The organism is Micromonospora zingiberis, from assembly GCF_004331455.1.
Classification (GTDB): domain Bacteria; phylum Actinomycetota; class Actinomycetes; order Mycobacteriales; family Micromonosporaceae; genus Micromonospora; species Micromonospora zingiberis.
In genome coordinates, this window is record NZ_SJJR01000023.1 from 1 (window position 1) to 101,911 (window position 101,911).

Annotated in this window: 87 protein-coding genes, 2 tRNA genes and 1 pseudogene; 43 read left to right on the plus strand and 47 right to left on the minus strand. The window is 69.8% G+C overall.

Features of this window, described 5'->3' with window-relative positions:
* Positions 1-413 precede the first annotated feature (413 nt).
* The 5 genes and pseudogenes from E0H26_RS24730 to E0H26_RS24750 all read right to left on the minus strand — a co-directional run bounded on the left by E0H26_RS24730 (position 414) and on the right by E0H26_RS24750 (position 2,384).
* On the minus strand, positions 414-614 hold the full coding sequence (locus E0H26_RS24730) for a DUF397 domain-containing protein (protein ID WP_131307770.1): 201 nt from the start codon (positions 612-614) through the stop codon (positions 414-416).
* Positions 605-706 (minus strand): annotated as a pseudogene (locus E0H26_RS24735) (XRE family transcriptional regulator); the annotation flags it as partial. The gene E0H26_RS24730 and the pseudogene E0H26_RS24735, both read right to left, overlap by 10 nt.
* A gap of 245 nt (positions 707-951) precedes the next feature.
* The gene (locus E0H26_RS24740) at positions 952-1,362 is read right to left on the minus strand and encodes an XRE family transcriptional regulator (protein WP_240742350.1); all 411 of its coding nucleotides are present in this window, start codon (positions 1,360-1,362) and stop codon (positions 952-954) included.
* Positions 1,363-1,425: 63 nt separating this feature from the next.
* Positions 1,426-1,626 (minus strand): DUF397 domain-containing protein, encoded by a 201-nt coding sequence (locus E0H26_RS24745; protein ID WP_131307772.1) that lies wholly within the window; start codon positions 1,624-1,626, stop codon positions 1,426-1,428.
* Entirely contained in the window at positions 1,617-2,384 is a 768-nt protein-coding gene (locus tag E0H26_RS24750) for a DUF5753 domain-containing protein (protein ID WP_131307774.1), read from the minus strand. Before E0H26_RS24750 ends, E0H26_RS24745 begins: the two co-directional genes overlap by 10 nt.
* Positions 2,385-2,660: 276 nt before the next feature.
* Here E0H26_RS24750 and E0H26_RS24755 point away from each other — a divergent pair, with 276 nt between their 5' ends.
* Positions 2,661-2,918, plus strand: a complete 258-nt coding sequence (locus E0H26_RS24755; protein WP_131307776.1) for a flavin reductase — start codon at positions 2,661-2,663, stop codon at positions 2,916-2,918.
* Between the two features lie 93 nt (positions 2,919-3,011).
* Here E0H26_RS24755 and E0H26_RS24760 read toward each other — a convergent pair whose 3' ends face one another.
* Complete coding sequence (locus tag E0H26_RS24760; RefSeq protein ID WP_131307778.1) at positions 3,012-3,557, minus strand: GNAT family N-acetyltransferase; 546 nt, start codon at positions 3,555-3,557, stop codon at positions 3,012-3,014.
* 133 nt (positions 3,558-3,690) lie between these two features.
* On the opposite strand from E0H26_RS24760, the gene E0H26_RS24765 reads away from it, so the two are divergent.
* Positions 3,691-4,236, plus strand: a complete 546-nt coding sequence (locus tag E0H26_RS24765; RefSeq protein WP_131307780.1) for a DoxX family protein — start codon at positions 3,691-3,693, stop codon at positions 4,234-4,236.
* Between the two features lie 205 nt (positions 4,237-4,441).
* A complete protein-coding gene (locus E0H26_RS24770; protein WP_131307782.1) occupies positions 4,442-5,884 on the plus strand; it encodes a glycosyltransferase 87 family protein in 1,443 nt (480 codons plus the stop codon).
* A 4-nt stretch (positions 5,885-5,888) separates the two neighbouring features.
* Here E0H26_RS24770 and E0H26_RS24775 read toward each other — a convergent pair whose 3' ends face one another.
* The 5 genes from E0H26_RS24775 to E0H26_RS24795 all read right to left on the minus strand — a co-directional run bounded on the left by E0H26_RS24775 (position 5,889) and on the right by E0H26_RS24795 (position 11,924).
* Positions 5,889-6,308, minus strand: coding sequence for a molybdenum cofactor biosynthesis protein MoaE (locus E0H26_RS24775; protein WP_131307784.1), 420 nt, complete (start codon positions 6,306-6,308; stop codon positions 5,889-5,891).
* Positions 6,302-7,510, minus strand: a complete 1,209-nt coding sequence (locus E0H26_RS24780) for a molybdopterin molybdotransferase MoeA (protein ID WP_131307910.1) — start codon at positions 7,508-7,510, stop codon at positions 6,302-6,304. The genes E0H26_RS24775 and E0H26_RS24780 overlap by 7 nt, the downstream gene beginning before the upstream one ends.
* 73 nt (positions 7,511-7,583) lie before the next feature.
* Positions 7,584-8,054: a MogA/MoaB family molybdenum cofactor biosynthesis protein gene (locus E0H26_RS24785; protein ID WP_131307786.1), complete on the minus strand. Its 471-nt coding sequence runs from the start codon at positions 8,052-8,054 to the stop codon at positions 7,584-7,586.
* Positions 8,051-8,542 (minus strand): cyclic pyranopterin monophosphate synthase MoaC, encoded by a 492-nt coding sequence (moaC, locus tag E0H26_RS24790; RefSeq protein ID WP_131307788.1) that lies wholly within the window; start codon positions 8,540-8,542, stop codon positions 8,051-8,053. Before moaC ends, E0H26_RS24785 begins: the two co-directional genes overlap by 4 nt.
* A 298-nt stretch (positions 8,543-8,840) precedes the next feature.
* Positions 8,841-11,924, minus strand: coding sequence for an AfsR/SARP family transcriptional regulator (locus E0H26_RS24795; protein WP_338106231.1), 3,084 nt, complete (start codon positions 11,922-11,924; stop codon positions 8,841-8,843).
* A gap of 427 nt (positions 11,925-12,351) precedes the next feature.
* On the opposite strand from E0H26_RS24795, the gene E0H26_RS24800 reads away from it, so the two are divergent.
* Genes E0H26_RS24800 through E0H26_RS24820 form a run of 5 tightly spaced genes read left to right on the plus strand, consistent with a single transcriptional unit; the run spans position 12,352 to position 17,952 of the window.
* Positions 12,352-14,865, plus strand: a complete 2,514-nt coding sequence (locus E0H26_RS24800; protein WP_131307792.1) for a putative bifunctional diguanylate cyclase/phosphodiesterase — start codon at positions 12,352-12,354, stop codon at positions 14,863-14,865.
* A gap of 13 nt (positions 14,866-14,878) precedes the next feature.
* Positions 14,879-16,192 carry a glycosyltransferase family 87 protein gene (locus E0H26_RS24805; protein ID WP_131307794.1) on the plus strand — a complete coding sequence of 438 codons (1,314 nt, stop codon included), beginning with the start codon at positions 14,879-14,881 and terminating at the stop codon, positions 16,190-16,192.
* A complete protein-coding gene (locus tag E0H26_RS24810) occupies positions 16,189-16,821 on the plus strand; it encodes a phosphoribosyltransferase (RefSeq protein WP_131307796.1) in 633 nt (210 codons plus the stop codon). The genes E0H26_RS24805 and E0H26_RS24810 overlap by 4 nt, the downstream gene beginning before the upstream one ends.
* 19 nt (positions 16,822-16,840) lie before the next feature.
* Positions 16,841-17,224 (plus strand): TFIIB-type zinc ribbon-containing protein, encoded by a 384-nt coding sequence (locus tag E0H26_RS24815; RefSeq protein ID WP_131307797.1) that lies wholly within the window; start codon positions 16,841-16,843, stop codon positions 17,222-17,224.
* 53 nt (positions 17,225-17,277) lie between these two features.
* Positions 17,278-17,952, plus strand: coding sequence for a maleylpyruvate isomerase N-terminal domain-containing protein (locus tag E0H26_RS24820; protein ID WP_131307799.1), 675 nt, complete (start codon positions 17,278-17,280; stop codon positions 17,950-17,952).
* Between the two features lie 10 nt (positions 17,953-17,962).
* Here E0H26_RS24820 and dnaB read toward each other — a convergent pair whose 3' ends face one another.
* Positions 17,963-20,911, minus strand: coding sequence for a replicative DNA helicase (gene dnaB / locus E0H26_RS24825; RefSeq protein ID WP_240742351.1), 2,949 nt, complete (start codon positions 20,909-20,911; stop codon positions 17,963-17,965).
* Between the two features lie 376 nt (positions 20,912-21,287).
* On the opposite strand from dnaB, the gene E0H26_RS30140 reads away from it, so the two are divergent.
* Positions 21,288-22,952, plus strand: coding sequence for a hypothetical protein (locus tag E0H26_RS30140; RefSeq protein ID WP_131307804.1), 1,665 nt, complete (start codon positions 21,288-21,290; stop codon positions 22,950-22,952).
* Between the two features lie 127 nt (positions 22,953-23,079).
* On the opposite strand, the gene rplI is transcribed toward E0H26_RS30140, so the two are convergent.
* From rplI to rpsF, 4 genes are all read right to left on the minus strand, one after another.
* Positions 23,080-23,526, minus strand: a complete 447-nt coding sequence (gene rplI / locus E0H26_RS24835; RefSeq protein ID WP_131307806.1) for a 50S ribosomal protein L9 — start codon at positions 23,524-23,526, stop codon at positions 23,080-23,082.
* A gap of 14 nt (positions 23,527-23,540) precedes the next feature.
* Complete coding sequence (gene rpsR, locus E0H26_RS24840) at positions 23,541-23,780, minus strand: 30S ribosomal protein S18 (RefSeq protein WP_007073789.1); 240 nt, start codon at positions 23,778-23,780, stop codon at positions 23,541-23,543.
* A gap of 41 nt (positions 23,781-23,821) precedes the next feature.
* The gene (locus E0H26_RS24845; protein ID WP_206025354.1) at positions 23,822-24,349 is read right to left on the minus strand and encodes a single-stranded DNA-binding protein; all 528 of its coding nucleotides are present in this window, start codon (positions 24,347-24,349) and stop codon (positions 23,822-23,824) included.
* Positions 24,350-24,428: 79 nt separating this feature from the next.
* On the minus strand, positions 24,429-24,719 hold the full coding sequence (gene rpsF, locus E0H26_RS24850) for a 30S ribosomal protein S6 (protein ID WP_092381323.1): 291 nt from the start codon (positions 24,717-24,719) through the stop codon (positions 24,429-24,431).
* A 599-nt stretch (positions 24,720-25,318) separates the two neighbouring features.
* Between rpsF and E0H26_RS24855 the strand changes: the two genes are divergently transcribed.
* Entirely contained in the window at positions 25,319-26,110 is a 792-nt protein-coding gene (locus tag E0H26_RS24855; RefSeq protein WP_131307808.1) for a deoxyribonuclease IV, read from the plus strand.
* Positions 26,107-28,581 carry a hypothetical protein gene (locus E0H26_RS24860; protein ID WP_240742352.1) on the plus strand — a complete coding sequence of 825 codons (2,475 nt, stop codon included), beginning with the start codon at positions 26,107-26,109 and terminating at the stop codon, positions 28,579-28,581. Before E0H26_RS24855 ends, E0H26_RS24860 begins: the two co-directional genes overlap by 4 nt.
* A 37-nt stretch (positions 28,582-28,618) precedes the next feature.
* Here E0H26_RS24860 and E0H26_RS24865 read toward each other — a convergent pair whose 3' ends face one another.
* The 3 genes from E0H26_RS24865 to E0H26_RS24875 form a co-directional block, all read right to left on the minus strand.
* The gene (locus tag E0H26_RS24865; protein WP_131307810.1) at positions 28,619-30,142 is read right to left on the minus strand and encodes a glycosyltransferase family 87 protein; all 1,524 of its coding nucleotides are present in this window, start codon (positions 30,140-30,142) and stop codon (positions 28,619-28,621) included.
* Between the two features lie 152 nt (positions 30,143-30,294).
* Positions 30,295-33,207 carry a transglycosylase domain-containing protein gene (locus E0H26_RS24870; protein WP_131307812.1) on the minus strand — a complete coding sequence of 971 codons (2,913 nt, stop codon included), beginning with the start codon at positions 33,205-33,207 and terminating at the stop codon, positions 30,295-30,297.
* Between the two features lie 194 nt (positions 33,208-33,401).
* A complete protein-coding gene (locus E0H26_RS24875) occupies positions 33,402-33,857 on the minus strand; it encodes a DUF5318 family protein (RefSeq protein WP_131307814.1) in 456 nt (151 codons plus the stop codon).
* A gap of 190 nt (positions 33,858-34,047) precedes the next feature.
* Between E0H26_RS24875 and E0H26_RS24880 the strand changes: the two genes are divergently transcribed.
* Positions 34,048-34,686, plus strand: coding sequence for a PadR family transcriptional regulator (locus tag E0H26_RS24880; protein WP_131307816.1), 639 nt, complete (start codon positions 34,048-34,050; stop codon positions 34,684-34,686).
* A gap of 23 nt (positions 34,687-34,709) precedes the next feature.
* Positions 34,710-35,789 (plus strand): inositol-3-phosphate synthase, encoded by a 1,080-nt coding sequence (locus E0H26_RS24885; protein ID WP_131307912.1) that lies wholly within the window; start codon positions 34,710-34,712, stop codon positions 35,787-35,789.
* A gap of 93 nt (positions 35,790-35,882) precedes the next feature.
* Here the strand turns inward: E0H26_RS24885 and E0H26_RS24890 are convergent, their stop codons facing one another.
* The 3 genes from E0H26_RS24890 to E0H26_RS24900 all read right to left on the minus strand — a co-directional run bounded on the left by E0H26_RS24890 (position 35,883) and on the right by E0H26_RS24900 (position 40,357).
* Positions 35,883-36,362, minus strand: coding sequence for a methylated-DNA--[protein]-cysteine S-methyltransferase (locus E0H26_RS24890; protein WP_131307818.1), 480 nt, complete (start codon positions 36,360-36,362; stop codon positions 35,883-35,885).
* Positions 36,363-36,530: 168 nt separating this feature from the next.
* On the minus strand, positions 36,531-38,654 hold the full coding sequence (locus tag E0H26_RS24895; protein WP_131307820.1) for a S8 family serine peptidase: 2,124 nt from the start codon (positions 38,652-38,654) through the stop codon (positions 36,531-36,533).
* A gap of 242 nt (positions 38,655-38,896) precedes the next feature.
* Complete coding sequence (locus E0H26_RS24900; RefSeq protein ID WP_131307821.1) at positions 38,897-40,357, minus strand: CCA tRNA nucleotidyltransferase; 1,461 nt, start codon at positions 40,355-40,357, stop codon at positions 38,897-38,899.
* Between the two features lie 126 nt (positions 40,358-40,483).
* Between E0H26_RS24900 and murJ the strand changes: the two genes are divergently transcribed.
* From murJ to E0H26_RS24935, 7 genes are all read left to right on the plus strand, one after another.
* Positions 40,484-42,229, plus strand: coding sequence for a murein biosynthesis integral membrane protein MurJ (gene murJ / locus E0H26_RS24905; RefSeq protein WP_131307823.1), 1,746 nt, complete (start codon positions 40,484-40,486; stop codon positions 42,227-42,229).
* A gap of 434 nt (positions 42,230-42,663) precedes the next feature.
* Positions 42,664-44,259 (plus strand): protein kinase family protein, encoded by a 1,596-nt coding sequence (locus tag E0H26_RS24910; RefSeq protein ID WP_131307825.1) that lies wholly within the window; start codon positions 42,664-42,666, stop codon positions 44,257-44,259.
* A gap of 40 nt (positions 44,260-44,299) precedes the next feature.
* Positions 44,300-45,037, plus strand: a complete 738-nt coding sequence (gene sigM / locus E0H26_RS24915) for an RNA polymerase sigma factor SigM (RefSeq protein WP_420812880.1) — start codon at positions 44,300-44,302, stop codon at positions 45,035-45,037.
* Positions 45,034-46,116, plus strand: a complete 1,083-nt coding sequence (locus E0H26_RS24920; RefSeq protein WP_131307829.1) for a hypothetical protein — start codon at positions 45,034-45,036, stop codon at positions 46,114-46,116. The genes sigM and E0H26_RS24920 overlap by 4 nt, the downstream gene beginning before the upstream one ends.
* A 174-nt stretch (positions 46,117-46,290) precedes the next feature.
* Positions 46,291-47,241: a thioredoxin-disulfide reductase gene (trxB, locus tag E0H26_RS24925; protein WP_131307831.1), complete on the plus strand. Its 951-nt coding sequence runs from the start codon at positions 46,291-46,293 to the stop codon at positions 47,239-47,241.
* A gap of 29 nt (positions 47,242-47,270) precedes the next feature.
* Positions 47,271-47,594, plus strand: coding sequence for a thioredoxin (gene trxA / locus E0H26_RS24930; RefSeq protein WP_131307833.1), 324 nt, complete (start codon positions 47,271-47,273; stop codon positions 47,592-47,594).
* Positions 47,595-47,733: 139 nt separating this feature from the next.
* On the plus strand, positions 47,734-48,900 hold the full coding sequence (locus tag E0H26_RS24935) for an N-acetylmuramoyl-L-alanine amidase (protein WP_131307835.1): 1,167 nt from the start codon (positions 47,734-47,736) through the stop codon (positions 48,898-48,900).
* Positions 48,901-48,992: 92 nt separating this feature from the next.
* On the opposite strand, the gene E0H26_RS24940 is transcribed toward E0H26_RS24935, so the two are convergent.
* Positions 48,993-49,658 (minus strand): hypothetical protein, encoded by a 666-nt coding sequence (locus tag E0H26_RS24940; RefSeq protein WP_013736595.1) that lies wholly within the window; start codon positions 49,656-49,658, stop codon positions 48,993-48,995.
* A 290-nt stretch (positions 49,659-49,948) separates the two neighbouring features.
* On the opposite strand from E0H26_RS24940, the gene E0H26_RS24945 reads away from it, so the two are divergent.
* Both E0H26_RS24945 and E0H26_RS24950 read left to right on the plus strand, forming a co-directional pair.
* A complete protein-coding gene (locus E0H26_RS24945; protein ID WP_131307837.1) occupies positions 49,949-51,262 on the plus strand; it encodes an aminotransferase-like domain-containing protein in 1,314 nt (437 codons plus the stop codon).
* An 8-nt stretch (positions 51,263-51,270) separates the two neighbouring features.
* On the plus strand, positions 51,271-52,263 hold the full coding sequence (locus E0H26_RS24950; protein ID WP_131307839.1) for a D-alanine--D-alanine ligase family protein: 993 nt from the start codon (positions 51,271-51,273) through the stop codon (positions 52,261-52,263).
* 38 nt (positions 52,264-52,301) lie between these two features.
* Here E0H26_RS24950 and E0H26_RS30145 read toward each other — a convergent pair whose 3' ends face one another.
* The 9 genes from E0H26_RS30145 to rpmH all read right to left on the minus strand — a co-directional run bounded on the left by E0H26_RS30145 (position 52,302) and on the right by rpmH (position 61,866).
* Positions 52,302-53,312, minus strand: a complete 1,011-nt coding sequence (locus E0H26_RS30145; protein WP_240742353.1) for a hypothetical protein — start codon at positions 53,310-53,312, stop codon at positions 52,302-52,304.
* A gap of 2,508 nt (positions 53,313-55,820) precedes the next feature.
* Positions 55,821-56,831 (minus strand): ParB/RepB/Spo0J family partition protein, encoded by a 1,011-nt coding sequence (locus tag E0H26_RS24965; RefSeq protein ID WP_131307841.1) that lies wholly within the window; start codon positions 56,829-56,831, stop codon positions 55,821-55,823.
* A gap of 27 nt (positions 56,832-56,858) precedes the next feature.
* The gene (locus E0H26_RS30350; RefSeq protein ID WP_131307843.1) at positions 56,859-58,139 is read right to left on the minus strand and encodes a ParA family protein; all 1,281 of its coding nucleotides are present in this window, start codon (positions 58,137-58,139) and stop codon (positions 56,859-56,861) included.
* A 239-nt stretch (positions 58,140-58,378) separates the two neighbouring features.
* Positions 58,379-59,092, minus strand: coding sequence for a 16S rRNA (guanine(527)-N(7))-methyltransferase RsmG (gene rsmG / locus E0H26_RS24975; RefSeq protein ID WP_240742354.1), 714 nt, complete (start codon positions 59,090-59,092; stop codon positions 58,379-58,381).
* A 112-nt stretch (positions 59,093-59,204) separates the two neighbouring features.
* Positions 59,205-59,792, minus strand: coding sequence for a Jag family protein (locus E0H26_RS24980; RefSeq protein WP_131307847.1), 588 nt, complete (start codon positions 59,790-59,792; stop codon positions 59,205-59,207).
* A 214-nt stretch (positions 59,793-60,006) separates the two neighbouring features.
* Positions 60,007-60,996, minus strand: coding sequence for a membrane protein insertase YidC (yidC, locus tag E0H26_RS24985; RefSeq protein ID WP_131307849.1), 990 nt, complete (start codon positions 60,994-60,996; stop codon positions 60,007-60,009).
* A complete protein-coding gene (gene yidD / locus E0H26_RS24990) occupies positions 60,997-61,236 on the minus strand; it encodes a membrane protein insertion efficiency factor YidD (RefSeq protein WP_206025356.1) in 240 nt (79 codons plus the stop codon). It abuts the gene before it with no gap.
* Between the two features lie 44 nt (positions 61,237-61,280).
* On the minus strand, positions 61,281-61,694 hold the full coding sequence (rnpA, locus tag E0H26_RS24995; RefSeq protein WP_131307853.1) for a ribonuclease P protein component: 414 nt from the start codon (positions 61,692-61,694) through the stop codon (positions 61,281-61,283).
* A 34-nt stretch (positions 61,695-61,728) separates the two neighbouring features.
* Positions 61,729-61,866, minus strand: a complete 138-nt coding sequence (gene rpmH, locus E0H26_RS25000) for a 50S ribosomal protein L34 (RefSeq protein WP_007073824.1) — start codon at positions 61,864-61,866, stop codon at positions 61,729-61,731.
* Between the two features lie 649 nt (positions 61,867-62,515).
* On the opposite strand from rpmH, the gene dnaA reads away from it, so the two are divergent.
* From dnaA to E0H26_RS25025, 5 genes are all read left to right on the plus strand, one after another.
* Positions 62,516-64,333 (plus strand): chromosomal replication initiator protein DnaA, encoded by a 1,818-nt coding sequence (dnaA, locus tag E0H26_RS25005; protein WP_131307855.1) that lies wholly within the window; start codon positions 62,516-62,518, stop codon positions 64,331-64,333.
* Between the two features lie 765 nt (positions 64,334-65,098).
* A complete protein-coding gene (gene dnaN, locus E0H26_RS25010; RefSeq protein WP_131307857.1) occupies positions 65,099-66,232 on the plus strand; it encodes a DNA polymerase III subunit beta in 1,134 nt (377 codons plus the stop codon).
* A 41-nt stretch (positions 66,233-66,273) separates the two neighbouring features.
* Entirely contained in the window at positions 66,274-67,146 is an 873-nt protein-coding gene (gnd, locus tag E0H26_RS25015) for a phosphogluconate dehydrogenase (NAD(+)-dependent, decarboxylating) (protein ID WP_131307859.1), read from the plus strand.
* Positions 67,147-67,162: 16 nt separating this feature from the next.
* Positions 67,163-68,296, plus strand: a complete 1,134-nt coding sequence (gene recF, locus E0H26_RS25020) for a DNA replication/repair protein RecF (RefSeq protein ID WP_131307861.1) — start codon at positions 67,163-67,165, stop codon at positions 68,294-68,296.
* Entirely contained in the window at positions 68,286-68,948 is a 663-nt protein-coding gene (locus E0H26_RS25025) for a DciA family protein (RefSeq protein ID WP_338106232.1), read from the plus strand. Before recF ends, E0H26_RS25025 begins: the two co-directional genes overlap by 11 nt.
* 68 nt (positions 68,949-69,016) lie before the next feature.
* Here the strand turns inward: E0H26_RS25025 and E0H26_RS25030 are convergent, their stop codons facing one another.
* The gene (locus E0H26_RS25030) at positions 69,017-69,598 is read right to left on the minus strand and encodes a hypothetical protein (protein ID WP_131307863.1); all 582 of its coding nucleotides are present in this window, start codon (positions 69,596-69,598) and stop codon (positions 69,017-69,019) included.
* Positions 69,599-70,138: 540 nt separating this feature from the next.
* On the opposite strand from E0H26_RS25030, the gene gyrB reads away from it, so the two are divergent.
* From gyrB to E0H26_RS25055, 6 genes are all read left to right on the plus strand, one after another.
* A complete protein-coding gene (gyrB, locus tag E0H26_RS25035; protein WP_131307865.1) occupies positions 70,139-72,085 on the plus strand; it encodes a DNA topoisomerase (ATP-hydrolyzing) subunit B in 1,947 nt (648 codons plus the stop codon).
* 129 nt (positions 72,086-72,214) lie between these two features.
* Positions 72,215-75,994: an intein-containing DNA gyrase subunit A gene (gene gyrA / locus E0H26_RS25040; protein WP_131307867.1), complete on the plus strand. Its 3,780-nt coding sequence runs from the start codon at positions 72,215-72,217 to the stop codon at positions 75,992-75,994.
* Between the two features lie 4 nt (positions 75,995-75,998).
* The gene (locus E0H26_RS25045) at positions 75,999-76,919 is read left to right on the plus strand and encodes a DUF3566 domain-containing protein (protein ID WP_131307869.1); all 921 of its coding nucleotides are present in this window, start codon (positions 75,999-76,001) and stop codon (positions 76,917-76,919) included.
* 207 nt (positions 76,920-77,126) lie between these two features.
* Positions 77,127-77,200, plus strand: a tRNA-Ile gene (locus tag E0H26_RS25050).
* 45 nt (positions 77,201-77,245) lie between these two features.
* Entirely contained in the window at positions 77,246-77,374 is a 129-nt protein-coding gene (locus E0H26_RS30150) for a DLW-39 family protein (protein ID WP_013730703.1), read from the plus strand.
* Positions 77,375-77,413: 39 nt separating this feature from the next.
* Positions 77,414-77,486: transfer RNA gene (locus E0H26_RS25055), tRNA-Ala, on the plus strand.
* A gap of 17 nt (positions 77,487-77,503) precedes the next feature.
* On the opposite strand, the gene E0H26_RS25060 is transcribed toward E0H26_RS25055, so the two are convergent.
* From E0H26_RS25060 to E0H26_RS25080, 5 genes are all read right to left on the minus strand, one after another.
* Complete coding sequence (locus tag E0H26_RS25060; RefSeq protein ID WP_240742355.1) at positions 77,504-78,451, minus strand: tyrosine-type recombinase/integrase; 948 nt, start codon at positions 78,449-78,451, stop codon at positions 77,504-77,506.
* A gap of 811 nt (positions 78,452-79,262) precedes the next feature.
* Entirely contained in the window at positions 79,263-79,598 is a 336-nt protein-coding gene (locus tag E0H26_RS25065; RefSeq protein ID WP_131307873.1) for a helix-turn-helix domain-containing protein, read from the minus strand.
* A 610-nt stretch (positions 79,599-80,208) separates the two neighbouring features.
* Positions 80,209-81,504 carry an AAA family ATPase gene (locus E0H26_RS25070; protein ID WP_131307875.1) on the minus strand — a complete coding sequence of 432 codons (1,296 nt, stop codon included), beginning with the start codon at positions 81,502-81,504 and terminating at the stop codon, positions 80,209-80,211.
* Positions 81,505-81,689: 185 nt separating this feature from the next.
* Positions 81,690-82,070: an HNH endonuclease gene (locus E0H26_RS25075; RefSeq protein WP_131307877.1), complete on the minus strand. Its 381-nt coding sequence runs from the start codon at positions 82,068-82,070 to the stop codon at positions 81,690-81,692.
* Complete coding sequence (locus tag E0H26_RS25080) at positions 82,070-82,402, minus strand: helix-turn-helix domain-containing protein (protein WP_131307879.1); 333 nt, start codon at positions 82,400-82,402, stop codon at positions 82,070-82,072. The genes E0H26_RS25075 and E0H26_RS25080 overlap by 1 nt, the downstream gene beginning before the upstream one ends.
* 471 nt (positions 82,403-82,873) lie before the next feature.
* On the opposite strand from E0H26_RS25080, the gene E0H26_RS25085 reads away from it, so the two are divergent.
* From E0H26_RS25085 to E0H26_RS25095, 3 genes are all read left to right on the plus strand, one after another.
* Positions 82,874-83,071, plus strand: a complete 198-nt coding sequence (locus E0H26_RS25085; protein ID WP_131307881.1) for a hypothetical protein — start codon at positions 82,874-82,876, stop codon at positions 83,069-83,071.
* Between the two features lie 150 nt (positions 83,072-83,221).
* Entirely contained in the window at positions 83,222-84,583 is a 1,362-nt protein-coding gene (locus E0H26_RS25090; RefSeq protein ID WP_240742356.1) for an NsdA family TPR-like regulatory protein, read from the plus strand.
* A 163-nt stretch (positions 84,584-84,746) separates the two neighbouring features.
* The gene (locus E0H26_RS25095; protein ID WP_165521975.1) at positions 84,747-85,613 is read left to right on the plus strand and encodes a pentapeptide repeat-containing protein; all 867 of its coding nucleotides are present in this window, start codon (positions 84,747-84,749) and stop codon (positions 85,611-85,613) included.
* A gap of 373 nt (positions 85,614-85,986) precedes the next feature.
* Here the strand turns inward: E0H26_RS25095 and E0H26_RS25100 are convergent, their stop codons facing one another.
* Both E0H26_RS25100 and E0H26_RS25105 read right to left on the minus strand, forming a co-directional pair.
* Positions 85,987-87,204 carry a low temperature requirement protein A gene (locus E0H26_RS25100; RefSeq protein ID WP_165521976.1) on the minus strand — a complete coding sequence of 406 codons (1,218 nt, stop codon included), beginning with the start codon at positions 87,202-87,204 and terminating at the stop codon, positions 85,987-85,989.
* A 154-nt stretch (positions 87,205-87,358) separates the two neighbouring features.
* Positions 87,359-88,279, minus strand: a complete 921-nt coding sequence (locus E0H26_RS25105) for a MerR family transcriptional regulator (protein WP_165521977.1) — start codon at positions 88,277-88,279, stop codon at positions 87,359-87,361.
* A 91-nt stretch (positions 88,280-88,370) separates the two neighbouring features.
* On the opposite strand from E0H26_RS25105, the gene E0H26_RS25110 reads away from it, so the two are divergent.
* On the plus strand, positions 88,371-89,135 hold the full coding sequence (locus E0H26_RS25110; protein WP_131307888.1) for a class I SAM-dependent methyltransferase: 765 nt from the start codon (positions 88,371-88,373) through the stop codon (positions 89,133-89,135).
* A gap of 91 nt (positions 89,136-89,226) precedes the next feature.
* Positions 89,227-90,183, plus strand: coding sequence for an L-threonylcarbamoyladenylate synthase (locus E0H26_RS25115; RefSeq protein ID WP_131307918.1), 957 nt, complete (start codon positions 89,227-89,229; stop codon positions 90,181-90,183).
* A gap of 53 nt (positions 90,184-90,236) precedes the next feature.
* Here the strand turns inward: E0H26_RS25115 and E0H26_RS25120 are convergent, their stop codons facing one another.
* The gene (locus E0H26_RS25120) at positions 90,237-94,778 is read right to left on the minus strand and encodes a cation-translocating P-type ATPase (protein ID WP_131307890.1); all 4,542 of its coding nucleotides are present in this window, start codon (positions 94,776-94,778) and stop codon (positions 90,237-90,239) included.
* Positions 94,779-94,984: 206 nt separating this feature from the next.
* On the opposite strand from E0H26_RS25120, the gene E0H26_RS25125 reads away from it, so the two are divergent.
* The 3 genes from E0H26_RS25125 to E0H26_RS25135 all read left to right on the plus strand — a co-directional run bounded on the left by E0H26_RS25125 (position 94,985) and on the right by E0H26_RS25135 (position 96,183).
* Positions 94,985-95,245 carry a hypothetical protein gene (locus E0H26_RS25125; protein ID WP_131307892.1) on the plus strand — a complete coding sequence of 87 codons (261 nt, stop codon included), beginning with the start codon at positions 94,985-94,987 and terminating at the stop codon, positions 95,243-95,245.
* A 126-nt stretch (positions 95,246-95,371) separates the two neighbouring features.
* Positions 95,372-95,569 (plus strand): hypothetical protein, encoded by a 198-nt coding sequence (locus E0H26_RS25130; protein WP_131307894.1) that lies wholly within the window; start codon positions 95,372-95,374, stop codon positions 95,567-95,569.
* 65 nt (positions 95,570-95,634) lie between these two features.
* Positions 95,635-96,183 carry a YbaK/EbsC family protein gene (locus tag E0H26_RS25135; RefSeq protein ID WP_131307920.1) on the plus strand — a complete coding sequence of 183 codons (549 nt, stop codon included), beginning with the start codon at positions 95,635-95,637 and terminating at the stop codon, positions 96,181-96,183.
* Positions 96,184-96,230: 47 nt separating this feature from the next.
* Here E0H26_RS25135 and E0H26_RS25140 read toward each other — a convergent pair whose 3' ends face one another.
* The 3 genes from E0H26_RS25140 to E0H26_RS25150 are packed head-to-tail and all read right to left on the minus strand — an operon-like array spanning position 96,231 to position 97,766.
* Positions 96,231-96,866, minus strand: coding sequence for a DsbA family oxidoreductase (locus E0H26_RS25140; protein WP_131307896.1), 636 nt, complete (start codon positions 96,864-96,866; stop codon positions 96,231-96,233).
* A gap of 8 nt (positions 96,867-96,874) precedes the next feature.
* Complete coding sequence (locus E0H26_RS25145; protein WP_131307898.1) at positions 96,875-97,315, minus strand: SufE family protein; 441 nt, start codon at positions 97,313-97,315, stop codon at positions 96,875-96,877.
* A 25-nt stretch (positions 97,316-97,340) separates the two neighbouring features.
* Complete coding sequence (locus tag E0H26_RS25150; protein WP_131307900.1) at positions 97,341-97,766, minus strand: CBS domain-containing protein; 426 nt, start codon at positions 97,764-97,766, stop codon at positions 97,341-97,343.
* Positions 97,767-97,893: 127 nt separating this feature from the next.
* On the opposite strand from E0H26_RS25150, the gene E0H26_RS25155 reads away from it, so the two are divergent.
* Positions 97,894-98,790 carry an alpha/beta fold hydrolase gene (locus E0H26_RS25155; protein WP_240742357.1) on the plus strand — a complete coding sequence of 299 codons (897 nt, stop codon included), beginning with the start codon at positions 97,894-97,896 and terminating at the stop codon, positions 98,788-98,790.
* 46 nt (positions 98,791-98,836) lie between these two features.
* On the opposite strand, the gene E0H26_RS25160 is transcribed toward E0H26_RS25155, so the two are convergent.
* The 3 genes from E0H26_RS25160 to E0H26_RS25170 form a co-directional block, all read right to left on the minus strand.
* A complete protein-coding gene (locus tag E0H26_RS25160) occupies positions 98,837-99,022 on the minus strand; it encodes a DUF397 domain-containing protein (RefSeq protein WP_131307904.1) in 186 nt (61 codons plus the stop codon).
* On the minus strand, positions 99,010-99,816 hold the full coding sequence (locus tag E0H26_RS25165) for a helix-turn-helix domain-containing protein (RefSeq protein ID WP_131307906.1): 807 nt from the start codon (positions 99,814-99,816) through the stop codon (positions 99,010-99,012). The genes E0H26_RS25160 and E0H26_RS25165 overlap by 13 nt, the downstream gene beginning before the upstream one ends.
* A gap of 259 nt (positions 99,817-100,075) precedes the next feature.
* The gene (locus E0H26_RS25170) at positions 100,076-100,714 is read right to left on the minus strand and encodes a formylglycine-generating enzyme family protein (RefSeq protein WP_131307922.1); all 639 of its coding nucleotides are present in this window, start codon (positions 100,712-100,714) and stop codon (positions 100,076-100,078) included.
* A gap of 184 nt (positions 100,715-100,898) precedes the next feature.
* Between E0H26_RS25170 and E0H26_RS25175 the strand changes: the two genes are divergently transcribed.
* On the plus strand, positions 100,899-101,666 hold the full coding sequence (locus E0H26_RS25175; RefSeq protein WP_131307908.1) for an SGNH/GDSL hydrolase family protein: 768 nt from the start codon (positions 100,899-100,901) through the stop codon (positions 101,664-101,666).
* Positions 101,667-101,911: the final 245 nt, after the last annotated feature.

Sequence of the window (101,911 nt, forward strand, 5' to 3'; positions counted from 1 at the left end):
CGGTGGCACGGCCCTGTCGAGCTGAACCGCACGTGCCATCACGCCGAGCCTCGCGGCGACCAAACTGACGGTGGCACGGCCCTGTCGAGCTGAACCGCACGTGCCATCACGCCGAGCCTCGCGGCGATCTCTCGCCGCGATCCATCTGTGCTGTCAGCTCGACAGGGCCGTACCCACAGCCTTCTGGTGCCTCGTCTTTGAGCGTTGATCGGGTGATCCGTGGGTTCTGACGTTGGTGGCAGGCGTGCCGGGGGCGGTCGTCTTCAGGACGCTGATTTCAGGGTGAAATCAAAATTTCAGGATGAAATCACGTCTACCCACGAATCTGCTTCCGGTCAGGCGATGCGCGGGCGGTCAATCGAACCAGACAGCAAAAAGCCCTCGGCGCGAGGACCGAGGGCTTTCCGAGGGCGTCAGGCGATCGGGGTGCTGGCCTTTGCCGACTCGATGAAGCCGCGCCACGCCGCCGGCTGGAAGGCGAGCGTCCCGCCGTCACGGTCCTTGGTGTCCCGAACCAGGACGACGCCGGAGAGGTTGTCGGCGACCTCGACACAGTCACCGCCGTTGTTGCCGCTCTTGCTGCTCTTACGCCACTGCGCGCCGGTCACGTCCATGATGCTGCCGCTTCCCTGATCAGATCGAGGGACTGCGTCCGTGACAGCGACTCGCCCCGGATGCGTTCCCACCTGCGGCCCAGGCTAGCAACTCCCGTAGGCAGATCGATGCTCTGTGATGCGGCTGGCAGAAACTCCGGACAACGAAAAGCCGCGCCACGCCGCCGGCTCGAACGTGACCGCCCGCCGTCAGGGTCCTTCGTGAGCGTCGGTCCACAGGGCTTCGAAGTGCTCGACGTACCGGTCGAAAGGGCCGCCGGCCTCGTGACGCCTCAGATGCAAGGTGACGGAGTCCTGGCCGAGCCCAGCTCCGATGTGCGTCGCCACGATCGCCTCGTCATCGAAGATCCAAACCGACATAGCGATGTGCCGGTCGGAGAGGCGAACATCGAGCGGCACTGGCGATTTTGGCGATCTCAGCCCGCGTCATGGCGATGCGCGTCGCCAAGGTCAATGGGGTGTCCTCGACCTGCTCGCGGCTCGTGGTCACCGGGCTTGCCGGGTCGCCCAGCAGGAAGCGGACGTCCGCCCCATGCTCGGCCTTCGCGCCCAGGACCCCGGCAGCATCAGGCACCTCCAGCCAGACGAAGTAGCTCGTGTATCCGCCGAACCACAATCGCGACCGTGATCGCTCGATCCGTTCGCGGAACACCGAACGCGGAAGATCGGAGCGTCGAGGATAGACACCGACCACTTCACGGTCGGCTCCCACCTTGACCGCCCGGCGCACAACATCAGGCCAAAGCACACCTACATCTTGACCAAGAACCGATGCGACGCCCACACGTGAACGAGGACTTCTTTGAACGCGTCAGGCGATCGGGGTGCTGGCCTTTGCCGACTCGATGAAGCCGCGCCACGCCGCCGGCTGGAAGACGAGCGTCCCGCCGTCACGGTCCTTGGTGTCCCGAACCAGGACGACGCCGGTGAGGTTGTCGGCGACCTCGACACACGCACCGCCGTTGTTGCCGCTCTTGCTGCTCTTACGCCACCGCGCGCCGGTCATGTCCATGATGCTGCCGCTTCCCTGATGAGTTCTAGGGACTGCGTCCGTGACAGCGACTCGCCCCGGATGCGTTCCCACCTGCGGCCCAGGGTAGCAACTTCCGTGGACTGATCGATGATCTTCGCCTCCGTCTGGCTGTCGGCGTGACCGAGCACGCTGCCGTCGTCCAGCTCGGCAAGGATGAAGGGGCCACCCAGCCCGGAATACATCCCGACCGACGCGGGCACGATGTGGATCGCCGTTGTGGGCTGGGCGGCGCACGCCACCAGATGCTCGCACTGTTCCCGCATCAGCGACCGGTTACCGTAGGCGGACCGGCGGAGGACCATCTCGTCCAGCACCACGACGAGCATCGGTGGGTTCTCCCGGCGCAGGATGGCCTGCCGCTGGAGGCGTGCCTCAACGAGCCGTCCGACATCGTCGGTGGTCAGCTTCTCCCCGGCCAGCGTCGCCCGCGCGTACGCCTCGGTTTGAAGGAGACCCGGCACCCACGCCAGTTCGAACCAGCGCAGCGCCACCGCCTCGCGCTCGATGTCCACCCACCGCCGGAACCATGCCGGCTCGCGCCGCTTGAGGACGTCCGGCCACAGCTCGGTCACCTCGCGTCCGAGGACCGCAGCGACCCTCCTGCGAGTCTGCGGACGCGGAATGCGTCCATGGCTTGCCCAACGCGCGGCGGTCTTCGGGTCGACACCGACCTGAGCCGCGAGGGTGTCGGCGGTCTCGCCCGCCTCGGTCATGGCTGCGACAACGGCACGGTTCACTCCGCGATCCTTCCTGGACGTCCCGGGACACTCAGTATCCACCCCAATACATGGTGTATGCGGCAGCCAATCGCCGGGAAGGTGGAAACCAGGACGGCACGCGCCAGTGGAGGACCCGAACCCGCTGGTCGTGCTGTCGGGGCCGCCCCGATCGGCGAGCACCTCCGGGGCGGCCCCTCCAGATCTCCTGGCGGCCGAGGAGGCACCCGTGTCCACACAGCAGGCCCACTGCGATGTCCGGTGACCGCTCGACGTGCTCCGGGCCCGGAGCACCAGATGAGTTGTCCGCCCGGGGAGCACATCCCGTCTCGCCCGGCGTGGCGCTGCCGGGCCTGCGGCGCGCCGTGGCCGTGCCAACCGGCGAAGCTGCGTCTGCTCGGCGAGTACGCGGGCAACATGCCGGGCCTGATGGTCTACCTCGTGGCGCTGCGGGAGGAAGCAGCCGGACAGCTCGCCGAGCTGACCTCGGGCGCGCTGCCAGAGAGCCTGCACCGGCGGTTCACGGACTGGGTACCGGTCCGCCGCGCGAAATAAAGACTCCCGCCCCGGGTCCGTGGCCTCCCCCCGTCACGGGCTCGGGGCGGGTTTCATTTTTGAAATCGCCCGTCCCCGGCACTCCGTACGTGGTCAGACCTTGGACCAGGGCGGGGGGAAGACCACCTCGCCGTGCGGTGGTGCCGGTTCGCCGCTGATCGAGGGCGGCAGCACCAGGGCCTGCCACGGCTCACCCAGACCCGACCAGGGGCTGGTCAGGCCCATCCGGTCGGCCCGGCTGAACCCGAAGCGCCGGTAGTACGCGGGATCGCCGAGCACCACGACCAGCCGCTCACCGAGTTCGGTGGCCGCCTCCAGGCCGGCCTGCACCACCGCAGTACCGAGCCCGATCCGCTGCCGATGCGGCGCCACCGCCACCGGCCCGAGGACCAGCGCCGGTGCGCTGCCCCCTGGCGAACTCACCACGACCCGAGTGAACAAGGCGTATCCCACGATCTCACCGCCGTACTCGGCGACCATCGCCAACTGCGGCAGCCAGGCGTCGCCGCCGCGTAGTTCATCGACGAGCCGTACCTCCGGCGGGGTGGTCACGTCCGGACGGGCGAAGGCGGCGGCCAGCACCCGGCGGAGGGCGCCGGTGTCGGCCGGGTCCTCGGGCCGTAGCCGCAGCGTCGTCACGCGGCGAGGTTACCGCTTGTGACGCGTCCATCCGAGACTGTCGCTCGAATCGGTATGCCGCCGCAACCACCCGATAGACCGAGATCCGCCGTGGCGCGGCGTGGCGCCGCCCCGGACGGGGTATGACTGGTCCATGACGCCCGTACGGTCCCTTGCCCGCGCCATGCTCAGCGGCATCTTCGTGGTCAGCGGCGCCCGCAACTTCGTCAACCCCGAGCGCCTGGTACCCGCAGCGAAGCCGATCACCGATCGGGTGGCGCCGCTGCTGGAGCGGGCCGATTCACGCATCCCCACCGACACCGCGACACTGATCCGGGCCAACGCCGCCGTCCATGTCGGCGCCGGACTGATGCTCGCCACCGGGCGGTTCACCCGGCCGGCGGCCCTCATCCTGGCCGGCACGCTGGTGCCGGTGACCCTCGCCGGGCACCCCTTCTGGCGCAACGACGATCCGGCCCAGCGACAGAACAACCAGATCCACTTCCTGAAGAACCTCGGTCTCTTTGGAGGGTTGCTGCTCGCTGCCGCCGACACCCAGGGCAAGCCGGGGCTACGCTGGCGGGCCGGACACCGGATCGACCACTCACGACGGTCCGTCAGCCGCGCCGTGCGTACCGCCCGTCGCGAGGCCCGCATCGCCGCGGTGTCGGCAGCGACCGCCCGCCGACTTCCCGGCTGAGCTGCGATTTACCGGCCCTCACCCCCCGCTAAGGCCGCGAATCACCTGAACCACCCGCTAGGCGTTAACGCGGTGGAAATGTCAAAAGATGGTGTGGGATCGGACACGGTCGCATAACGCGGGAGGCACTGACGTGAGGCGCCGTTCTAGGCTCCCTACCGGACCTGAACGGGTAGGACGAGCTTGGTATGGGGGTGGCCACGCCATGCCGGCGAGCGTCGGTAGAAGGCTGGACCGCCTCGCCGCAGTCCGTCGCGTAACGCGTGGGATCGATCGAAGGACAGTCGTACGGACCGGCATCGTGGCCGCCGTCGCCTACGCCGCATGGCTTGCCATCGGCACATTCGGGCGCCCGTACAACTTCTTCGACATGAAGATCTACCACGGCGCGGTGGCCTGGTGGGCGAGCGGTCACGAGCTGTACGAGTTCGTCGCACCCGACACCACCCTCGGCTTCACCTACCCGCCATTCGCGGGCCTGGCCATGCTGCCGATGGCCCACCTGCCGGTGACCATGGCCGGTCTGGTGAACGCCCTGGTGAGCATCGCCGCGCTGGCCGTGGTGCTGGCCGCGCTGCTGCGCCCGATCGTCGACCGGATGGGCTGGCCACTGTGGTACACGGTGGCCATCGCCACGCCGCTCGCCGTCGCCATCGAGCCGACCCGGGAAACCCTCGGCTACGGGCAGGTCAACCTGCTGCTGTTCGCCCTGGTCATGGCCGACATGGTGGCGCTGCGTTGGCGGTCCCGCCGGGGCACGCACCAGGCCGAGGGTGACGGCGCACTGCTGCGGTTCGTCTACAGCGGCGCGTGGGCCGGAGTGGGCATCGGCCTGGCCACGGCGGTCAAGCTGACCCCGGCGCTGTTCATCTTCTACCTGATGATCACTCGGCAGTGGCGGGTGGCGTGGACCGCCATCGGCACCACGGTCGGTGTCACCATCGGCAGCTTCGGCATCGTCGGTGCCGAGTCCCGGGCCTACTTCGGCAGCGTGCTGTGGCAGACCGAGCGGGTGGGCGCGGCCGACATGACGCCCAACCAGTCGTTGGCCGGGCTACTGGCCCGACTCTACGACTCGATCGAGACGCCGGGCCTGCTCTGGCTCGCCTTCTCCGTGCTGGTGCTGGCCCTCGGCCTGTCCCGGGCCGCCAACTCGCACGCCGACGGCGACGAGCTGACCGCCTTCACCCTGGTCGGCCTGACCGCCAACGTGATCAGCCCGATCTCCTGGACGCACCACCTGGTCTGGGTGATTCCGGCGATCATCGTGTTGGCCGACGCCGCGATACGTCGCCGCGACGCGAGCCGTGGGCTGGTCGTCCGCGCCACGGCAGGACCGTCCGGTGGGCCTCCGGGCGCGCCCGCACTTCGTCCGCCGATCTGGTACCCGACGCTGACCGGGATGCGGCACGGCATCGCCGCGATCGGGTTGTACCTGCTCTTCCTGATCTCGCCGATCTGGCCGTACGAACACCAGTTGCCGGAGGTCTCGCACTACGACGACGGTCTGTTCGGCGCCCTGATGGAGAACTCCCTGGCGCTGGCCTTGATCGTGCTGGTCGCCGCACTCCCGTGGCGTCCGGGCGCCGAACCGGCCTTCCTGACCGACCGGATGGCCCGCAACGCCATCCTGCACAGCCGGCGCTAGATCGTCAGGGGCAGTTCACCCACTCCTCGGTGCCATCGGTGAAGACCTGTCGCTTCCAGATCGGCAGTCGGGCCTTCACCTCGTCGACCAGCCGTGCGCAGGCGGCGAACGCGGCGGCCCGGTGCGCGGTGCTGACCGCCGCCACCAGGGCCGCGTCGCCGATGGCGAGGGGTCCGATCCGGTGCGACACCGCCACCGCGTACACCGCGGGATCCGCGGCGATCTCGGCGGCCACCTCCTGCAGCACCCGCTCGGCATTCGGGTGGCCCTCGTACGCCAGGCTGGCCACCGCGCGGCCGTGGTCGTGGTCGCGGACCACACCGGCGAACGAGACCACCGCGCCGGCCCGGTGGTCGGCGACCGCGGCCTCGTGCGCGGCGAGATCCAACGGCTGCTCGGTCACCGCACCGATCAGGATCAACATGTCCGCTCCCCGGGTAGCAGTGGCAACGGTACGACGGGCACCCGGTCACCGGCCGCACCGGAGGTGCCGGGCCGGATCACGGCGAACCCGTCGGCGCCGGACAGTCCCCGCAACATCGCCGAGCCGACGTGTCGTACCGGGTGCGCGGTCCCGGCCGCCCGGTCGAGCCGGACCAGGGCCAGGTGGGTGTGGTTTCCCCGGCCGGGCACGGCCTCGGCGAGCGTGGCGTGCGGTAGTACCGGCATCGGCCGGCCGCCGAGACCGGCCAGCAGCGGCGCGACGAGCGAGACCAGGGCGATGACGGCGGACTGCGGATTGCCGGGCAGGCCGGCGACGAATCGGACCCGGCCGTCGGTGCCGACCACCCGGGCCAGCAGCATCGGAAAGCCGGGGCGTACCGCGACCGTGTTGACCACATAGTCCGCGCCCAGCGCCGCCAGCGTGGGATGGAGATGGTCGACCGGGCCGTGCATGGTGCCACCGGTGGTGCAGACCAGATCGGCGTCGGCCAGTGCGGCGCGCAAAGCCTCCTCGTGGGCGGGCAACGTGTCGGCCACCGGGCCGATTACGTCGTCCGGCCGCACCTGGCAGCCGTACCGCCGCAGCCAGGCCGGCACCGCCGGGCCGAGTGCGTCACGGATCCGGCCGGCGGCCGGCGGACCGGCGGTCAGCAACTCGTCGCCGAAGACCAGCAGCGCGGCCCGGGGCTGCGCACGTACCCGCAGGGTGTCGTATCCGCAGGATGCGGCAAGACCGATCACCGACGGGTCGACGGGGGTTCCGGCCGGCAGCAGTTCCTCACCGGCGGCGGCCTCCTCGCCGGGGAGCCGCCACTCCGGCGCGGCCCGGAGCACCCCGTCGACACACCCCTCGGCGGTACGCGTCGACTCCTCCACCCGCAGCACGGCCGACGCGCCCGGCGGCACCATCGCCCCGGTCGCGATCTCGACGGTCGTCCCGTCCTCGGTCAACGGGGCCGGTGTGGTGCCGGCCAGCACCCGGCCGACGATCCGCCACGGGCCGGTGCCGCGCACCGCCCATCCGTCCACACTGGACGTGACGAAGGCCGGCAGATCGGTCCGGGGCGACAGAGGTTCGGCGAGGGTGTGTCCGTCGGCCTCGTCGAGTGGCTTGTCGACGGCGGGCAGCGCGGCGGCCAGGCCGACCGCGTACACCCGCGACCGCGCCTGCTCCCAATCCATCGGCGCCGACGTGGTGGCCCGGTCAGCGGCGGATGCGGTTTCCGTGCTCACCCGGCCGAGCCTATCGGTTTGCCTAGTGGTCGCCACCTCGCAACTGCTCAATCGTGTGCGCGAGGATCGGACCCAGCACCGCGAGGCCGTCCCGGGCCCCACCGGTCGAGCCGGGCAGGTTCACCACCAGCGTACGGCCAGCCACCCCGGCCACCGCGCGGGACAGTGCCGCGGTGGGCACCTTGTCGCGGCTGTGGGCGCGGATCGCCTCGGCGATGCCCGGCACCTCGTAGTCGAGCAGCGCCCGGGTCACGTCGGGCGTGCGGTCGGTCGGGGTGATTCCCGTCCCTCCGCTGGTCAGCACCACGTCGACGGCGTCCGCCACGGCCGCGCGCAGCGCCTCGCCGACCGGCTCGCCATCGGGCACCACCACCGGCTCGTCCACCGTGCAACCCAACTCGCGCAGGCCCGCGACGAGCAGTGGACCGCTGGTGTCGGCGTAGACACCGGCGGCTGCCCGGTTCGACGCCACCACCACCCGGGCGCGGATCACGGCCGGTCCTGCGGACGCTGCCACAACCCGGTCTTGCCGCCCTCCTTGCGTAGCACCCGGACCGCCTCGACGCTGGCCGCCGGATCCACCGCCTTCACCATGTCGACCAGGGCCAGCCCGGCGACCGCGACCGCGGTCAACGCCTCCATCTCGACGCCGGTACGGTCGGCCGTGCGGGCGGTCGCGGTGATCTCGACCGTGTCCGTGGTCAGGGACAGGTCGACCGTGACGCCGTGCAGCGCGATCGGATGGCACAGCGGGATCAGCTCCGGGGTGCGTTTCGCGCCCATGATTCCGGCCAGCCGGCCCACCGCGAGCGCGTCACCCTTGGGCAGCCCATCGCGGCGCAGCAGCTCGATCACCTCGGCGGTGGTGCGCAGCCGGCCGGCGGCGATCGCCGAACGGCCGGTGGCCTCCTTGGCGGAGACGTCGACCATGCGCGCCGCGCCGGTCGCGTCGACGTGGGTGAGTTCGGCGGGTTGGGTCACAGACGCGAGCCTATCCGGTAAGACGAACCCGGCCGATGTGTCCGGAAGGGGCGGCACAGTCCGTGCCGCCCCTTCCTCACCGACCGCGACAGGTGGCTGGGGGGACACCTGATGACAGTCGGTCGCGTCGAGATCCTGCGGTAGCGGGATCTCCCCCGTCGGCGGACGCCCGGACGTTACCGACCCCGCCGATAAGAAATCGATAAGAACGACCTCCGTGAACCCGCAACCCGCACCTGTCGACCACATGCCGGGATCTCAACGGCGCCGGCAGCCAGGGCAGACCAAGGCCGGAGCGCTACTGAACCGTCTCGGCCAGCCGACGTTCGACCTCGAACCGCTCCGGCACGCCCATTCGCCGGAATATCACCAGCGCCCTTTCCCAATGTCGGCGTGCCTCCGCCGGATCGGTGACGCGCAGGTGCTCGGCCAGCCCGGCCAACGCCCGGCCCTGCTCGTACGGACTGTCGATCTGGATCGCTCGGGCCAGGGCCCGTTGATGTGCCTGTACCGACGAGTCGATGTCGCCACCGGCGGCCAGGGTCAGTCCGAGTTCGTTCCACACCGCCGATTCCGCCTGTCGTTCCGCCGACCCGGCAATGAACTCCAGCGCGAGTTCGTGCTGCTGCCGTGCCTCCGCCAGTAGTCCGGCATTGCGGTACGCCACGCCCATCACGTTGCGCGCGTCAGCTTCGCCGTAGCGGTGACCGGTCCGGCCGTACAGCACCATGGCGGATCTGAGCAGCCGCAGGGCCTGCTGGTGCTCGCCCTGCCGGACCCGGACGGCGGCGATGTGACTCAACGCGTTGGCCACGTGGTAGGGGTCGCCTTCCACCCGGGACCAGAAGAGGTGGGTCCGATGCGCTCGCAGCGCCTCTTCGTAGCGGCCCATCGAGGCCAGAGCCAGCCCGATGTTGGGCAGATGGATCCGGACCCGGCTCATGTACTTGATCGGAAGCTCGCGCAGCGCCTCCTCGCCCAACGTGGCAGCAAGCGCCAGGTCTCCCTTCGCCCAGTGGACGACGCTGAGATTTCCCCTGAGCTTCGCCACCTCGGGCTTGTTGTTCTGCTTCTCGGCCAGCGCCAACGACGTTTCAAGACACTTGATTGCCCGACGATACGAGCCCGTCTTGGTCAGTGCGGAGGCCAGATAGTTGTTCATTGAGGCCATCGCCAACACGTTTCCGGACCGCTCGGCGGCGGCCAGGCCGAGCTCTTGCGTACGAAGAATGTCCTCGAAATAGCCCCGGACGTAGAAGAAGCGCCACAACACCCGGGCGAGCCTCCAGGTGTATTCGTGGGAGTCGTTCTCTGCCGCCATCTCGATCAGCAATATCAGGTTACTGCGTTCCCTCTCCAACCAGTCGACATCGACGGTGTCGAACCCCGCGAGAAGGTCCGGTCGTTCGGGTGGTGCGCTACCGATGTCCTCCCGGACGTCGACCAGCCGGTTCAACGGCTCGGCGGCTCGGACCGAACGGTGCAGCACGAAGTCGAACAGACTGGCCAGCGCAGCATGGCGCGCCCGCGCCGGATCGAGCGCCAGCGACCTTTCCCGGGCGTACTGACGGACCAGATCGTGCATCCGGTGGCGACCGCTCTCCGACTCCTCCACGAGATGTCGATCGACAAGGTCGTCGAGGATCTGTGCGGCATCCGCGTGGGACAGCCCGGCCATCGCGGCGACCATCGTCACGTCGTAGTAGCCGGCGTGCAGCCCGAGCAGCCGGAAGACCCGTTTGGCCGCCTCGTTCAACGGCTCGTACGAGGCACCGAACGCCGAGGCGATGCTGCGGTCGCCCATCTCGAAGGTCGCCAGACCCGGCTCCGGCACCGCCAACTGCCCCGCCAGATCAGCCAGCCGGCGACTACGCCGATGAGCCAGGCGTGAGCCGACCAGCCGGATCGCCAACGGCAGGTAGCCGCAGCGGCGGACTATCTCCGCTGCCGACTCGGGTTCGGCGCTGACCCGCTCGGTACCGGCGCTGGCAGCCAGCAACCGCAGCCCCTCCTCGGGCGACAGGACGGGTAACGACTCCGGTGGCCCCGCGTCCAGATCGACGAGCCGTCGCCGGGAGGTGACCAGCACAACCGCGCTGGAGGCGACGGGCAGTAGGGGGATCACCTGCTCGCTGTCTGCGGCGTTGTCGAGCACGATGACGACTCGCCGGGAGACCAGTTCGCGCCGCCACAGGCCACGCCGTTCGTCCACGTCGATCGGGATCCGGCCAGCCGAAACTCCCAGCTGGCGCAGCAGGACCACGAGCGCAGCGCCCGGCTCCACCAGGTTGTCGTCCTGGTGACCGCGAAGGTCGATGAAGAGTTGGCCGTCCGGGTACGACGTCACCAGTTGTCGTGCCACGTGTACGGCGAGGGTGGTCTTGCCGCTGCCCGGCATCCCGTCGATCAGGTGGATCACCGGACGCCCCTCGCCGGCAGCCCGGATCTTGGAGATCATCCGATGCACCACGGCGTCCCGACCGACGAAGTCCGCCACTGGCCTGGGCAGCCAGTCCCACTCCGACCGACCCGTGGGCCCCTCGGCCGCCGGCGGTGGCGCAGGTGTCATCCGGCTCAAGCGTTGCCGCGACGGCCTCGGACGCTGCTCGATCATCGCCTGGTAAAGCTGTCGTAGGTCCGCGCCGGGTTCGACCCCGAGCTCGGTCCACATGGTGCGCGCCGCGCAGCGGTAGACGGCGATTCCGCCGGCGACATCGCCGCGCTGGCCCAGCGCTCGCATCAGCAGGAGCAGCGCCGGTTCACGCAACGGATGGGCCGCCACCGTGCTGCGCAGCAGGGGAACCGCCTCGTCCACCCGTCCTGTCTCCAGGGCGGTGGCCGCGGAAAGCTCGACGGCCAGCAGGTACTGCTCCTGCGCAGCCGCCACCTGGGCGGTCAGGTACGGGCCGAGTGGGACTCCGGCAAGCGGCGGTCCGAGCCACCGCGACATCGCCCGGTTGAGCAAGGATCGCACCAGTTCGGCCTCACCACGGGAGGCCAGCAGGCGGGCCTGTTCCAGCTCGCCGAGGAAGCTGAACAGGTCCACCTCTGATGCCGCGACATCCAGGCGGTAGCCGTTCCCCTGTCGGGTGAGGAGACCCCGTCCGGTGTCATGGTCCTCGAAGGCCCGCCGCAGATTGGCGGCATAAGTCCGGATATTCGGCACCGCAGACCGGGGCGGATTGTCCGGCCAGATCTCGTCGACCAACTCCTCCATCGAGACCATTCGCTCAGGACGCATTGCCAGCAGAGCCAGAACGGTTCGTTGCTTCGGCGTTCCCAGGTCGACCCATGAGGCGACGGACAACACCCGAAGGCCGCCTAGCAGCTCAATCTTCACGTCCGCCGGGCTCCTCGTCAGGAGGCATTTGCGTGGTCGCACCTTAACAATGCGCAGCGAACCGGCCGCCCGCAACAACCAACTGCGGCTGGCTGTAGCGTCACCAGCCCTAGGGGTAAGAGGATTCGCAGGGCGGGCAGGCGCGCGGCATGGGCAAACCGGCCGGCCTTCCGAAAAGAAGCAGACCTGGCCGAATCTTCGACGCGCTCCGCATAACTGCTATAACAGAAAGTCATGAATAGTCACCCAATTGGCTAATTCTGCATAATGTCACATTTATTCTGGCTTGCCCGGTCTCTCGTGCCCTAACGTCCCTCTCGTCACCGAACGAGATCTCCTCGGAGAGCTGGGGCTTGAGATTCAAGGAGGCTTGGTATGCGCGGCAACGACTGGACCTGATCTGTTTCTCGGGGCTTTGGCCCCGCGACGCTAGGCTGTCACCACGGTGCGGCCAGCCGTCAGGAGTGGCATGATCCACGTCTGGAAACGAGACAATGAGACCGATCGGCGGCTCACGCTGCTAGTCGGTCTCGTCGTCGTGTGTGCCGCGATAGCAGTGATCGCCTCGGCCCTGGTCGCATCCGCCGCACCGCTGACAACTCCGCTCAACGAGCTGTCCGTCCTGGCAATGTTGATCTTCATGAGTGCGGTCGGCACCCTGGTCAACACGCCGGTCCGGATCAGATCGACGGGGCACTCGATCAGCTGGAACGAAACCGCGCTGATCATCTCCCTCGCGCTCGCGCCGACGTCATGGGTGGTGCTGTGCACCGCCGCCGGGGTGGCCCTGGCCTCCCTGCAACTGCCGCCGATCAAGCTCGCCTTCGGCGTGGGGAAAAACATCCTGATGGCCGTCGGTGCCGGCGCCGCCCTTGAGGCAGCCGGCTGGACGGGCCTCTCCGGCCACCCCGGACAGCTGATCCCACCACTCGCCGTCGCGTACCTCGTCGCCGTCCTGCTCGACGAGATCCTGGCGATACCGGTGATCGCCCTGGCCTCCGGCACCCCCGTCTCCCAGCACTTCCGCAACAACCTCGACCTGAGAATCGCGGGTTACCTCGTCCGCTTCTGCGTCGCCACCGCCAGTCTGCTCATCCTCGAAGCGGACCCCCGGCTCCTGCTCGCCGTACCCCCGCTCGTCCTCAGTCTGCACCTCGCCTACTCCACCCGGATCCGGCAACGCACCGAGCAGCAGGCGTGGCAGCGACTCGCCCAGACCACCGATGCCCTCAACGTCGTCGAGTTGAACCAGGTCCTCACCACCGCCGTCACCCGCGCCGCCGAACTGTTCTCCGCCGACGAGGTGGAGGTGGAGCTACGCGACGCCGCCCGCCTCGTCCGGGGCAACTCCGACGGCGTCAGCTACGACGGTCCGGCCGGCGAGGCACCCACCGTCGTGCCCGGTGCGGTCGTGCCCGCCCCCCTCGAAGGACACGACCGATCCATCGACGTGGGCGTGCTGCGACTGCGCTTCCGGGGCGCCGTGCAGCTCAACGAACGGGAGCGGTACACCCTGCACACCTTCGCCTCGGCGCTGTGCACGGCAGTACGCAACGCCCAGGCGTACGCCGAACTCGCCCGGGTGGCACAGGCCCACGCGCACGCCGCCGCCCACGACGCCCTGACCGGACTGGCCAACCGGCGCCACCTGCTCGACGAAGGCAACGAACAGTTGCACCAGCGGCACGCGGACGGAATCACCGCACTGGTGCTGATCGACCTGAACCACTTCAAGGAAGTCAACGACACCCTCGGCCACGCCGCCGGCGACCAGATGCTCGTCCGGGTGGCCGAGCGGCTACGCGCCGCAGCCCGCGCCGACGACCTGGTCGCCCGACTCGGCGGCGACGAGTTCGCCGTACTGCTGCGCGCCCTACCCGCCCCCGCAGTGGCCGCACACCGCGCCGAAACACTGCTGGCAGCACTGCACGAACCGTTCGACATCGAAGGCATGCAGATCAGCGTCGAGGCCAGCGGCGGCATCGCCGTCGCGCCGGCCGCCGGCGGGATCGTCGAACTGCTACGCCGAGCCGACGTGGCGATGTACCAGGCCAAGCGGGCCGGGCAGCGGGTCGCCACGTACGCACCAGCCCGGGACACCGCCGACCTCGGCCGGCTGACCCTCGGCGGTGAACTGCCCCGCGCGGTCGCCGACCAGGAGTTCACCGTCAACTTCCAACCGATCGTCGACCTCGGCAGCGGCGAGGTGATCGCCGCCGAAGCCCTGGCCCGGTGGCGCCACCCCACCCACGGCATGATCGACCCACTGCGGTTCCTGGAAACCGTCGAGCGATCCGGGCTGCTCCCCGCGTTCGCCGAGGCGATCCTCGACCAGGCACTGATCGCCGCCGGCACCTGGCGCGACGCCGGCTTCGACGTACCAGTGGCGGTGAACGTCTCCCCGCGCAGCCTGCTCGACGCCCGATTCCCCGGCTCCGTACTGGCCCGCCTGCGCGCCCACGACCTACCCCCCGACCGGCTGATGCTGGAACTCACCGAAACCCTGACCCTCAGCCAACTCGACGTGGTCGACCAGGTACTCACCCGACTGCGCGACGCCGGTGTCCGACTCGCGCTGGACGACTTCGGGACGGGCTACTCCTCCCTGTCCCTGCTCTCCCGGATCCCCGTCCACCAGCTGAAGATCGACCGCAGCTTCGTGACCGCCATGGAATCCTCCACCGAGGCCGCCGCCATCGTCCGCTCCACCCTCGATCTCGGCCGAAGCCTCGAACTCGCCGTGGTAGCCGAAGGAGTGGAACGGGAAGCACAGCGTCGGGCCCTCTGGGAACTCGGCTGCGTTGCCGGTCAGGGCCACCTCTTCGCCCGACCGCTGGCCGCCGGAGCGCTCCTCGCCGCGCTGCAACGCGGCACCGGCGGCCGACCCGGCCACCTCGCCGCCGCCCTGCACGACACCGGCGCAGTGGTCCGGCTACCACCCGGACGCCGGCAGGGGGGCCGAGGCCGCCACCAACCCGCCTGACACACTGACCCGGGTGAGCACCGCCACCACGAGCACCTCTCGCCCCGGCTGGTGGCACCGGCTCGACTCCGCCGGCGGTGGTCTCAGCCTCGACCTCGGCATCTACGCCACCTCCGCCGCCTTCGCGGCGATCACCGCCGCCACCTCCACCCTCGGCCCACACCGCCACTGGGGCGGCATCGCGGCCCTGGGCTACCTGGCCGCCACCCTCCTGGTCACCGGCCAACTCCTCGTACGCCGCCACCGACCCACCCTCGCCCGGACACCGGCCCGCTGGCTGGTCACCAGCCTCGCCTTCGCCACCACCGTCCTACTGCCGCTGGCCTGGCAGAGCGTGCAGCGGGCAGCCGGGCGAACCGACCGGGCACAGGAAGAGGTGCTGGTCGTCGAGGAATCCGGCCGCCGCCTGCTGGAAACCGGTACGCCATACCTCGGACCGGACGCCATCGCCGCCCTGCCGCCCGCCGACCAACTGCTCGGCTACACCCCCTACCAGCCGGGCATGGCACTGTTCGGGCTGCCCCGCGCGCTGCACGACACCTGGTGGACCGACGCCCGGGTCTGGTTCGCCGTCGGCACCGTCGGAGTCCTCGTCCTCGCCCTCCGCGTCCTACGGAACTCCCCGGACAGGCCGACAGGGCACCAGGCCACCCTGCTGCGCGCAGTGCAGGCCGCCACCGTACTCCCGGTCGGCGCACTCACCCTCGCCACCGGCGGGGACGACCTGCCCGTACTCGCGCTCTGCCTGCTGGCCCTCGCGCTCGCCCGCACCGCACGTCCCGGCTGGGCCGGCGTCGCCGTCGGGCTGGCCGGCGCGCTCAAGCTGTTCGCCTGGCCGGTCGCCATGGTGCTGGTGATCTGGGGACTCACCCGACGCGCCGGCCTGCGGGTCGCCGCCGGAGCATTCGGGCTACCCGCCGCCGCCCTGCTGCCCACCCTGCTGGTCGACCACGACGCGCTCGTGGAGAACGTGCTGCGGTTCCCGTTCGGCCACGGTCTGGTCTCCAGCCCGGCACAGTCACCGTTCCCCGGGCACCTGATCGCGACCGCCCTGCCCGCCGGGCGCGTCATCGCCGCCGCGCTGCTGCTCGCGGCCGGCGCGGCAATCGCCGTCCGACTCGTCCGCCGCCCGCCGTACACCGCACAGACCGCCAGCCTGATCTGCGGGTACGGGCTACTCGCGGCCATCCTGCTGATGCCCACCACCCGGTTCGGCTACCTGCTGTACCCGATCGCGTTTCTCGTCTGGGCGACCGCGCTCGACCTTCCCGGGATCCGGCAACCAGCGAGCGAAGACAGCCCGCAAGGCGTACACCTGAGGTCATGACCACCTACCGCGACCGCAGCGAGGCTGGCCGGATACTCGCCGATCGACTCACCGCCCTGACCGGCCAATCGGACGTCACCGTGCTCGGCCTGGTACGCGGCGGAGTGCCCGTGGCCCAGGTCGTCGCCGAACGCCTCGGCGCCCCGCTCGATGTGCTCGTGGTCCGCAAGCTCGGCATGCCCTGGGCACCCGAGGTCGCCTTCGGCGCCCTCGGCCCCGGCGGGGTACGCGTCCTCAACGACATCGTCGCCAGCCAACTCGAACCTACCGAGATCGCCGACGTGCAGCGCCGGGAGCAGGCCGAACTCGACCGACGAGAACAGCTCTACCGGGCTGGGCGGCCACCCTTGGATCTGACCGGCCGGACCGCCGTCATCGTCGACGACGGGCTCGCCACCGGAGCAACCGCCCGCGCCTCCGTCCAGGTCGCCCGGCAACTCGGCGCCCACCGCGTCGTGATCGCCGTTCCGGTCGGCGCGCAGGAGGCATGCGAGATGCTGGCCGCCGAAGCCGACGAGGCGATCTGCGCCCAGCGGCCGGTCAACTTCGGCGCGGTCGGCGCCTACTACGACGACTTCCACGAAATCTCCGACGAGGAGGTCACCGAGGCGCTGACCGCGACCGCGTGACCCGACCAGGTACCTTCGGATGATGAGCCTGACCTGTCCGAAGTGTCACGGAGAAATGCGCCAGTACGAGCGCAGTGGCGTCGTCATCGATCAGTGTGGCGAGTGTCGAGGCATCTTCCTCGACCGGGGCGAACTGGAGAAGCTGTTCGAGGCGGAGGCCAACTGGAGCGCCCAACAGACCCCGCCCGCCCCGCAGCCAGCCCAGCACGTCACCCCGCCCGCCGGCTACCCGCCGCCCGCCCCCGCCCCGCACCAGCCGGGCTACGGCGCCGTGCCCCCACCGCCACCGCCCGGCTACCCCGCACCCGCACCCGCCTACGGACACGGACAGCAGCACTACGGCTACCACGGTCACTACCGGCGCAAGAAGCGCAAGAGCTTCCTGGACGACATGTTCGGCTGAGCCTCCGCGTCGCCGACGAGCCGGGGCGGCGCCGGTTGTGGGACGCTGCCGGCATGGGGTCACGAAGCTCGCACATCGCGCTGGCCAACGCCTACGACGGCATCACCAGCACGGTCGCCGGCCTTGACGACACCGACCTGCAACGGCCCACCCGGTGCCGCGGCTGGCTCGTCGCCGACCTGCTCTTCCACCTGCTCTGCGATGCCCAACGGGCACTCGTCGCGCTGGCCAGCCCCGCCTCCGGCCCGGCCACCGTGGACGCCGTCAGCTACTGGCGCGCCTTCCCGGCCGGGAGCGGCGACACCCGCCATGCCTGGTTGGCCCGCCGCTCCGCGGCTGCCTTCGACCGCCCGTCCGGGGTGGTTCGACTCTGGACCGACACGGCCCCGGCCGCCGTACGCGCCGCCGGCGGCGCCGACCCCGACCACCTCGTCACCACCCAGGGGCACGTGCTGCGGGTCGCCGACCTGCTGGACACGCTCACCACCGAGGCGGTCGTCCACCATCTCGACCTGATGCTCGATCTGCCCGCCGCGACACCGCCCGGCCCGCCCGCGACATGGGTCGCAGTGACCAGCATCGACGGTCTGCTCGGCGCAGCCCCGGCCCGGCCAACCGGCTGGGACGACCACGAATACCTGCTCAAAGCCACCGGCCGGCTCGCCCTCACCGCCCCCGAGCGCCGACAACTCGGCGAACTCGCCAGCCGCCTTCCGGCGCTCGGTTGACCTAACGAGATCAGACGATGGCCATGTCCACGAACCGCGACAGGTGCAACTGAGCCGCCACCGTCACCGTGTCGGTCGGACCATTTCTGTGCTTGGCGACAATGAAATCCGCCTCCCCGGCGCGCGGCGACTCCTTGTCGTAGTAGTCGTCGCGATGCAGAAGGATGACAACGTCGGCGTCCTGCTCAATTGATCCAGATTCCCGCAAGTCGGACAACTGGGGCCGTTTGTCGGTACGTTGCTCCGGGCCACGGTTCAGCTGGCTGACCGCGATGACCGGGCACTCGACCTCCTTGGCCAGCAGCTTGAGCCCTCGGGACAGGTCCGCGACCTCCTGCTGTCGGCTCTCGGTGCGTTTCGGTGAGGTCATCAGCTGGAGGTAGTCGACCACGATCAGCTTCAGGTCGTGTCGCTGCTTGAGTCGGCGAGCCTTGGCCCGGATCTCCATCAGGTTCATGCTCGGGGTGTCGTCCACGAACAGCGGCGCCTCGCTGATCTCGCCCATGCAGCGGGCCAGCTTCGTCCAGTCGTCGTCGGAGAGCTGCCCGCTGCGCAGGACGTGCAGGGGCACGCGGGCCTCGGCCGAGAGCAGCCGCATGACGATCTCGACCTTGCTCATTTCCAGCGAGAAGATGGCCGCCGCCTGATTAGCCCTAATGGCCGCATTTCGGGCAAAGTCCATACTTGCCGTGCTGTTGTGCGTCGGAATCATGGCGGGGCCAGCCAGGTACAGGTGGTCCGGATTGTCGACCGTCACACAGCGCACCGGCACACTCGGAACCGGACGTACATCGACGATGTACCGGGAGCGGACGCCCTCGCGGCCGACCTTGCGCCGACGCTGTCCGTGAGACACCCGCTTGCGGGTCAGCCTGAACACCTCGTCGCTGGTCGAAAAGTTCAGCGTGTAGGCCACCGAGCTTTCGGGGCGACGCCCCTTGACCGCCTTACGGTTGACCGAGCAGCGATATCCCAGGCTGACGATGAGCTCGTACACGTCCTCGGCCAGCCGCTGTGATGTCGTGGTGTATTGGACATGACCGGCCGGGGCGGCGGTACCGTCCGTGTCGAGCAATCCCGCCAAGAGCGCCCGTCGTTGATCCTCGGACGCCCGCAGGTATGGCTGAGGGATGTGTTTGTTGTTCAGAACGCCAGCGGCTCGCAACCGTCCGAGGAACGTGCCGTGCTGGCGTCGACAGGGTGCGCAACGTCGGGAGCCGCTCCAACTGCCCGCCGAGGTCGTCCCGCACGTCTCACAGCCACCTCGGTCGGTGGCCTTGACGAGCCCTCTCGACCGGCCGCCACACGACCTGCCACAAGTTGTGACGGCAGTGCCGCGAGGAGTGAACGTGGCACCGCACACGACGCATGCCCGCTGTTTCAAGGGTTCCAGCGGCGGCAGCTTGATCCCGTAGGAGTAGGTGCCGGCGCCAGGGGTCACCACGAAGCCATCGTCCGTTACGTACTGAGCGATTTCCGGGTCCGCAGAGGTGAACCGAGAAGCAGCGGCATGCCCATCACCCAACCAGATTCCCAGGGTGTATGGAGGTACCGGCAAGTCGTCCCGTTCCGGCAGTGACAGCGGTCTGGTGTTGTCCACCGCGTGGTTCACGCGCCCGTCTGCCGGGTGTCGGAGCGTTTTGGCGATGTGTTCCGTGGTGACGACCTGCTGATGGACGGCCGTTGTCTCCGCATTCCTGAGCCGGTTCACCCGTGCCGGGAGTTCACCGAACAGGGCGTGCGCAGAGTAGGCAGCGACGGATCGCCGCCATGGCTTTCCACCCCGGGTGTACTCCCGTTCGACCTGTCCGGCGACGCCGACCTTGGCGGCCAGGACATGCAGGACGTTCCGGAACTCAGGCCCGGCGATCTCCACCGCCTCGGAGTATGTGACGAGTCGGTCCGGAGATGCGGTGACGGCCAGATGAGCGGCTGCGGCTGCGGCACGCGCATGCTCGCCCCACTGATGACTCGGTTGCCTCTCGCTCCGCTGCCGGCGCGCTGCCCGGGTGGTGGTCGCCCACAGATGGTCGGCGTCGGCAACGATGACGGAGCCGTCGGAGAACTCGACCTCGTAGCAGGGGCGATCGACGCGCACCTCGAACGCGTACGTGACGGTGGTCGGCTTGCCGTCGGCGCCGATCAACTGGTCGCCCACCTTGACCTCGCCCATGGAGGTCCAGCCGTTCGGTGTCGGCAGCGGAGTATCGAGGGCCAGCGCCTTCCCCAAACCAGGTCGCCCAGCCACGATGATCAACTGTCCGGCGTGTAGGCCGTTGAGCAGCCGGTCCAGGTCGGTGAAGCCGGTGGGGACGCCGGTCATCACGCCGCCCTGGGCGCCGACCGCCTCGATCTCGTCGAGGGTCGGTTGGAGCATGTCGGCGAGGACGGCGAAGTCCTCGCTCACCCGACGCTCGGTGACGTCGTAGACGGCCTGCTGGGCCAGGTCGACGATGTCGTCGACGTCGCGGCTGCCGCCGCCCGCGGTGCCGTAGCCGAGCTGGACGATCCTGGTGCCGGCCTCGACCAGTCGCCGCAGCACGGCCCGCTCGCTGACGATGCGCGCGTAGTAGGCGGCGTTCGCGGCCGTCGGGACGCTCGCGATCAGCGTGTGCAGGTAGGGGGCGCCGCCGATGCGGGCCAGGTCACCGGAGTCCGCGAGGGCCGCCGCCACGGTGATCGCGTCGGCCGGCTCGCCCCGGCCGTAGATCTCCAGGATGGTGTCGAAGATGGTGGCGTGCACCGGCCGGTAGAAGTCGTTGGTCTTGAGGATCTCGACGACGTCGGCGATGGCGTCCTTGGACAGCAACATGCCGCCCAGGACGCACTGCTCGGCGGCGATGTCCTGCGGCGGGGTCTTGTCGAACTGGCCGTCGCGTTGCGGCGGGGCGGACGATGATCCGCCCGGGTACGGCTCTGTCCGCATGTCGTCGGTGACCGACACCGGGCCCCCCTCCACTGCGTCGGCGCGGTTCCAGGCGCCATCGCCCGGGTCCGTCTAGGTTGACCGTCCGCGTCGATCGGGGGCCATCGGGCGGGCGGCTTGGGCCACCATACGGAACCCGAGGTCAGGCCCTCAACCGCAGCGGTGGACGAGCCTCGGGACAACCTGTGGACGCCGGTGCACAGGCATGTGCGCAGGGTGTGCACAGGGTGTGGATAACTGTTGGGAGAGTCCCGACGTCGCGCTGTTGAGCTGTGCGGATATCATCCACAGCCTGTGGACGATAATTTCCGGGTAGGGCTTTGTCCCGATAGTCCCGTAGGATCGGTGCCCTACGGCTACACCTGGACAGCGGATTGCACTTTCGGTTGAGAAGGGTCACGCTCCGGCCGTGAGTTACCGGGACTGGGCAAGCGGGGAGGATGGTCCGCGCGAGCGACGGTCGGCCGCCTCGTGGGCCGATCCCGCCGAGGACGCTCCGGACGACCGCTACGACTCCGCCGTCGAGCGCTACCGCACTCCGAGCCGCCGTCGCGCGATCGAGCGTGGGCAGGAGGAGCCGGCCGAGCCGTACCTGCCGCGGTGGGCGCTGGAGTCGGGCGTACGCAGCGTCGACGGTGGAGGCCGGCATGCCGCCCCGGACGACGATGACGACGAGGACCGCCCCCGGTACGCCGGCAGTCGGCGGGCCACGGAGACCACCCGGAGCCGGCAGCCCAGCGAGTCGACGTGGCGGGAATCCTCGCCGCCGGCCGCCGAGGCCACCTCGGACCACACCCGGGAATGGACGTTCGACCGTCCACAGGAGGGTGGTTACGTCGGCAGTCGGCGAGCTGCCGACGATGACCCGGTGTCCGGTGTGACACCGCAGAGCCGGCCCCGGCGGGCGCAGTCGCGTCGCCGCGAGGTGACCTGGTCAGGTCTGTCCGACGAGGGCGAGCAGCCGGCCGGCTCGGAGTCTGCTGCGGAGGCGCCCACCCGGCGTCGGCGTCGCGCGGCGGAGCCCGACCCGGGCCCGGCCGTGGATCCGTGGGAGCGGACGGCGGAGCCGTGGGAGCGTCGGGCGGAGCCGGAGAAGGTTCGGCCTGCGGTGGATCCGTGGGACGCGTCGGGGCTGCACGCGTGGCAGCAACCCGCCGAGGTCGGTAACCGGGGCGAGGCTGGGTCCACCGATCCGTGGGACGCGGACAGCACCAGTCAGTGGCTCCAGGCACCGGCGTCGGATCAGTGGCTTGAGCCGGACCGGACAGGTCAGTGGCTCCAGCCTGACAGTACGGGTCAGTGGGAGCGTCCTGCCGAGGCCGATCGGTGGGATCGGCGGCGCGGCTCGAACCGATGGGACGGGCATTCCGAGCCGGATCGGTGGGACCGTACGCAACCTCCGACCTCGGGCGCCACGTCGGGTGCGACGTCGGGTGCCGGGCAGTGGTCCTGGGCTGAGCCGGCGGAAGCGGAGCCGGCGCAGGAGGCTTTCTGGCCGGGGACCCGGTTGGCCGGCGACGATCCGCGATGGGTCGAGGCGAGCGTGTCGGCGCCGAGGTCGCCGGTGGTCGGTTACACCGCGCCTCGGCCGCGTTCGGCACCCCGGCGTCCCGCATCGGTGCCACCGTCCCGGCAGACCGGCATGGCGTCGGTACGGCGGCGCATCGAGGCGGTCGGTAACGGCGGGTGGAACCGGCGGCTGGAAGACGATCTGCTCGATCCTGATCCGGGGGCTCCGTGGCTGCCGCTGCTCTACACAGCGGCCTGTTATCTCCTGCCCGCGATAGTGATCTTCGTCTGGCTGCTGACGCTGGATGGTGCGCCGCCCACGGGTTGCGTGACGGATATCAGCGGTGGGGGTTGCGATTCGCCACGGGCGCGGGCGTTCGGGGCGATGGTGACGGGGATACCGCGCTTCGGGCTCGCGTTGGCGAGCAGTCTGGTGGTCGCGACGCTGTTGCGGCGGGTGGGTACCACGTGGAAGCCGACGACGGTGGCGCTCGCCGCTGCGGTGGTCGGCGGTGGCCTCTCGACGGTATTGATCAGCGCGGTGACGGGTCAGCCCATCGGCTGACCGTGGGTCGGCTTCGTCTTCCGTCACACGTCGCCATCTGAATGGGCGTGGCAGCCAGCCGGTGATACGTGACCGGGCCCGCACCATCTGGAGATGGTGCGGGCCCGGTCAGCTGTCGTGCGAGGGCTCAGCCCTGCATGACGTTGAGGTTGAAGGTGGCGGTCACCTCGGGGTGCAGCTTGATCCGCACCGGGTGCGATCCGATCGACTTGATGTGACCGGACACCTCCAGCCGACGCCGGTCGAGGGCCGGGCCGCCGGCCGCCTTGACGGCGTCGACGATCTCGGCCGGGGTGACCGAGCCGAAGAGTCGGCCGCCCTCGCCGGCACGGGCCTTGAGGTTGACCTTGAGAGCCTCGAGTTGGCCCTTCACCTCGTTGGCGTGGCCGAGGTCACGGATCTCACGGGCCGAGCGGGCCCGCTTGATGAGGGTGACCTGCTTCTCCGCGCCCTTGGTCCAGGCGATCGCGAAGCCCTGCGGAAGCAGGTAGTTACGGCCGTAGCCGTTCTTGACCTCGACGATGTCACCCGGGGCACCGAGCCCGGACACTTCCTGAGTCAGGATGATCTTCATGTCGGCGCCTCCTCTCAGCGGGCCGTCGCCGTGTACGGCAGGAGCGCCATCTCACGGGCGTTCTTGACCGCACGGGCGATCTGCCGCTGCTGCTGCGAGGTCACGCCGGTCACCCGCCGAGCGCGGATCTTGCCGCGGTCGGAGATGAACTTGCGCAGCAGCGCGGTGTCCTTGTAATCGATGTAGGTGATCCCGTCCTTGTCGAGCGGGTTCACCTTCTTCTTCGGCTTGCGCAGTGCCGCAGCCTTCGCCATTGCTCTTGCTCCTGGTTTACGATCACGGGCGCTCGGCGCCATTAGAACGGGGGCTCCTCATCGAAGTTGCCGCCACCCGAACGTGAGGGTGCCGGTGCGGCCGAAGCCCAGGGGTCGTCGAAGTTGCCTCCGCCGCCCTGGCCACCACCGCCACCGCTACCGAAGCCGCCGCCACCGCCACCGGAGCGGGACATCTTCTGCACCTTCGCCGTGGCGTAGCGCAGCGACGGGCCGATCTCGTCGACCTCCAGCTCGATGACGGTGCGCTTCTCACCCTCGCGGGTCTCGTAGGACCGCTGCCGAAGCCGGCCCGACACGATCACGCGGGCGCCGCGCTGTAGCGACTCCGCCACGTGCTCCGCGGCCTGCCGCCAGACGGTGCACGAAAGGAACAGCGGCTCGCCGTCCTTCCACTCGCCGGACGCCTTGTCCATGAATCGGGGCGTCGAGGCGACCCGGAACTTGGCGACCGCCGCCCCCGAGGGAGTGAATCGCAACTCGGGGTCATCGGTCAGATTGCCGATGACCGTGATGGTGGTGTCTCCTGCCATGACCATCTCCTCGCGCACTCATCCGTTCTGCCGTACAGGTTCTCAGAACCCTCTGACAGCACGGGTGAGGCTGATCCGGGTGGGGCTGGGTGGATAGTTAGCGCATCTCCGGCCGAATGACCTTGGTACGCAGCACGGACTCGTTGAGCCGCAACTGCCGGTCCAGCTCGGCCACCGCCTCCGGCGTCGCCTGGAGGTCGATGACGGCGTAGATGCCCTCGGACTTCTTGTTGATCTCGTACGCGAGGCGCCGGCGGCCCCACACGTCGGTCTTCTCCACCGAGCCACCCGCGGTCCTGATCACGTTCAGGTACGTGTCGAGCGACGGGGCGACGGTGCGCTCCTCGAGGCTGGAGTCGAGGATCACCATGATTTCGTAATGACGCAAGACGTGCTCACCTCCTGTGGGCTAAGCGGCCACGGTCCTTCCGTGGCAGGAGGTCGTGCGTCGTGGCCCGTCCCGACGCGGGGGAACCCGACCGGGAGCGGACAACCTGACCAGGATACCCGGCCCAGACGATCACCCTCATCGAGGTGACGGGCACAGCGAACCGGGGGCCCATGCCGACGTCGCTGTCGACACGGGCCCCCGGCCACGTGACCGCGGGGCGCCTCGTCCGCATTCCTTGGGTGGGACCTGGGGAGGAACGACCACACCGATGAGGTTGGACCGGAGACGCCCCGCGGAGCTTTATCACGTTGTTACCTGACGTTATCGCGGAAGTCAGTGCTTCACGGGGCAAATCTCAAAATTTCCGACAATTTTCTCGGCTGGCCGTGAACCGTTGCCACCAGCTCGACACCGTGGCCACCGGACCACAGTCCACGTCCTACTCCGCTGATCTGTTTCGCCACCGTCGAACGGCGGCGGAGCTGACCTGCTGCACTTGTCGCATCCACCGGAATCAACGACTCCACTGAGGCTCGGTGACGCCACCCGTCGGTGGGTCACCACGGCTGTCGGCGACGCGACGTAGGCTCGCCTGCATGCGTATCGGAGCCCACGTCGATCCGACCGACCCGCTGGCGGAGGCGACTGCCCGAGCGGCCGACGCCGTGCAGTTCTTCCTCGCCGATCCTCAGGGTTGGAAGGCGCCGCAACCTCGCGCCGACGCGGAGCGGCTACGCACCGCCGACGTCGACGTCTACGTGCACGCGCCGTACGTCGTCAACGTCGCCACCGGCAACAACCGCATCCGGATCCCCAGCCGCAAGCTGCTGCTCGCCCATGCGAAGGCGGCAGCGGCGATCGGTGCCAAGGGGCTGGTGGTGCACGGCGGGCACGTCAACGCCGGTGACGACCCGGCCACCGGCTTCGAGAACTGGCGCAAGGCCCTGGCGTACGCGCAGGAATCCGGTGGGTTCGGGCTACCTGTGCTGATCGAGAACACTGCCGGCGGTGAGAACGCCTGCGCCCGCCGACTCGACGCGCTCGCCCGTCTGTGGGACGCCATCGGTGACCACGAGGTCGGCTTCTGCCTCGACACCTGCCACGCCCATGCCGGCGGCGAGGAACTGCTCGGCCTGGTGGACCGGGTGAAGGCCATCACCGGGCGGATCGACCTGGTGCACGCCAACAACTCCAAGGACGGGTTCGGCTCCGGCCGCGACCGCCACGACAACCTGCGCGGCGGGACGATCGATCCGGAACTCGTGGTGGGGGTGATCCGGGCAGCGGGCGCTCCGGCCATCGTCGAGACCCCCGGTGGCACCACGGGCCAGGGCGACGACATCGCCTTCCTGCGTGAGCAGCTCGGCGCGGAGACGTTGGTGCGATGACGACCGACCAGTCCCCCTCGGGCAGCGCGTCTCCCTCGGGTAGTCAGCGACCGACCTCACCCGACAACCGGGCCGCCGGAGATCCGGCTCCCGTCGGCAGGCAGGCCGACAGCGGGCCGGAGGTCGAGGATCGTGCCCCCGGCTCGGCCACGGCAACCGTCGACAAGGCCGACGAGGTCGGGCCGATCCCGAAGGAGGCAGCGGCCGACCGGGGCGGCGGGGAGCCGTCCGACAAGGACGGCAACGACCGCCAGGCCAAGGAACACACCGGCGGGGCCGACAGCCAGACCGGCGACGCCGACAACAAGACCAAAAACCCGGCGGACGACAGCAAGCCCAAGGACCAGACGGGCGCAAGCAAGCCCAAGGACCAGACGGGCGCAAGCAAGCCCAAGGACCAGACGGGCGCAAGCACCGCCAAGGACCAGACGGGCGCAAGCACCGCCAAGGACCAGACGGGCGCAAGCACCGCCAAGGACCAGACGGGCGCAAGCACCGCCAAGGACCAGACGGGCGACCGCACCACCAAGAACGCGGCGAGCGACAGCACCGCCAAGGACCAGACGGGCGACCGCACCACCAAGGAGCCGGCCGGCGACAGCAATGCCAAGAACTCGGCGGGCGAGGGCAAAGACCCGGCGGGCGACGGCAAGGACTCGGGGAGCAGCGACGGCAAGGGCCGTGCCGACGGCGACGGCAAGGATCGGTGGGCGGCCTTCGGGCCCGCACCCGAGCCGGTGCCGAGGTGGTACGGGCGACTGGCGCGCAGGTCGGGTCGGCTGCTGATTCACGAGTGGACCCTGGCCGCACTCGGTTCCCTGGCGTTGGCCGTGCTGATGACCTGGCCGACGCTGCGCTACCCGCGACACACGCTGCCCCAGGACTACTGGGACCCGAGCCTGCAAGCCTGGCAGATGGCCTGGTCGGGGCATAGCCTGCGGACCGATCCGGCCCAGTTGTGGCACGCCAACGTGTTCTTTCCGGAGCGGTGGAGTTTCGCCTTCTCCGACACCCTGCTCGGCTACGCACCGGCCGGGCTGATCGGTAGCGGCCCCGAGGACGCCATCCTCCGCTACAACATCATGTTCGTGCTGGCGCACGCGCTGGCCACGTTCGGCGCGTACGTGCTGGCGCGTCAGCTCGGTGCCAGCCGGATCGGTTCTGCGGTGGCCGGGGTCAGCTACGCCTACGCACCCTGGCTGCTGGCTCAGGCGGGGCACCTGCACGTGATCTCCAACGGCGGTATTCCGCTGGCCCTGGCCATGCTCGCCCGGGGACACGGTTGGTCGCTGCGACACGGCTATCGACCCGATCGCCGGCACGAGGGCTGGGTCTACACCGGCTGGCTGGTCGCCGCCTGGCAGTTGAGCCTGGGCTTCGGCATCGGCCTGCCGTTCGCGTACGTCCTCGCCGGCACGGTCCTCGTTGCCGCCCTGATCTGGTTCGCGAAGCGGATCTTCTGGCGGGTCAGGCGCCCCTTCGGTCAGCGTCTCTTCGTCGCCAACCTGATCGGCGGGCTGATCTTCGCCGGGGTCGGTGTGCTGCTGGCCATTCCCTACTTCACCGTGGCGCAACTGCATCCGCACGCCGAGCGGACCATCGGGGACATCGCCGTCTTCTCGCCCCCCGCCAGCGGCTTCGTCACCGCGCCAGGCGAGTCCCGAGTCTGGGGCGAGTTGCACGAAGGCGCTCGGGCCATCCTGCCCTGGCACCCGGAGATGACGCTGCTGCCCGGCTTCGCGCTCTACGCGCTGGCCGCGGGTGGTCTGTTCTTCTCGATCTGGACGGTCCGCCAACGCCTGTTCCTGCTCGCCGGGGTGCTGGTGGCGATGACACTGTCGATGGGCACCAGGTTCTTCGGCGGTGACTTCACCTACGTACCGCTCTTCGAGTACCTGCCGGGCTGGAACGGCATCCGTACGCCGGGCCGGCTCATGCTCTGGACCACCCTGCTCCTCGGGCTACTCGCGGCGGGCGCGGTCAGCGCGTTCGCCGAGCGGGTTCGGGAGATCTCCGCCGAGCGGATCCCGTCGTGGCCGAGCCCGTGGCTGCGGCTGGCGACCCTGGTGCCGCTGCTGCTGGTCATCGCCGAGGGCACGAACACCACGCCGCATCCGACCGTGCCGAAGCAGCCGGCCGCCATGCAGACGGTCGGCGGTCCACTGCTGGTGCTGCCCAGCGGCCAGAACCATGACCAGCCGGTGATGCTCTGGTCCACCACCCGGTTCCAGGACATCGTCAACGGTGGCAGCGGGTTCACCCCACGCCAACTGGACGACGTCCGCCAGGTCACCATGACCTTCCCCGACCAGACCAGCGTCGACTACCTGCGCACTCTCGGCGTACGCAACGTGCTGGTGCTGCGCGACCAGATCGTCGGCACGCCGTGGGAGGTCAGCGTCCACGCACCGCTGGACGGGCTGGGCATCACCCGCGAGGAGATGGGCTCGGTCCTCCTCTTCCGACTCTGAGTGCCGACCCACCTGGGCGTCGGGCGGGTGCCGGCGCTCAGGTGGTCGGAACGGGAGTCGGCGCGGGGGCGGCGTGACGGTTGCGGAGGCGGTCGAGCCAGGGTGCGTCCCGGGCTCCGTCGAGCAGACCGCCGTCCGGGTCGTCGGCGTAGGTCTGGCGTACGGCGTCCCGCTCGGGGTGCAGGATTTCCCGCACGACGAGCACGCACAGGGTCACCACGGTGGCCAGTCGCAGGCTCGCCGCCAGCACGAACACCCCTTCCGGGATGACCGGAGTGCCGGTCGATGCGCCGAGCAGTTCACCGTAGAAGGCGACGAAGTAGCCGACCTCCGCCACCTGCCAGGCGAGGAAGGCACCCCACTTGGGCCGGGCGAGCACCAGCAGCGGCAGCAGCCAGAGCACGAACTGCTGCGACCACACCTTGCTGAAGATCAGGAAGGCGGCGACCACGAGGAACGCCAACTGCCCGAGGCGGGGACGGCGCGGTGCGAACAGGGCGAGCGCACCGATGGCGAGGCAGGCCAGCCCGAACAGCGCGTACGACAGGTAGTTCAGGGTGGGAATGTTCGCGTCGAGCCACTGGAACGGGCCGATGTTGGCCGGGTCGCCGAACTTGCCGTCCAGATAGCGGCCGATGTACCAGAGGGTTCCCCAGTCGATCGGCCGTTCGGTGTTCAGCTCGAAGAACCGGTTCCAGTTCTCTCGGTACGGGATGGCCACCGGCAGGTTCACCAGCACCACCGTCACGGCGGCGGTGATGATGGACAGCAGGGCGGCCCACACCCGGTTGGCGCGGATCGCGAGCACCAGGATCGGACCGAGGAGGAACAGCGGCCACATCTTGGCCGCGCCGCCGAGCCCGATCAGCACTCCGGACAGCACCGCGATCAGTAGTCCTGCCTGGCTGTCCCGGGTTCGCGCCCAGGCCAGCAGGCCCAGGGCGGCCAGGCCGATGGCGAGGAAGTCCCAGTTGACGGTGGCGGTGAGCAGCAGCGCGGGGGAGAGTGCGAACAGGGCCGCGTCCCAGGGTCGTTTGCGGCGCAGCGACAGCAGCACCATCACCGTCGCCACCGCCAGCGCACCGAGCACGAGTGCGTTGAGGTTGTAGAACCACTGCCCCTGGTTGATCTCCGGGTTGCCCTCACCGGCGGCGTGCACCGGCAGCCCGAGGGCACCCATGAAGTAGCCGGTCAACACCGGGTACTCCACCGGGTGGTCCCGGTACGGCACGGCACCTTCGTGGAGCCGTTCGGCGTAGTAGAGCGCGAGCACGTCGGTGTAGCAGAACTTGGTGTACTGCTGGTTGTTCACCCAGGCACCGTCCTGGCAGGGCGACTTCTGTACCCAGTGCAGGGCGAGGGTCAGACAGGTCAGCGCCAGGACGATCCGCATCGCCGTCCAGAACCGACCCTGCCCGGCACCCGGACGGTCGCGGGTGACGGCGTGGTCACCGAGCGGGCCACCGATCAGTCCGGACAGTCCACGGACGAAGCCGTCGGAGCGGGACGGGTGGTCGGTGACACCGGATTCATCGATGCCTGGCGTCGACTTCGTGCTCATGACCGTGCATCCTGCCGTATCAGTTGGCCGGGGAGTAGTCGAAACCACGACGACAGCGCGGATCGCCATGGAACGGCTGGCAGAGAGTCATCTCGACCGAGACAGGCGATGGGCGGCCGGACAGTGTCCGGCCGCCCATCGCCTCGACGCGTTTACTCCCGAGCTGTCGATCTCGGTGGCAGCAGTCCACCGCCACCGCCACCGCCGTCCGGTGGTGCGTCACCACCACCCCCGGGAAGCGGGTCGGTCGGAACTCCGCCGCCGTTGTTGCCCCGGCCACCGCCCCGGTTACCGCCGTTGTCACCGCCGTTGTTACCGCCGCCGCCGAACTGGCAGAAGAAGTCCGTCGGCGCGCAGTCGGGGTCGTTGTCCGGCGGCGGCGGAGCGGGCGCGATGCCGTTGCCGGCGTCCTGGTCACCGGTCCCGGTGACGCTCGGCAGGTCGGACGGGTCGTAACCCTTGAGCGCCTCGTCCATGTACCGCTTCCACAGGCGGGATGGCAGCCCACCACCGCTGATGTTGTTGCCGCCGGGATCGAGGATCTGTGGTTTCTTCGGGTCGCGGCTGCCGATCCACACCGCGGTGGCCACGTTCTCGTCGTAGCCGACCATCCAGGCGTGCGCGTTCTGGCTGGTGTCGGCGTGCTGCCAGGTGCCGGTCTTGCCGGCCGCCTGCCGGCCGACCAGGCTGGCGTTGTTCTTGCCCGGGATCTCCTTGAGCACCGCGGTCACCTCGTTGGCGACCTCGGGCCGGATCACCTGCTGCGGCTTGAGCTTCTCGCCGGTGCCCGGAACCTTGTCCCACTTACCGGTTGACTTGTTCTGCTTCTCGACCGTACGGACGAAGTGCGCCTTGTTGTACTTGCCACCGTGGGCGAGCGTGGCCAGGCCGTTGGCGTGGTCGAGCACGGTGATCGGGTACTGCCCGAAGCCGACCACCCGGTCGAAGTACTTCGGCGCGAGTTCCTCGGGCTTGTTCTTGGTCAGGTCGTACGGCTTCGGCGGGTCGACCGTCCACATCGTGCGGATCCCGGCCCGGCGGGCCATGTCGACCACCTTGTCGGTGCCGATCTCCTCGGCCACGTGGAAGAACGGCACGTTGTACGACTGCACCGTCGATTCCTGCAGGTTGCACCACTTGGCGCAGCTGGCGTTTCGCCCGGCGTTGATGATCTCGGTGTCGTAGCCTTCCGGCTTGAACGGGGTGGCGTCCCAGTGCGACTTGACCGAGATCCCGGCATCGATGGCCGCAGCCAGGGTGTAGACCTTGAACGACGAGCCCGGCGGATGGCCGCCGACGATGTCGCCGTTCTGGTTGGTGTTCAGGCCGGCGTAGTCGAAGTCCGCGCCGCTGTTACCGCCGTAGTAGGCCAGCACCCGGCCGGTCTTCGGGTCGATCGAGACCACCGCCGCCATCAGGTTCTTCCGCTGCCCGTCGAGGACCGAACCCTTGCGACCCACCTGGGCGGCCTCTTCCAGGGCCTTCTGCATCTTCGGGTCGATGGTGGTGGTGACCCGGTAGCCGCCCTCGCGCAGCTCGGTCACGCAGCTGGGCTTGTCCGGCGCCCCGGAGTTGGAGCAGAGCCCCCACTCCTCCATCTCCTTGCGGACGTAGTTGATCACGTTGCCGCGTGGGGAGGCCACACCGAAGCCGTTGTCCTTCTTGGCCTTCTGAACCTTGGGGTATTCGGTCGGGCGCTTCTCCCGGCCCGGCTGGTCCAGCCAGCCCTCCTCCACCATGCCGTTGATCACGTAGTCCCAACGGATCTTGGCGTCGGTCGGGTTGACCTCCGGGTCGTACCCCTTGTGGGTGGGGCTGGCCTGGGGCTGCTTGATCAGTGCGGCGAGCACCGCTCCCTGGGCCACGGTGAGCTTCCTGGCGCTGGTGTTGAAGTACGTCTGCGCCGCCGCCTCGATGCCGTACGCCCCCCGACCGAAGTAGATCACGTTGAGATAGTTCTCCATGATCTGTTCCTTGCCGAACTGGTCGTTCAGCTTCGAGGCGAGGATCGCCTCCTTCACCTTCCGGGCGTAGCTGTCGTCCCGGAGGTTCTCGTACGCGTTGCGGGCGTACTGCTGGGTGATGGTCGAGGCACCCTGCTTGTCACCGCCGGAGAGGTTGTTCCAGGCGGCCCGGGCGATGCCCTTGTAGTCCACACCCGAGTGCCGGTAGAAGTTGCGGTCCTCGGCGGCGGCCACGGCGTCCCGCACGTGCAGCGGGATGTCGTTGATGGTGACGAAGGTGCGGTTCTCGTTGCCGAGCTTGGCCACCAGCGTCTTGCCGTCCTTGGCGTAGACGGTGGTGGAGAGCGGCAGCGGGATCTCCTTGGGCAGCACCACGTTTGTCGAGTAGTAGGTGAACCCGACGACGCCGATGCCGGCCAGCATGATGAAGACCGCGAAGCCGGCGATCAGCATGTTCATCCGCTTGCGCTTGCGGGCCCGCGCCACCGCGTTCGGGTCGCGACCACCGCGCCCGGGACCAGCCGGCCCACCGGGGCCGCCGGGTCCGCCTGGTCCACCCGGTCCGCCGACGCTGGCCCGAGCCACCGCCGCCCGACCGCCGGGGCCACCCACGGACGCCGAACCGACGCTCGCCCGGCCGGCCGACGCCGCGCCGACGCCAGCGGCTCCGACCGAAGCCCGGCCCGCCGGCCCGCCGGGGGCCGGGGAGACCGGCACCGACGCACGACCAGCCCGACCCGGCGCGGGCGAGACCGGCACCGAGGCGCGCCCACCCGGAGCCGGGGAAACCGGCACCGACGCACGACCGCCCGGAGCCGGGGAAACCGGCACCGACGCACGACCCGGGCCGGCACGACCGACCGAGGCCGAGCCGGCAGCGGGTCCACCGCGCGGCGGGACGCTCGCCGATCCGCCGACCGAGGCCCGCCCGCCGGCCGAGGCGTGAGCCGACGAGCCCGCACCATCCGGTCCGGTTGACCAGTTGACTCCGCGCGGATCACCACTCGGGCTGCGGTACGCGTCGTCCGCCTGCCCCGGGTCGTCCTGGCCCGGTATTCGGGCCCGGCCGCGCAAGGAGCTGGGATCACCGTACGAGTTCATTCCTCACACCCTGCCGTCGCAGTGGAGCGCCGTCGCGCCGCCACCGGTTTGCCGTGAGTTGCGACACCCGTCCATGGCACGGGGGTGCCGTGGATTCAGCGTCAAATGCAAATCATTCGGACTATTCGCACTTACGAGCTGTCGGTCGCCCCGGCCAGTTACGTCATGGCCGGGGGCGGCCGATCGCGCTCGATTCACCGTTGGGCCTCTCGCCTTCGCCGGGTACCTGCTCCAACAGCGGCGGCAACCCCGCCGACCGTTTCATGCTCCGGCTCGCCGTCGGTCAATCCGTCCCGCCCGAGCAGGTACTGCTCCACCAGATGGTTCCAGTCACAGCCGAGGCACACCTCCACCACGAAGACCTGGAACTCACGCAGCGTCATCGCCAGTGCGGACAACTCGGCCACCGTACGGGCCTGCCCAGCGGACTGCTTGAGTTCGTCGCCATAAATGTAGTGGACGTGGGTAAGGTTCTCGCTCCGACAGATCGGACACCGCTGGTCGGTGGGCTCGCCATGGAAGCGGGCCGCGTTCTTCAGGTACGGAGAGGCGTCGCACAGGTCATAGGTGCCGACCCGGCCGGCGACGAGTTCACGCAGCAGCGCTCGCCTCCGGAGCGAGTAGTCGACGACCTGGCGCTGCGTACGCATGCGGCAAAGGGTACGCGGTCTCGTCTGGCGAGGCGACCACCGTGACGATCTGTGACTGAGGGACCCCGGACCGAGGGTTTACCGGCCGGGGGTTTGCCCCGGTCGGAACGAGCCGCTACGGTGCGATGTATCGGTCCGATACATCGTGGTGGTTAGCGGATCCCGTACAGGGTAAAGGGAGGGTGGCCCGATGCTTGAGCTGGCCATCCTCGGCCTGTTGCAGGAGGCCCCCATGCACGGCTATGAGCTGCGCAAGGAGCTCACCGCCAAGCTCGGGGCGATCCGGGCAGCCATCAGCTACGGCTCGCTCTACCCGACCCTGCGCCGCCTCCAGGCGGCGGGCTGGATCACCGAGGCCGCCGAGACACCCGCCACCGCCGAGGAGGTTCCCGCGCTGACCAGCCGACGAGGTCGGGTGGTCTACACCATCACCGCGGAGGGCAAGGAACGCTTCGCCCAGCTCATCGCACAGACCGGGCCGGAGACGTACGGCGACACCGGCTTCGGCGTGCACTTCGCGTTCTTTGCCCGCACCGATCGGGCGACCCGACTTCGGATCCTGGAAGGTCGCCGCCGCACGATCGAGGAGCGTCGTGAAGGACTTCGCGACATGCTGGGCCGGGCGGCCGAGCGCCTCGACGCGTACACCCTGGAGTTGCAGCGCCACGGCCTGGAGGCCTGTGAGCGCGAGGTCCGCTGGCTGGAGGAGCTCATCGCCAACGAGCGCTCCGGCCGTGCCCCGACGGTCCCGCAGGACGGGACGGCCGGCGGCCGACGAGAAGACAACAGCCCGCCTCCGCCTGGAGAGTCCAGGAAAGAGCGGCCGTGACAGAAAAGAAGGAGGCATACGCGATGGGCTCCGTCCGCGTCGCCATCGTCGGTGTGGGTAACTGCGCCTCGTCCCTGGTACAGGGCGTCGAGTACTACCGGAACGCCGACCCGAACGACCGCGTCCCGGGTCTCATGCACGTCACCTTCGGCGACTACCACGTCTCGGACGTGCAGTTCGTCGCGGCGTTCGATGTCGACGCCAAGAAGGTGGGCATGGACCTCGCGGAGGCGATCGTCGCCAGCGAGAACAACACCATCAAGCTCTGTGACGTGCCGCCGACCGGCGTCACCGTGCAGCGCGGCCCGACCTTCGACGGTCTCGGCCAGTACTACCGCGAGATCATCGAGGAGTCCGGTGCCGAGCCGGTCGACGTGGCGCAGGCGCTGCGCGACGCGCAGGTCGACGTGGTCGTCTCCTACCTGCCGGTGGGCTCCGAGCAGGCCGACAAGTTCTACGCCCAGGCCGCCATCGACGCCGGCTGCGCGTTCGTCAACGCCCTGCCGGTCTTCATCGCCTCCGACCCGGAGTGGGCGCAGAAGTTCACCGACGCCGGCCTGCCGATCGTCGGCGACGACATCAAGAGCCAGGTCGGCGCGACCATCGTGCACCGGGCCCTGGCGAAGCTCTTCGAGGACCGGGGTGTCGAGCTGCTGCGCACGTACCAGCTCAACTTCGGCGGCAACATGGACTTCATGAACATGCTGGAGCGCAACCGCCTGGTCTCGAAGAAGATCTCGAAGACCCAGTCGGTGACCTCCCAGGTGCCGCACGAGATGTCCAAAAGCGATGTGCACATCGGCCCGTCCGACCACGTGCCGTGGCTGGACGACCGCAAGTGGGCGTACATCCGCCTGGAGGGCCGCTCGTTCGGCGACACCCCGCTCAACGCCGAGCTGAAGCTCGAGGTGTGGGACTCGCCGAACTCGGCCGGTGTCATCATCGACGCCGTCCGGGCCGCCAAGATCGCCCTGGACCGGAAGATCGGCGGCCCGATCCTGTCGGCCTCGTCGTACTTCATGAAGTCCCCGCCGGTGCAGTACGCCGACCACGACGCGCACGCGGCGGTCGAGGCGTTCATCGCCGGCGAGATCGAGCGCTGAGCCGCCGACCACCAGCACCATCGAGAGCCGGGTCCGCACGGGCCCGGCTCTCGCCGTTCTCCCGCCGTTCCCGCCCGCTACGGCCTCAGCCCGTCAGGACCAGGCGCGTTGCAGGGCGACGCCGGCCTCCAACTCCAGCAGTTTGACCTTTCGGTCCAGGCCACCGCCGAAGCCGACCAGCTTCCCGCCCGCGCCGATGATCCGATGGCACGGCACGATGACCGGGATCGGGTTCCGGTTGCAGGCCACCCCGACCGCCCGGGCGGCGCCGGGGTCACCCACCAGCCGGGCCACCTCCCCGTAGGTGAGCGTCTCGCCGTACGGGATGCGGGTCATCTCCCGCCACACCGCCCGCTCGAATTCGGACCCGCGCGGCACCGTGACCGGTATCCCGAACTCGGTCAACTCTCCGGCGAAGTAGGCGCGCAACTCCGCCACCGCCCGCCGGGACGCCTCGTCGACCGGCTCCTTGCTCGCGGTCTCGATCGGCCCGAAGTGGGCTCCGCACACGCTGCCACCGTCGGTGGCCACGGAGAACATCCCGATCGGCGAGTCGAGCACGGTCCAACGCATCCCGCCATTGTTCCTCAGGGCGGGGGTCGGGTTCCTCCGCACGACCAGGGACTTCGACACCCACCTCGCGGCCGACACTGCTGGTGAGGTGGCCGCCAACGGGCGGCGCCCGCCGGAAGCGTCCCGATTCGGGTCGCTCCCGGCGGGCGCCGGATGGTGCGTGCTGTCTCAGGCGGCCGAGACGGTGAACTTCTCGCCCACGCCGAGCCCCAGCTCGAAGGCTTTCAAATTGATGTTCTTGTTCGAGATCAGCTGCTTGGTGCCCGCCGATCCGGCCGAGACCGCCTGGCCGTCGGCGGCCCCGAAGAAGACCGTGCCATCGCCGTTGTAGTCGATGAAGTCGAACGTCTCCCAGTAACCGAGCGACTTGCTGCTGGCGATCAACGGCTTGGTGCCCTTGCTCGCGGCGATCACGTACTTGCCGTTGGCCAGGGCCTTGAGGCCGAAGTAGCCGTCACCACGGTTGACGATCTGGAACTTCGCCGCCTTGGTGACCTTGCTGCTGCTCGCGATGAGCGGCTTGCTGCCGGCCACCACGTACTTGCCGCTGGCCTTCGACCTGATGCTGATCACCGGAGCCGGCGCGTCGATGGTGAACTTCTCCGACGTGCCGATACTGGTCTTGCTCGCCTTCAGCGACGAGGTACCCGACTTCGGCGCGGTGACGTACTTGCCGTTGATCTTGGACTTGAGGCTGATCGAGCCGTCGGTGTGGTTCACGATCGTGAACTTCGCCGACGTGACGATCGTCTTGTGGCTGGCGATCAGCGGCTTGGTGCCCTTGCTCGGCGCCACCACGTACCGGCCGGTGTTCTTGGAACGCAGCGCGACCAGACCACTTCCGGCGTTGACGATGTCGTACCGCTGCGCGGTGCCGAGGCTCTTGCCGTTGTTGACCAGCGCCTTGGTGGTGCTGGCCGCGGTGACGAACTTGCCGTTGGAACGGGCCTTGAAGCCGTAGCCGCTGCGCGTCGGGGTGACCGAGCCGACCGTCAGCAGACGGTCGATCGAGCCCTTGGTGTCGTAGACGGCACCGGCGATGCCGGTGGTGACGATCCGGTCGCGGACCTGCTTCGGCTTCCAGGTCGGGTTGCTGTGCAGCAGCAGTGCCGCCGCACCCGCCACATGCGGAGCGGCCATCGAGGTGCCGCTGAATCCCACACTGCCGGTGTTGCTGTCGTGCCGTGCCGAGACGATGCTCACGCCCGGGGCGAACACGTCGAGGCACTTGCCGTAGTTCGAGAACCAGGCCCGCATGTCGACCCGGTCGGTGGCACCTACCGTGATCGCGTCCGGCACCCGGGCCGGGGACGCCTTGCAGGCATCCATCCAGTCGTTGCCCGCGGCGATCGAGTACGTGATGCCGGAGGCGATGGAGCGCTTGACCGCCTCGTCGAGCGACGGGATCGCGACGACGTCGCCCAGGCTCATGTTGGCCACGGCCGGCTTCTTCGCGTTCGCGGTCACCCATTCGACCCCGGCGATGACCTGTTCGGTCGTGCCCGAGCCGCGGCAGTTGAGCACCCGTACGCCGACCAGCTTGACGCCCTTGGCGACGCCGTACTTCGCGCCGCCGACGGTGCCGGCCACGTGCGTGCCGTGGCCGTGGCAGTCACCGTTCGCGTTGGTCTGGAGGCCGCTGCCCGGGTCGGTCGGATCGGTGGGCTCGGGCTCCGGGTCGGGGAGGGTGGGGCTCGGGGTGGGTGACGGTGGCGGCGGTGGCGGCGGGTCGATGGCGTCGTAACCCATGCTGGCCCGGCCGCCGAAGTCCTGGTGCTTGACGTTGATGCCGGTGTCCAGGATGTACGCGGTGACCTTGCTACCGGTGTTCGGGTACGTGTAGGTCTTGTTCAGCTTCGCCGAGGCCTGGTCGATCCGGTCGAGACCCCAGGGTGGGCTGGTCTGGGTGCCGTTGACCGACAGCCGGCGGACCGGCTCGACGTAGGCCACGGCGGGATGTGCGGCCACCCTGTCGGCCTGCCGCTGGTCCATCGCGGCCGAGTAGCCGACGAGGGACCTGTCGAACACCTGCCGGACGGTGCCACCGTTCTGCTTGGCGAGCGTCGAGGCGAGCAGATGGACGTTGTTGTAGCTGGCCCGCTTGTCCTTGAGGACGACGATGTAGCGGCCCGGCACGACGCCGGTGTCCGCACTGCCCCGTACCTCGGCGCGGGACTGGTCGGCGGGGGCGGCCATCCCGGCGCCACCAGCGGCGACGGTGAGGATGGACGAGGCGGTGGCGAGGGCGAGCCCCGCCGCCGCCGAGCGGCGCAGTACGCCACGGCGTTTCACTAGGCGATCTCCCCGTTGGTCGTCGACCGCGACTGACGGCGGTCGAACGGACAATGGAACGTCCCGCTCCGGCAGCTGACCAGGTATGGGGGACGCATCAACATCATGAATGAACGACACAGGGCACGGCTCAACCGTTCGGCCGGAACGTCAGCGTTTCGTCGTAGCGACCGTCGAGACGGGACGAACCCGGTGTACGCCCACGTCGATCCGCAGCCCGATCGGTCAGGCGGGGCCGGCGCTCAGCCGAGAATGCCCTCCTCGCGGGCCCAGCGCAGCAGTTCGGCCTCGGCCGTGGCCCGGTCCAGCGGCCCACGTTCCAACCGCAGGTCCTTCAGGTGCTTCCAGGCCTGCCCGACGATCGGCCCCGGCGGTACGCCGAGCAACTCCATGATCGCGTTGCCGTCCAGGTCAGGACGGACCCGGGCCAGGTCCTCCTCGGCGGCGATCCGGGCGATCCGCTCCTCCAGGGCGTCGTAGTCCGCCGCCAGTTGAGCCGCCTTGCGCCGGTTGCGGGTGGTGCAGTCCGAGCGGGTCAGTTTGTGCAGCCGGGACAGCAGGTCACCGGCGTCGGTGACGTACCGGCGCACCGCCGAGTCGGTCCACTCACCCCGGCCGTACCCGTAGAAGCGCAGGTGCAGCGCGACCAGGGCGGTGACCTTGGCGGTGACGTCCTTGGGATAGCGCAGGGCCTTCATCCGCGCCTTGGTCAACCGGGCGCCGACCACCTCGTGGTGATGGAAGCTGACCCGGCTGTCCGGGCCGACCGCCTTGGTGGCCGGCTTGCCGACGTCGTGCATCAACGCCGCCATCCGGAGGATGAAGTCCGGCCCGTCCTGCTCGTACGAGATCGCGTTACGCACCACCGTGAGGGTGTGCTCGTAGACGTCCTTGTGCTGGGCGTGCTCGTCGATCTCCAGTTTGAGTCCGGTCAGCTCGGGCAGGAATCGCTCCGCCAGCCCGGTGTCGACCAGCAGCCGCAGACCGGTGATCGGGTCGGCGGCGCAGAGCAGCTTGGTGAACTCGTCACGGATCCGCTCGGCGGTGATCCGGTCCAGGTCGGTGGCCATCCGGCTCATCGCCGCGTACACGTCCGGGTGGACCGCGAAACGCAGCTGCGCGGCGAACCGGGCGGCCCGCAGCATCCGCAGCGGGTCGTCACCGAACGACTCGGCGGGCGTGCCCGGGGTACGCACCACCTTGGCGGCCAGGTCGGCCAGGCCGCCGTACGGATCGGTGAACCGATGATCCGGCAGGCTCACCGCCATCGCGTTGATGGTGAAGTCCCGCCGGCGCAGATCCTCGGTCAGGCTGGTGCCGTACTCGACCACCGGATTGCGGCTCACCTGGTCGTACGACTCCGCGCGGAAGGTGGTGATCTCCAGCCGCAGGCCGTCGCGCTGGCAGCCGATGGTGCCGAATTCGCGTCCGGTCTCCCAGATCGCCTCGGCCCAGCCCCGCACGATGTCGAGCGTGGCGTCGGGATGCGCGTCGGTGCAGAAGTCGAGGTCCTCGCCGAGGCGGCCGAGCAGGGCGTCGCGTACCGATCCGCCCACAAGATGCAGTTCGTGACCGGCGGCGGCGAACCGGCGGCCCAACTCGTCGGCGACCGGGGAAACCCGGAGCAGTTCGGCGACGGCGTTGCGCTGCGCGGCGCTGAGTTCGCGGCGGTCGGTGGCGTGGGATGCGGCGGCGTCGGACATCGGATCAGCAGCCTATCGGTCCTGAGCGGCATCTCCTCCGCCGGGCGCGGGTAACGGGCCGGGGTTGACTAAGGTCTGTGGCGTGTGTGCCGGTGCGGGATCCGGCGTACCCCATTGGAGGCACAGATGAGCGGCGGGCTCTACCGCAGCGCGAACGCCCAGCAGGGCGGCGCGACCGGCGGCCAGCCAGGCGACGGGGCCACGTTCATCTCCGCCGACCCGCTCAACCAGCCGGCGATGGAGTCGACCGCGCCGCCGCCGGAGCAGGTGGCGGAGACCAGCGCCGCGACCAACAGCGCGGTCATGGCGATCGGCAGCCTGGTCAGCCGGGGTACGGGATTCCTGCGCACCTTGGCGATCACCGCTGCGCTCGGCTCCGCCATCGGTGACGCGTACACCACCGCCCAGATCCTGCCCGGGATGGTGTACGAGTTCCTGCTCGGCGGCATCCTCACCAGCGTGCTGATCCCGGTGCTGGTGCGTCGGCGCAAGTTCGACGCGGACGACGGTCAGGCGTACACCCAGCGGTTGCTCACCCTGGCCGTGGTCGCCCTCGGCGCGGCGGCGCTGCTCGCGGTCGCCATGGCGCCGGTGCTCACCTGGCTCTACGCCAGCGACCAGGCGCCGGGCGACTACCGCGCCCTGGTCACCTCGCTGGCCCGGCTGATGCTGCCGATGATCTTCTTCACCGGCCTGAGCGCGCTGATCAGCGCAGTGCTCAACACCCGGGGGCACTTCGCCGCCCCGATGTGGGCGCCGATCCTGAACAACATCGTGGTGATCGCCACCGCGGGCCTCTACATCGCGATCTTCAGCACCGACATCCTGGCCCCGGACGAGATGACCACCGGCCGGATCCTGCTGATCGGCGGCGGCACCCTGCTCGGTGTCGCCGTCCAGGCCGCCGGGCTGTTGCCCGCCCTGCGCCGGGTCGGCTTCCGTTGGCGGTTCCGGTTCGACTTCCGCGCGCTCGGCCTGAGTGAGCTGGGCCGGCTCGGCGCCTGGATGTTCTGTTACGTGGCGGTCAGCCAGGTCGGCCTGATCGTGGTCTTCAACCTGCTCAGCCGCACCAGCGGGCAGGCAGCCGGCGCGTTGATCTACAACAACGTGTTCCTGTTGCTGATGATGGCGCACGGCATCATCGCCGTCTCGATCATCACCGCGCTGATGCCTCGGATGAGCGCCGCCGCCGCCGACGGCCGGTACGCCGACCTGGCGGCCGACCTGTCCCGAGGCACCCGCACCGTCTCGGCGGTGCTCGCCCCGATCGCCGTCTGCTATGCCGTGCTCGCCACCCCGATCGCCTTCACGCTCTTCCGCTGGGGGGCGTTCACCGACGCGAACGCGAAGGCCACCGCACCGGTGCTGTTGTTCGCGGCGGTGGCGCTGGTGCCGTTCGCGGTGAGCCAGCTGTTCACCTTCGCCTTCTACGCGCTGCCGGACACCCGCACGCCGGCCCTGGTGAACATTCCGGTGGTGGCGCTGCGGGCGCTGGTGCAGATCGGGCTGTTCGCGGCCTTCTCGCCGAGCTTCGCCGCGTCCGGGATGATGATCGGCAACACGGTGTCGTACCTGGCCGCCGCCATCGCCTCGGCCTGGCTGCTGCGCCCCCGGGTGGGCCGGATCGGACTCGGCGCGATCCTGCGCACCCTGGGCCGGGTGGTGGTCGCCGCGCTCGGCGCCGCGCTGGCCGGCCTGCTGGTGGTCGCCCTGCTGCCCGGCGACGACACGCCGACCCGGCTGGAGGCGATCGTGCAGCTGGTGGTGGGCGGTGCGGTGATCGGCGGTACGTATCTCGGCCTGGCAATGGTGCTCCGGATCTCCGAGATCACCGAGGTGGTCGGCATGATCCGTCGCCGGCTCGGTCGCTGACCGCCAGGTATTCACCCAGCGTGATCGAGGATCACCAGGCTGGGGATGCGCCTGTGGATAACTCCGCGCGTCGCCGCTCACCTACCGACTTGGCCTGTGGATAACCAGCCGGAAGTCCGAGTGTGGTCAGCCGATCGACGGGAACCCCGCTGACACCTGACCCACCGCCTACAGCCTGCACCGCCCCGGCGACGGCTGGTTGTGAGCGGCCTCTAGATTGGCTGGTACATGTACCAGCAACGTGGCTGACAACGGTCGCAACCGGACGAGTGCGCCCTACTGCGAACTCCCCTGTTGGTCACGGCGGGAAGATGACATGTCGGGGAGACGGCCAACCCAGGTAAGGTCGCTCTCGACGGGTACGGCAGGCACCGGCGCGCGTCGCGTCGGAACCGGCCGCCCCCGTGCCAGACGAATGCGGAGCGGGAAGTCACATGCCCAGCAGCGCGGGTCCATCGATCGACAAGATCACCGAGGGAGGACGGGTGACCCAGGTCGGCGAGGGTCAGGACGCGGACGAGACCACTCCGCCGGTCATGACCTTCGGTGCTCCGACGGCCGGTGAGATCCTCGCCGAGCGTTACGAACTGGTCGAGCACATCAACAACGACAGCGCGGGCCGGCTGGTCTGGCGCGGGGTCGACGTCGTACTGCGCCGCCCGGTCGCGGTCGTGATGCGCTATCCGGGTGGCAACTCCGCCACCGAGATGCTCCAGGCCGCGGTCGCGGCGAGTCGGGTCATCCATCCCAATCTGGTCGGCGTCTACGACGCGATCGACGAGGCCGAACGGGCCTACGTGGTACGCGAGTGGGTCGACGGACAGTCGCTGCGGGAACTGGTCTCCAGTGGGCCGCTGGACGCTGCCCGGGCCACCGCCGTCGGCAACGCGGTCGCCAGTGCGCTGGCGTCCGTACACGCCACCGGCATGGTGCACGGGAACGTGCACCCGGGCACGGTGATGATCAGCGACGACGGTCGGGTGGTGCTGGCCGACGCCCGTACCGACGGTGCGGACAGCCAGGAGAGCGATGTCCGGGCGGTCGGCGGTGTCCTCTACTTCGCCCTGACCGGTTACTGGCCGCACGCCGAGGCGCCGCTGCGGGGCGCCACCGCCGGGCACGGCCGGGCGGCGATCCCCGACGCCGTACGCGACGCCAATGGCGCGGCGGCGGCCCCACGCCAGGTCCGGGCCGGTGTGCCGGCCTATCTGGACGACCTCACGATGGATCTGCTCGACGGCGAGATCGCGCCGCCCTCCTCGGACGTCCTGGCGGCGGAACTGGCCCGGCTCGACGTGCCCGACGACGACTACCTCGACAACAGCGGGCCGCTGCGCTTCGCCGCCGAGACCGGTGACGAGCCGTCGCCGCTGGCCGCCGCCGGTGGCCGCAAGGTGGCCCTGGGCATCGCGGGTCTGCTCGTGGTCGCCCTGGTCGGCCTGATCATCGGCATCACCACCCTTGGCGATGACGACCCGCCGGCCCAACCAGTCGCCGCGCCCAGTTCCAGCGCGCCCGAGAGCGAGGAACCAGCGGCCCCGCCGATCCGGAATCTGAAGATCAGCGCCGCCCGGATCATCGACCCCGACAGCCGGGATCGCGCCGAGGTCCGCGACGCGGAGAAGGTGTTCGACGGCAACCGGGACGAAGGCTGGTCGACGCAGACCTACCGGGGCAGCAGCAACTTCGGCAACTACAAGCGCGGCATGGGCGTCTGGATCGACCTGGGCGGACCGCACACCGTCAAGTCGGTGCAGGTGAACCTCTCCGACACCGGCGCCTCCGCCGAACTGCTCACCGGCACCGTCGACGCCCCCTCCACCAACTCGGGCGACAACCAGATCCTCACCGCGTACAAGAAGAACGCGATCGGTCAGCCGTTCGAGGCGCACGACGGGACCACGATGACCTTCAACGGCTTCGACGCCGACCAGAAATACCAGTACCTGCTGTTCTGGATCACCGACCTGCCGGCGAACGGGAACGGTTTCAAGGTCGGCGTCAATGAGATCACGGTCCAGGGGTCATGAGCCGAGCCCGGCCCAAGTGGTGCCCCGACCGGGCCTGATGATGGAGGCGGCGGGGCGTACCGCCGGTTCGGGCCGGACAGGTGGAGCAGCGGTGGACGAGACGATCAGTGATCTCGACCTGCTGCACGCCCATGTGGCCGGCGACCGGCACGCCTTCGGTGAGCTGTTCCATCGGCACCGGGACCGACTCTGGGCGGTGGCCCTGCGGACGCTCGGTGACCGGGAGGAGGCCGCCGACGCCCTCCAGGACGCCATGTTGTCGGCACACCGGGCCGCTGGCCGGTTCCGTGGTGACGCCGCCGTCACCACCTGGCTGCACCGGATCGTGGTGAACGCCTGCCTCGACCGGATCCGTCGCCGCCAGGCACATCCCACCGTGCCGCTGCCCGACGGGACCCGGGAACCGGGCGACCGCCACGGCAGCGGCGGCGTCGAGCCGGCCGCACCCGTACGCGACCACGACACCGCTCTGGTCGTGCGGGATGCCCTGGCCGCGCTGCCGATCGAGCAGCGGGCCGCGCTGGTCCTGGTGGACGTGCAGGGTTACCCGGTCGCCGAGGTCGCGCGGATCCTCGGCGTGGCCGAGGGGACCGTCAAGAGCCGCTGTGCGCGGGGCCGGGCCCGGCTGGCGGTGGTGCTCGGACACCTGCGGAACCAGGGCGACGAGACAGCTTCGGAAGTGCCGACGGTCACCCGAGGGAACCCGGAAGGCCGACGCGGCGTCCGATCGGGGTCGGGACGGTCCTGGGGACCGGATGTCAACCAGGAGGAAAAGTGACTGCCGGGGAGTTCAGCGAGGTCGATCACGACCTGCTCGCCGACTACCTCGGCGGTGCCCTGGACGGCACCCCGGAACAGGCCGAGGTCGCTCGACTGATCGCGCAGGACCCGTCCTGGGCACAGGCGCACGCACTGCTCGCGCCGGCCCTCGCCGATGTCCGCGCCGATCTGCTCGGCTGGGGTGCACCCGTAGTGCAGATGCCGGCGGGGGTCGCCGACCGGATCCGCGCCGCGCTCGACGCCGCTGATCTTCCAGCTGTCCTGCCGGACGACGCCACCGACCTGCCCGGATCGGACGCCCCGGACGTCGAACCGGAGCACGCGGATCTGCCGGGCAGTGATCATCCTGCTGCCGTGTCGCCTGGTTCGGCGCGGCCGTCCCTGGTGCCGACCCAACCGCTCGGTGGCCGCCGACGCCCCGGTGGCGCACTGCGTTCCGGTCCGGACCGGAACGCCGCGACCCGACCGGGTCGGCGACGTCGCCGTTGGGCCCGGGTCGCCGGGCCGGTCGCCCTCGCCGCCGCGGCGGTCGTCGGGTTGGGGGCGCTGCAACTGGTCCGGCCGAACCAGGGCAGCGACTCGGCGGAAACCGCACTGAGCGATCGAGGCGCCAGCACCGTCGCGCCGTACGCGCAGGAAAGCCAGGACGGCCCGGCCGCTGCGGCTGCCTCACCGGAGCGTGGGCTGCTGGCGGCAGGCATTCCGCAGCGGCACAGCGCGACCGACTACACCCCGCAGGAGTTGGCAGCGGCGGAGCCTGAGCCGCAGATCAGCACGTTCGCCGGCTCCGCCGAGCCGGGTGCGAGCACCGAGAGCGATCGGACCACCGGCCTGACGGACCTGAACCGGCTCGCAGACCCGCCGGCACTGGCCGCCTGTCTGACTGACGTCGGTGCCGAGCACGGCGCACAGCCGCTGGTCTTCGAGTTCGTCGAGTTCGCCCGCTTCCAGGGACTCCCGGCGCTGGTGGTCCGCTTCAGCGACGCCTCCGGCACCCGCTGGGCGTGGGTCAGCGGGCCCGAGTGTGGTATCCCCGGGTCCGGCTCGGACAGCCGCTACCGTACGCGGGTAGGGTAAGTCCGCGGTCACCGGACGTTTGGCCGTCCACGTGACGTGACCCACCGGATGACCGGCTCGGGAATCCCCGGTTCCTACGATGACGTTCTGGAAGTCAGTTGCCGCCGCGTCGGCACTCGGTTCGACATCGGCGCACTCGTCGGTGGCGACAGTCAACACGATTGGGAGACGGCAGTGGACGAGGTCCGCAACCTGGTCATCATCGGCTCCGGGCCGGCCGGCTACACGGCAGCGGTCTACGCGGCCCGCGCCAACCTCAAGCCGCTGGTCATCGAAGGCGTACAGTCCGGCGGCGCGCTGATGACCACCACCGAGGTGGAGAACTTTCCCGGCTTCGCGGATGGCATCCTCGGCCCCGAGCTGATGGACAACATGCGCAAGCAGGCCGAACGGTTCGGCGCGGAGTTCCTGACCGACGACGTGACCCGGGTCGAGCTGACCGACACCGGCCACCCGGGCGGGCTCAGCACCGTCTGGGTCGGTGAGACCGCCTACCAGGCCAGGGCCGTCATCCTCGCCACCGGCTCCGCCTGGCGCCCGCTCGGTGTACCGGGCGAGCAGGAGTACCTGGGCCACGGTGTCTCCTCCTGCGCCACCTGTGACGGCTTCTTCTTCCGCAACCAGCACATCGTGGTGGTCGGCGGCGGCGACTCGGCGATGGAGGAGGCCAGCTTCCTGACCCGCTTCGCCGACTCGGTGACCATCATCCACCGCCGGGACTCGTTCCGGGCGAGCAAGATCATGGCTGAGCGTGCACTGAGCAACGACAAGATCAAGGTCGAATGGAACAGCGTGGTCGAGGAGATCCTCGGCGCGGACGGCAAGGTCTCCGGGGCCCGGATCCGCAACGTGCACACCGGTGAGGCCAAGGTGCTCGACGTCACCGGCGTCTTCGTGGCGATCGGCCACGACCCGCGCAGCGAGCTGTTCCGTGGGCAGGTGGAGCTGGACGACGAGGGTTACGTGAAGGTCCAGGCGCCCAGCACCCGGACCAGCATCCCCGGTGTGTTCGCCGCCGGTGACCTGGTCGACCACACCTACCGGCAGGCCATCACCGCCGCCGGCACCGGCTGCGCCGCCGCACTCGACGCCGAACGCTTCATCGCCACGCTGCCCAACGACTGAACGAAACACATCGGAGGAGGGGCCACCCAGTGGGAGCAACCAAATCGGTCACCGACGCTAGCTTTGCCGTCGACGTACTCAAGTCCGACAAACCGGTTCTGGTGGATTTCTGGGCCGAGTGGTGCGGACCGTGCCGCAAGGTGTCGCCGCTGCTGGAAGAGATCGCCGGGGAGATGGGCGACCAGGTCAGCATCGTCAAGCTCAACATCGACGAGAACCCGGAAACCGCCCGTGCCTACCGGGTGATGTCGGTACCGACCCTCACCGTGTTCAAGAACGGCGAGCCGGTGCAGTCGATCGCGGGCGCCAAGCCCAAGGGTGAACTGGTCAAGCTGATCCAGTCGGCGCTCTGACCCCGTCATTTTCGACCCCGTGCCAGCGAGCTGGCACGGGGTCGAGGCGTTTTTCCAACCCCACGGATCGCCAGCGCATAACCTCGAACCGGGGGCCGACGGGCCCGGCCAGCCACCACCGTGCAGAGGGGGGTCGTGCGTGCGTCCGATCCGTCCCGGTGACCAGGGACCCGCAGTTATCGAGATCCGCGCGGTACTGACCGGCCTCGACCTTCTCTCCAAGGCCACCGGCCCCTACAGCGACGAGTTCGATGCCGCCACCGAGCGGGCGGTACGGGCCTTCCAGCAGTCCCGGGGGCTCAGCGTCGACGGACGGGTCGGCGCCGAAACCTGGCGGGCCCTCGACGCCGCCCGCTGGCGCCTCGGCGCCCGTACCCTCTACCACGCGGTGCCGGTGCCGCTCACCGGCGAGGACGTCCGGTCGTTGCAGGAACGGCTCCTGGAGATGGGGTACGACGCCGGTCGGGCCGACGCGATATACGGCGTACGCACGTCCCGGGCGGTCGCCCAGTTCCAGCGTGAGGTGGGGCTGGCCCCGGACGGCACCTGCGGCCCGCACACCATGGGGGCGCTACGCCGGCTCGGCCGCAAGGTGGTCGGCGGACGGCCACAGTGGCTGCGCGAATCCGACGCCATCCGGCAGTCCGGTCCGACGTTGGTCGGCCGTACGGTCGTCATCGACCCCGGCCATGGCGGTACCGACCCGGGTGTGGTGGTGCCCGACGGGCCGCTGCGCTGGACCGAGGCGGACCTGGTGCACGACCTGGCCAGCCGGTTGGAGGGCCGGTTCGCCGCGTCGGGCGTACGGGTGCAGCTCACCCGGGGACCGGCGCCGGAAACCTGCCTGCCCGACATCGACCGGGCACAGCTGGCGAACTCCCTCGGCGCGGACGTGTTCATCTCGCTGCACACCGACGGTCACGCCAATCCGGACGCCGAGGGGGTCGCGACGTACCACTACGGCACCGACAACGGCGTCACGTCGGCGACCGGAGAGCGGCTGGCCGGTCTGGTCCAGCGGGAGATCGTGGCGCGAACGGGTTTGCGGGACTGCCGTACCCACGCCAAGGCGTGGGATCTGCTCCGCCTCACCCGCATGCCGGCGGTACGCATCGAGGTCGGGTACCTCACCTCACCGACGGATCGGGCGCGGCTGATCGATCCCCGGTTCCGCGACAAGCTCGTCGAAGCGATCGTGGCGGCGGTGCAACGCATGTACCTGCCGGTCGAACGCGACGTGCCGACCGGTTCGCTCGATGTGAGCGAGTTGCGGGCCGCGGTCGCCGCCGGCAACGTGGTCGACTGACGAACGCGGTGCCGGCGCTCAGCGTGAACGGGGTGGTCGGCGGTCAGCGTGAACGGGTGGCCGGCGTTCGGCGTGAGCGGGGTGGCCGGCGCTCAGCCGGTGGTGGAGCGGGTGGCCGGCGTCGGTCGTACGGGGCGCAGCAGCGACTCCGGGCTCATCGAGCCGAGCAGCTTCTCCAACGCGTACTCGACGTCCGACTTCCAACTCAACGCCGTCCGCAGCTCCAGTCGCAGGCGGGGATAACGGGGGTGCGGACGGACCGTCTTGAAGCCGACCGAGAGGAAGAAGTCGGCAGGTGCGACACAGGCGCCGGCCGGGTCGGCCGCGTCACCGAACTTGGCGTCGCCGAACGCCTCGATCGCCTTGATCCCCCGCTTGGTGAGGTCACGGGCGACCCCCTGCACCAGCATCCGGCCCAGTCCGCCCCCAGCGAAGGCCGGCACCACGTTTGCCGTCATCAACAGCGCCGCGTCAGCGGAGACCGGCGAGGTGGGGAACGCCATCGAGCGGGGCACGTAGGCCGGCGGGGCGTACATCACGAACCCGGCCGGCATCCCGTCGACGTAGATGAGCTTGCCGCAGGAGCCCCACTCCAGCAGGGTCTGCGACACCCACGCCTCCTTCTCCAGGCCAGGGTCGCCGGCCGCGCAGGCACGATCGGCGGAAACCGGATCAAGTTCCCAGTAGACGCATTGCCGGCACGGACGGGGCAGGTCCTCCAGGGTGTCCAGGGTCAGGCTGACCAGACGTCGCGACATCGCGTGCTTCCCCACACTAGGCTCGGCAGTGGGACCGGCCCGGACGCCGCCGCGCACTCCTGCCCCGACGAGCGATCGTACGCCGCCGATCGGCGGTACGGGAGAGTACGCGCAAACGCCCACTTCAGGGCGGTCCGCGACCGGTCCGGTATGTGGACCGGCGAACAATCAGCCGCGCTGCGGACGGTCGGTGGCGGCTAGGATCGGCACTCGGCGCGCCGTGCCGCCATGGTCGCCGGTGTCCCGGGTATCTGGGACGGGAGCAGTCCGCGCAGCATCGAGGTGATGTCATGACCGGCACAACACTCGACGACTACACCGACCGGTACGCCCGCCGGGTGCGGGGGATGACCGCCTCGGAGATCCGGGCCCTGTTCGCGGTCGCCAGCCGACCGGAGGTCGTCTCGCTCGCCGGCGGCGCGCCGTACATCGCCGCGCTGCCGCTGGACGCCGTGGGCGAGATGCTCGGCCGGCTCAGCAGCGAGCACGGCACCACCACCCTCCAGTACGGCATCGGCCAGGGCACGCTGGAGCTGCGTGAGCGGATCTGCGAGGTGATGGCCCTCTCCGGGATCGACGCCGCCTGCGGCGCCTCCCCCGACGACGTGGTGGTGACCGTCGGCGGGCAGCAGGCCCTCGACCTGGTGGCTCGGCTCTTCCTCGACCCGGGTGACGTGGTACTCGCCGAGGGCCCGACCTACGTCGGCGCTCTCGGGGTCTTCCAGGCCGCCCAGGCGCAGGTCGTGCACGTGCCGATGGATGAGGACGGCCTGATCCCGGAGGCGCTGGAGACGGCCATCGCGGACCAGGCCCGCTCCGGACGGCGGGTGAAGTTCCTCTACACCATCCCGACGTACCAGAACCCGGCCGGCGTGACGCTCACCGAGGAACGCCGGGAGCGGGTGCTGGACGTCTGTGAACGCGCCGGCCTGCTGGTGGTCGAGGACGACCCGTACGGTCAGTTGGGCTTCGAGGGGGAGGCGCCAGCGCCGCTGCGGGCCCGACGTCGCCACGGTGTCTTCTACCTCAGCACCTTCTCCAAGACGTTCGCCCCCGGGCTGCGGGTCGGCTGGATCCTCGCCCCGCACGCCGTACGTGACAAGTTGGTCATCGCCAGCGAGGCGCAGATCCTCTGCCCCAGCGCGTACGCGCAGTCCGCCGTCAGCACGTACCTCGGGACCATGCCCTGGCGTCAGCAGCTGAAGGTCTACCGGGAGGTCTACCGGGAGCGACGGGACGCGATGCTCACCGCGCTGGCGGACCTGATGCCGGCCGGCACCCGGTGGACCACCCCGGGCGGCGGCCTCTTCGTCTGGGCGACCCTGCCGGACGGGCTCGACTCGAAGGCGATGATGCCCCGGGCGATCGCCGCGCGGGTCGCCTACGTCCCTGGCACCGGCTTCTACGCCGACGGCAGCGGCACCGGCCACATGCGGCTCAACTTCTCGTTCCCGCCGCCAGAGCGGATCAGGGAGGGCGTCCGCCGGCTGGCCGGGGTGATGGAACAGGACATCGCGATGCGGCGGGTGTTCGGCGCGGTCGGCGGGCCGGGCACGCGGCGCGGCCAGGCCGGTTCGGACGCCCCCGGGCCCGACTTGGCATGATGCCCGGCATGGGTGCCACCGCTGCCGAAGAAACTCCTGTGTCCGGTCCCGCCGCCGCAGACCTGCACGTGGTCGTGCTCGCCGGTGGTCTGTCGTACGAGCGTGACGTGTCGCTGCGCTCGGGCCGCCGGGTGCTCGACGCGCTGCGGTCGGTCGGAGTGGAGGCCGAGCTACGCGATGCCGACGTGGCGCTGCTGCCGGCGCTGGCCGCCGACCCGCCGCACGCCGTGGTGATCGCGCTGCATGGTGCGACCGGGGAGGACGGATCGCTACGTGGCGTCCTGGACCTCTGCGGCATCCCGTACGTCGGGTGTGACGCCCGGGCATCCCGCCTCGCCTGGGACAAGCCGTCCGCCAAGGCGGTGCTCCGGGAAGCCGGCATCGCCACCCCCGACTGGGTCGCGCTGCCACACGACCGGTTCAGCGAGCTGGGCGCGGTGGCAGTGCTGGACCGCATCGTCGACCGGCTGGGTTTGCCGTTGATGGTGAAGCCCGCCCAGGGCGGCTCCGGCCTCGGCGCCGCCGTGGTCCGGGACGCCGGGTCGCTGCCGGCCGCCATGGTCGGTTGTTTCGCGTACGACCCCACCGCGCTCGTGGAACGCTACGTCCCCGGCATGGACGTCGCCGTCACCATCATCGACCTGGGCGATGGCCCACAGGCCCTGCCGCCGGTCGAGATCGTGCCCCGCAACGGTGTCTACGACTATGCCGCGCGCTACACCGCCGGACGCACCACATGGCACACGCCTGCCCGCCTCGACCCGGAGGTCGCTGAAACGGTGCGCCAGGTCGCGCTCGCCGCCCACACGGCGCTCGGGCTACGCGACCTCAGCCGGGTCGACCTCATCGTCGACTCGACCGGCCAGCCACACGTCCTGGAGGTCAACGTCTCCCCGGGGATGACCGAGACGTCGCTGCTGCCACTGGCAGTACAGGCAGCCGGGCTGGATTTCGGGCGGGTGATCGGCGCCCTGGTCGCCCGGGCCGCAGCCCGCCGCTGACCGGCCCTCCGGTCGCCGCTACGGAAGCCGGACACCACCTACGGCGTTCCGGACTTGCCAGGCGTACCGGCGGTGCCGTCCGAGCCGTCCGCCGTCGGCGGGTCGTCCGGGCTCGGCTTCGACGGCGCAGACTCCCCCTGCGCCTCTTCCTCCAGTACTTCGGTCCCGTCGCGCGCCGTCCCCCCGGTCGCCTCCTCTGGGCGGCTGGCGGGGGCGTCAGCGTCGTCCGCGGCGGCCTCCTGCTCCGAGATGCTGTCGCCGGTACCCGGCTGTGGTGTCGGCGCCTCGGTCGGGCCGGCTGACGGCGCTGTTGTCTGCGCGTCCGATGCCGTCGCCGCGTCCGTGGGCCCACTCACGACGCCCGGCACATCGGGTGGCTCAGCCGTCTCTCCGATGGCGTCCAGGAGCGACCCACCCTCGGTCGGTTGCTCCTGCCTCGGCGCCGACTGGGCGGCAAGGCTGGACGGAGCCTGCCACTGGATCCGGGGCGGCTCCGCCAGCGGGCGCCCCCCGAACTCCGCCAGCCACGCGGCCACCAGGGCCAGATTCTCCCGCCACTTGTCCTCGGAGATGGGCGGCAGGATCGAATCCCAGAGCGAGAGGAAGGTGCCCCGCAGCTGGAGCCGCCCGTACGGTCGGGCGAGGAACCACATGTGCAGGTGCGCCGACCCGTCACCCCAGCGGTTGACGTGCACCCGGGCCACCCCGTCCAACGAGCGGATGGCCCGTTCGAGCCGTACCGTCATCACGCCCAGCTCGGCAGCGAGCAGATTGGGCAGATCGCCGAGGTCCAGGTGCGACCGGGACTCCAGGATGAGAACCATCGGCAGGCCAGTGGGACGGTCCATGGCGCGTACGCGCCACCGCTCACCAACCCAGATGTACGCGTCGTCCGGCGCCTGGCAGGCAGTGCATTCCCGGTGCGCCTCGCCCTTGCGGGGCGGTTCGACCGGGACCGGCTCGTCGAGGCGTTTGACCCGTAGGTCACCCTCGAAAGGGAAGGACGGCCACTGAGTGAAGTCCGGGACTGAGGGAGGGGTGTCGGGCACGACGCTGACCCTAACCGAGTGCAGCACCCGCTGTCCCTACCCGAATTGACTTCGCCTCCACTGCCGAGCGAGTGACGTGACTACCGCCGCCCACCGGTTGTCCCCAGAGATATCCACAGGCTGACGAACACTCCCGTCGCGACCGTCAAGCCCGCATCGACAAGGGGTTTCGGCGCGTGTTTCACGTGAAACGGCGACAGCCTGTGGATAACTGGTGTGGATAACATCGCTGGAGATTCTGTCGCTGTGACGTACCTCCCGACCGGGCCGCCAGGGCGCCGTTTCACGTGAAACAGCGCCGGCTCGTTGGCCACGGATGTCGGCGTCGATGCGGGCCCGTGGGTCAGGATCGCTCCCTCCCAACGGCATCTCAGGGGGACGAGGAGCCGAGCCCACGTCGGCCGACCCGTTTTGACAGGCAGCCACGCCGCTGTCCCTCGGGCCCGGCGTCATATTCCAACCGGGCTCGCCGTATGCCGCCGAGACTTCCCTAGCGCCAGCACTTCGCGGAGACCGTAGCGCCCCGGACGGTGCCGGCGACCTCGGCGACGCCAGCGGCACGACGGGACTCACGCGGCATGGCGAAACTGACGGCGCGGCGCGCTGACGGCGCGACGGGCTGACGGTGCGGCGCGCTGACGGCGCGACGGGCTGACGGCGCGACGGGCTGACGGCGCGACGGGCTGACGGCGCGACGGGCTGACGGCGCCAGTGCTGACACTGGGCCGGTGCGGCACACGCTGGGGCCGGGCAAGAGCGGACGCCCGATGCGGATGGACGGCAGCCTGAGGCACTAGCTGAGTGTGGCGGCGGCCCAGCTCGACCACGCGGGGTGGTCGAAGTTGAGGCACTGGCGACTGTGGCGGCGGGTGCCGACAGCGGCGGTGTGTCGGGCGCGCGGCCTTGGGCGCTGGCGGCAGCGGCGACGCTGAGACGCAAGGGGACGAGGTTCTGTCTCGCGGATCTTGTTGGTCGGGGACGGCGGGTGGGCCGATCGACGTTCGACGAGTCCAGCAAGGCGTGGAAGTGGGTACCGAGCATGTCGTACCTGGCCGCCTGGTCGCGCCCGTCCTTGCGCCGTTGAAGCCACGTTCGACCTCGCTGCGTTACTCGCCCACAGCGCGGTCCGCCATCGCTGGGCGGACTCCCGATCCCAACCACGGATCTTGGTACGAGACGGCCGCCATGAGGGCCGTCTCGTACCAAGATCCGCGAGACCGAACCTAACGGCAAGGACGGCGACGGGGGCCGTGGGGACGGTGGTGTTGGCGGCCGTGGTGGCGACGGTGACGGTGACGGTGGCGACGGTGACGGTGGCGACGGTGACGGCGGTGACGGCGGTGACGGCGGCGACGGCGGTGACGGCGGCGGCGGTGACGGCGGCGGCGGCGGTGACGGCGGCGACGACGACGATGGCCGTGGCGGCGGTGACGGCGGCGGGCCGTGGCGCCCGCCGTGGGTGGGGGCGAGTATCGGGATCTCCTTGGCGCCGGCGTCCTCACCCGCACCCTCGACCCGCCGGCTCTCCCGCCTCCCGCGCTTCCACACGACGTGGCGGCGAGTCAATGTGGGCGGCCTGATCGCCGTCGTCCGAACGTCACCACACATGCAGCTCGGGGCGACGGTGGTGAACTGTGGCGTGCTGGGGTAGCGGGCCACCCGCAACAGAGGGCAGCCCTACTGCGCTTCAACCCGGCTCGCCGTAGCAGCAGCACGGCCGCCACTGCGCTCGCCGCGAGCACGCCGAGCACGGCGGACACGGCGAGCACGGCGGACACGGCGAGCACGGCGGACACGGCGGACACGGCGGACACGGCAATCTGCCACGATGGGGCCGCCGTTTCACGTGAAACGCGCCCGGTATCGGTGTACGGGGTTCCCGTGCAGAACGAGGTCCGCCAGACGTACATAGGCCGGATGTCTGCCGCTTCGGCGCGGTCGGCGGCGGACGCAGTGGCCTCCTCCCTCCTCTTCTCACGCTGGTTCACCCACACCCCCGGGGCGGTGCTCGGATCGGGGCCAGAGCCCTGCCCGGCCGCAGCGGGCCGCAGGTCGGCTCACCGTTTCGGCGGCATGGCGGTGTCCCGGGCATCGGAAGTCCACCATTCCGCCGGAACCGAGTTGATCAACCCGAAGACGGTCGGCAGCAGAGCGCGATCGACCAGCGGCGCCGACGAATGCCCAACATGTGCGGGGCACCCCGCCACCGCTCCGGAGCCTGAACGACGGTCGGCGCTACGGACAGGCACAGGTGGGGCGCCTGAACGTACCGGCCTGGCAGAACCTCCTCCGGCTGGTCACCAGTTCAAGCCGAGACGGGTCCGGGGTACTGGTCGACGCCGACCACCCCAACGGATTCCGCGAGACGTGACTTGGGACGCTGCCCAGCCCGCCGTCATCAGGGCAGAGGCCGTGCCGGGAGCAAGCGGTAGCTCGCGATCCTCCAACTACATCGAGAACGGCCGCACCTCCCGAAGGAGATGCGGCCGCTTGCGCCGGGGCTGGGGTTCAGCCCTCCGGCTGTTGCTGGTTGACCCCGATGATGTCGACGATCCGCTCCAGGTCGTCCACCGTCGCGAACTCGATGGTGATTTTGCCCTTGCTCCGCCCGATGTCGACCTTGACGCGGGTGTCGAAGCGGTCGGAGAGCCGATCGGCGAGATCGTCCAGCCCGGGAGCATGCGGCTTCGCGCGTCGCTTCGCCGACTCCTTCTTGCCCGTCCCCTCGCTCAGCGAGAGCGCGACGATTTCCTCCGTGGCCCGTACCGACAGTCCTTCGGCCACGATCCGCAGCGCGAGCTGTTCCTGCGCCTGCGGGTCCTCCAGGCTCAGCAGTGCGCGGGCGTGTCCCGCCGAGAGCACTCCGGCGGCGACCCGCCGCTGCACCTGTGCCGGCAGGTTCAGCAGCCGGATGGTGTTGGAGATCTGCGGCCGGCTGCGGCCGATCCGGCGGGCCAACTCCTCGTGGGTCGCACCGAACTCCTCCAGCAACTGCTGGTAGGCCGCAGCCTCCTCCAGCGGGTTGAGGTTGGCCCGGTGGATGTTTTCCAGCAGCGCGTCGCGCAGCATGGCGTCGTCGCGGGTGTCCCGCACGATCGCCGGGATGGTTTCCCGATCGACGGCCTGGGCAGCCCGCCAGCGCCGCTCACCCATGACGAGTTCGAACTTCTCGTCATCGAGCTGCCGCACCACGATCGGTTGGAGGAAGCCGACCTCCCGGATGGAGGTCTTCAGTTCCTCCAGCGCTTCCTCGTCGAAGACCTGCCGGGGCTGCTTCGGGTTGGGCACGATCGAGTCGACCGGGATTTCGGCGAAGCGTGCGCCGGGCACCGGGCTCAGAATCGGATCAGGCTCGGTCGCCGGAGCTGGCGATGGCACGGCGGGTGGTACGTCGGCGGTCGACACTCCGCTCGCTGCGGCCGGGATCACGGCGGAGCCAGCACCCGCCTCCGGTGCCGGCCCGGTCGGGATCAGCGCACCCAGGCCCCGTCCCAGACCGCCCCGAGGACGGTTCTTCATGCCACGCCTCCCAGCGCCTCGTCCGCACTACGCATTCCGGCTCACCGGCTCCTTGACGCCCCGCTCGGCAATTTCCTGGGCCGCCTCGAAGTAGCTTGTCGCACCCCGTGAACCGGGATCGTAGGTCATCACCGACTGGCCGTAGCTGGGCGCCTCGGAGACCCGGACGTTACGCGGAATCACCGCCTGGAGCACCTTGTCGCCGAAGTGGTTCCGCACGTCCTGCTCGACCGCGTCGGCGAGCCGGGTACGGCGGTCGTACATGGTGAGCAGGATGGTGGAGACCTCAAGCCGGGGGTTGAGGTGTTGCCGGACCAGGTTGATGTTGTTGATCAGCTGGTTCAGCCCTTCGAGCGCGTAGTACTCGCACTGGATCGGGATGAGGACCTCCTGGGCGGCGACCAACGCGTTCACCGTCAGCAGGCCCAGCGAGGGCGGACAGTCGATGAAGACGTAGTCGAAGTGCCCGGGGTAGGCGGTGATGGCCCGGGCCAGTCGCGATTCACGGGCCACCACGGACACCAGCTCGATCTCCGCGCCAGCGAGGTCGATCGTGGCCGGTACGCACCAGAGGTTGGGGATGCCCTCGACCGCTTGGGCCACGTCCTCCAGCGGCACGCTGTTGATAAGGCAGTCGTACACGTCGGGCACGCCGGTGTGGTGCGGGACGTTGAGTCCGGTGGAGGCGTTGCCCTGCGGGTCGAGGTCGACCACGAGCACCCGGTTTCCGTGCAGGGCGAGCGCCACTGCCAGGTTGACCGTGGTCGTGGTCTTACCCACGCCGCCCTTCTGGTTCGCGACGCACATGACCCGGGTCCGCTCCGGCCGAGGCATGGTCACCTCGCCACTGGGATTCAGGATCTGCACGGCGCGCATCGCCTCCATAGCCAACGGTGGGTCATCCTCTTCGCGCGTCGGGGTTTCACGTGAAACGTACGCGGCCTCGGCGGCCGTCGGGTCGTAGGGCCCGGCGGGCGTGTCGGACCCGGGCCGGGGCTCCGGCACCGGCTGGTACGACGTCGCGGACTCGAAGCGTGCCGACGCCGAGGTGTTTCGGCGCATCGGGATCACGCGTGCGTCCGGGCTGGCGTTGGCCGGGCGGCCCGCACCCTCTGGCGCCTCTCGCCCGGCCGATTCCTCCCCGGCCGGGTTCCAGGGCACCCCGGGCGGGGGAGCCTCCCGGCGGGACGCTGACGGGTCCTGCGGGGCCCCGGAGGGCCGCCAACCCGGGTATTCGGTTTCACGTGAAACAGGGTCGCCCGCTGACCCGGTCACGCGCGGATCGTCATACCTGCCGTCGTCATGCACCTGTCATCCCTGCCCGCTTCGGATGGTCGGTCCGCACCCGTCAGCCGGGCCACTCGCGCTGTCTCGCAGAGGTGTCGCCCGGCAGGAGCGGCAAGCCCGGAGAGATCCATCGCCGCCCGCTCCACACTATCGACGCGCGGCCAGCCTACGGCCCATGGGCGTGGCCGGTCCATGTTGAGTTCGCAACCCGCCGGCCGGGGACGCATCATCGGTGACGCCAAGAGCAACGTGAAGCGCGTTCACCGTCGGTGGCGGGACCGGTCGCTACGGGTCTTCTTCGCCGACTTCCGGGACGTCGGCCCCACCATGCGCTCGCGCACGATCTCGACCACGACGGTGGGCGGGTCCACGATCCCTTCCCCGCACCGATGCAGCACCGGCTCTGCGCCACCGAGGCGATGTACCGCAGGAGCGTGCTCGACGACCTCGTCGGCCGCCGAGGCGCCCTTGAGAGCCACGAGTCGCCCGCCGGCGACCGTCAGCGGCAAGCACCACGCGGCCAGCCGGTCCAGGGGCGCCACCGCCCGGGCGGTCACCACGTCACCCTGCACCGGCTCGGGCCCGGCGGCGGCCTCCTCGGCCCGTCCGCGCAGCACCCGTACCGAATCGTGTAGCCCCAGGGCGTCCACCGCTTCGTCAAGGAAGGCGGTGCGACGGGCCAGCGGTTCGAGAAGCGTCACCTGAAGGTCGGGACGGGCGATGGCGAGCACCAGCCCGGGCAGTCCGGCCCCGGACCCCACGTCGATCAGGGACGCGCCGCTCGGGATCAGTTCACCCACCACCGCGCAGTTCAGTAGGTGCCGGTCCCAGATCCGAGGTGCCTCGCGGGGTCCGATCAGTCCGCGTACCACCCCGTCGGTAGCCAGCAGTTCGGCGTACGCGGCAGCCAGGTCGAGGCGGTCGCCGAAGAGTCGCCGGGCCGCCTCGGCCAGGTCGGGGGGCAACACCGCCACGGTCGGGTCGGGCGCCGATCCGGGCTGACCGGCATGGACAGCCGGCGGCCCGGGCGGCGTGCCACCCGGGCCGGACGGTGTACCACCCGTGAGGTTGTCTCGGCTCACCCGCTCAGCCCGCGGGCCGGACGACGATACGCCGGTTGGGCTCGACACCTTCGGACTCGCTCTCCACCCCGTCGATCGCGTTGACCACGTCGTGTACGCACTTGCGCTCGAACGCCGACATCGCCTCCAGCCGTACCGCCTCGCCGTGCTCCTTGACCTTCTCGACGGCGTTCCGCGCGACCGCGGCGAGTTCCTTGCGCCGGTTGGCCCGGTAGCCCCCGACGTCGAGCAGCAGCCGGCTCGGCGACCCGGTCTGCCGGAAGACGGCGAGTCGGGCCAGTTCCTGAAGCGCCTCAAGGGTGGCGCCCCGCTGGCCGACGAGGTTCTGCAGGCGGCCACCGACCACCTCGACCACCGGACGACCACCCGACACCAACTCGTCGATGTCACCGTCGTAGTCGAGGATGTCGAGTAGTCCTTCGACGTAGTCGGCAGCGATCTCGCTCTGCCGGAACAGGTCGCCTTCGCCCGCGCCCTTGGACGGCGCCGTCGCCGTCTCGGTCTCCTCAGGCTCGCCGTCGACCGGAGCCGTCGTCGTCGGCTCGTCGTCGTCCAGGGGCTGGTCGGCGCGGGGGATGCTGGTGTCGGTCACGGTGTCATCTCCGTACTCGCTCGGCCGGACCTGAGGTCCGCTGGTTTCCCGGGGCCGGCGGGACGTCGCCGGTGCCCACGGGCACGTCTGTAGGGCGAGTCTCGCCCGTTCACCGCGTCCTGCGCGGCGCTTCGCGCTTGCGGCGCCTGCCCTGTGGGCGGCTGCACGTCACGCGGCGGGCCGCCGCCGGCTTCCCGGCGACGGCCCGGATCGTTCAGCCCTGCCGCTTGGCGGGGCGGCCCTTCTTCGGGTTGGCCGGCTTCGCGCCCGGCTTCGGGCCGGCGACCTTCGGCGCAGCGGGCTTGGCCGGTTCCGGCGCGGGCTTGCTGCGGCCGAACAGGCCGGTGGTCTTCGCCGGCTGCGTGCCGTTACGCCCGCCGGTGCTCGGCTTGCTGGTGGCGGTCACCGGCGGCGGGAACTTACGCAGCACCCACTGCTGCTGGCCGAGGGTGAAGAGGTTGTTGGTGACCCAGTAGATGATCACGCCGATCGGGAAGATCGCGCCGGAGACCAGCAGCGACAGCGGGATGCCGTAGAGCATCAGGCGCTGGATCATCCGCTGCTGCGGGTCCTCCGCCCAACCGGTCTTGAGGATCATCTGCCGGCTGGTGAGGTAGGTGGTGCCCATCATCACCAGCACCAGGACGCCGGCCATGACCTTGACGACGGTGCCGTTCGCCCCGAGCTGCGCCAGCTCCGCCGCCGTCGAGCCGAACTTGCTGGCGATCGGGGCGGTGAAGAGGGTGGCGTCGGAGGCGCTGTTGAACTGGTCGACCGTCCAGCCGTAGATGTCCTTGTTGGTCTTGGCCGGGTCCGGGTTGAGGCGCCGCAGTACGTGGAAGAGGCCGAGGAAGACAGGGATCTGGAGGAACATCGGAAGGCAGCCCATCAACGGGTTGGCCTTTTCCTTCCGGTAGAGCTCCATCATCTCTTTCTGGAGCGTCTCCCGGTCACCCTTGTGCTTCTCCTGCAGGGCCTTCACCTGCGGTTGGAGGGCCTGCATCGCCCGCTGCGACTTGATCTGCTTGACGAAGACCGGGAAAAGGATCACCCGGACGGTGACCACCAGGAAGATGATGGCCAGGATCCAGGACCAGTTGGTCCCGAGGACGCTGGCCTCCGGAACCCCGATGGCGTCCCAGGCCGAATGCCAGGCCAGCAGGATCCACGAGATCGCGTAGTAGATCCAGTCGAGACTAAACACTCAGGCTCCAGTCACGTCGGCAGCTCGGCGGCCGCCCGGCTCTGGCACCGGGTCGTATCCACCAGGATTGAATGGATGGCAGCGCGACAGCCGCCGGACCGTCAGACCGGCTCCCCGAAGCGCACCGTGCCGGGTCACCGCCTCCAGGGCGTACGCACTGCACGACGGGTAGAACCGACAGCGGGCCGGCAGCGCCGGACTTATCCACCGACGGTACGCGACGATAGGAAGGGTCAGCATCCGGGCACCGGCGGTAGCCGGACGCCCCACAGTCGGGTCGCCGCTCACCGGCGCCGCCCACGGCTGATCCGCGCGGCGTTCAGCGCGGCATCCAGGTCGGCACCGAGCCGCTGGTACGTGGCCTCGGCGGTGGCCGGCAGGGCCCGTACGACGAGGGTGCTTCCGGCCGGCAGGTCGGGCAGCCGTTCCCGAACCAGGTGCCGCAACCGGCGGCGGACCTTGTTCCGGACCACGGCGGGCCCGACGGCCTTGGAAACCACGAAACCGGCGCGGGACACCGGCGCGGAGTCTTCCTCCACGCCGCCCCGCGCCGGTTCCGGCGGGACGTCTGCTGTGCCCTCGGTGGTCACCGGCAGGGTCAGATGCACGACAAGTGTGCCCCGACCAGCCCGACGGCCACTGCGGACCGCTGCGGCGAAGTCGCTACTGCGCCGCAGTCGCTGCGCGGCTGCCAGCACGACTGCCAGTTCCCGGGTGCGGGCCCGGTCGGCCTCAGGCCGACAGGCGGGCGCGGCCCTTGGCGCGACGGGTCGAAAGGATGGCGCGGCCGGCCCGGGTGCGCATACGCAGCCGGAAGCCGTGGGTCTTCGCGCGCCGGCGGTTGTTCGGCTGGTAGGTGCGCTTGCTCACGTCAGGCTCTCCGTTGTCGGACGGCCCCGGGCGAAAATCGCCGAGGTCGTGGTGGTCCAGGCCGCCGCGGTGGTGGCCTCGATCGGTGCTGCCCAGACGGTGCGATGGCCGCACACACTCCACGACGTCTTGAGGACGCCGAGAGCGACCGCAGGCAGCAAGCACCCACCACCCTAGCAGAGGGCGTGAGAGCAGCCCCTCCAGCGTAGGTCGGGGTGCAATCACCGTCAAACTAGCGAATCCGTACGGTCACCTGCGGCGAAGCACGACCGAAGCGGTGGTTTTCGCTCATGCCGACAAGGGGGCAGGCGCGTCGACGGTTGATGATGCGGCGACAACGCTGTTACCGTGCCCGATTGCGGTCAGCGTCTCCAGGTCCGGGATGTCGCCGGCAGGGCAAGACCGGACACGGTGGTGAATCGTTCGGCACGGTGAACCCCGCTTCAGCACCCGGCACGGCAGGGGGTAGGTCCGACCCACCGCCCGGCGGGCGGCCACAATCGGTCGGTACACAGGCTGTGGACAACTTGTGGAGAACGACCGGGTGGGACGACCGGGTGGGTTACAGGTCACACCCGCTCGGCACTGGGCCTACGGATGGCCGGGGGACGGCGGCGTCCGGGAGCAGAGGCGAGGGGGTGGCACGACGGTGGCCGGTACGACCGACCTTGCCGCGGTGTGGACGGCGACCACGGACGAACTCGCCGACGAGATCATCTCCGCGCAGCAGCGGGCGTACCTGCGGCTGACCCGACTACGGGCGATCGTCGACGACACCGTGCTGCTGTCCGTGCCGGACGCCTTCACCCGGGATGTGATCGAGTCGCGGTTGCGGCCGGCCATCACCGAGGCGCTCACCCGTCGGCTGGGCCGCCCGATCCAGGTGGCGGTCACCGTTCGGGCACCCGAGGACGGCCGTACCGAGGGCACCGTCTACCGCAGCAACCCGGCGGACGGGCCGGGCGGCCACGACGACCCTCCGGTCACCTTCGGCGGCCCCGTCCCCGGGCAGGACGCGATGGCCGACGACCGCCAGCAGCTCCCGCTCATCCCCGAGCAACCGCACCCGGACCGGTTCGACCGGCCCGCACCGGATGCGCCCCCCGCCGACGGTGGCCCGCGCACCGGCCCACCCGTGGCCGACGGTCAGGAAACCCTCTTCGGCGCCGCCTTCGGCGAACCGGCCAACCGGTCCGGCGAGACCAACCGGCGGCCAGCCCCGCGGATGGGCTTCACCGAGCGGGTCGGCCGCCTGGACCCGCCGACCACCGGTCCGCGCGGCTTCGGCACCCGGTTCGGCGAGGAACCCGGAGTCTCCCCCCGCGACCAACACGTGATCCGGGCGCTGCCCGGCGACGGTGGCACCGACAGCGGCCCCGGCCGCGGCGACCACCGCCCACGGGACGACCGGCGACTGCCCACCGGCGCGGACAGTGGTGGCAACCGCCTCAACCCGAAGTACATGTTCGAGACGTTCGTCATCGGCTCGTCGAACCGCTTTGCCCACGCGGCGAGCGTGGCGGTCGCCGAGTCGCCGGCGAAGGCGTACAACCCGCTGTTCATCTACGGCAGCTCCGGGCTGGGTAAGACCCACCTGCTGCACGCCATCGGGCACTACGCCACCACGCTGGGCAACGCCCGCTCGGTCCGGTACGTCTCGACCGAGGAGTTCACCAACGACTTCATCAACTCGCTGCGCGACGACAAGACCAGTGCGTTCCAGCGCCGCTACCGCGACGTCGACATCCTGCTGATCGACGACATCCAGTTCCTGGAGAACCGCGAGCGGACCCAGGAGGAGTTCTTCCACACCTTCAACACGCTGCACAACGCCAACAAGCAGATCGTGATCACCTCCGACCGCTCGCCCAAGCAGCTGGCCACCCTTGAGGACCGGCTGCGGACCCGGTTCGAGTGGGGTCTGCTGGCCGACATCACGCCGCCGGACCTGGAGACCCGGATCGCGATCCTGCAGAAGAAGGCCGCCCAGGAGCGGCTGTACGCCCCGCCGGACGTGCTGGAGTTCATCGCCTCCCGGGTGTCGAACTCGATTCGGGAGTTGGAGGGGGCGCTGATCCGGGTCACCGCCTTCGCCAGCCTGACCCGGTCGAACGTGGAGCTGTCGCTGGCCGAGGAGGTGCTGCGGGACTTCATCCCGGACGGCGCCGGCCCGGAGATCACCGCCGACCAGATCATGGTCTCCACCGCCGACTACTTCGGGGTGAGCCTGGAGGACCTGCGCGGACAGTCCCGTTCCCGGGTGCTGGTCAACGCCCGACAGGTCGCGATGTACCTGTGTCGGGAGCTGACCGAGCTGTCGCTGCCGCGAATCGGGCAGGCATTCGGTGGCCGGGACCACACCACCGTCATGCATGCCGACCGCAAGATCCGTCAGCAGATGGCCGAGCGGCGCTCGCTCTACAACCAGATCGCCGAGCTGACCAACCGGATCAAGCAGAACACCTGAGGCGTACGCCACCAGAGCGGCCCGGCCGGGAGCATCCGGCCGGGTTTTTTGGTGCCCTCGGGTTGACCCTCGACGAGGTGTAGGCCACACCATCGAGGGCGTGACCGCACAGGCTCCCGCTCGTTGTCCACAACTTGTTGTCCACCGCCGGTGGAAAACCACGGAGCGCTCCCATCCGGTTACCCACAGGCTGTGGAGAAACCCTGGGGACAACCCTGTGGACGCCTGGGGATGGCTGGGGACAGCCGCCCGCTCTGTCCACCGAAGACGGCCGCCCTGTGGGCGAGCTGTTGAAGGTTCTGGGGATAACAGCCCGGACGGCGTCCCCGTCCATCCACAGGGGTGGGGAGAAAGTCGGTGGATTACCGGTGGACAACCGGTGGACAACGGTGGACAACCGGGGGCGCACCGACGACCTGTGGACTACCGGACCGGTTGTACCCCTGGTTCTCCACAGCAAAACCACCGGTGGATAACCACTCTGACCTGCGCTGATACGAGTTCTCCACAGTTTGCACAGGTGCGATGAAGACGATGGGTTATCTCTTCTAAAAGAACGAAAACCAATCATCACCGTTGGACTTCCTGTGGATCGGCCGATGGCTGTCGGAGGTACCCGTCAGCATCGACACGATCCATGGGGTCGGGCGCACAGCCGATACCCTCGCGCCCTAAGGTGCGATGGGTACCCGCACGCCAGGCGGGTCGGTGGGCAGCGGCCGGCATGAGAGAGTTGACGACGTCGACGTCGACGCGGAGGCATTAATGAAGTTCCGAGTGGAGCGCGACGCGCTCGCTGAGGCCGTGGCCTGGACCGCGAAAAGTCTGCCCAACCGGCCGTCCGTACCGGTGCTGGCCGGCGTGATGCTCCGCGTCACCGACGGCAGCCTGCAGGTTTCCGGCTTCGACTACGAGGTCTCCAGCCAGGTGACCGTGGAGGTGCAGGGCGACGCCGACGGCGCCGCGCTCGTCTCCGGTCGGCTGCTGGCCGAGATCACCAAGGCACTGCCGGCCAAGCCGGTCGACATCGCGGCGGTGGGCGCGCACCTCGAACTGGTCTGCGGCAGCGCCCGGTTCACCCTGCCCACCATGCCGGTGGAGGACTACCCGACCCTGCCGGAGATGCCGGAGAGCGCCGGCACGGTCGACGCGGCCGCCTTCGCCGCCGCCGTCGCCCAGGTGGCCATCGCCGCCAGCCGGGACGAGACGCTGCCGATGATGACCGGCGTCCGGGTCGAGCTGTCCGGTGGCACCCTGGCCATGCTCGCCACCGACCGCTACCGGCTGGCGCTGCGCGAGATGGAGTGGAACCCGGACGACCCGGAGATCAGCATCAACGCGCTGGTGCCGGCCCGCACGCTGAACGACACCGCCAAGACCCTCGGCCCGCTCGGCGGCCAGGTCACCCTGGCCCTGTCCCAGGGCGCGGCCGGCGAGGGGATGATCGGATTCTCCGGCGGCACCCGACGGACCACCAGCCGGCTGCTCGACGGCGCCAACTACCCGCCGGTGCGCTCACTCTTCCCCGCCAGTCACAACGCCGACGCCCGAGTGGCGGTCAGCACCCTCATCGAGGTCGTCAAGCGGGTCGCCCTGGTCGCCGAGCGGACCACCCCGGTGCTGCTCAGCTTCAGCGCCGACGGACTGGTCGTCGAGGCCGGCGGCACCGAGGAGGCACGGGCCAGCGAGGCGATGGAGGCCACCTTCACCGGCGAGCCGCTCACCATCGGCTTCAACCCGCAGTACCTCATCGACGGCCTGGCCAACCTCGGCGCCCAGTTCGCCGTACTGCAGTTCGTCGACGCCTTCAAGCCGGCGGTGATTTCCCCTGCCGGGGAGGATGGCGAGCTCATCGGTGGGTACCGGTACCTCATCATGCCGATCCGCGTGTCCCGCTGATCCGGCAGAGACACCCGTACCACACGAAAGGTAACCACGAGATGCAGCTCGGCCTGGTAGGCCTCGGCCGAATGGGCGGCAACATGCGCGAGCGGTTGCGCGCCGCCGGTCACGAGGTGGTCGGTTTGGACCACAACGCGGAGCTGAGCGACGTCGCGAGCGCGGCGGAACTGGCCGAGAAGTTGGCGGCTCCCCGCGCGGTCTGGGTGATGGTGCCCGCCGGCGTCACCGACGCCACCATCGACGAACTCGCCGAGGTGCTCGGCGAGGGCGACCTCATCATCGACGGCGGCAACTCGCGGTTCAGCGACGACGCCCCTCGGGCCGAACGGCTCAACGACCGTGGCATCGGCTACGTCGACGTCGGCGTCTCCGGAGGCGTGTGGGGCCGGCAGAACGGCTACGGCCTGATGGTCGGCGGTTCCCAGGAGCACGTGGACCGGCTCATGCCGATCTTCGACGCGCTCAAGCCCGAGGGTGATTTCGGTTTCGTGCACGCCGGCCCGGTCGGCGCCGGCCACTACTCGAAGATGGTGCACAACGGCATCGAGTACGGCCTGATGCACGCGTACGCCGAGGGCTACGAGCTGATGACCGCCTCCGAGCTGGTCACCAACGTGCCCGGGGTGATCAAGTCCTGGCGCGAAGGCACGGTCGTCCGCTCCTGGCTCCTGGACCTGCTCGACCGGGCACTCGACGAGGACCCGGAACTGGCCCAGCTCACCGACTACACCGAGGACACCGGCGAAGGGCGCTGGACGGTGGACGAAGCGGTCCGCCTCGCCGTACCGCTCAACGTCATCACCGCCTCGCTGTTCGCCCGGTACGCCTCCCGACAGGACGAGTCGCCGGCCCTCAAGGCCGTCTCCGCGCTGCGCCAGCAGTTCGGCGGCCACGCCGTCCGCAAGCGCTGACCGGCACCCGGCCCCCGTGTACGTCCGCCGGCTCGAACTGGTCGACTTCCGCTCGTACGAGCGGGTCGGTGTCGACCTCGAACCGGGGCCGAACATCCTCATCGGTGCCAACGGCGTCGGCAAGACCAACCTGGTCGAGGCGCTCGGCTACGTGGCGACGCTGGACTCCCACCGGGTCGCCACCGACGCGCCGCTGGTGCGGATGGGCGCCACCGCAGCGGTGATCCGGTGCGGCGTGGTGCACGAGGGCCGGGAACTGCTGGTCGAGTTGGAGATCGTGCCCGGCAAGGCCAACCGGGCCCGGCTGGGACGATCGCCGGCCCGCCGGGCCCGCGACGTGCTCGGTGCGCTGCGGTTGGTGCTCTTCGCCCCGGAGGACCTCGAACTCGTCCGGGGCGACCCGGCCGAACGCCGCCGTTACCTCGACGACCTGCTGGTGCTGCGCCAGCCCCGCTACGCGGGTGTACGCGCCGACTACGACCGGGTGGTCAAGCAACGCAACGCGCTGCTGCGCACCGCGTACCTGGCCCGCAAGACCGGCGGCACCCGGGGCGGTGACCTGTCGACGCTGGCCGTCTGGGACACCCACCTCGCCCGGCACGGCGCCGAACTGCTCGCCGGCCGGCTGGAACTGGTCGCCGCGCTGACCCCACACGTCGCCAAGGCGTACGACGCGGTGGCCGCCGGGCGCGGCGCGGCCGGGATCGCCTACCGGCCGTCCGTCGAGCTGACCGAGCCGACCACCGACCGGGAGAACCTCGCCCAGGTGCTCACCGCCGCGCTGGAGGAGCAACGCTCCGCGGAGATCGAGCGGGGCACCACGCTGGTCGGCCCGCACCGCGACGACCTGATCCTCAGCCTCGGTCCACTACCCGCCAAGGGGTACGCCAGCCACGGCGAGTCGTGGTCGTACGCGCTCGCCCTCCGGCTCGCCGGCTACGACTTGCTCCGCAGCGACGGCATCGAGCCCGTGCTGGTGCTCGACGACGTCTTCGCCGAGCTGGACGCCGGCCGGCGGGAACGACTGGCCGAACTGGTCGGCGGGGCGAGCCAACTGCTGGTGACCTGTGCGGTCGCCGACGATGTGCCAGCCGCCCTGCGCGGCGCCCGGTACGAGGTAGCCGAAGGGACGGTGCGACGTGCCGGATGAGCCGACCTACCCGGGTGGGCGTCAGCGCCACGCCGGTCCCACACCGTCGGGTGCCGCCGGCACACCGGAGCCGCCGAACCGGAAGCGGGCGGAAAGTGCCCCCACCGCGCCGTCGCCCGGCAGCCCGGCCGAGAACGGCGGGACCGAAGGGGTGGTCGGACCGCAACTGGCGCGGGCGGTGCTGGACGCGGCCAAGGCCCGGCGGGAGGCGGCCGGGCGGACGCGACGGCGGGACCCGACCGGGGCCGCCAGCGGGGAGCGCCGGTTACGCGGCTACTCCGGGCCGGGACCCGACCCCCGAGATCCACAACTGCTCGGGGCGGTGCTGAACCGACTGGTGAAGGCCCGCGGCTGGCAACAGCCGGCCGCCGAAGCGACCGTCTTCGGCGCCTGGGAACGGGTCGTCGGTCCGGAGGTGGCCCAGCACAGCCGGCCGGTCAAGCTGGAGAACGGCGAGCTGACCGTCGAGGCCCGGTCCACCGCCTGGGCGACCCAGCTGCGCCTGCTCGCCGGCTCGCTGCTACAACAGATCGGCCGTGAGATCGGCCACAACGTCGTACGCAAGCTGCACATCCACGGTCCCGCCGCGCCGTCCTGGTCACGCGGCCCCCGGCGGGTACGCGGCCGAGGACCCCGCGACACCTACGGCTGACCCAGCAGCCTTGTGGGTACGTCCGAGGTCGCCAGCGCCACCACAGACGTACCCACAGCCCGCTGCCGCTAGGACTGCGGCGCCCGGCGCGGGGCGGCCGACTCGGCGTAGACGGCGAAGCCCCGGTCGGCGCAACGCCGGTAGAAGGCGGCCACCACGCTCAGCTCGGCACAGGTGAAGGTCCACTGCGGCGCGGCCCCGCTGTCGTCGCGCAGCGCCTCCAACCGGCTGTCCAGCCAGCGCAACTGCTGTTCGGCCAGGCGGCCGTCGGAGAGCAACGAGCGCAGCACGGTGCCGACCGACTCGAAGGTCACCGCCTCGCCGTGCGGCCGGTGCGCGGCGACGAACCGCTCGATGCCGCCGGCGATCCAGCCGCACCCGTCCGGGTCGATCACCGGGTCCTCGTCCTCGGCGGCGGCCTCGGTGGCGTAGAGCACCCCGTCCAGCCCGAGGATCAGATCGACCACCTCGGTGTACGCGGTGGCCCGGACGGTGCCTGTCTTCGCGATCAGCTCCGCGAGCGCGGCGGTCGGTGCCGAGATCCCCGGCACGTCGACGATATCGCCGAAGTCGACGAACTCTGCCGGTGCGACCGGGTCGTAGAAGCGGCCGGTCCGCGGCCACTGGACCGCGACGTTGTCCAGCCCCATCTGGTGTCCACCTCTCAACGAGCACGGGTCGAGTCAATCGGGTCGATCGTCCGGTTCCGGCCGTGAAAGATCAAGGCCGCCCGTCGACCCGACCGCCCGGAATCGCCCGCCGTGGACGGTACCGGCTCCGCAGCGGCTGGTGTCGGACGGCAGGCCCGCATCGTCGTCACGCGACAGATCCGCTGATCATGCCCTGGCGTGTAGGGGGAGTCGCGGACGGCGCAGTTCGGCCGGCTACGTGAATCTCAGGCGCCGCGAAGGGGTGCCGAGTGGTGGTTCTATCGCCCGCGCACAGTAAGATTGGCCTGAGACGAAGACCCGGTGCGGAGCGACGCTTCGCGGGCCCGGTGCGGGGCCGCGATCATTGTCCGACTCGGGTCGAGCCGATCGCGATCCGCGGGCAACCGCGGCGACCGGCGCGTTCGACCCGTACCCCGGAATTGTCCCAGGTACCGGTCCGCGTGCCGACGTCGCGTCCTGTCCGCCGAACCCGCGCCCGACGTGCCTGACGGCACGTTCGGTGCGAGAAAGTGGCCGAGGGTGGCAGCGCAGGACAATCAGCAGTACGGCGCCGAGTCGATCACCGTCCTCGAAGGGCTGGAGGCGGTCCGTAAGCGGCCCGGCATGTACATCGGGTCCACCGGTGAACGCGGTCTGCACCACCTCGTGTGGGAGGTCGTGGACAACGCGGTGGACGAGGCGCTGGCCGGATACTGCGACACCATCGACGTGGTGCTGCTCGCCGACGGCGGCGTCCGGGTCACCGACAACGGCCGAGGCTTCCCGGTCGACCTGCACCCCAAGCTCAAGAAGCCGGGCGTCGAGGTCGCGCTGACCGTGCTGCACGCGGGCGGCAAGTTCGACGGCAAGGCGTACGCGGTCTCCGGCGGTCTGCACGGCGTCGGCGTGTCCGTGGTGAACGCGCTCTCCACCAAGATGGCAGTCGAGATCCACAAGGACGGCTTCGTCTGGCGGCAGCAGTACCACCACTCCAAGCCGACCACGCTGGAGAAGGGCGAGCCGACCGACCGCACCGGCTCGGCGGTCTCCTTCTGGCCCGACCCGGACGTCTTCGAGACCGTCGACTTCGACTTCCAGACCATCTACCGACGCCTCCAGGAGATGGCCTTCCTGACCCGTGGCCTCACCATCCACCTGCTCGACGAGCGGGTTCCGGAGGGCGAGGAGGGCAAGGTCCGCGAGGTGACCTTCCAGTACGAGGGCGGCATCGCCGACTTCGTCCGGCACCTCAACGCCTCCAAGAGCCCGATGCACAAGACGGTGATCGAGTTCGGTGCCGAGGAAGAGGGCATGTCGCTCGAGATCGCCATGCAGTGGAACGAGTCGTACGGCGAGTCGGTCTACACCTTCGCCAACAACATCAACACCCACGAGGGCGGCACCCACGAGGAGGGCTTCCGGGCCGCGCTGACCAGCGTGGTCAACCGCTACGGCGCGGACAAGAAGCTGCTCAAGGGCGACGAGAAGCTCTCCGGCGAGGACATCCGCGAGGGCCTCGCGGCGATCATCTCGGTCAAGCTGACCAACCCGCAGTTCGAGGGTCAGACCAAGACCAAGCTCGGCAACACCCCGGTGAAGAGCTTCGTCCAGCGGGTCTGCAACGACCGGCTGGTCGACTGGCTGGACCGTAACCCGGCCGAGGCGAAGATCATCATCACCAAGGCGTCCCAGGCCGCCCGCGCCCGGATCGCCGCCCAGCAGGCGCGCAAGCTGGCCCGACGCAAGTCGTTGCTGGAGTCCGGCTCGATGCCGGGCAAGCTGGCCGACTGCCAGTCCACCGACCCGCGCGAGTCCGAGGTCTTCATCGTCGAGGGCGACTCGGCCGGCGGCTCGGCCAAGCAGGGCCGTGACCCGCGTACCCAGGCGATCCTGCCGATCCGCGGCAAGATCCTCAACGTGGAGAAGGCCCGGATCGACCGGGTGCTCAAGAACAACGAGGTGCAGGCGCTGATCACCGCGCTGGGCACCGGCATCCACGACGACTTCGACATGGAGAAGCTGCGCTACCACAAGGTGGTGCTGATGGCCGACGCCGACGTCGACGGTCAGCACATCCAGACGCTGCTGCTCACCCTGCTGTTCCGCTTCATGCGCCCGCTGGTCGAGCTGGGTCACGTCTACCTGGCCGCCCCGCCGCTCTACAAGATCAAGTGGAACAAGAAGGGCGATGACGCGCAGTACGCGTACTCCGACCGGGAGCGCGACGGGCTGATCGCGCTGCGCCAGCAGAAGAAGGCCAACGCCAAGCCGGACGACATCCAGCGGTTCAAGGGCCTCGGCGAGATGAACTACCCGGAGCTGTGGGAGACCACGATGAACCCGGCCACCCGTACCCTGCGCCAGGTCACCCTGGACGACGCGGCAACCGCCGACGAGCTGTTCAGCGTGCTGATGGGTGAGGACGTCGAGGCCCGCCGCTCGTTCATCCAGCGCAACGCCAAGGACGTCCGCTTCCTGGACATCTGACGGACGCGGTGGCCGAGCCGGACCCGATCCGGCCCGGCCACCGGTCCACAGAGTTATCCACAGCTTGGCCGCTATCCACAGCCGTTATCCACAGCACGAAAACGACTCTCAGTCTGATAAGGGTTAACAGTGACCGAATCCCCCGAGTCCACACCTAACGAGCCCGAGGCCCCCGAGGCGTCGGCCGCGGTGGTCGCCCACGACCGCATCGAGCCGGTCGGGCTCGAGGTGGAGATGCAGCGCTCCTACCTCGACTACGCGATGAGCGTCATCGTCGGGCGGGCGCTGCCGGACGTCCGGGACGGGCTCAAGCCGGTCCACCGCAAGATCCTCTACGCCATGTTCGACTCGGGCTACCGACCGGACCGTGGTTACGTCAAGTGTTCGCGCGTCGTCGGCGACGTGATGGGCCAGTTCCACCCGCACGGGGACTCGGCCATCTACGACGCCCTGGTCCGGATGGCCCAGCCCTGGTCGCTGCGCTACCCCCTGGTCGACGGCAACGGCAACTTCGGTTCGCCCGGAAACGACCCTGCTGCGGCTATGCGTTACTGTCTGACCTCAGATGTCCGTATTCGTACCGCTGGTGGCAGCGTGCGGATCGGCGACGTGGTGCCGGCCGCAGCGTCGAGCAGTGAGACCGACATCGACCTCAAGGTCCGCGACCGCAACGGCGACCTGGTCCGCGCCTCGGCGTTCTTCCACTCCGGCGAACACCCGACGCTGCGGCTGCGCACCCGCGAGGGGTACGAGCTGACCGGCACCCACAACCACCCGGTGCTCTGCCTGGTGGACGTGGCCGGCGTGCCGACGCTGCTCTGGAAGCTGCTCGCCGAGATCTCCCCCGGTGACCGGGTGGTGCTCCAGCGCAGCGTGCCGGACGAGATCGGTTACCCGATGCTGGAGCACGTCGAAGCCGCCGTCCTCGCGGGCGCCTTCGTCAGCGAGGGCTGGGTCTCCGAGACCCGCGCCGGCTTCAACAACGTCGACCGCGAGTTCTTCGTTCGCGTCCTGGCGGCCTACGACCTCGCCGTCGGTGGCCCCCGGTACATCGGCGAGCGGGTAATCGCCTCCGGGAGCGTCCTGTACGAGCTGGACATCCAGGATCTCTCCGCGCTGCGGGCCAGCATCCTCGGTGACATGGTCGGTGCGCGGAGCGCGGCCAAGTTCGTGCCGGAGTTCGTCTGGCAGGGGCCGGCGGCGATCAAGCGGGCCTTCCTCCAGGCGCTCTTCGAGGGCGACGGCTCCTCGTCGCTGCTGCCGCGCAACACCATCCAGATCTCGTACTCCACGCGCAGCGAGCGGCTCGCCCGCGAGGTGCAGCAGTTGCTGCTGGAGTTCGGCGTCGTCAGCCGGCAGTGCCGGTACGACGACGGTGAGATCAAGGTCGTGGTGACCAACCGCCGGGACGCGCGGATCTTCGCCGCCCAGGTCGGCTTCCTCGGTCGCAAGCAGGCCAAGCTGGAGTCGGAGCTGGCCTCGGTGCCGGCGAGCAGCACGGCGCTCTCCAGCGACCACGTACCGCTGGTCGGCGACTTCATCCGCGAGCACGGCGCCAGCCGCTGGACCGAGCGGGACTGGCTGCGCCGGCACAATGTGGACCGGATCGAGCGCTGGGAGCGCGATCGCGACGAGATCGCGGCGCGGATCACCAACGCCGAGGTGCTCGACGTGGTCGAGCCCCTTGTCGACGGGCGCTTCTACTACGCCGAGGTGGACAACGTCACCGACGCGGGTGTGCGGGCCGTCTTCAGCATCCGGGTGGACACCGACGACCACTCGTTCGTCTCCGACGGCTTTGTCAGCCACAACACCGAGTGCAAGCTCGACCCGCTGGCGATGGAGATGCTGCGGGACATCGACGAGGACACCGTCGACCTGCAGGACAACTACGACGGCCGGGCCAAGGAGCCCACCATCCTGCCGTCGCGGATCCCGAACCTGTTGATCAATGGTTCGGAGGGCATCGCGGTCGGCATGGCCACCAAGATCCCGCCGCACAACCTGCGGGAGATCGGCGCGGCGGTGCAGTGGTGCCTGGAGCATCCGGAGGCGGACGAGGCCACCACGCTCGAAGCGCTGCTGGAGATCGTCAAGGGCCCGGACTTCCCGACTCACGGTCTGATCGTCGGCCAGGCCGGCATCCAGGACGCGTACCGCACCGGGCGGGGTTCGATCCGGATGCGCGCGGTGGTGGAGGTCGAGGAGGACAAGCGGGGGCGGCCGGCGCTGGTGGTCAGCGAGCTGCCGTACCAGGTGAACCCGGACAACCTGGCCGAGCGGATCGCCGAGCTGATCAAGGAGGGCAAGCTCGGCGGGATCGCCGACATCCGGGACGAGTCCTCCGGGCGTACCGGTATGCGGATCGTGCTGGTGCTCAAGCGCGACGCGGTCGCCAAGGTGGTGCTGAACAACCTCTACAAGCACACCCAGCTCCAGGAGACGTTCGGCGCGAACATGCTGGCCCTGGTCGACGGGGTGCCGCGTACGTTGAATCTGGCCCAGTTCATCCGCTACTACGTCGAGCACCAGATCGAGGTGATCCGGCGGCGGACGGCGTTCCGGCTGCGTAAGGCGGAGGAGCGGGCGCACATCCTGCGGGGTCTGTCCAAGGCGCTGGACGCGTTGGACGAGGTGATCGCCCTGATCCGGCGTTCGCCCACTGTCGAGGACGCGCGGCAGGGCCTGATCCGGCTGCTGGACATCGACGAGATCCAGGCGACCGCGATCCTGGACATGCAGCTGCGCCGGCTGGCCGCGCTGGAGCGGCAGCGGATCCTGGACGACCTGGCCAAGCTGGAGCTGGAGATCGCCGACCTGAAGGACATCCTGGCCAAGCCGGAGCGGCAGCGGCGGATCGTCTCGGAGGAGTTGGGCGAGATCGTCGCGAAGTGGGGCGACGACCGGCGTACGCAGATCATCCCGTTCGACGGCGAGGTCTCGATGGAGGACCTCATCGCCCGGGAGGACGTGGTGGTCACGATCACCCGGACGGGGTACGCCAAGCGGACGAAGGTCGACCTCTACCGTTCGCAGCGGCGTGGCGGCAAGGGGGTCAGCGGTGCGACGCTGCGGCAGGACGACATCGTCAGCCACTTCTTCGTCTGCTCGACGCACGACTGGATGCTGTTCTTCACCAATAAGGGTCGGGTGTACCGGGCCAAGGCGTACGAGCTTCCAGAGGCCAGTAGGGTGGCCAAGGGTCAGCACGTGGCGAACCTGCTCGCCTTCCAACCGGACGAGCAGATCGCGCAGATCATCGAGATCCCGAACTACCAGGTGGCTCCCTATCTGGTCCTGGCGACGAAGAACGGCCTGGTGAAGAAGACGCGGCTTGAGGAGTTCGACTCCAACCGGTCCGGCGGAATCATCGCGATCAACCTGCGCGATGAGGACGAGCTGGTCGGTGCTGCGCTCGTCGGGCCGACCGACGACCTGCTGCTGGTCTCCAAGAACGCCCAGGCGATCCGGTTCAACGCGACCGACGAGGCGCTGCGGCCGATGGGTCGGGCCACCTCGGGTGTGATCGGGATGCGGTTCAGCGAGGAAGACGAGTTGTTGGCCATGGAGGTCGTCCGGGAGGGTCTGGACGTTCTGGTGGCCACGAACGGGGGATACGCGAAACGTACCCCGATCGAGGAATACCCGGTCCAGGGCCGGGGAGGTAAGGGTGTACTGACTGCGAAGATCACCGAGCGGCGCGGTGGTCTGGTCGGTGCTGTGGTGATCGACCCGGACGACGAGCTGTTCGCTATCACCAGCAACGGTGGCGTCATCCGGACTCCGGTGAAGCCTGTACGCCGTACGCGTGACCGGAACACAATGGGGGTCAAGCTGATGGACCTTCCGGATGGCGTGACTATCGTGGCGATTGCTCGCAATGCCGACGAGCCTGACGAACAGGACTAGTTGAATGACGGAGACACAGGCGAAGTCGGGGAACGCGGGGACCTCGGCCAACCCGGTCGACGAGGAGGCCGCGCAAAACGGCACGCCAACGACCGGCCGCGCGGCCGTAGGCCGGGCCACGGTCCCCGCCGACGCGCCTGCCCCGAAGTTCACCCGGGCTCCCGGTATGGCCCCGCCGCCCGAGAAGGCCGGCGAGGACCAGGCGGCCGATGCTGCGGAGGAGAAGGCCGGTGGTGAGGCCGCCGCTTCGGCGGGTACCGCCACCGTCGCTCCCCCCAGCAAGCCGTCGGTCACGCAGCCGATCGGGACCCGGGCGGGCCAGTCCGCGTCGGGCTCCACCGGTGTGCTGCCGACAGCCAGCACGGGCACGACCGGCACTCAGCCGCGGGTGACCGGGCTGGGCCCGAAGCCGGACGCGACCCGGCCGCTGGGTGCCGGCCGCCCGGCGAGCGGCGGCGGCCTTCCGCCGGGCGTCGGCGCACCCGCCGTGGGCGCCGCGCGCGTGGGTGAGGCGGTACGCGCAGCGCGTACCTCGGTGAGCTCGGCCGCGTCGCGCGGACCGCGCCGGGCCCGGCTGAACCTCAAGCGGATCGACCCCTGGTCCGTGATGAAGTTCGCGTTCGCCGTGTCGGTGGTGCTGTTCATCGTCATCGTCGTCGCGACCTCGGTGCTCTACCTGGCCTTGGACGCGATGGGCGTGTTCTCCAGCGTGAACGACAGCCTGAGCGACCTGGTCAACGCCGGTGGCGGGCAGGGCACCAGCGGCTTCCAGATCACCGCGAAGGGCGTGATCTTCAGTTCGATGCTGATCGGTGCGGTCAACGTCGTGCTGTTCACGGCCCTCGCCACGCTCGGTGCGTTCGTCTACAACGTGTGCGCCGACCTGGTGGGTGGCATCGAGCTGACCCTCGCCGAGCGCGACTGACAGTTCTCGACATCCAGCCGGGCCGACCCCTCCAGGTCGGCCCGGCTGCTGTTTCCGGCTGGCCGGCGACGGGGTGACGCTGGTATGTCGGTGGGCTCGATGCCTGCTCTCGGGTAGGTTCAAGGGCGACGGTGTCGGGCAGGAATCCGGGCCGACCCCGATTTGGGGCGGCGTGGGCGGATGGGTTAACCTTGCTCGTCGCTACGCGGGGCTATAGCTCAGTCGGTTAGAGCGCAGAGCTGATAACTCTGAGGTCGCTGGTTCGATTCCAGCTAGCCCCACCGCACATGGTCCGACGGCCACGTCGAGCGTGAGGGGTAGCCCCGATGTTCAAGAAGCTGTTGATCCTGGTCGGTGTCGTCGGTGTGGCCGCCGTGGTGGCCAAGAAGATGAAGGAAGCCAACGACGAGCGCGCACTCTGGCACGAGGCGACCACCTCGCCGGATCTGCGCTGACCGCGTTCGCTCCGACCACCGGACGGCATCGTCCGTCACGGGGCCCTAGCTCAACTGGCAGAGCACTGCCTTTGCAAGGCAGGGGTTAGGGGTTCGAGTCCCCTGGGCTCCACTTAGCGTTTGCGCAGGTCACAGGGTTTCCTGCCCTTCTGTATCTGCCTCCTTCGATCGACGCCCATCGTCGTTCGTCAGCGAATCGTCAGCGGGTGGAGTGAAAGCGCCTCTGATGAGTCGGTGAAAATCGGCTGGCGTGTGCGTGTACCGGTTGAGCGTCGTGGATGCCTGTTCGTGGCCCATGACCGCCTGTACGACGTTGACCGGCACCCCGCTTGAGATCAAGTATGTCGCGTATCCGTGCCGCAGGTCGTGAAAGCGCAACCCACCGGCCGCCTTCACCGCCACGTGGGCAACCGCGTCCCGGTGCGTCGTAAACTCCGCCGACCATTCGACGCCTTCCCGATCGCGCCAGGTGGCCTGGAAGCGGTGCGGGCCGGTCTCGGCCACTTCGCCGAGTAGACCAGCCCGCACCAGGGAGGGCCGCCATACCTGCCGACGAAAGTTGCTCCGCAGCATCGGGTCGCCTGCCTGGTTGGTGAACACCCGGTCAGCCTCGCCGGGGTCGGTGAGTGCGCGGTGCCGTACCAGTTCGGCGCGCAGGAACGGCGGCACCGGGACAATGCGCCGGCTCTGCGCCGTCTTCGGGTAGGGCTTGTCCGCAGCGTGGCCGTTGACCTCGATCACCACTCGGCGCACGGTCAGCGTTGCGTCCTGGCCGTCGTCGTCGGGCAGGTCGACATCTGCCCACCGCAGTCCAAGGCACTCGCCCCACCGCAGACCCGCGCCGGCCGCCGCCGCGACCACCGGCCGGTGCCACGCCGGGACGTTCGGCAGCAGCAGTTCCTCTACCTGGTCGAGCGTGAGCGGGAGCTGGCCACCGGCGCGCTTTCGCTGCGCGGGCAGTCGCACGCCCTCGCAGGGGTTGACCGCGATCAGTCGGCCGCGTACCGCCGACGCGAGGATGGACGACAGCAACGAGTGGCACGATGCCACGGTGGCCGGCGACAGCTCACGGCCCATCCGCGTAACCCACTCCTGCACGGCCAGGTGGTCAATCCGCGCGATCGGCCATGCGCCCCACTGCGGCAGCAACCGTGCCCGTAGACGTGAAGTCCAACCGGCGAGCGTGGTCGCCTCTACGGACCGGGACGACAGCCACCGTTCCGCGTAGGTGCCGAATCGGACCTTGCCCGCCGACGGGTCGACGTACGTTCCCTGACTCACGGTCGTCTCGGTGGCAGCGAGGTACGCGGCGGCCTCCTTGCGGGTGCGGAAGGTCTTCGCGCGCTGGCGGCCGGACGGGTCGCGCCAGTTGGCACGGAAGGTGCCAGCGGGTGTCTTGACGATGTGTCCCACGGTTGTGGATCTCCCTTTGGTTGGTGACGGTGCGTTACGGATGGTGGTGCGGATTGCTGGGCTAGCTAGCAGGCCGCCCGGGGGGCCGATTCGATGTTGTGGCGGGGTTGTGGCCTGTTTTCGCTGGTGGGGTGCTAGCCGCTAGTGCCCTGGTGGCGTCGCCGATTTGCTGCTAGCGCGTCTGCTAGCCCTAGCAGCGCCGGGTGCTAGCGCTAGCACCCTCGGGCGGGGCCGTCCGGCTCGCCGATGCGATTACGGAGTGTTGATGAGGGTCGGGTGGTTCGGCGTGCGTCGCGGGTCACGCCTAGCCCTGGCTGAAACAGTCCGGCGGCGGTGGCGGCCTGGCCGGGTGATCGGCCCGGTGGCCGGTGGTGGGGATAGGTGGCTAGGTGCCTGGTGGTGAGCGGTGTGGGCCGCTAGCGGTGCCGCTAGGTCTAGCTGGTGGCGGGGCTAGACCTAGCGGCCCGCCGGATGGTCATGCGCCGTTGCGGCGGTGCTGGCGTTGCTCGGCGCGTTCGAGGCGGTCCAGTTCGGCGGCTACGTCCTCGGTGCTGGCCTCGGGCAGTTCGTCTAGCCACCGGTGCAGTCGGCCCTTGGGCACGAGCCACCGGCCGCCGAGCTTGATTCCGGGGATCTCGCCGGAGCGCAGTAGGGCGTAGGTGAAGCCGAGCGACAGGGACAGGAGTTCGGCGGTTTCGGCGACGGTGTAGACGGCGCGGGCAACGGTTGCGGGCGGCCTGGTGGGGATGCCCCCCGCCTCGGTGGGGGTGGTGGGGGTCGGCCGCTGTGGGAAGGGGATGACGGTGCTCACGGGTGCTTCCTCCTGGGGTTCCTCACGGGGTCGGGGCCAGGTAGCGCTACTAGCAGCAGTCGGCGAGGTAGTAGGGGTTTGTCGGCCAGGTCGCTTCCGTCGCCGGCTAGGGGATGGTGGGTGGCCACTGGTTGCGTTGTGGGGCGGTGTCGTGGGTGGTGGTGCGGGTGGTCCTAGACGGCTAGAGCACTGGTCACGGCCCGGATGGGCTCCTAGGGATGCTCCTAGGTCTAGGAGTGGCCCGGTCCTAGACCTAGGGCCAGGCGGCCGGGACGCGCTTACGCCTGCTGTAGCTGTCTCTGCCGGTCTTTCGCGGCCTGCTTGTCTCCTGTAGAGGGTGCGCGGGCCGGTTCGGTAGGAGGCCGCCGGTTGGCCCGTTCAGAGCGTCGTGGGGCCAAGATTTCGGGCGGGTTGGTGTTGGGCTATGCGCCGGTTCGTCTCCGTGGCTCTCAGCGGGCCGGTTCCCGGCTGTCCGCGCGTCGGCGGGTGGTGGTGGCGTTGACACGTTGACAATCCCTCCCGGTCGGCGTGTTTGTGCTGGTCGGAGCCGGTGTCAGGCTGTCAACGCCTGCCGTTGACAGGCGCTGACAGCGCTGACACCTGGCCAGGTCTAGCGGGGTGACGGAACGTGACCGGGGATCGGCAGTGACGCCACCGGAGAGCCAGTCGCGCCAGTCGCGCCACGTTCCGGAAGCTGGCGCGACTGGCGCGACTGTGGCGTCACTGGCGCGGCTGGTGACGCAGGGTGGCCGGGGTTGAGGCACCACACGGTGCGCGACGGGAAGCCGTGGCGCTCGATGGTGACCCCGGCACGGGTACGGGCGCGTTGGATGGTCCGCTCGGCGATGCCCTCGGCGCGGGCCGCCTTACGCACGTCGGCCCACGCCGCTTCGCCGCCCTGGGAGATCAGGTAGTCGCGTAGCCAGGCTGCGGCGGCGTCACGCTCGCTGCGGGTGTCTCCGTCGCTCGCACCGTCGCCGAGGATGTCGCCGACGGACCGGGCGGATTCCCCGGTGATGGTGAGCTTCCCGACGAACGCCGGGCCTTCCTCGGTGGGGATCTCCACCGACTCCACCACGTACCGCAGCGACGGCAGGTCAAGGCGACCGAGGTTGTTCTTCGCCTGGCTCATGACGCAGGAGCCGTCGCCTGCTTCGTCGTCGCGGGCGATGGCGATGACCGCGCGGGCGACGGCGGAGAACGCCCGTGACCCGGTGATCAGGTTGAGTGCGTCGGGGCTGGCGGACTTGTTGAAGTGGGCCAGGCCAACCACCGCGCACCCGGTACGGTCCGCCATGTTCACCAGGGGTTCCAGGGCGGTGCGTAGGTCCCGGTCCCGGTGCGTGTCGATTGCGCTGTGGATCAGCGACAGCAACGGGTCAGCGGCGAGTAGGGCCACGCCGAGACGTTGAATCTCCCGGCCGAGTTGCGCGCAGTCACGCGGCAGGGTCAGGGCATCAAACCCGCCGTCGTGCTGCACGTCGACCCGGTACACCATGTCGAGATCCGCGCCGGCCGCGAGCAGTCGCGGGCCGATGGTGTGCGCCCATGAGTCCTCGGTTGCCGCGTAGATCACGGGCCGTGGGGTGCCGTGGTGGCGTCCGGGTAGCACGCCACGGGTGATCTGCGCGGTCAACCACGCCAGCGTGAGGGACTTGCCGATGCCCTCACGGCCGGGAATCACGGTCAGCGCGCCGGAGGGAATCCGGTCGGTCCAGGTCCAGGCGACCGGTCGCATCTTGATCGCGGAGGCGGGGGTCAGCAGGATACGGCGGCCGTGCTCGGCGGATTCGCCGTGCGCGGCCTGGCCGTCGCTGACCGGCTCACCGGCCGGGCCGTGGACCGGTTCACGGTCGCGGGTGTCACCGGTGTCACCTGCGTTCAGACCCGCCGGGTGCGGGGGCATCTCGATGTCAGACCGGCTGAAACACTGGCGGGCGGGATCGCCTCCGCTGGTCGCGTCGCTGTGCAGTGTTTCAGCATGTCCGGGGTGCCGTAGACCCAGGTGCGTTGATCGGTCCGAACCGGTGCGGGGTGCTTCTGGTGGTGAGTCCGGCGTCAGCCGGGCGCTTGGGCTGTTGGTCGTGGCCGTCATCGCGTGACTCCCGTTCGTGGGCGGGGCATGGGGCAGGCTCGTGCGGGCCGGACTCGGGTTCGTGACGGCAGACCCGGCCGGGTCCGTGCCCGGACGGTGGCGGGCCGGGGTGCCGGGTGCCGCAGCGACGGCACCAGCCCGGCCGTGCGCAGGAACACCTGCGGAAGCTGACCCGACTTGCGCTGATTGCACGGGCGGCACGCCAACACCAGGTTGATTTGCGCCCACCCCGGAAGCAGGCTCTGCGGGATCAGGTGATCCACCGTCGCCGCGAGCAGCGTCGGGAACGGCAGAGCGCAGTAGAAGCACTGCGCACCATCCCGAACCGCCAACGCCCGCTTGATCCGCCGCATCCGGCTGTTGTTCGGCCGCGCCATCACGCCACCGCCGACAGACGCGACACCAACTCAGCCAGGCGGGACACCTCGGCCCGCAGCGACACCAGCTCAGCAACGACGGTGCCCGGCTTCGGGACGGCCACCGGTACCGGGTTGTCGTCCGGCGGAAGGTCGAACACCTCGGCCAACAGGCCGTAGTAGAACGACGTGGGCCGACAGTGCCCGTTCTCCCACCGGGAGAGCGCCTTGTGCATCGACTCCTCGGACGGCAACGCCACACCCTGCCGACGGCCCGCCGCCACCATGCGCCGCAGCACGTCACGCTGCGACCAACCACGCTCGAACCGCAACCGCTTCCACCGCGTCTCCATCACGCCACCGCCACGAACAGCACAGCGGCCTCACGCTGACGCGGCAGCACCCGCCCGGCCCGGCCGATGAGGTCCGCCCGGGACACCTCCACCACACCGTTCAAGCAGTTCAAGCAGCTACCGAACCCGTCGCAGTCCTCACACGGAGCCCACAGCGACACCGCGTGCAACCGGACACACACCGCCGACTCACACCACCGCGTCTCGCAGTACAGACAGACCTGCGCGAAGTTCAACCGAGGCGGCCGAAACGTGTCCGCCAGCGCAGCAACCGCGCCACTGTCGACAGCCGGGACCGCCGGGATACCCTTGACCTGCATCTTCGTACTCCTTAGCCGGGAGATCCGCTGATGTACTGGCCTCGGCGGGTGCCAGCCCGCCGGGGCCGCTTGCATAGGAAGTACGGTAACCGGCTAGCCGCTAGCTGTCTAGCCGTATCGCCGGTAGCTGTCTAGTCGCTAGACTGCCCGCATGACGGCTCTTGAAGACCTTGAGAAGCTCGCTGCCCGCGTCCGTGAGGCCAGCCAGGCGCTCGAAGACCTGCGGCAGCAGCGAGACCAGCTCATCCGCGATGTGCGTCGCTCCACCGACCACACCGTTCCCGAGATTGCCGACGCGGCCGGCGTGTCGCAGGCGACGGTGAAGACGGTCATCCGGGGCATGCGCTGATCTCGATGTCATGCAACGAGAGAAGCCGATATTGGCAGTAGTCAGCACCATGTGAAGGCCCATGTGAAGTTCGGCGGCCCATGTGGGCGTATCCCACCGTGCCGCTTGGCCGGTACCGTCCCAGGTAGGCCCCTGGGGAGGGACGAACACGTGAACGAACCGAACGACGCGCTTGGGTCGCTTGTCCTAGAGGCGGGCTTCTCGTGGGCCGGGTTGGCCCGCCGCATCAACGACCTTGGAGCCAGCGAAGGGCTTGCCCTCCGGTACGACTACACAGCCGTGAACCGCTGGGTAAAGCGTGGCGAGAAGCCTCGCTCTCCGGTTCCGACGCTGCTTGCGCGGGCACTATCTGAGCGGCTTGGACGACGGGTCAGCCCCTCTGACTTTGGGATGACCGAGGCAGAGACCCTTGCCGCGCGCGGGTTGCAGTACGCAGAGGATCCGCACACGACAGTTGACACGATCATCGATCTCGGGAGAGCTGACGTGAAGCGTCGCGCTATCGTGCAAGCACCGTTTGTGCTGGCCGCGCTCGGTGCACCTAGCCGGGACTGGCTCCTAGCCATGCTTGACGAGACATCGACCGAACGCGGCCCACGGCAGGTGGGCATGCGTCAGGTGGCGGGCATCCGCGAGATGTTCGCGCTCTTTCAGGACATGGACGTGATGCGCGGCGGTGGCCACGCGCGGACCGCGCTGGTGGAGTACATGCAGAGCTATGTGCTGCCCTTGCTCAAGCGGGAGCACGAGCCGGCGGTACAACAGGCGCTCTACGAGGCCGCCGCAGAGCAGTCGTACCTAGTGGGCTGGATGGCGTACGACGACGGCGAACACGGCTTGGCACAGCGGTACCTCATTCAGGCGCTGCGCTTGGCGCAGGCGGCCGGTAGCGCGGCGCTTGGCGCTCACGTGTTGGCCGGCATGTCGGATCAGGCAAACCTGCTGGGCCACCCGCGCGAGGCTCTGATGCTGGCGCGGGCCGGTCGCCGCGGACTGGCTGAGGGCGATTCGCCAGCCTGCCTCGCAGACCTTCACATCCTGGAAGGACGCGCGCTCGCGGCTCTCGGCGAGTCGACCGCTGCCGCCGCGTCGGTCGTCAAGGCGGAGCAACTATTCGGCCGGGTGGTGCACGACGAAGAACCGGCATGGGCGAAGTTCATCGACGCGCCGTACATCTACGGCGAGGCGGCGCACTGCTTCCGCGACCTCGGCCAGCCTTCCGAGCTTGAGCGTTTTGCCAACGAGTCGGCCGCTGGCGCTCGGCGGCAGGGCCGTGCGCGTCGCGGGGCTCTAAGTGAGGCGGCGCTCTCGATTGCCGATCTCGACCGGGCCAACGTCGAAGCTGCCGCGTCGCGGGCGGTGCGTGTGGTCGACCTGGCCGCGTCGGTCAACTCCTCGCGGGCAATCGAGACGGTTCGTGACCTGCAACGGCGTATGAAGCCGTTCGGCGACGTGCACGAGGTTCAACGGTTTAACGCTCGGGCGACGAAAATGCTTGGCCTGGCCGTGTGACGTGGATGGCTGAACTGTTGCATGCCCCGCCGTTGGTGGTGGCTGTGTGCCTACGTTGTGTGATCAATCGAGGTGGGAGTGCTCCATGGTTCACCCGAAACGCCGGTGGAAGGCTGCAAGCCAGGCACCAGTTGCTCCCCGGGCACTGCGTTCCTATCGGCGTGTGGTCAAGCCCGGCAGGTTGCAGCAGTTGGTGACCGTAGGCAGCATTGTATCGGTGGTATTGGTGGGTTTAGGTCTCTACGAAACGAATAGAGCTAACAGGGAGCAGCAGCGACTTGCCGCACAAGGGCAGATCACTGAAAGGTTCACCAGAGCCATAGAGCAACTCGGACAGCCGGGTGAGGAAAAAGTCGATGTGAGGCTGGGTGCGATCTACGCTTTGGAGCGCATTATGCGCGACTCGGTTGATGACCAACCTGCAATTATCGACATTCTCGCTGCGTTTGTTCGAGTTCATGCCCTCGCGCCAGTAGTGGCCACGCGCGAGCCAACTAGCGATCTGTTCGAGGAAAACGATCTGTTCGAGGAAGCCCCTGGTCCGCGTCGCCTTCCGGTCGACATCAAGGCCGCTTTAACCGTGTTAGGACGGCTAGATCTTCGCCGTGATATGGCTCCAATAGACCTGGCCAACGTTTACCTGGCGGGTGCGGATTTGAGAGGCGCGGACCTAAGCGGCATGGATCTGAGCGGCGCGGACCTGAGCGGCGCGGACCTGGAATATGCAAGACTGATCGACACGAAATTGCGCAGCGCGAACCTGAATGGCGCGAGCTTGGCCTTCGCGACGGTCAGCGGTGCGGACCTGGGCGGCGCGGATCTCGGTGACGCAAACCTGCTTGGCGCGGTTCTTATCGGCACGGACCTGATGGCAGCGAACCTGAACGGCGCGTTCCTGATCGGCGCGAACTTGACCGACGCGGAGCTGCTCACGACGACCCTGGACTGTGCCGTAATCAGTGGCCGTTGGAGTCCTGTGGAGGGAGCTGATTGCACTGGGTGGGAATGGCGTCGGGACACCGGTAACTAACAGATCGCAGGAGCAAGCCTCGGGGCGGAGCGATGTGGGTGTAACGGCGGATCCAGAGGTGGTGGGTCAGCATTTCGTCAGCAAGACGGCATATAACTGCTGACACGCGATGGCAAGGAACCACAAGCGGCGAGCGGCTACCGGCACCCGATGCCACGAGTCGAGCGCCGGTAGCACGTTGTACCCGCCTTTGCAAGGCAGGGGTTAGGGGTTCGAGTCCCCTGGGCTCCACATATACCGCGTCTGATCAGGCGTTCCTACTGCCGCAGGACCGTGCGGCACAGCTCCGGCACAAGCCAGCGTGGATCTTGTGCTGTCAGGGCCCGCTCATGCCAGGACGATGAGACGCCCACCCCGAATGAACACGACCTAGCTAGTGTGCCGGAGAGGGTGTCTCGGGGGGACGGCCTGCGGCGTGGTGGGCGTCGGCGAGGGCGACGGCGAGCAGTATGAATCCGGCGGCGACCGGAGAGGCTAGCGGCGGGGCGAAGTACAGGGGGACGGCGACGACCGCGAGGGCGGTGATGGCGATGACGCGTCGGCGCGAGAGTCGGTTGAACACGATGCGTTCCAGACGGATACGGCCGTAGAGGAACAGTGCCGGGCCGCCGAGACTCGCGATGAGCCACGCGGGTTCGGGTGTGCCTTCCGGGTGTTTCAGCACGGTCTCGAAGCCGACGGCGGTGGCGACGATGCCCAGCACCATGAGGACGTGGGCGGTGCCGGTGGCGCGGCCGGCGGCGTCCCTGTCCCCGGTGGCGGCGAGGGCTTCGGCGAGGATCTGTCCGGAGCGGTAGAAGTAGATGCGCCACAGCAGCACTATCGACAGGAACGCCACCACCAGCAGCGCGGAGGTGGCCAGGCTGATCGGCTGGGCGGTGAACGTGGTGCCGACACCGAGCACGGTTTCCCCGAGGCCGATCATCAGGAGTTGCTGATAGCGCTCGGGCAGGTGATGTTTGCTGTCCGTGGCCCACGCGCTGACCGGCGGCTGGGCTGTCCTTGGTACCGGCCAGTGTAGCTGTGCGGAGACGATGTCCACGGCCACGGCGGTCCCCCAGATGGCGGCCCGGGCACCCCCACTGAAGGCGGTGCCGGCGAGGAAGATCCCCGCCGAGAGCAGGCGCCACGGCAGTGACCGGCGGTAGAGCTCACGAAGGGGGTGTCCGCGTAGCGCGGGCATCAGGATGAGCGGCCGGCCCAGTTGCAGGATCACGTACGGCAGCGCGAACGCCAACCCGCGGCCGATGAATGCGGATGGCAGCGACGACGACATGACCAGTATCCCGAAGGCGCTGGCCAGCACGATGTACTGGATTTTGCGGCGGCGGGGATCGAACCAGCTGGTGATGTGTGCGGTCGTGATCCACAACCAGATCAGCGGCAGCGACAGCACGAGCATGTAGGCCATCGCCCGCCACCGGGCGACAACGTCAGGGCTGACCAGGTCCCGAGCGACCCGGCTGACAACCCCGGCCAGGGCGAATACCAACACCAGGTCGACGAACAGTTCCAGGAAGTTGGCCTGCCGTACGTTTTCGCGGCGTTGCAACAGGTCCTGGCTCTGGTCACCGCCTCCCTGAAGTCCCACGCCGCCATACTCGTCGGGCACAACCCCGGCTGGCCGGTGGTTGGACGCCGTACACCCAGAGGGGGGCCGCTGCCGTTTCGGCGGAATGGCGGTGTCCCGGCCGCCGGAAGCCCACCGTTCCGCCGGAACGGAGTCGATCAACCTGGTCCGAACCTCAGTGGCGGGTGTGGTGGGTCCTGGCTGGTAGGCGTTTCTTGGTGAGCCAGCGCATTACGTCCAGGGCGTGTGACGCCGGGAAGTGGATCGGGTGGAAGACGTGCTCGATCACGTCGTCGGCGATGATCAGGGTCAGCCGCTCGTACAGTGTCATGTCGCCGGCGGTGAAGGTGGGTAGGCCGAGGTCGGCGGCCAGGGTGAGGCGTGGGTCCGGGATCAGCGGATAGGGCAGTCGCAGCCGGTGTGCGAGTTCGCGCTGGTAGCCGGTGGATTGTGCGGACAGGCCGTAGACGCGGGCGGCGCCGGCGGTGCGGATTTCCGCGTGGTGGTCGCGGAACCAGGCCGGCTGCTCGGTGTCCCGCAGCGCACCGGGCACTTCCAGCAGGCTGTTCGGTAGGTCGACGCCGGGTCGGCCGGTGAGCGGGTAGACGAAGATGACGCTGCGTCCTGGCCCTAGGGCGGCGAGGTCGACGGGTCGTCCGTCGGTGGCGTAGAAGTCGAGTGCCGGCAGGGTTCGACCGATCAGGCGGTGCGGGTCGGCGCCGGCGGCCGACCGGCCGGATACGACGCGGCCGGCCGCTGCGTCCAGCCGGGCGTTGAGGGCGTTGCGCTGTGCGGTCAGCTTGCCGATGCGTTCCTGTAGGGCGGTGATGGTGCCGCGATAGGTCGCCAGCGCGGCGGCGCAGACGTCGGCGTCGTCGGATCCGGCGGCGATGGACTCGACGAACGGGCGGGTCTCCTCGACGCTGAGTCCGAGCGCCATCAGTTCCCGGATCTGGCCGACGAGGCGGACCGCGATCGGGTCGTACTCGCGGTAGCCGTTGGCCAGGCGGCGCGGTACGACCAGCCCGACGGATTCGTAGTAGCGCAGGGCCCGGATCGTGGTCCCGGTCCGCCGCGCCAGCTCACCCACCCGCACGGCCCGATGCTAAACCCGGACCCTGGGGTACGGGTCAAGGCCGTGGATTCGACTTGACCTGTACCCGGAGGTGCGGGTTTAGCGTTTCGCCATGATTGACGCACCGGTCGGTGACTTCGACTACGAGACCCACGGCCACGGGTACGCGACGCAGCGGCGCCCCGATCCACGGATCGCGGCCCTGATCCACAGGGAGTTGGGCGAGGCCCGGACCGTCCTCAACGTGGGTGCGGGGGCGGGCTCCTACGAGCCGGCCGACCGGTACGTGGTGGCGGTCGAGCCGTCGGCCCGGATGCGCGGCCAGCGGCCGGCGACGGCGGTACCGGCGCTGGATGCCGTCGCCGAGGCGCTTCCGTTCGACGATGACGCGTTCGACGCGGTGATGGCGACCGTCACCGTGCACCAGTGGGCGGACACGGCCCGGGGTCTGGCCGAGATGCGCCGGGTCGCGCGCGGCCCGGTGGTGGTGCTCACCTTCGACGGCGCTGCGTTGGACCGTTTCTGGTTGGCCGATTACCTGCCGGAGTTGTTGGCGGCGGAGCGTCGCCGCTATCCGGAGATCGTCACGATCGGAAAGGCGATCGGCGCCGAGGTCGCCGTGATCGAGGTGCCGATTCCGGTGGACTGCGTGGACGGGTTCACCGAGGCGTTCTATGCCCGGCCGGAGCGGTTCCTCGACCCGCAGGTCCGGGCCGCCCAGTCGGCGTGGGGGTTCGTCGACGAGGTGGTGGCGGCGCGGGCCGTCGAGCGTCTCCGGGCCGACCTCGATTCGGGCGTGTGGGAGGCGCGGTACGGGCACCTGCGCAACCAGCCGTACTTCGACGGGTCGCTGCGGCTGCTCGTCGGCCAGCCGTGAACAACACGTCGTCTGTCCGTTCGGGGCTCTGGCGGGCAGTCACCGGCCGCAGGCTAGCGTCGGGGGCGTGAACACCGGCTCTCCTCGTGTCCTGCCCGCCGACGGTGATCTCGCCGAGGCGGCGTCCGTGCTGCGTACCGGCGGGTTGGTGGCCTTTCCCACCGAGACCGTCTACGGCCTGGGCGCGAACGCGTTGGACGCGCGGGCGGCGGCCCGCATCTTCGAGGCCAAGGCGCGGCCCAGCTTCGATCCGCTGATCACCCACCTGGCCGACGCCGCCGACCTTGAGTCGCTGGTCGGGGCGGTCCCGCCGGCGGTGGCGGCGCTGGCGGCGCGGTTCTGGCCGGGGCCGCTGACGTTGATCGTGGACCGGCCGGCGATGATTCCGCCGATCGTCACCTCCGGGCTGGCGACCATGGCGGTACGGGTGCCGGACAACGAGTACGCGCGCCGGCTGATCGCCGCGGCGGGGGTGCCGGTGGCCGCGCCGAGCGCCAACCGGTTCGGTCAGCTCAGCCCTACCCGGGCGGAGCACGTGGTACGCGGGCTGGGTGCCGCGGTGGACGTGGTGCTCGACGGCGGGCCGACGCGCTGCGGGATCGAGTCGACGATCGTGGACGCCCGGGGGGAGCGTCCGGTGGTGCTGCGTCTCGGCGCGTTGCCGGTCGAGGAGTTGGAGCAGGTGGCCGGCCCGGTGACGATCCGTCCGGGTAGTTCGGGGCAGCCGGTGGCGCCGGGCACGCTGGCCGCGCACTACGCCCCGCGTACGCCGTTGCGGCTGTCCACCGCCGGGGCGACGGACTCCGGGGTACGGCGTGGCTACCTGGCGTTCCGCGACCGGCCGGTGGGTGACTGGGCGGCGGTCGAGGTGCTTTCGGCCGCCGGTGACCTGACCGAGGCCGCGGCGCGGCTGTTCGAGGCGCTGCACCGGTTGGATGCGACCGGGGTCGGTGAGATCGTCGCCGAGTCGGTGCCGGACACCGGGGTCGGTCGGGCGGTGAACGACCGGCTGCGCCGGGCTGCCGCCACCTGGAGTTCCGGGCACTGACCGCGCCGGCTTCGGCGCGGCCTGGAGCAACTCCACCGCCGCCGACCGACCCGTCAGGGCTTCGACCCCACCGGGTCGGCCCACTCCGCTGCGCGAGTCGGCTCCGCTGCGCGAGTCGGTTCGGTCGGCCCGGCCGGTTCGGTCGGGCCAGCCTGCGCTGTCGGGTCCGCCGGCTCGGTCGGGCCGGGGTGCGGCCGGTCGACCTGGGGTAGCCGGGCGACCAGCTTGGTCAGGGCGCCGTTGGCGAGGGTGGCGCCGAGGGCGGAACCGGTGGCGATGGTCCAACCGACCGGCCCGAGCGGGGTGCAGCCGAAGAACTGGCTCACCCCGGGCGTCTGCACCACGAGAGCCAGTACGCCGAACGACGCGGCGGTCGAGGCGAGCACGGTGGGGCTGGTGCCGCCGGCCAGGACGGTCTGCCCGAGTTGCGTACCGACCAGGGAGACCAGGGCGACGGTGCCGGCACGTTGGCGACGGCCGGTGTAGCGGGCCAACGTCCAGCCGGCGGTCGCGCCCAGCGTGGTGGCGGCGGCCCGCAGCCCGATCTCGCGGGTCATGGTCTGGCCGAGCGAGCTGTCCGGCCCCTCGCGCAGCAGGCCGTCGGCGTGGTCGCCGGCGGGTGGCCGGACCGCGATGGCCAGCGCGGGTGCCATGTCGGTGAGCAGGTTGACCAGCAGCAGTTGCCGTCCGTTGAGCGCGGCCTGGCCGGTGGCGGCGGCGGTCAGCACGCTGAACGCGATCTCGCCGAGGTTGCCGCCGACCAGGATGCTCAGCGCGTGGCGTACCGATGACCACATGGCCCGGCCCTCGACCAGGGTGGCGATGATGGTTTCCAGTCGGTCGTCGGTGACCACCAGGTCGGCGGCGGCGCGGGCGGCGGGGGTGCCCCGTTGACCGAGGGCGATACCGACGTCGGCGAGCCGGATCGCGGGCGCGTCGTTGGCGCCGTCGCCGGTCATCGCCACGGTCCGGCCGTGCTTCTGCAACACCTGGATGATCCGGACCTTGTGGGTCGGGGTGCATCGGGCCACCACGTCGGTGGCGGCCAGCCGCTCGGCGAGGGTGTCGTCGTCGAGTTCGTCGAGTTCGGTGGCGGTGACGACGCGCTGGGCGCCGCCGTCGCTGATGGTGGCGGCGATCGCCTCGGCGGTCGCCGGATGGTCACCGGTGATCATGATGGTGTGCACGCCGGCCTGCCGGATCCGGCGCACGGCCGGCGCGGCACTGGCGCGTACCCCGTCGGCGATCGCCAGGAAACCGACGAAGGTCAGGCCGGTCACCTCGTCGTCGGTGATGGTGGGATCGCCGACGACGCATTCGGCGACGGCGAGGATACGATGTCCCGCCCCGGCCCGCTCGGCGAGCTGTCGCTGGACCTCGGCGCGGCCGGCGTCGTCCAGTGGCTCGTCGCGGCCGCCGGTGCGGCGGGCTGCGCAGCGGGGCAGCACCTTCTCGGGCGCCCCCTTCACGCTCAGCAGCATCCGGCCCTGGGTTTCACCGACACTGGCGTGGTAGCCCCGAGACGGCTCGAACGGCAGGCCGCCCGCCGCCCGCCAGCCCGGGGCCGCGTCCTGCTCGTGAACTTCGGCGGCGAGTGCGCCGCGCAGGACCGCCCGGTCGGTCTGCATGGACAGCTCTTCCGGATCCTTGGCGGCGGGGGTGGCCCGCAGTGCCGCCGCGAGGGTCCGTCGCAGCCGGTCGTCGAGTTCCTCCGCCGGGGCGTAACCGTCCGCGTCGCCGACTCCGGCGAGCAGCAGGTGCCCCTCGGTGAGGGTGCCGGTCTTGTCGAAGCAGAGGACGTCGACCCGGCCGAGCGCCTCGATGGTGCGCGGGTTGCGGACCAGCGCGCCGTGCTCGGCCAGCCGCCGGGCGGCGGCCAGCTGGGCGGCGCTAACCAGGAACGGCAGCCCTTCGGGCACCGACGCCACGGCCAGGTTCGCGGCGGTCGCGGCCGTCTGGGCCAGGGGTACGCCGCGCAGCAGCCCGGCACCGACCACCGCCACCGCCGATCCGGCGGCCAGCGGGATCGCGGTACGGGTCAGCTTGCCCAGCCGGGCCTCGACTCCGCTGGCGGGTGGGGCCTGCCGGGCCAGGGCGAGACTGCGCCCGGCTTCGGTGTCGGCGCCGGTGGCCACCACCACGGCGGTGCCCCGGCCGGCGGCGATGGTGGTCCCTTCGTAGAGCATCGACCGGCGTTCGGCAACGGCCGCAGCCACCACCGGCTGGTTGGACTTGCCGACCGGCAGCGACTCGCCGGTCAGGGAGGACTCGTCGGCTTCCAACCCGACGGATTCCAGCACCCGGCAGTCGGCGGGTACGGCGTCGCCGGATTCGAGCACGATCACGTCGCCGGGTACGAGGTTGTCGGCGGGTACCACCCGTTCGGCGCCGGCCCGGCGGACCCGGGCGGTGACCGCCGAGCGGGACAGCAGTTCGGCCAGCGCCTTCTCGGTGTTGCGCTGATGCACGGCGCCGACCAGCGCGGAGCCACCGACCACCCCGCCGACCAGGGCCGCGTCGACCAGGGAGCCGAAGCTGGCGGAGAGCACCGCTCCGGCGGCGAGCACCGGGGTGAGCGGGTTGGCCAGTTCGTCGACGAAGGCGCGGAACAGTCCACCCGGTCCGGCCGTCTCGCCGGGGCCGGCGGCCTGGCGGCGTTCCGCTTCGGCGTCGGTCAGCCCGTCGGGTCCGCTGTCCAGCTGGTCGAAGACGGTCGGCGCCGGCATCAGGTGCCAGGCGGTGATCGCGGGGGCGGGCGACTCGGCTCGGCCGGAGAGCCGGCTGGCCCGCCACACGCCGTGCGCGAAGGCGAGCGCCGCCGCGCCGTTGACCGAGGCGAGTGCGCGGCCGGGCAGCAGGGCCGGATCGGTGGTGAAGGCGCTGAGCGCGGCGAGGCCGGTACCGGCCAGGCCGATGCGTCGGTTCTGCGCGGCGGTCCGTCGGGCCACCCCGGCCGCTTCGATGATCAAGGCGACCACCCGCAGGTCGGTGCCGACCAGCAGGTGTGCGCCCCAGGGCGGCAACGCTTCCGGGTCGGCGAGACCGAGGCCGCAGTCGGCGGCGGAGAGCGCCGCCCGGTCGCCGGAGACGAGCATGACCACCGCACCTTCGCGTTGCAGGGTGCGTACCGATTCGGCCAGCTGGTCACCGCCGGGCACCAGCGCATCGGCGGAGGTGTGTCGTTGCGGGTCGCCGCCGGCCACGACGAGCCGCAACCCGGCCTGCCGGGCGACGGCCGGCAGGGCGTCGACGCCGGGTGCGGGTTCCGGTTCGACCCGCAGCACGGCGGCGAGGGAGTCGCCCTCGGCGAGGCCGAGCAGGCTGCCGCCACGTTCGCGGAGGCGCCGGCTGTCATCGGTGTCGCCCGGATCGCGTACGTCGAGTTGATCCAGCGGGCCGAGGCGCCAGCCGTCGAGGTGTCGTAGGTCGGTCGGCGCCGCCGGTTCGAAGAGTGTGAACGCCTGGGCGGCCACCTGGGACGTGTCGGCGTCGGGCAGCGGCGCCAGGTCGGCCAGTACGCCCCGGTCGGAGCCGAGCACCCGGGCGTCCAACACCAGGGTGTCGATCCGGTCGAGTTGCCGCAGCACGCTGCGGTCCATCGCGATGACGCCGCGTCTGGCCAGGATCCGGCCGAGTTGGGCGGCGAAGCCTTCCCGGCCGCTGCCCGGTGCCTTGGGCAGCGCGGACAGCCCCAGCGCGGCGGCCCGTTTCGGGCCGACGACCGGTGTCGCGGCGGCGAAGGCCGCCGCGCCGCTGCCGAGCATGCGGGTGATGTACCGCTCGGTCGGGCCGTCCGGCTTGGGGCAGGGGCGTTCGTCGACCGGTGAGCGGGCGACCGCGCGGGCCGGATCACCGGTCAGCCGAGGTTCGGCCTTCTCCCAGGTGTGCTGTTGGGCCAGGGCCTCACCCCACTGCACGATCCGCTGTGCCCCGTCGAGCACGATGCCCGTCCAGCCTCCGGTGAGGCCCTGCACGACTGCCTCGGCGAGCGGGAAGAGGACCTCGGCGCGCGGGTCGCGGCGCAGCCCCAGGCCGGCGAGGGCATGCAGTTTCGGGTGCAGGTCGATGGCGCTGAGCAGGCCGGAGACCTCGCCGGGGACCGGGGTGACGGGCAGGATCCGGGTGGCCGCGGAGATGGTCAGGCCGAGCGCGTCGGAGGCGAGCGCGCCGAGGGTACGCGGGGTGCGGGGTCCTTCCTCCGGCGGATGCGGGGGCGGGATCTCCGGGTCCGGTTCGTGGGGGCAGGTGCGTTCGGTGCGGGCGATGGTGGCGACGAGTTCGCGTACCTTCGGTCCCGGGGTGTCGACGGCGACGACGACCCGGCCGGAGGGGGCGTTGACCCGGGCCCAGAGCACGCCGGGCATCCGCTCCAGCGCCGTTTCGACCTGGCGGGCGAGGGTGTCGCCGCCGTCCTGGCAGACGCCGTGCACCTCGATGTGGTGGCGGCCCGGCCGGGACCACACCCGCCGGCTGGTCAGCCCGACCGCACGGGCCAGCCGGGTGGCCGCCGCGCCCGCGCTGCGGGTGGCGTCGTTCACCAGCGGTACGGCGACCGGCGGTCGGAGGCGGCGGACCAGACCGCCGAGCGACGTCATCGACGGGTGCGACGGATCGGGTGGTCGAGCGGCCTTCCGCTGTTTCTGTCGTAACCCATCTCGCCTCCTACCGGTCGTGCCCGGCGGCCTGGCTTCCCGCCCGGGCGTCCCTTATGCCCGTCCAGGTGGGGGAAGTTTTCCGTTCCGGCGGGCATGGACGGCCTGGCCGGTGGAATGCGGGATGACGACGGCATGGGGAGGCCGAGATGAGTGCTGTGACGCGACAGCTGAGCGGAGCCCACGAGACGCTGCGGGCGTACACCCGTCGGATCGACATACCAGGGCTGGGGGAGGTGGCGATGCCGCCGCCGGACAAACTCGCCTACTACGCGGGTATCGGGGTGCTGACCGCGCTCCAGGTGATCGAGTGGCCCCTGGCGTTGGTGATCACCGCAGGGCACCTGTTGGCCGACCAGCACCTGTCCGGTCTGGCCAAGGGAATCGGGGAGGCACTGCAAAGCGCCTGATCAGCCGCAGCTGACCGGCCTGGTGCCGGCGGTGGTCATGGTCGCGGCGCGCCCGGCCGACACGTACGGGTGACCGGAGGGAAGACGACACATCTTCCCGTTCACGTTCGCCCTAGCGTGAAAGCCATGCTCACGTTCGTTGCCACCAGTCTTCTCTACGTCTGTGGATTCGTCTTCCTGTACGGGGTGATCCGGCTCGCCGTCCGGCACGCTCTTGAGGACGTCGAGGTGCGACGCATGCAGGCCGAGCGGGCGGAGGAGATGGCCGCCTCCCGGGACCGCTCCATGCTGCACAAGCACGGCTTCCTCACCAACAACGGCTGACCCCGGCAGGTCACGGTCGCCTGCCGGCGGTGCCGCCCAGCGCAGATGCGACGATCGCAGCTGTGATGGGAACGCTGAAGACCGAGCCTGCCCGTACCCGCCCCGACCTGCTGGCCGCCCCGGTTGCCGCCGCGCTGGCCGAGTGGCCCGCCGATGCCCCGGTGGAGGTCGACTCGGTGCTGGTCGCCCCGATCGACGCCGAACTCGCCGACACCGCCGCGTTCTGCGCCGCGTACGAGGTGGGGCTGGACGAGTCGGCCAACTGCGTCGTGGTCGCCGGCAAGCGGGAGGGCGTGGTCCGCTACGCGGCCTGCCTGGTGCTCGCCACCACCCGGGTCGACGTGAACGGGGTGGCCCGCCGGGCACTCGACGTACGCAAGGCGAGCTTCGCGCCGATGGCCGACGCGGTCGAGTTGACCGGCATGGAGTACGGCGGAATCACGCCGATCGGCCTGCCGGCACAGTGGCCGATCCTGGTCGACGCGCGGGTGGTGGCGACGCCGTACGTCATCGTCGGGTCGGGCTTACGGCACAGCAAGATCGCGCTGCCCGGCGCGGCGCTGGCCGCGCTGCCGAACGCGCGGGTGGTGGAGGACCTGGCCAAGCCGGCATGAGTGTCGATCGTCCTCGATGTTGTTGCACGTGAAACATCGAGGGGCGCTCAGTTGCCGGCGGCCTCGCGCTGTTCGACCTCGGCGAGGGCGGCCAGCAGGGTGGCCGGCTCCTGGGCGCCGGTGACCGCGTACTTGCCGGCGAGCACGAAGGTGGGCACGCTGGTCACCCCGAGCTGGCGGGCCTCGGTCAACTCGGCGGTCAGCTCGGCGACCCCCTCGTCCGAGTCGAGGAAGCGGCGGGCCTCGGCGCCGTCCAGGCCGACCTCGGCGGCGACGGCGGCGAGCGCCTCCCGCGAACCGATGTCGACACCGTCGGTGAAGTGAGCCCGGTGCAGCGCCTCGACCGTCTCGCCGCCGCGACCCCGCCCGTCGGCCCAGTCGATCAGCCGGTGTGCGTCGAAGGTGTTGGCCGCGATCGCCCGATCGAAGTGGAAATCCAACCCGATGCTCGCGCCGACCTCGGTGACCTGGGCGGCCATCTGCCGGGCGCGATCCGGTCCGCCGAACTTGTCGCCCAGCACGGCCAGCAGCGGCCGGGGCTCGGTCACCGGCGTCGCATCGAGCTGGTAGGGCCGGTGCCGGACGGTGACCTTGCCGTCGTACGAGGCCAGGGCCGTTTCGAGTCGTCGCCGACCGATCCAGCACCAGGGGCAGACCACGTCGGCGTAGATGTCGATCTCCATAACCGGGGTCAACCGGTCGGTCCGCCGATCTGTTCCCGCACCTGCCGCTTGAGCCGGGCCAGGATGGCGGTGCCGCCGCGCACCCGCAACGGGCTGATCGCCTGTGCCAGCCCCATCCGCTGGTACAGGTCGTCCGGCACGGCGAGGACCTGCTCCGGGCTGGCTCCGGCCAACCCTTCGGCGAGGATGCCGGCGAACGCCCGGGTGGTCGGCGCCTCCGGCGGGCAGTCGAACAGCGTCCGTACGGTGCCCTCGGGCGTCAGATCGGCGCGGAGGAAGAACGGGGTCTGGCACTCCGGCACCTGCTCCATGCCTTCGTGGCCCTCGTACCCGGCGGGCAGCGGCGGCACCGCGTCGGAGTATTCCAGCAGCATCTCCAGCACCACGTCCCGCGGGGCGGCGGCGAACTCGTCCACGATCTCGGCCAGCTTGCTCGGCATCTCGGGCATCCCGCCAGGCTACCGACGCCGTGAGCTACACCGTGGGTGACTGCTCGCTGATCTGGCCGAGGGCGGACTGCGGGTCGAGCTGCACGGCCAGGTCGCCCAGGGAGACGATGCCGACCAGCTTGCGTTCGGCGTCGCAGACCAGCACCCGACGTACCCCGCGTTCCCGCATCAGCGCCGCCGCGTCCCCCGCCGAACAGTTCTGCTCGATCATGACCACCTCGCGGGTGGTGATCGAACCGATCGTCGTACTGGTGGGATCGCTGTTGGCGGCGACCGCCCGGACCACGATGTCGCGGTCGGTGAGCAGGCCGGCGAGGGTGGCGCCGTCGGTGACCACCACGTCACCGATGTCGGCCTCCTTCATCACCCGGGCCGCCTCGTCAAGGGTGGTTTCCGCCGACAGGTAGATGACCTGACGGGTCATCACGTCAGCGACGCGGTAGTCGGACATGAGAGCCTCCAGAGTGCATTCGGCCGATTCCGATGCGGTACCCCGTTACCCGACAGCTACACCCCTGTTTGATGGAACGTGGTGCGAAAGCGCCTCTATGAGGGCATTTTCGTACCAGGATTGCGGTGTGGATGAGGTGAGGCGGGTTGCGGCTGGGGCGCTGGATGTGGGGTATGTGGATGCGGGGGCGGTGGACGGGCCGGTGGTGCTGTTGTTGCACGGGTGGCCGTACGACATCCACAGCTTCAGTGAGGTCGTGCCGCTGTTGACGGCGGCCGGCCATCGGGTGCTCGTGCCGTACCTGCGCGGTCACGGCCCGACCCGGTTCCGGTCCGCCGAGGCGATGCGCAACGGCGAGCCGGCGGCGATGGGCATTGACGCGATCGAGTTCCTGAACGCCCTCAACGTCGAGACGGCGACGCTGGCCGGTTTCGACTGGGGTGCTCGGACAGCCGACGTCGTGGCCGCTCTCTGGCCGCAACGCTGCCGGGGACTGGTCTCGGTGAGCGGCTATCTGATCGACGGACAGGCTTCGGGCCGGTCGCCACTGCCGCCGAAGGCCGAGTACACCTGGTGGTATCAGTTCTACTTCGCCACCGAGCGCGGCCGGCAGGGCTACGCCCGGAACACGTACGACTTCGCCAAGCTGATCTGGCGGACGGCCTCGCCGCAGTGGAACTTCGACGACGCCACCTTCGATCGCACGGCGGTCGCGTTCGACAACCCGGACCACGTCGACGTGGTGATCCACAACTATCGGTGGCGGCTGGGCCTGGCCGACGGCGAGCCGCAGTACGCCGACCTGGAGGACCAGCTGGCCGCCAAGCCGCCCATCACGGTCCCGACGATCACCCTGGAGGGCGACGCGAACGGCGCGCCGCACCTACCCCCGGAGGTGTACGCCAAGCAGTTCACCGGCCCGTACGAACACCGTACGGTCAGCGGCGGCATCGGGCACAACCTGCCGCAGGAGGCGCCCCGGGCCTTCGCCGACGCGATCCTCGACGTCGGCCGGATGGACTGAGCCGTTCGGCCTGGCCCGGCTCCGCTCAGCGCGGCATGGCCCCGGCTCAGCGTCGCCTGGTGGAGGTGACGAAGGCGCGCCAGGCGGTCGGCTCGAAGGTGAGCACCGGGCCGGTGACGTCCTTGCTGTCGCGTACGCCGACCATGCCCGACAGGTTGTCGGCGACCTCGACGCACTCGCCGCTGGCGCTGCGGGTGGACTTGCGCCAGGTCGCGCCCGTCAGATCGTCCACGACTCCATCACTTCCTTCATCAGCACCTCGGATTGCCCCTTGGGAAGGGCGACGCTGCGGACACCCTCCCACCTCGCCAGCAGCGTAGCGATTTCGTCGTCCCTGTCGATGGTTGTGCCGCCGACGTGGTTTTCGAGGTGTCCCAGCCACTCGCCTTCCACGCCTCGGGCCAAAGTGATTGGGCCGGCATGCCCCACATGCACACTCGCGTCGGCGGGAATCACGTGCACCAGGACCCCGCCGCGCTTGACACAGTCGAGCAGGTGGCTGACCTGCTGGGTCATGATGCCCCGGAAGCTCTCGTCGGCCCGGCGTAGCGTCGCCTCCTCGATCACCGCGACCAGCATCGGCGGGTCCGGCCGGGTCAGGATCGCCTGCCGCTCCATCCGTACCGCCAACCGCCGCTCCACCTCGTCGTCGCTGAGCAGGTCGTCGGCGCGAATCACCGCGCGGGCGTAGTGCTCGGTCTGCAACAGGCCAGGGACCAGCGTCGGGTGATAGCAGCGCAACTGGCGGGCGGCGCGTTCGGCGTCCAGCCAGGGACGCAGCCAGTTCGGCTGGCCGTGCAGCTCGGCGATCCGCAGCAGGCCCAACAGCAGGCCGTCACTGTTGAGCACCTCGTCGGCGCGCTTGAGAAAGAGCCGGTCGAACGGTCGCTGCCCCAGCTCGATGGCGGATATCTGAGAGCCGGAGAAATGCACCAGCTTGCCGAAATCCTCCTGGGTCAGCTCGGCGGCCAGCCGCAGCCGGCGCAGCTGTGCCCGGATCAGTTCGGCGGTCGGCTCGGATTCCACAGTGCCTCCACGATCTGTCGGCTGCTCGGACGGGCATCCCGGCCCGGTGTCGGCGCCGCCACGTCCGGTGTCGATGCCTTCCGACCGTAGCCGCACAGTCACCAGACTGTCACGCAGCGGCCCTGCTCCCATCCACCGGGGACGGGGTGGGGCTGCGCGGGGACCGCCCTGTCACCTACCCGGCCGGGGCGGTCCCCACCAGGGCGGAGTTCGAATCGTGGGAGGTGGAGCGATGGCGGCTCGTACATCGGGGCGCAGTTCAGCGGGATCGGGCGACCCGGAAGCCGACGTCGTCGACGATGAACGTCGGATGGCTGCGACGGCGTACCGACGCGCGGCAGCTCCACTGCTCGTCGAACCATCCGCCGCCGCGTAGCACCCGGTAGCTGCCGTAGACCTCGGCGTCGTAGACGTCCCAGCACCAGTTCCACACGTTGCCCAACATGTCGTACAGGCCCCAGGCGTTGGGCTGCTTGCCGCCCACCTCGTGGATCCGCTCGTCGGAGTTGCCCCGGTACCAGGCGATCTGGTCGAGCGGCCCGTACCGGGGGCCGGTCGTGCCGGCGCGGCAGGCGTACTCCCACTCGGCCTCGGTGGGCAGCCGGTATCCGTCGGCGTGGACGTCCCAGTCGACCCGGTCGCCGTCGAGCCGGTACGCCGTTGCCAGGCCATCCTGCTGGGACAGGGCGTTGCAGAAGCGGATCGCGTCCGACCAGGACACGCTCTCGACGGGGAGGCGCTCGCCGGTGGCGGCGCTGGGACGCTCGCCGGTGACCTGCGCGTACTGCTCCTGGGTGACCGGGACCGCCGCGATGTCGTACGGCTGGAGTTGCACCGACCAGCGCTGCTGGGTACGGCGGTCCGACAGCGTCACCAGCCCGGCCGCGATGGGCACCATGGCAAGCTCCGCCTTCACGAGCAGTGAGCGTACTGGAGTCGGCGGGCGATGACCTCCGCCACGATCGGGCCGGCGGGGCAGCCTGGTGCGGTTGGCGGGTGCCAGAATTTGCGATGTTAAGAAGGGGCCCTTCCTATACCGCAGGCGTTAATAAGGTGCCCTTCCTTACTCCGAAGGAGCAGTGGTGCGCTGGCGCAGTTTTGTCGCGATCGGCGACAGCTTCACCGAGGGCCTCGACGACGCCTACCCGGACGGCACGTTTCGGGGCTGGGCTGATCTGGTCGCCACCCGGCTGGCGGCCGAGGTCGGCCCGGAATTTCAGTACGCCAACCTGGCCATCCGGGGGCGGACCTTCCCGAGCGTGGTGGCCGAGCAGGTACCCCTGGCGTTGGGGATGAAGCCCGACCTGATCAGTTTCGCGGCCGGTGGTAACGACGTGCTGCGGCGAACCTTCGACCCGGACACCCTGGTCGGACGCTTCGACGAGGTGGTCGGCCGACTGCGGGCCGACGGCGTCGACGTGGTGCTGTTCCGGTTCGCCGACGTGATGGCCCGGCTGCCCGGGCAGCGGCTCATCGCACCCCGGGTCGCCCTGCTCAACCGGGCGGTCGGCGAGACCGCCGAACGACACGGCGCGATCCTGGTCGACCTGTACGCCGACGACACGTATCTCAATCCGATGCTGTGGAGCACCGACCGGCTGCACCTGTCCCCGGCCGGACACCGCCGGGTCGCCGGCCAGGTGCTCACCGCCCTCGGCGTCGGCTGCGAGGAACAGTGGCTGCTCGTGCCGCCGCATCCCGAGCCGACGCCCTGGCTGTCCGCCCGCGCGGCCGACCTGCGCTGGGCCGGCCAGCACCTGGCCCCCTGGCTCAAGCGCCGCATCACCGGCCGTTCCTCCGGCGACACCCGCACCGCCAAGCGCCCCACCCTGACCCCGCTGTCCGACTGATCTCCGACCTGGGCGACGTCTACACCCTGCCGAGGAACAACGGCGAGCACCAGAACTGGAACATCATCGGCCTCTAGGCATCGGTCGCGCCCGCCGCGCGCAGCAGCGCGCGGCGGGCCTCGTGTTTTGACCATCGTGGGGATTTGTGGTGGTCGAGGTCTAGCGGAACAGGGAGAACCCTGTCCATGATCTGAGTTCTCACACAAAGATCATCAATGGGCAGGGTTCTCGATGAGGAGAGTAAC

Excerpts from the sequence above, each read along its gene's own strand:
- E0H26_RS24855 (WP_131307808.1), top strand. The coding sequence starts at position 25,319 with ATGCGTATCGGAGCCCACGTCGATCCGACCGACCCGCTGGCGGAGGCG.
- E0H26_RS25140 (WP_131307896.1), bottom strand. The coding sequence starts at position 96,866 with ATGGAGATCGACATCTACGCCGACGTGGTCTGCCCCTGGTGCTGGATC.
- E0H26_RS24870 (WP_131307812.1), bottom strand. The coding sequence starts at position 33,207 with ATGAACTCGTACGGTGATCCCAGCTCCTTGCGCGGCCGGGCCCGAATA.
- E0H26_RS25130 (WP_131307894.1), top strand. The coding sequence starts at position 95,372 with ATGCTCACGTTCGTTGCCACCAGTCTTCTCTACGTCTGTGGATTCGTC.
- rplI (WP_131307806.1), bottom strand. The coding sequence starts at position 23,526 with ATGAAGATCATCCTGACTCAGGAAGTGTCCGGGCTCGGTGCCCCGGGT.
- E0H26_RS24770 (WP_131307782.1), top strand. The coding sequence starts at position 4,442 with ATGCCGGCGAGCGTCGGTAGAAGGCTGGACCGCCTCGCCGCAGTCCGT.
- E0H26_RS24940 (WP_013736595.1), bottom strand. The coding sequence starts at position 49,658 with ATGTCGCGACGTCTGGTCAGCCTGACCCTGGACACCCTGGAGGACCTG.
- E0H26_RS25145 (WP_131307898.1), bottom strand. The coding sequence starts at position 97,315 with ATGCCCGAGATGCCGAGCAAGCTGGCCGAGATCGTGGACGAGTTCGCC.
- sigM (WP_420812880.1), top strand. The coding sequence starts at position 44,300 with ATGGAGGCGGCGGGGCGTACCGCCGGTTCGGGCCGGACAGGTGGAGCA.
- E0H26_RS24965 (WP_131307841.1), bottom strand. The coding sequence starts at position 56,831 with ATGAAGAACCGTCCTCGGGGCGGTCTGGGACGGGGCCTGGGTGCGCTG.
- E0H26_RS24755 (WP_131307776.1), top strand. The coding sequence starts at position 2,661 with ATGAGTTGTCCGCCCGGGGAGCACATCCCGTCTCGCCCGGCGTGGCGC.
- rpsR (WP_007073789.1), bottom strand. The coding sequence starts at position 23,780 with ATGGCGAAGGCTGCGGCACTGCGCAAGCCGAAGAAGAAGGTGAACCCG.
- E0H26_RS24860 (WP_240742352.1), top strand. The coding sequence starts at position 26,107 with ATGACGACCGACCAGTCCCCCTCGGGCAGCGCGTCTCCCTCGGGTAGT.
- E0H26_RS24900 (WP_131307821.1), bottom strand. The coding sequence starts at position 40,357 with ATGTCCGACGCCGCCGCATCCCACGCCACCGACCGCCGCGAACTCAGC.
- E0H26_RS25060 (WP_240742355.1), bottom strand. The coding sequence starts at position 78,451 with ATGGGCCGTGAGCTGTCGCCGGCCACCGTGGCATCGTGCCACTCGTTG.
- E0H26_RS30150 (WP_013730703.1), top strand. The coding sequence starts at position 77,246 with ATGTTCAAGAAGCTGTTGATCCTGGTCGGTGTCGTCGGTGTGGCCGCC.
- E0H26_RS24775 (WP_131307784.1), bottom strand. The coding sequence starts at position 6,308 with ATGTTGATCCTGATCGGTGCGGTGACCGAGCAGCCGTTGGATCTCGCC.
- E0H26_RS25075 (WP_131307877.1), bottom strand. The coding sequence starts at position 82,070 with ATGGCGCGGCCGAACAACAGCCGGATGCGGCGGATCAAGCGGGCGTTG.
- E0H26_RS24885 (WP_131307912.1), top strand. The coding sequence starts at position 34,710 with ATGGGCTCCGTCCGCGTCGCCATCGTCGGTGTGGGTAACTGCGCCTCG.
- E0H26_RS24800 (WP_131307792.1), top strand. The coding sequence starts at position 12,352 with ATGATCCACGTCTGGAAACGAGACAATGAGACCGATCGGCGGCTCACG.
- E0H26_RS24880 (WP_131307816.1), top strand. The coding sequence starts at position 34,048 with ATGCTTGAGCTGGCCATCCTCGGCCTGTTGCAGGAGGCCCCCATGCAC.
- E0H26_RS24820 (WP_131307799.1), top strand. The coding sequence starts at position 17,278 with ATGGGGTCACGAAGCTCGCACATCGCGCTGGCCAACGCCTACGACGGC.
- E0H26_RS24875 (WP_131307814.1), bottom strand. The coding sequence starts at position 33,857 with ATGCGTACGCAGCGCCAGGTCGTCGACTACTCGCTCCGGAGGCGAGCG.
- E0H26_RS25085 (WP_131307881.1), top strand. The coding sequence starts at position 82,874 with ATGACGGCTCTTGAAGACCTTGAGAAGCTCGCTGCCCGCGTCCGTGAG.
- E0H26_RS24910 (WP_131307825.1), top strand. The coding sequence starts at position 42,664 with ATGCCCAGCAGCGCGGGTCCATCGATCGACAAGATCACCGAGGGAGGA.
- dnaN (WP_131307857.1), top strand. The coding sequence starts at position 65,099 with ATGAAGTTCCGAGTGGAGCGCGACGCGCTCGCTGAGGCCGTGGCCTGG.
- E0H26_RS25045 (WP_131307869.1), top strand. The coding sequence starts at position 75,999 with ATGACGGAGACACAGGCGAAGTCGGGGAACGCGGGGACCTCGGCCAAC.
- E0H26_RS24815 (WP_131307797.1), top strand. The coding sequence starts at position 16,841 with ATGATGAGCCTGACCTGTCCGAAGTGTCACGGAGAAATGCGCCAGTAC.
- E0H26_RS24745 (WP_131307772.1), bottom strand. The coding sequence starts at position 1,626 with ATGGACATGACCGGCGCGCGGTGGCGTAAGAGCAGCAAGAGCGGCAAC.
- E0H26_RS25125 (WP_131307892.1), top strand. The coding sequence starts at position 94,985 with ATGAGTGCTGTGACGCGACAGCTGAGCGGAGCCCACGAGACGCTGCGG.
- E0H26_RS24780 (WP_131307910.1), bottom strand. The coding sequence starts at position 7,510 with ATGGATTGGGAGCAGGCGCGGTCGCGGGTGTACGCGGTCGGCCTGGCC.
- E0H26_RS24765 (WP_131307780.1), top strand. The coding sequence starts at position 3,691 with ATGACGCCCGTACGGTCCCTTGCCCGCGCCATGCTCAGCGGCATCTTC.
- E0H26_RS25120 (WP_131307890.1), bottom strand. The coding sequence starts at position 94,778 with ATGACGTCGCTCGGCGGTCTGGTCCGCCGCCTCCGACCGCCGGTCGCC.
- E0H26_RS24810 (WP_131307796.1), top strand. The coding sequence starts at position 16,189 with ATGACCACCTACCGCGACCGCAGCGAGGCTGGCCGGATACTCGCCGAT.
- E0H26_RS24865 (WP_131307810.1), bottom strand. The coding sequence starts at position 30,142 with ATGAGCACGAAGTCGACGCCAGGCATCGATGAATCCGGTGTCACCGAC.
- yidD (WP_206025356.1), bottom strand. The coding sequence starts at position 61,236 with ATGCTGACCCTTCCTATCGTCGCGTACCGTCGGTGGATAAGTCCGGCG.
- murJ (WP_131307823.1), top strand. The coding sequence starts at position 40,484 with ATGAGCGGCGGGCTCTACCGCAGCGCGAACGCCCAGCAGGGCGGCGCG.
- E0H26_RS24730 (WP_131307770.1), bottom strand. The coding sequence starts at position 614 with ATGGACGTGACCGGCGCGCAGTGGCGTAAGAGCAGCAAGAGCGGCAAC.
- E0H26_RS25030 (WP_131307863.1), bottom strand. The coding sequence starts at position 69,598 with ATGGGGCTGGACAACGTCGCGGTCCAGTGGCCGCGGACCGGCCGCTTC.
- E0H26_RS25170 (WP_131307922.1), bottom strand. The coding sequence starts at position 100,714 with ATGGTGCCCATCGCGGCCGGGCTGGTGACGCTGTCGGACCGCCGTACC.
- E0H26_RS25070 (WP_131307875.1), bottom strand. The coding sequence starts at position 81,504 with ATGCCCCCGCACCCGGCGGGTCTGAACGCAGGTGACACCGGTGACACC.
- E0H26_RS25110 (WP_131307888.1), top strand. The coding sequence starts at position 88,371 with ATGATTGACGCACCGGTCGGTGACTTCGACTACGAGACCCACGGCCAC.
- gnd (WP_131307859.1), top strand. The coding sequence starts at position 66,274 with ATGCAGCTCGGCCTGGTAGGCCTCGGCCGAATGGGCGGCAACATGCGC.
- E0H26_RS24890 (WP_131307818.1), bottom strand. The coding sequence starts at position 36,362 with ATGCGTTGGACCGTGCTCGACTCGCCGATCGGGATGTTCTCCGTGGCC.
- E0H26_RS25135 (WP_131307920.1), top strand. The coding sequence starts at position 95,635 with ATGGGAACGCTGAAGACCGAGCCTGCCCGTACCCGCCCCGACCTGCTG.
- E0H26_RS24945 (WP_131307837.1), top strand. The coding sequence starts at position 49,949 with ATGACCGGCACAACACTCGACGACTACACCGACCGGTACGCCCGCCGG.
- E0H26_RS25150 (WP_131307900.1), bottom strand. The coding sequence starts at position 97,766 with ATGTCCGACTACCGCGTCGCTGACGTGATGACCCGTCAGGTCATCTAC.
- E0H26_RS25080 (WP_131307879.1), bottom strand. The coding sequence starts at position 82,402 with ATGGAGACGCGGTGGAAGCGGTTGCGGTTCGAGCGTGGTTGGTCGCAG.
- E0H26_RS24950 (WP_131307839.1), top strand. The coding sequence starts at position 51,271 with ATGGGTGCCACCGCTGCCGAAGAAACTCCTGTGTCCGGTCCCGCCGCC.